Genomic DNA, 115,343 nt, shown 5'->3' with positions numbered 1-115,343 from the left:
CCCGACTGTATTCAGCAGCTTCTTCTGAACTGAGTTGAGCTTTGTTGCTGACCTTTTCCAGCAAATCGATTCTGCCGAGTCCGGTGACCTTAAAAACACTGAAGGGAATATTCGGATCAAATTGAGCTCTTTTGACCGTAGATAATATCTCCTGACAACTATGATCGAATTCCACTTCGTCTTCCTTGCCTTCAACAGAATAGTCGAGTATGGATCCTACTCCCAGCAGACCCAGTCGTTCAATCGTACGGGCGCAATCGTTGATGTCTTCTCCTCCGCAAAAATGCCGGAAGATGGTTGCACGGATTAATCCCTTCACCGGCAAATGATATTTTAAAGCACCGGTGGCAAGATTACTTCCCACTTTGACCAATGAAGGAAAACTGATGGCTTTAAATAGCCAATAAGCTCTGCGTATTTCATGTGTACTTCGAAACGCAAAGGAGTTTTCGAGGTTGTCGAAGGATAATTTAGGGGGTGATTCCATTAACACGCCCAAAGATAGTAAGAAGGGGATAACATCAAGGGCAGAAATAGCATGATAATTCTCTTGTTTTATTCTGTACGGGCTTGTATTTCAATGGGTAAATTTATGACGGATATTTTTATCGGTGAAGAGGGCTTGTTTTAGGCGCGAATACCTGAAATGACCTACCTTCATCCTCGAATTAAATTCCGGATATCTTGTTAGTCATGCACTCCTCTCCCACACCTAAATATGATTTCCTGCAACAGGAAAAGCCGGTCTATTCCGGAGCCGATGCGCTGACAAGGTTGGAAAGATGGTTGACTTTGCAAAAAATGTAAGTCGCATTGCAGTGCTTTGTGATGCGCATACGGCTCATGCCTGTCTGCCTATTTTATTGAAAGTGATGCCGGCTTCAATTCCGGTGGCTGAAATTGTAATTGAACCCGGTGAGCATTCAAAATCTTTGCAGGTATGTCAGGATATATGGCAACGCTTAACGCAGATGGAAATCGGGCGGGAAGATCTGCTGATCAATCTGGGAGGTGGTGTAGTGAGTGAGATTGGTGGCTTCGTGGCTTCGGCGTATTTACGTGGTCTTCGGTTTGTGAATGTGCCCACTTCGCTGATGGCCATGACCGATGCCGGATTGGGAGGGAAAACGGGTGTTGATCTCGACCATATCAAAAATAGAATTGGTACTATTTCGTTTCCGAATGTACCGTTTGCTTCCCCGGTTTTTTGGATACATTGCCGGAAGTAGAGTGGAAGAGTGGCGCTGCCGAAGTATTTAAACATGCCTTGATCGCTGACCCGGACTTGTGGAAGGCGCTTGTTGCACATGGCTGTACGCGGGAATCATTGGCGGTGATGCTGCAACGTATTCAACGCGTGAAGATGGAAGTGGTGCATATCGACCCCTATGAGAAAGGACTGCGGAAGATTTTAAATTTCGGTCATTCCATCGGTCATGCGATCGAGAGCCAAAGTTTGTCTTCATCAACAGTGCCCTTACGCATGGACAATCCGTAGCCATCGGTATGATGATCGAAACTGAAATTTCATTGCGGATGCAGAAGTTATCTAACGGTGAAGCAGAGGAGATTATTCAGGTCCTTAGCCATTATTTCGGTAAAGTGAATTTGTGTGATTATTCCGTTTCGGATATTCTGAAGTGGATGCGTTATGATAAAAAGAATCAAAAGGGTGAAGTGAAGATGAGTTTGTTGACAGGTATTGGCGGTTGCGATTGGAATATTCCCGTTGATGAAAATTTATTGGCCGATGTCTTGGTGCACTTTGGCGCAAAAAACAAATGAGGTGTTAAAATTAGCTGCTCCTCCCGGACCCCTCACCGCTCATGTACTTTTGCCATCTTCAAAAAGCATCAGTAACCGTTTGCTGATTATCCGTGAACTTTCCACAGCACCCTTTCGAATTGATCAGTTGTCAGATGCGGATGATACCCGTATTCTTGCGGACTTACTGTCGGAAAATGCTAATCTTGAAAATTGCGGCCACGGAGGAACAACGATGCGTTTTTTACTCGCGTTGCGTTGCCTGCAAGGTCATGAGGGAATAATTACCGGCTCCTCCCGACTGAGAGTACGTCCCATTCGTCCGCTGGTCGATACCTTGAAGGCATTGGGCGCAGCTATTTCTTATGAAGAGAAGGAAGGTTTTTTACCCCTCCGTTTAGGAAAATCAGTACTGCACGGCGGTGAAATCTCCATACGTGCGGATGTGAGCAGTCAGTTTATTTCCGCTTTGTTGTTGATAGCCCCTCGACTGAATGCTCCATTATCGCTACAACTTACCGGTAATGTAGTCTCCTCCTCTTATATCAAAATGTCCATTGATTTAATGAGAAGTTTTGGCGCAGATATTACTACAGCGGCTAATTGTATTGTGGTGAAACCATCGCAGTATACCGCTCGTGATTTCGCGGTTCCCGGAGATTGGTCGGCAGCGGCTTTTTTCTATGCGATGGCTGCGCTGCGACCGGGTTCACAAATGACATTGCCACGCCTGGGTAAGGATCAGCTACAGGGCGACCGAAGATTAATTGAATTGATGAAAGACTTTGGGGTGGAAACTCTCGTGCAAGAGGATGATGTAATCATTAGCGGAACCGGTGTTTTGAAAGAGAACTATTCGTATGATTTTACGGAAACCCCCGATCTGGCGCAGGCATTTGCGGTACTGGCAGCCGTTAGTAATCGCCCGCTTCATCTTTCCGGTTTATCTACGCTGAAAGGGAAGGAAACGGATCGTCTTTTGGCCTTGAAGATTGAACTTGAAAAGGCCGGAGCTCAGTTACACATCACCGATGATTCTTTAGAAGTTAAAACGGGGATTAAAATTTCTTCCTTAAGTCAACCTACGTTTAATACCTATGCGGATCATCGGATGGTAATGGCCTTGAGTCTGCTTTCGTTTTCCGGTGAACAGGTAACCATCAATGAGCCGGAGCAGGTGGCGAAATCATTTCCAACTTACTTTTCGGAGTTGGAAAAAATGGGTTTCCATGCAGTTTTTAACTAATGGAAAAGATCCGGATTTCGCTTTAGTGATTTAATGCGATTTCAAATAAAGCACCGCTGCTGCTGCACACCGTTCTCCATCCATAGCTGCAGATATAATTCCTCCTGCATATCCCGCGCCTTCCGCACAGGGAAAAAGCCCCTTGATCTGTGGATGCATGCAACTTTCTTTGTCGCGTGGAATGCGTACCGGTGAAGATGTTCGCGACTCAGTGGCGACCAATACGGCTTCGTTGGTAAAATATCCTTTCATTTTTTTGCCGAAGTCCATGAGTCCTTTTTGAAGAGCAAAAGAAACGGTTGCAGGCAATACTTGTCGAAGATCAGTGGATCTAACGCCCGGCAGATACGAAGTTGGATTCAGCGTTCGGGAAATCTTCCCTTCACAAAAATCAACCATCCGCTGCGCCGGAGCCACCAGCTTACCACCTCCCGCCTCGAACGATTTTCGCTCTACCATCGCCTGAAATTCCATGGCAGCAAGCGGGCCGTGCTGATGAAAGGGTGCGAAGTCTTCCTGCTGCACATTCACCACCATTCCCGAATTGGCAAAAGGGTTATTACGTTTTGAAGGTGACCATCCGTTCACAACAATTTCTCCGGGAGCTGTTGCGGCAGGTGCTATAATTCCTCCCGGACACATACAAAAACTATACACCCCTCTCCCTTCAAATTGTCCGCTCAAAGTATATGCGGCAGCAGGAAGAAATGGCGATCGCTGTTCACAATGATATTGTATGCTGTCAATTAATTGTTGCGGATGCTCAACCCGCACTCCTAATGCAAAATCCTTGGCTTCGATGAGTATTTTCTGGTCATGAAGCATCCTGAATACATCTCTGGCAGAATGTCCTGTTGCTAAAACGAGGGCGTCTCCTTCAATGAATAGTTGTTGTGCACTATTGATTTCTCTTACCAGCGCTCCACGAATAGTATTGTCCGTAATTTTCAATGCTTCTAAGCGGGTATTGAAATGCACTTCTCCGCCACATGCTTCAATGCGTTCACGCATCGCCGTTACTATATCAGGTAATTTATTGGTGCCGATATGAGGATGCGCATCAATGGTAATGGCAGGCGTCGCACCGAAATGCACAAAGGTGGCCAGCATCTTCCTGACATTGCCTCTTTTATCAGAACGGGTATAGAGTTTTCCATCGGAGTAGGTTCCGGCACCACCTTCTCCAAAGCAATAGTTAGAATCGGAATTTACTTCGCCCTCCTTGCTAATGGCCGCCAGATCACGTCGACGACTGCGGACATCTTTTCCCCTTTCAATGATAACGGGCTTATATCCCAGTTCAATCAGCTCGAGGGCAGCAAAAAGTCCGGCAGGCCCTGCACCGATAATTAAAACCCGCTGCTTATTAGTTACGTTTTGATAGTTTCTTTCATACAGCTCCTGCTCCGGTAAATTTTCCTGCACCGCCACATCGAAAAACAAACGGTATTTTACCTGTCGGGAACGTGCATCAATTACTCTGCGTACGAGACGAAAATCCCTGATTTCCTGCTCCGGAATTCCTGAAGAAACACTTATTTTATGACGATACTCCTGCTCCAGGGCCACCTCTTCGGGCAGCAACACGAGCTCGATGCGTTGTAACATTTTATGCTATGAATGGTCCTTCGTTACTTAAATTTATTTTTTACTGTTGGAATCTTAACTCAGATGTACTGAATAATACAGAAGCCGCTTCTGCAAATAAATCTATTCAAAAGTAAGTGAAAAAGTAAATATCCTCGATCTTAAAGCGGAGATGCTGGTCGTGTATACCGCCGGATCAGTGGCGAGCACATTGGGAATACCCTGGAACATTTTTATTTCAGGTGCGAATTTGAATAAGGGAAGATAGAGATCCATACCGACACCTATGATATAACCAAAATCTCTGTCATCTAATTTCACCAGCTCCTCCTGATTTTCAACTTTTGCCTGTGATACCAAATCAATCATGTATTTAAATCCACCGGTTACATAAAAACGATAATTGTTAACACGGTTCGATTTAAACTTCAGCTCAAGCGGAAACTCAAGGAAGGTGGATTCCACTTTTTTAATGATCACATCCGTAGCACCGATCTTTGTCGTCATTTTGTAGATCAAATCTCTTTGTGAAAATGGCGAGATCAGGTACGAAACGCAAGTCGAGATTATTGGTAAGATGAAGGTTGGCGATGATGCCCAGATTGAATCCCGCCTTGCCATCTGCTTCAAGAACAAGCACGCTGTCGGAACGATAAAAATCATCCGCTTTGGTGATTCTGAAATCTGTAGTATTGTAGCCGAGTAAAAATCCGAAATGAATCCATTGCTTATCGTATTTTTCAAGATTTCTGACTTTAATACGTTGCGCGAATCCTTCGTTTCCGTTGCAGAACAACAGGAAGCAACAAATCGATAAGAGTCGCAGTGAATTTCTCATTTTATACCGGTATAGATACTTGCAATGCCAAACGTTAAAGGAATCGATTTGGTATCCTTGAATCCTGTTTTTGTAAGAATACTCAGGAAATTTTTACCATGCGGGAAGGCCGATACCGAGGCGGGAAGGTATTCATAGGCAGAGCGTTCTTTCGAGAGCATTTGTCCGATTTTCGGCATTACCTTGTACGAATAAAAATTATAGAATTGTTTTACGGGGAAACGATCCGGCTGTGAGAATTCCAGAATAACGACTTTCCCTCCCGGGCGCAACACCCTGTACATCTCCTTCAGCCCTTCTTCCAGATGCTCAAAATTACGCACACCGAAAGCCACAGTGATCGCATCAAAACGCGCGTCATCATACGGTAACTGCTCCGAATCCGCTTGCTCGAGACGGATAATACCCTGATAGCCTTTCGCCATAATTTTATGACGACCGATATCCAGCATTTTATTGGAGATATCGATGCCGATAATTTCGGCAGGCTTTAAGCGCATACATTCCAGCGCGAGATCAGCGGTACCGGTAGCAATATAAAGAATGGCATTTGGTTTAATCGCGATCAACTCATCAATGGCTTTCTTCCTCCAGCTCTTGTCGATACCGGCTGACAATACTTTATTCAACAAGTCGTAGCGTGTAGCAATGCTGTCGAACATTTCTTCCACACGTTCCCTCTTGGTGCTTCCCTTGTAATGTTGTGGTATAACGGTCATAATACTAAATGTGCAGCTTCCGCTTTTAATTGTAATTTATCTATCGGCACTACGCCCACTTTCTCACAGACCAATCCGCCGGCAAGATTGGCGAGAGCAGAAATGCTCTTTGCTTTAAGTCCAAGTGCAAGACAAAGTGATGCAATGCTGATCACGGTATCTCCCGCACCCGACACATCGCTGATATTGCGGATATGCGCAGGGAGGATCGCATGTTCATTGTTCCTGCTATAATACACGCCCGCCTCTGATAAAGTTACCATCAGCATATCAATTTGCTGTTGGTTCTTGAATCCATTGGTGGCGGCATACAATTGTTCCGCATCACTTTTATCCAAATCAATCTTCAATCCCTCTTTCAATTCTGAGAGATTAGGTTTAAATAATGTAACACCCCGGTAGGCCATGAAGTTTTTCTTCTTCGGATCTACAGCGGTAGGAATTTTACGTTCGGAGCAATAGGAAATTATTTTTCCGATCACCTTTTCTCCCAAAACACCTTTGTCATAATCTTCAAAAACGACTACCTGTGGTTTGTATTGATCGAGCATGGTTTTCACTTTCACCAGCAAATGCTCCTGCTCCATGTCATTTAACTCATGCAGTACTTCATCATCAACTCGTATCAACTGGTGATTATTGCCTATCACACGGGTTTTTACTGTTGTCACACGATCAGGAGAGGGGACCATTCCATCGGTATTCATCCTCAGTTCCTGCATCAACCGCAACATTTCATCCCCGTTACGGTCATCACCAATCACTGAACATAAAATAGGATCAGCACCCATAGCACTTAAATTAATGGCGACATTGGCAGCACCTCCCAAACGCGTTTCCTTTTTATGCACGGTAACGATAGGGACCGGAGCTTCCGGCGAAATACGATCAACCTTCCCCCATAAGTAGGCATCCAGCATGACATCTCCTATCACCATTACCTTCAAATGGTTAAAGGCTTCAAATACTTCGTTTACGGATGAAAATGGAGACAAGATCGGTTGGTTTTCAGAGGGGCAAAGGTAGTGATTCCCTTTCAAAAGGAAAGGAGTGGTAATGAGTTTAAGTTATTGATTAACAGCAGTAAAATGAAGGGGTTCTCCAATTATTTCAGCTTGGCAAGGCTGACTTTAATTCTTTTCATTGCTTCTTTCAACAGTTCTTCACTGGTGGCAAAGGACAAACGGATGCAATTATTATCTCCAAAAGCTTCACCGGTCACCATTGACACTTTCGCATCAGCAAGCAGGTACATGCAGAGGTCGGTGCCGTTTTGAATTTTATATTCTCCGTGAGATTTTCCAAAGAAGGAAGTCACATCCGGAAAAATATAAAATGCTCCCGCCGGCTTATTGAATTTCCAGCCCGGAATCTCAGCCATAAGAGATAAAACCAAATCACGACGTTTAAGAAAAATTTCACGCATATATCCGTAATTCTGCCAGTCGGTGGAGAGGGCTTTGAGACTGGCTTTTTGCGCGATGGAATTCGCCCCGGAAGTAAATTGCCCCTGCATTTTATCGCAGGCTTTTGCTACTTCAGTACAGGCGGCCATATAACCGATTCGCCAGCCGGTCATCGCATACCCTTTAGAAACTCCATTCACAATGATCACACGGTCCCGAATGAAGTCGAATTGAGCGATAGAGGCATGGTCAGCTTCAAAGCGAATATGCTCGTAAATTTCGTCACTGAGGATCCAGATTTTTTCATGCGGATGCAATACTTCCGCGATCGCCTTCAGTTCCTCCTTGCTAAAAATTGTTCCTGAAGGATTGCAGGGGGAGGAAAAAATAAAAAGCTTTGTTTTTGGAGTGATCGCTGCTTTGATTTCAGAAATTTTCGGCTTGAAATCGGTTTCAACACTTGTGGGAATAAATACCGGAATTCCTCCTGCCAGCTGAATAATCTGCGAATAACTCACCCAGTAAGGAGCGGGAATAATTACCTCGTCGCCCGGATCAATCAGACTCAAAACTGCATTGGCAATACTCTGCTTAGCTCCGGTAGAAACAACAATCTGCTCCGGTTTATACGTTAAATTGTTTTCTCTTTTAAATTTTTCGCTGATGGCTTTTCGCAGATCAGAAAAACCGGAGATAGGAGGGTAATGCGTAAATCCTTTGTCGATGGCTTCCTTTGCAGCTTCGCAAATATCTTTTGGTGTATCGAAGTCGGGCTCCCCTAAACTCAAACTGATAATATCATGTCCTTCTTCCTGTAGTTCCCGGCTCAAACGGGCCATTGCGATGGTTGCTGATTCCTCTAATTGATTTACTCGCTGTGATAAATAGTTCATTACGCTTCTCTCAGATTTTCATTGCAAAACTATCAAAAAAAGACTGTGCAAAAGATTGCTGGTAAACAGTGTTTTAGACTTTCGTACATCCGAAATTATCCTGAATTAAGGCTAAATTTTGGCTTAAACCTCTTAAAATGAATGAAACAGGAAAATTGGACCATAATAGTTATTTCCTGTTCAGCTGCTACTCAGAACTTCATAGATTTATTAAGATGCAGTTGAAAAATTTTTAAATCGGGTTTTTAAAAAATCAGCCATAAATGGATATCTCAAAAAGGGTAACGAAATCTGCGATTAAACACATCATCAATATTACGATATTTGCAAAAAAAATAATAATCCATGGACATTCCGCAGGGCATTCTTGATTTCCTTGTATATCTGGCTCCTTCGTTGCTTGTATTTCTCACCTCCTGGCTGTTAGTAAAGCGATTTCTGCAACGCGAGTCCGCTTTAAAAGTACTCGAGCTGCGAGCCGGTCAGCAAAAGGACATGATGCCCTTGCGTTTGCAGGCCTATGAGCGCCTTTCCATTTATCTCGAACGGATTTCTCCCAATGTCTTATTGCTCAATCAATATGAGCCGGGCTTAACGGTGATTGAATTCCAGCAAAAGTTATTAGAGACGATCAGAGGGGAATTTGAGCATAATTATGCACAGCAGATTTACATTTCTGTACCCCTGTGGACCATCGTTCGAAATGCAAAAGAAGAAGTAGCACGACAGGTCAATGCTGCCGCCTCTTCTCTCGATCCGGAAGCACCTGCTTATCAACTCAGCAAGAAAATTTTTGATTCCATACTCGAAAAGGAAGAATTCCCGACGCAACGCGCATTAAACATATTGAAATCGGAAGTAGCCCAATTATTCTAATCATTCCCCCATGTCAGACGAGAAAATAAAGAACAAAGCCATTGCTACCGATGCGGGTATTGAAATAGAACGGATTTATACCAAAGCCATTCCTGTCAATGAAGATGCAGGGCAATTTCCCTTTACCCGTGGTGTGCAGCAGGATATGTATCGTGGCAAACTCTGGACCATGCGCCAGTACGCAGGGTTTTCTACAGCGGAAGAAAGTAACGAGAGGTATCATTTTTTATTGAAGCAAGGGACAACAGGACTCTCTGTTGCCTTTGATTTACCTACTCAAATTGGTTACGACTCGGACCATGCGCTTTCAGAGGGAGAAGTAGGTAAAGCGGGCGTCGCCATTGATTCGCTGGAGGATATGGAGATCTTGTTTAACGGTATCGAATTGGAGAAAATCACCACCTCCATGACCATCAATGCCACTGCCGCTGTTTTACTCAGCATGTATGTAGCTTTAGCAAAACGACAGGGAGCAAATCTTGCCAACGTTTCCGGAACGATACAAAACGATATTTTGAAAGAGTATGCTGCCAGAGGCACTTATATTTATCCGCCGAAGCCCAGCATGAAAATCATCACCGATATTTTCGCCTGGTGCGCTGCCGAATTACCCAAGTGGAATACCATTTCTGTTTCGGGATACCATATCCGTGAGGCCGGTGCAGATGCCGTTCAGGAACTCGCATTTACCCTGGCAGATGGAAAAGCCTATCTCGAAGCGGCAATTAGCCAGGGATTGGATATAAATGTCTTTGCAAAACGAATGTCTTTTTTCTTCAACGCGCACAACAATCTTTTTGAAGAAGTGGCGAAGTTCAGAGCGGCACGACGCATGTGGGCAAAGATTACAAAGGATTTAGGTGCTACTGATCCGCGGGCACAGATGCTCCGTTTCCATACACAGACGGGAGGATCCACCCTCACTGCACAACAACCGCATAATAATATCACCCGTGTTACCATTCAGGCTTTGGCGGCAGTTTTAGGAGGAACACAATCATTGCATACCAACGGATTCGATGAAGCTCTCGCCTTACCTACTGAAGACGCAGCCCGCATCGCCTTGCGTACACAGCAAATCATCGCACACGAAAGCCGTGCTACGCAAACGGTCGATCCATTAGGCGGAAGTTATTACGTAGAATGGCTCACGGCGGAAGTAGAACGAAAAGCATGGGATTACATCACACGCATTGATAAGATGGGAGGGGCGGTAGCAGCCATTGAACAGGGTTTCATCCAGAAGGAAATTGCAGACTCGGCTTACAAATACCAAAAAGATATTGAGTCCACGGAGAAAGTCATTGTTGGCGTCAATAAATTCACCCTGAAGGAACCACCCTTTGATGATATCCTCACCGTAAACGATAGCATTCGTATCATCCAGACAGAGAAATTAGCGGCGTTAAAATCCAACCGCAATGCAAGCTTCGTTCAACAGCAACTCCAACACCTCGAGTCCGCCGCCCGTGACGGATCCAACCTCATGCCGCATATCCTCACCGCCGTCGACAACTACACCACCCTCGGCGAAATTTCCGATGTGCTGCGTAAAGTGTACGGAGAGTATACGGGGAATTGATGAATTGATGAATTGATGAGTGGTTGTCCCGAAGCCTCGCATAGGCGTCAAGGCTAAATTGGGTAATTAACAACGAAATGTAGAGAAAAAGTGCTTATAATCAACTAAACGAAGAGAAAAAAAGGAGCTGTTTGTATTTCAATACTTCGAATAATGAAAACAAACAACTCCAAGGGAGGTAAATCCCACAACAAAGAAAGTATAATTTTCAATAAAAGCGATAAACAATTAATCAACAAAATTGCAAAGCTTACTGGTTTCATAGGAAGAAAGGACGGCAAGATTAGACCCTATAACCTCATTTTAGGATTTATGATTATGACATCAAAAAAATTAAAATCATTTGACAGTTGGGCTTCAGAAATAGCTGTAATAAATGGTATTAGCTTAACTAAGCAGGCAGTTGAGGAGCGGATGAACTACAAAACAGAGAACATGCTAAAACTAATTTTTGAAGAAAAGCTAGCCTCCACCCTAAATTCAGTTCAATGTGAAGAGATTAATATTATCTCGGAGAAATTCAAAGCAATATTTGTTGAAGACTGCACAGCTACTAATTTACCAGTTAAATTGGCAAAATATTTTCCAGGGAATGTTTCAAGAGGAGAAAAGAAATCTGTGGCAAAAATTCATGCTTTATACAACTTTACAAAAAACAATTTTTCATTTCTTGACATCCACAGTTTTGCTAATAATGACCAAAGTCTTTCACCCAATGTCCTCTCCTACTTAAAGCCAGGTGATTTGATTTTACGCGATCTTGGTTTTCAAGTAATATCGGTTCAAAGGCTACTCATTTCAAATGGCGTATTTTTAATATCCAGAAAAAAATTCGGCACAAAAATTTATGATGAAAAATCAGGAAAGGAGTTGACTTTTAAGAAACTCCTTGGGAAAAAGGGCTGGTTTGATGGATATGTATTGGTGGGAAAGACAGAACAATTGAAAATGAGAATGGTTGTTACGGCACTGCCTAAAGACAAGGCAAATGAAAGAAGAAGGAAAGAGAGGAAAAACAGAGACAAAAGAATGAATCACAGTCTTGAATATTACAATCAGTTAGGCTATACCATTTTGCTTACAAACGTGCCTGCTGAAATATGTTCAAGAAAAGAGATAGGACAAGTATATGGTCTAAGATGGAGAATAGAAACAATTTTCAAAACGTGGAAAAGTCATTTTTCTCTAGAAGAAATAATCCCGAATGAATGTAAAAATCCATATCGCATTACATGTGTTATATATTTAATGCTTCTACAGATAATCATTTTTCAAATTATTTGGATGAACCATTACACGAATGAGAATAAACTGAAAGAAGGAGAACGCTATTTTAGCCTTATGAAATTGGCAAAGTTCTTCTCCCAACATCTCCATTCAATCTTAACATCCGAAAACGACGAAAAGATTAAAATGCAATTAGAGAAATATTGTAGATACGAGAAAAGAAACGATAGGATAAATACAATGGAAAAATATGAAAAATGCGCTGCTTAAGCTTGACGCCTATGCGAAGTCTCGGGATGATGAATGATTTGAATGAAGGCTTGAAAATTTTGAAATAAATATAAAGTTATTGTTATAATAAAAGTCCTCCGTGATCCTTAGTGCCCTTTAGTGCCTTAGTGGTTAAAAAGGAAAACTCCTTCGAGGACGAAAATCTACATTCATCTAAAATCAATTCATTATTTTCGGTAATTTAAATATTTTCAAATTGAAAGCATTGCTATTCGTCGCCATCTGAGGTTTGAATTGACGGATTCAATTTGAAAAAACCGGATTTTCAATAAAATTTTGATAGGCCGCAGATTGCTAATGATTATTATGATTTATTATGATAATTCCCTGCGAACCCTGCGTCGCGAATTCTCGCGATCTTAGCGACACCTGCAGATGCATGTGCAGTCAGAGGCGACTAGAAAAAAGCAAGCAGCCAGATGCGAGCGGCCAGCAGCAAAAAGTTACTATTCCATTCGATGAAACACTTTCCCCTCTAAAATAATATTCAAAAGAGGAGTATTTTGCTGCTTTGTGGTTAATTTTGCATCATGATTCGCTACAACCCCAAGGATTGGTTTCTCATCATTTTTAAATTTCATAAAGCCGATACCTTTCGAAAATTGCTGCCCTTGATTGTAGTGCTTTCCATTTATGCGGGATTGATTACCTGGCTGGAATCAGAAGTCTGGAAGCTGAGCGACAAGAGTCATGTGAAGAATCTTTCATTGATACATACTTCTTTGGGCATGGTGATTTCATTGCTGCTTGTGTTTCGCACCAACACCGCGTATGAGCGTTGGTGGGAGGGTAGGAAAGTATGGGGAGGGCTCGTGAATTCGAGTCGTAATCTCGCATTAAAAGTACAGGCGTTGGTGCCGCAGGAGGTGGGTTACTACAGTGTGATGATCCCCAATTTCGCATTTGCGTTGAAGAACCATCTGCGCAGAGTACACCTTGAGGAAGAACTGGAGCCTGCAGAAGGATTTGCCGTTGTTGATACCGGCGGAACACATCTCCCCAATAAAATTGTGAGCCAGATCATGAAATACACTATTGCACTCGAAAAATCCGGGAAGTTAAAAACAGAGCATCTTTTGTTCCTCCAGCCGGAATTAACCAACTTTACGGAAGCTACAGGTGCCTGCGAAAGGATCCGAAATACCCCGATTCCCTATTCTTATTCGGTTTTCCTGAAAAAATTCATGTTTCTTTATGTGATGACCTTACCCTTCGGTTTTGTGTTTTCACTTGGCTATTTTACCGTGCCCGTTGTTGCAATCATATTTTATGTGCTGGCAAGTCTTGAACTCAGCGCCGAAGAAATCGAAGATCCTTTCGGTTCTGATGCCAATGATCTCCCCACAGATGAAATCGCCACCGGTATCCGTAAATCCGTAAAAGAAATTTTAAATTTTTAATTTGAATAATACTACTTGTTTTAAAAGTTGATCATTTCACACATTAAATTTTCGATAGCTGTAAACCAAAAATTCTATCAGAACTTTAAACTTTAACCTGGTAACTGTAGCCGGAAGCTGGTAGCCGGAAGCTGGTAGCTGCTCTAATACTACCGTAAATTAAAATCCACCTAAAATTTAATGATAGCAAAAGTACTATTCTTGTACAGCTACTTCTTCAATCAGAAAAATTTCTTCATTGTCTCTTTTCATCAAATAATGCTCGCGTGCATATTTTTCAAGATGTTCAGGGTCTGACATGAGTTCCTTCATGTCGATTTTGTTTTTCTCGATTTCAGCGAGGTAATATTGTTTATCCACTTCGAGTTTTTCCAATTGTTTCCGGTAGCTGTACTGTGAGTAAAGGTCGTTGCGGTCGAAGAAACTGATCCAAACAGCGAAGGCAATAACCGTCAGCACATATTTGTTCTTAGCCCAGGCCGGAATTGATTTTACGAATGCGAATATCATGATGTAAATGTAATAGGTTCTATGTTCTCAATACCAACTATCCCGGAATTTTTTAACCCTTGCTTGTGAATTGCCCGCCTTTGGTGAACAATTCACTAGTTTTATATGTTTGTGCTACATGTCAACGATGAATCCGGGTATTTTATGTGGAATATTGTAAAGGCCGAACTTATTAAAATTGCCGCTAAACCAAGGAGTTACATTGGTTTTGTGGCGATTACGGTGATCGTGGGACTGATTCATCTGGCGATGTACCTCGATGGATTGAATTACATCGGTTTTATTACAACGCCGGTGCAAACGAATTTTGTATTGGAAGGAAAGATATTAAATGGCAATCTGGTTTGTTTTATCATCCTCCAAACGCTGATCATTCAAATTCCATTGCTCGTGGCTCTGGTTACCGGCGACCTGATTTCCGGAGAAGGTGCGATGGGTACGATTCGCTTGCTGGCTACCCGTCCGGTAAGTCGTGGACAACTGCTGACCGCAAAATTTATTGCAGGAAATGTCTATGTCTTCTTTTTATTGCTCTGGTTGGGTATTCTTGCGCTTGGTCTGGGTTTGTGGTTCTTTGGTCCGGGAGATTTGATTGTGATTAAAAGTGATGCACTGACGATACTTCAGTCGCAGGATACTTTATGGCGATTTTTATCGGCGCTGGGGATTGCCTTTCTAAGTTTAATGGTGGTCTCATCCTTTTCCATGTTGCTCTCTTGTTTTTCAGAAAATTCCATTGGTCCCATTATTTCAACGATGGCGGTGATTATCCTGTTCACTATTATTGGTACAATGGATATTCCGTTTTTTGATTTGATCAAGCCCTTCCTGTTTACCACACATATGGTCGTCTGGAGAAATATGTTTGATCAGGAATTGCAATGGGACGAAATCGGCTTTTCACTCTCTGTCTTGCTGTTTCATATAATTTTATTTTTTGGTATTTCAATGATGGCATTTCGTAAAAAAGATATTCTGAGCTGATGAAAAACGTGTTTATAGTGGTATTGGTTTTATTGACGAAGTCCCTGGCTATAGGTCAAACCGCACCCGACGCAATGGCTTTATTGCGTGAGGTGAACAAGAAGTTTGCATCGGTAAAAGATTATCAGGTGGATGCGTTGATCGATGCGCGAATTTCGTTTCTGAAGATATTGCCTCAGCGTGCAAAAGTGTATTTTAAGTCACCTGATAAGTTTAGAGTGAAGTCGAAGGGGATTGCCATCTTGCCAAAACAAAATTTCGATCAGTTGTTTCAATTGATGGCTGATGAAAAGGCGTATATGGCATTTGTCACCGGTAATGAAAGCCAGAATGGAAAGATGGTGACGATTCTGAATCTGATTCCGCTATCTGATACCACTGATCTGGTGTTGGCTAAAATTTGGGTAGATACCGCTCGCGATTTGATTGTTAAGTCACAACTGACTACAAAATCCAATGGTACAGTGCTTATCGATTATGTCCATGGTAATTTGAGTGATTATGCTTTACCGGATAAAATGATATTTACGATTGATGTGAAACGGTTTAAAATTCCGAAGGCGATTGCGGCGGATATAAATTCAAAGTCGACTGCTGAACCGAATAAGAAAGAACCGAAAACGGGTCAGATCATTATCAGCTTTTCAAATTATATTTTCAATAAGGGACTTTCCGACGAGTATTTTAAGAAAGATTGAAAAGGGGTATAAAAAGAAAGATCTCCCTTACGGAGGAGACCTTTCAAACCTAACCTACAAACTAAACGCTAATCTTTATGGCTGGACAGCTTCAAATACATCACTTTTCTTTATGGCACTTGCCACAGGATTGCTTGAACTGTTGAGCTGTATTTTATAACTGTAGTCATTTCCTCTTTTCCAAACTACCACTACATCGGTTGTCATTGATTTTTCAACGCCATTTTCTACTTTAGTGATGGTCCATTTGCCAATCTGGTAAAGCATTTTGGAGTTGCCGCCAAGTTCTGTAATTTCAGATCTAATGCTCTTAGCAGATGTCATTCCATACCAATATTCAGCGATGGCTTTTCTACCTTGAATTTTTTGTCCGCCGGGAACCATAATGGTCGCATCGTCGGAGTAAAGGTCAATGATGCTGGCAAAATCTTTAGCCGTTAACGACTTTTCAATGACTTTGTTCAGTTGTTCGATTTCAGCACGGGTGTCGGCAGGAATTTCTGCATTGCCTTGTGCTTTTGCTGCATTGCCAGCGAAGAGTAAACCCATTGTTACCATTAAGGCTGCGAATGAGTGACGCATGAAAGAATAGGTTGTTTTCATAGTTTTTTTTTATTAGTACTGTTTAATTATTTCTTTTATCTGTGACACATTCGCCGTTTGATTTGTTACAGCGTGTTGTGTTTTTTTATTTTGATAGGACAAAGATGCACTCATATATAGTAAATGCAATTCGTTTTCTTACGGAGTGTCGATTATGGAGTTTGAAATGTATGCTGATGTTTCTGTAGTGAATGCGAGTGGAATGTTAACATTAAATGAATGGCGATTGATGGAGAAATGGTGTTGTGATTTACAATTGAACGTACATATGATCCGGATCTTGTGAAAGGTGCACAGTATTAGATGTACTGCTCTTTTTCATAGACAAAATCTGAACTTTTCTCTACCAATTCTTTATTCTGGTTAAAACACTAAGGCGTCCTGTACGGCAAATGAATTTCATAAATGGTGACATTCTGCAATGAATGTTAACAATATGTTAATGTAATGAAGACCTGAACCACTGAAGTGAATGTATAACCGGAAAAATCTGGTCATAAAAAAAGCCGGTCTTTCCACCGGCTCTTCTTTAAAACAATGATTTAATTATTTTTTGTCTTTCGCATCAATAATAATTCCTTCGCCGTCAATTTTTATCTTCACATCTTTATTGTCCCAGTTGATGGTATCGCTGTTGACTTTAATATTCACATCTTCTCCGTTGACACGAACTTTTACGTCTTCGTCGTTAGATTTCGTTGAATTCGTTTCAAAGTTACAATTGGCGCATTCCAGTCCGCGATTGGTCATGGTCCAGGTATGTCCTACCATATCATTGTCCCAGGTATTGGTGGTGTTTTTAATATCGTAGATGATATCTTCAGTGTTTTCACCAAGGAATACACTTTTTCCAACCGGGACTTTAAGAATCAATCTGATTTTCTGTGCGCGGAAATGAACATCTTTCGGGAGAATATAATCTCTGGAAAATTTAAGCACATTATCCACTTGTTGAAGTTCATAGATAACACCACGGCCATTCAGTTCTGCTTCCTTTCGGTTGGGTCCGCGGGAAGTGGTAATTCTTACGAGTTCATATTGATCACCATCTGCACGTTGAACATCTAATTCTACCTCTTCAATGCGTGCAGTGTCTTCACTTGAATTGATCGACCAGCCATCGGACATAATCTTCCAATCCCCGTTATAATAAACATCATCTTTATCATCATAAGGATTGAGCATCGCCAAATGCATCGTATCCGTGGTCGGTTGAACTATAGGAATGGTTACTCTATTGGTATCACTGACACGGAATTCCCGTGCAATTTGAAAACCAATGAATGTGGCAATTATTATTCCGGCTCCCCATAGGATACCACAGGTATAGTTGAAGATTTTAGATTCGCTCGTAATTTTAAAGATGGAGCGAACTATTCTATACAATAATACCAGCGCCGGTATTCCGACAACAAGTGCCAGGGCAAGGGTCATCATATTCATCTGCCAGGCATCGAGGAAGGAATGTGTCAGGAAGATGGGCAATGAAGCATCTCCGATCACTCCGGTCATTCCAAGAAGTACCATGAACAATGCAAACAATACTGCTATGAGTACGATCGCCATAATGACACCGATAAAGCCAACGAAGAACTTGATAGCAGCTACGATGATAGCTCCGATGGCTTCAAAAAAATTTGCAACAGCACTGCGTCCTCCTCTTCGTGCGCCCGGCTTTCCTGAAATCCGGTTTTTAATATCTTCTACTTCTTCTTCAATCGTCCTCTTGATGTTATCAATGTTCACCGCCTGTCCTTTCATTTCCAGTTTTTCGGAAGTGGTCTTGGCTTTAGGGATGATTATCAACAACAAGATATAAAGGAGTAAACCTGAACCCCAGATAAAGAATGCTCCGGCGAAGATGAGGCGTAGCCAGATAGGATCCATACCCACATAGTGACTCAAACCACTGCAAACACCGCCAATCACTTTATCATCCGGGTCGCGGTACAATTTGCGATAACCACGGGCTTCGGTTGTATTCCATGTGCGTTGTTCCGCATTTTCTTTTTCTTCATCAGCACCTGCTACTTGCTCGGGTTTGCCCATGGTGTTGATCATATATTCAACATCGGCGGAGGTCACCACCTGGCGACTGGTGCCGATACGTTCGCTGAACATTTCCGCGATACGCGATTCAATGTCCTGAATGATTTCATCCCGACCATCAGAGGTTGTGAAATACCCGCGTATGGCTTCAAGATATTTTCGAAGCTGGTCGTACGCTTGCTCTTCTATATGGAAGACCATGCCTCCAATGTTCACGGTTACAGTCTTATTCATGATTAGGGTTATTTGAAGTAGTTTGATTCACGGCGTCCACGAGTTCCTGCCAGGTGGTGTGAAGTTCGGTAGTAAATTGTTCGCCTATTGGCGTTAGTTTATAATATTTACGGGGTGGCCCTGAAGTGGATTCTTTCCACGTGTATGCGAGCAGCCCCTGGTTTTTGAGACGCGTAAGAAGAGGGTAGAGGGTACCTTCCACTACCATGAGTTTTGCTTCCTTCATCTTGGCGATTATATCGGAGGGATATACTTCTCCTTTTCCAATAATGCTAAGTATGCAAAACTCAAGTACCCCTTTTCGCATCTGGGCCTGGGTGTTTTCGAGATTGCTCATTTTCTTTTTTTTGGTTTATCGCATCAGCCGTGATCATCAACTTTTGCGGATTTTACTACTTGGTGATGCAAACATACTAATAAACTAAGGTACTATGCAATACAAAGTACCTTTTGATTTGTTAAATTATTGATAGTCAATTATAAAAAATTATTATTTCAATCGGTACAGTTGAATTACAATAGAAATACAGTTGAAATACAGTTGAAATACAGTTGAAATGCAGTTGAAATACAGTTGAATAGACACTATCCCACGAAGTGTGTAGGTATTTCAACTGCATTTCAACTGTATTTCCATGTATCCCACTATATATCCATGTATCCTACTGTATATCCCTGTATCCCAATGTATATCCATGCCTCCCCACTGTATTTCAACTGTATTTCCACGTATCCCACTATATATCCATGTATCCCCACTGTATTTCTATTGTATCGCCACCGTATTTCTATTGTATCCGCACCGTATTTCTATTGTATCCCCACCGTATTTCTATTGTATCCCCACCGTATTTCTATTGTATTTCTATTGTATCCCCACCGTATTTCTATTGTACCCCCACCGTATTTCTATTGTATTTCTATTGTACCCCCACCGTATTTCTATTGTGTTTCTATTGTACCCCCACCGTATTTCTATTGTATTTCTATTGTATTTCTATTGTATCCCCACGGTATTTCATTCCAGCAATTTGTATTATCCATTCCAATCATTACTTTTGTTTAACAGCTAACCTATGCCAGCAACGGTTTTTCATTTCAAGCGTTTTACCATCAACCAGGACCGATGTGCAATGAAAGTTGGCACAGATGGAGTTTTGTTGGGGGCATGGGTAACAGTTCCTGATGCAGGTAAAATTCTCGATATAGGCACGGGCACCGGACTCATTGCATTAATGATGGCGCAGAAATCAAATGCTTTTATAGATGCGATTGATATTGATCTTCCTTCATATGAACAGGCAAAGGAGAATGTGCTTCTTTCCCCCTGGCCGGATCATGTTCGGGTAATTCACTCTGCCTTGCAGGATTATAAACCCGGTTATCGGTATGACCTTATCGTTAGTAATCCGCCCTATTTCATGGATAGTTATGCGGCCTTGGATGAAGCCAGAAATTTAGCCCGTTCAGCTTCAGCTTCTTTGACCTATGATGAATTGTTAAATGGAGTGGTGCGACTCTTAGTGAATACGGGTAGATTTTCTGTGATTCTTCCGCATAAAGAAGGTCAGATATTCAGAGAGAAAGCAGAGCAGAATGGGCTCTTTTGTAATAAATTGGTAAATGTTCGAACGGGCAGAAATAAACCCTTCAAGCGGGTGCTAATGGATTTTAGCAGGAGAGAAGAAGAGTTGATGGAAGAAGAACTCGTGATTCACTTTGATAGCAGACATTTTACAGAAGAATATAAAAGGCTTACCGGTGAATATTATCCTGCCTTCTGAAGATTTACCGCTTTTGTTCAGTTAAAATCGCGTAGGAATATTCAGACTTATCAGATGTTATAAAGCATGAACAACATTTCATTCATATTTCCTGATAAAGGCTATATACCTGACAAGACGTTAATCCTCACTCTCAATAAACCGAATTCCCATCTCCTGAAGCTCTTCTAATATCGGCATGAAAATATCTTCATGAACAGGAATCTGAACACCTCTTAGTGAAAATTTGCCTTCCAGTATTTTAATTGCTGCAATGCCAAGTGGCAGTCCTACAGTTTTAGCCATGGCCGTATCGGTCTGATTATCTCCTTTCACTACCAGTGAGGACACCAGTTTCTTCCCGATACCACCAACAGTATATTCAAATTGGTGTTGCATGACGATCATGTCTTTGTCACCATCTTTTAACGTCCATTTCTTCTCCAGTAATTGTTGAAGGATTTGCGCAGGACTCGCATTTTTTAAACCAACAGGTTTCTCTTCAAGAATACCTGTAGAACGAATTTTTTCCATCGATGGGCCATCCGGATCAATATTGCAATAATGTGCAATCTTTTCTTCCAGATCACTTCCCATCACAGAGGGTGGAATGAAAGCTTCGGTGAACTGACGATAACTGAGTTGATCGCTGTTTTCCACCAAGAAGGAATCATCCGTTAATCCCAAAGTGACAAATACCTGCCAGGCACTGCAAAATCCTTCTTGGCGTAAAGTTCCGCGTATTAAAGTCGGTATGTTTTCAATGCCATAATGGTGGCGGTAGGCTAACGAATCACGGTTGGCATAGCCGTCAAATTTACCAACACCATCTACTGTAATCCGTACCGATTCACTGAAAAGACGATGATAGGGTAAGTAATGATATTTTCCGTTTTGAATGTATTTCGCAGTTCCTTGTCCGGCGAGGATGACATTGCGTGGATTCCACGTGAATTTATATCCCCAGGGATTATCGATCGATTCAGGGGCGATAAGTCCTCCGGTGTAGGAGCAAAAGGAAGTGATGGTGGCGCCCTGTTTTTTTAATTTCAAAATAATTTCCATCGCCGACATATGGTCTATGCCCGGATCCAGTCCGCATTCATTTAGAAAGAGCAGGTTTTTTTCAATGGCTTCTTCATGTAATGATAAAATCTCCTTCGATACATAACTCGCCGTCACCAGGTTCTTGCCAAATCGCAGGCATTCTTTTGCTACTAAGAAATGCAGGGCAGGAGGAAGGAGGGAGATTACCAGATCTGCCTTGCTGATTTCATCTGATCGCTGTTCTTCATTTTCAATATCAAACTGTAACGCAACGCCCGATGAGTTCCCGTTGATCTTATCCTCAGCAAAGCGCTTTTCCTTATCCCCAATTCTTAATGTAAATCGCTTGTCTTCAGCGTTTTTTAGAAGGTAATGGATCAATGAACCGGAGGACCTCCCGGCGCCAAGCAATAAGATGGTTTTCATGTTAATTTTTCAACTGCAAATGTATAAAAGATAGGAGGGTATCCGTTCTGTATGTAACTTTGTCAGACTCTCTTAAAGAAAAAGTTAAAAAATATGAGAAGATTAATGCTAATCGGAATGGTGCTGTTGCTTTCATTCCAAGTTTCTGCACAATCGTCAAATGTGGTCCTCTTCACCGAAAATGGTGAGCGATTTACGGCGATTTTGAATGGTATCAGACAAAATGATAAGCCTGAAACAAATGTGAAAATTACCGGATTAAGTGCAGAGTTTTATAAGCTAAAGGTGATTTTTGAAAGTACGGCATTGGGCGAGAAGAATTTTAATATGGCGATTGAATTGGGAAAAGAGAATACTTATGTGATTAAGAAGAACAATAAGGGGGAATTCGTACTTCGTTTTATGGGTTCTGTTCCTCTGGCAGAAGCTCCGCGAAATACTCCGGCACAATCTACGGTGGTTTATCATGCAAATCCTGTAGCACAACCCGTTGAAGGAACAATGAGCTCTCAAACAGTAACCACCACTACCACTACGCAAGGTGCCTCTACCGGTGATCCGGAAGCGGTGAGTTTGAATATGGGGATGAATGTAGATGGCGTGGGTGGAAATATCAGTATCAATGTTTCAGGTATGGATGGTACGACGCAGCAATCCGGAACCACAACGGTCACGCACACGCAAACCACAACCACCACAACAAATGTGTCCGGAATAAATACACCTCCGCCACCACCACCGGCGCCCGTAGTTTATTTGCCCGGTTATAATGGTCCGGTAGGTTGTCCGATTCCGATGAGTCCGCAGGATTTTGACGACCTGAAGCAAACCGTTTCCTCAAAAAGCTTCGAAGAAACAAAGTTCACCATTTCGAAACAAGTGTTGCAGGATCGTTGCATGCTGGTATCTCAGGTGAAGCAAATGATGCTCATCTTCACCTTCGAGCAAACACGACTCGATTTTGCGAAATTTGCCTATGATCGTACCTATGATATCGGGAATTATTTTAAAGTGAATGATGCTTTTACCTTTGAAAGCTCTATTGAGGATTTGAATGATTATATTGAAACAAGAAGATAACTCCTTCTCATTTTCTGCTTGTAACTGTAGAATGATCTGTTGAAAGAAATAGCAACTGAAGATAGAAGAATAGCCTCCGCATTGGGGGCTATTTTTTTACAGATACTAACGGTTACGGACTATCTTTGTGCCAATGAATAATCAAATCATAAGGATTGGTGCAATTGCGGCAGCGATCGCAGTAATTTTAGGAGCTTTCGGCGCTCATAAACTCAAGGAGCTTTTAGACGAAAATGCATTGGCCACCTGGGAGACCGCCTGTCGATATCAGTTCTATCATGCACTGGCTTTAGTCCTTACGGGGATTTTGTTCACGCAGAAATCATCTCCTTCCTACCGCTGGGCGATGCGGTTTTTTATAGCTGGCATTCTCCTCTTTAGTGGATCAATTTATCTACTCTCGATTCGTAGTTTGTTGGATATAAATGTTTTGTGGGTCGGGCCGGTGACACCTCTGGGTGGTCTTTGTTTTATTGTAGGTTGGATCTTTTTGGCATTTCCGAAGAATCCGGAAAAAACATCTGTCTAAATTGAAGACAATAATTATTTTATTTCTACTTTAGTTGACTATGCGTATATCACATCTCTTAATCGTAATCTTAATCGGTATCGGAATGACCGCCTGTAAATCAGGAAAAAATTCAAGTTCCGGAAATGAAGTGAATGAAAATAAAGGAGGAACTTCCTCAGAAACAACCGGTACTCCCCAGGAATCCGCCGGAAATATTCAACAGACAGAGCGCTGGACAAGGGAGCAGGCCGCAATAGGACCCGATTCGTTCAGACTCATTGTGACATTTATCAGTATCGGGGCAGGGACAGATCCGGATGCAAAGACCTTTCTTGATAGCTATATTCTTGATTATAAGACCAAAAAAGGAAAATCTGTCAGGTATATCATGATTCCATGGGGCAGGGAAGGTGAGGTAGATTGCTGTTTTGATTTGAAAGATCTAACTGTCTCAGAACAAAGTGATTTCATTGAGGGATTGCGAAATACGATGAAAGCCAGAGAGCTGATTCAAATCAATGAAAACGCAAAAAACCGCTTTAAATCCAGATAGGGATCTAAAGAAATTTGTTGCCTTACCACTATATTTTACTGTAAATTTGTCGCAGCTAAAAACACTATGAACGAATACGGATTAAAGAACCCCAAAGCATCTGTAGCAGATCTGGGACTTAAGAACGTTGGAACAGCGTACTGGAACCTCTCACCGGCTGAATTAGTAGAGGAAACTATTCTTCAGGGAATGGGCGAGTTGACCGACACCGGTGCATTGGCGATTGATACCGGTGAATTTACCGGTCGTTCTCCAAAAGATAAATTTACGGTCTTTGATGCTGAAACTGAAAAGTCAGTGTGGTGGGGCGATATCAATATAAAATTTGATGCGCAGAAATTTGATCAGATGCTCACGCGCATTTCTGCCTATTTCACCGGTCGTGAAGTGTATGTCCGTGATGCCTATGCCTGCGCAGATCAGCGTTACCGGATGAATGTCCGTGTAGTGACCGAGTATCCCTGGCAGAATCTTTTTGTAAACAATCTCTTCCTGCGTCCGAATAGAGATGAAATAGAAAACATGAGTCCGGATTGGGTGATCATTAATGCACCCGGCTTCCTCGCAGATCCTGCTATCGACGGAACTCGTCAGCATAATTTTGCGATGATCAATTTCACGAAAAAGATGATTCTGATTGGCGGAACAGGTTATACCGGCGAAATTAAAAAAGGAATTTTTACGGTATTGAATTATATTTTGCCTCACCACAAAGGGGTGTTGAGTATGCACTGCTCTGCTAATATTGGCGATAAAGGGGATACTGCTTTGTTCTTTGGGTTATCCGGTACAGGAAAAACAACATTGAGCGCGGATCCGCATCGTGGATTGATCGGTGATGATGAACATGGCTGGAGTGATGATTCCGTTTTCAATTTTGAAGGTGGATGTTACGCGAAGTGTGTCAACCTTTCTGCTGAAAAAGAGCCGCAAATATTTGACGCTATCCGCTTCGGATCGCTTCTTGAAAATACAGAATTTCATCCGGGGACAACCACCACGGATTATGATAATATTACCAAAACAGAAAATACGCGCGTCGCTTACCCGATTAATTTTATCGAAAATGCAGAAGAGCCTTCTGTAGCCGCACCGCCTAAAAATATTTTCTTCCTTACCTGTGATGCATTTGGTGTATTGCCTCCCATTAGTCGGTTGACAAATGCTCAGGCCATGTATCATTTCATCTCCGGTTATACAGCTAAAGTTGCAGGAACAGAGATGGGTATCACAGAGCCTACCACTACCTTCTCTGCATGCTTTGGAAAAGCCTTCCTTCCTTTACATCCTGCCCGTTACGCAGAGCTGCTTGGAAAAAAATTAAAGGATAATCCGGATATCAAAGTGTGGCTGGTGAATACCGGATGGAGTGGTGGTGCCTTTGGTGTGGGCTCCCGTATGAAGTTGAGCTATACCCGCGCCATGATTACCGCTGCACTGAACGGAGAATTTGATAAAGTGAAATACGAAGAGTTGCCCGTATTCCGTCTGCAAATGCCTGTAACCTGTACCGGTGTTCCTGATGGCATTATGAATCCACGTAATACATGGAAGGATAAGGCCGCTTTCGATCAGACTGCCATTGATCTTGCTGTGAAATTCGTGAAGAATTTTGCGCAGTACGCAGATGGTGCTTCCGCAGAAATCCTCTCTGCAGCTCCTTCGGTTCCTGAAATAGCGTAAGAAAAAATGAAATAATGAATAAGAAGGGTCTCCTGGAGGCCCTTTTTTATTTTATAAACTCTCGTTCGTTTATTTTATCATTGCTTAAAAACTAATTTTGTAAGATGCATCTCTTCTACGCACCTGAACTAAATGCGGCTGAATTCTCCCTTCCGGAAGAAGAAACGCATTACTTGATTCATGTCCTTCGTTTATCACAGGGAGAGAAGGTGGAGGTGACAGATGGAAGGGGGGCGCTTGCTGTTTGTGAAGTTGCGCAACTCTCTAAGAAGTCGGCCGTGCTGCAGACGTTAACCATAGAACATTTGCCTCAGCCTGCGCGTCGGTTACAAATGGCAATCGCTCCAACAAAGAATATGGATCGCATGGAATGGTTTGTGGAAAAAGCAACGGAAATTGGTGTGAGTCGCATCACTCCATTACTCTGTAAACATTCTGAACGCAAGGTGTTGAATACAGATCGGCTCAGAAAGCTGGTGGTAGCCGCTGCTAAACAATCCCGTCAATTTTGGTTTCCCACGCTCGATGAACTATGTCCTTTTGATGCATTTATACATCAGGAAAATTCAGGAATTAATTATATCGCGCATTGTCATCCCGGACCCAAGGAGCCTTTATCATCAATAGCGAAAGAAGATGTCGTTACCATTTTGATCGGACCTGAAGGGGATTTCAATATGGCAGAAGTGGAAATGGCAATGAAGAGGGATTCCACTCCATTTCACTCGGGGAAAGCAGGCTGAGAACCGAAACTGCAGCTCTCGTTGCAGTGGTTGCATTCAATATTTCCTGATCCGGATTGTTACATCTGAAATCTTATAAGAACACTTGTTATTAATTGTAGAGGGAAATAGATGCTGATCTTTATCACGGTTTTATGTAAAACTGATCTTGAATAAAGTGAAGGTGCGAAATTATATTTGCGTAGTAATTTGATGTACATTCATCCAATAATAGAGTACCCTTTTTTGAAAGTTGATTAAAGAAAGATGACAGCATTAGAAGTTGTATTTATGTTGCTTGGTGGAATCGGTCTCTTTATCTTCTCCCTGAAGATGATAGAAGAGTCAGTGAAGAATCTCTCCGGCCGCACTTTTAAATTGTTTTTGCAAAAGCTGACGAAGAATAAAATTTTAGCGGTTGCCGGGAGTGCTTTGTTGGCGGCTTTGTTACAAGGCAGTTCTGTCCTGATGGTGATGGTGCTGGCATTGGTGGGTGCAGGTGTGTTGTCACTGAGTGGTGCTCTTGCATTTATTTTGGGCGCCAATATCGGAACTACATTGGATACCTGGGTGGTAGTGCTGGTAGGTTTTAAGATGAACCTGGAAGCCGTTTCATATCCGGCAATTATCATTGCAGCGTTACTGCAGATGTTACCGGGGAGGGAGAAGTTGAAACATTATTCTCATTTATTGTTTGGTTTTGGATTGTTGTTTATCAGTGTCTCCTTCATGAAACTGGCAGTATCTGAACAGTTGAATCATTTTGATCCGGCAACCTTAACCGGAATGGCATCGTGGAAGTTTGTTCTTGCCGGATTGGTGATCACGATGCTGATTCAATCGAGTCTCGCTACTATGACGCTTGCGCTGAGTGCACTCCATACCGGTGCAATTGATTTCAGTACCGCGGCTGCCATTGTGGTAGGATCGGAAGTGGGAACAACAGTGAAATTGTTTTTGGGTACATTGGATGGACTGGCTTCCAAGAAGAGACTGGCCCTCGGAAATTTTCTGGTGAATGTGATTACCGCCATCATGGCCTTTGCCTTCCTGCCTCAACTGGTGTTGCTGGTTCAGGACATCCTTGGAATTGTTGATCCACTCACCGGACTGGTAGCATTTCAAAGTATTATTAATCTTTTAGCTGTTATCGTTTTTCTTCCATTTTTAAATGTTTTTTCTCGCTTTCTGGAGAAGAGGTACCGCGATGACTTCAGTGAAGTGACCACTTTTATCAGGAAAGAAGATTTGAGTGATCCCTCGTCAGCGATCGAATTGTTTGCAAAGGATGCGGATTACTTTTTGCACCTTTCTATGGTTTTTAATCTGGAGCTCTTCAATCTTAAATCCGTATATAGAAAATTTAACCCGGAGTGGATGGAAATTGATGAGAAGAGAGGGTTTTATAAAAAGTCGCATACAGAGCAATATGAGTTTCTGAAAATTCTACAGGGTGATTTGCAGTTGTTTTATACAAGTTTACGGAGTAATAATCTTTCCCCGGAGCAAACAAAAAGGCTTGAAATGATTATTTCCGCCATACGAAGTTCCATGCACGCCTCGAAAAGTGCAAAGGATGTCAGTTCAAATATTCACAACTTATTCAGTTCTTCCAATGATGCGAAGTTTGCAATTTATTCTCAGGTGAGAGAGAATATTGAAAGGGTTTATGTAAATCTTGAAGAAATGGTAAGCAGAAAAAACAGGGTGACTTATGATGAGTTAAAGGGTATTTATGAGGACATTCTAATTACTTATGAGCAATTTCTGGAAGCCATTTATCTTCAGGCAAAGGAAGGCAGGCTGAATAGCAATGATTTTACGACGATCTTGAATTTTAACCGCGAAATGTTTACCTCGAATAAGGCGATACTTTTTGCCGTGAAGGATTTGGTTCTTCTTCCCGAAGATGCAGCCCGATTTACTGAACTTCCTTTCTATAAAACCTAAGTTGCTGAAGATTGTTTTTCTTTCTCCTCCTACATTTTATACCTTTGCAGAAGCAATGAAAAAAATTATCCTGCTACTGGCAGTTGTGTTACTTACCGGTTTTCGCCCCGCCGGTCAAAGTATAAAGATCGCTGTGTTGAAATACAGTGGAGGTGGCGATTGGTATGCAAATCTGGATACCTCTTTGAAGAATCTGATCGATTTCTGTAATAAAAACCTGGGAACAAGTATCGCCGCTGAACAGGATATCGTGGAAGTGGGCTCTCCGGATTTATTCAACTACCCCTTCGTTCATATGACCGGTCATGGTAATGTGGTTTTTAATCCCAAAGAATCAGAAAATTTAAGGAATTACCTCATCGGTGGCGGATTCCTGCATATCTCCGATAATTATGGAATGGATAAATTTATCAGGCCTCAAATGAAAATGGTTTTCCCCGAATTGGATTTTGTGGAAATTCCGTTCAATCACCCGGTCTTTCATCAAAAATATGATTTCCCGGGTGGTCTCCCGAAAATTCATGAGCACGATGGCACCTCTCCCAAAGGCTTTGGTCTTTTTTACAATGGAAGAATGATTTGTTTCTATGATTATGAATGTGATCTGGGTGATGGCTGGGAAGATGCTGAAGTGCATAAGGACTCTCCCGAAGCCCGTCAGAAAGCCTTGAAAATGGGAGCGAATCTTATTCAGTACGCTTTCAGTAATTAATTATGTAACTTTGTTTTGTGTCTCGCTTGCGCCACATAGCCTCCTTTCTCTTTCTGCTGCTTTCTCTGCAGATGATTGTGCCTGCGCAGTTGTTGCATGGATTCTGTGACCATGAGGATACGATAGATTGTTGTCTGAATAACGGTGAAACTACCGTCAGCATTCACCACGAGCATTGTCTGGTCCTCGACCTTTCATTACCTACCGTATTGCATAAATATGAGGATGTAGCGTTTACTCCTCAGCAGGTTTTTATTTCTCATAGTGATTTTATTCTGTTGCAGACCTTAGTCGTTGATCGTACGAAGTCTGTCATCAGAGGACCTCCCGTTTTCTCCTGATTTTTTATCAGCTGTAATGTGATGGTTTTTCGGGATCATCCCTTACAACTGCGTATTCTCATCAGCGGTTCATCCCCGACTGATCGTATCTCACTTAATACGAATCATCATGCGGCTATACTTGCCGTTACTATTGCTCCTCCTCTTCATTGAAGGAAGGGCGCAATCACCCTGTACATTTCGCTTATCGGGTGTTGTCAGAGACGCCTCGACAGGCGAATCATTGCCATTTGCCAAACTGGAAATCGAGGGGAAGAACCGCGTGGTGATCAGCGATGCCGATGGAAAATTTCTGTTCGATAGCCTCTGTGGAGGAGATTATTTGCTGAAGACCCTCTACGTAGGTTATGATTCAATGCTGCTGTCATTGAATATCACTAAAGATACAGATCGGAAGATCAGGTTGAAGATGTCAGTGAAGAATTTGAAGCAGACCGAAATCGTAGCAGAGCGTATTGCGGATAAAAGTACGATTGCATCGGATACCCTCTCTAAGAAAGAAATGGATCAGTCGAGAGGAGAAGGCCTGACCGGTTATCTAAAGAAAATTGCAGGAGTCACCGGCATTCAAACCGGCCCTTCTATCATGAAACCAGTTATTCACGGCATGCATAGTCAACGGGTGTTGATCATGAATGCAGGCATACGGCAGGAAGGACAGCAATGGGGAAGTGAGCACGCACCTGAAATTGATCCTTTCGTGGCGAACCGTTTGACGGTAGTGAAGGGCACTTCATCTATTCGCTATGGTGCGGATGCAATTGGAGGAGTGATTCTCGTAGAGCCCCGCGAGCTCCCGCATGAGCCGGGCATACAGGCAGAAGTGAATCTGGTGGGGATGAGCAATGGTCGGCAAGGTGTGGCCAGCGGATTAATAGAACAACATCTCGGTAAATTCTTCGACCTCTGCTGGCGCCTGCAGGGAACGGTGAAGAAAGCAGGGAATGTGAGTACGCCTGATCTCTATCTGCAAAATACGGCCTTCGAAGAATACAATTGGAGTGGAAGTATAGGCATTGAAAGAAAACGATTCGGGGCTGAAGTATTCTACAGCAGATTCAATACCACGCTGGGAATATTTACAGGTTCGCATATCGGTAACCTGAGTGATCTGCAACGGATCATTGAAAATGGTGAAACAATAACCGATAATACATTTACCTATCGTATCGATAAACCACGACAGGAAGTAACGCATCAGTTGTTGTCGGCCAAAGCCTGGTGGACCATCACCAATGTCGGTAAACTGAATCTGCAATACGGTTATCAGTTCAATCATCGTTTCGAATACGATCGCGATAAAGCACTCAATGATTCACTGGCTGCCCTCGACTTGCCCGATCTGGAATTGCGACTCTATACGCAGTCGGTGGATTTGAATCTGGAAACGAGAAACAGAAATGGATTTACCGGAGTCATTGGAATCTCAGGTCTGAAACAGGATAATCAATATGGTGGTCAGCGATTCTTCGTTCCGAATTATATCTTGTATAACAGTGCCGCCTATACGACAATTCGCTGGCGCAAGATGAAATGGGAGGTGGAGGCAGGAGCCAGAGTTGATTATCGCGAACAATCCGTGTACCGGAATATTAAGGGAGCGGTGGTGCAGAACGATTATCGTTTTACCAATCCCGGTTTATCAACCGGTCTGCTCTTCAAACAAGACAGCAGCATCAGCTGGACATTGAATGCCGGAACAGCTTATCGTCCCCCTTCTATCAATGAATGGTTCAGCAACGGACTCCATCACGGAACAGCCACCTTCGAAACCGGTGACAGTACGCTCGGTGTGGAGAAGGCGTATAATGTCATTGGCGGTGTGCGTATTCAAAAACGGAAATTGGCTGTTGATGCCAGTATCTATTACCTCTATATCAAGGATTACATCTACCTCATTCCTGATGAAAGTCCGGTATTGACGGTGAGTGGAGCCTTCCCGTCGTTTGCCTATAGTCATGTGGATGCTTCCTTCAAAGGAGTAGATCTCAGCATTGACTGGGATATTACAGAGGGAATCAACCTTCGATCGCGAAATAGTATCGTACTGGGATGGAACCATACCGGAAATCGTTATCTGGAACTGGTGCCTTCTCCCCGTTTCGATCAGTTGCTGAGTTATCGGTTTAAAGATTCTAAAAGCTGGAAGGAACTAACTGTAGGCCTATCCGCACTTATTGTAGCAGAGCAGTGGAGATACGATGAAGGAAGAGATTATATTCCTCCGCCACCTGCCTATGTATTGCCCGGATTTGAAGCAAGTGCGACCTTCACCCATGCCGGACAAGAAGTAAGAATGGGACTCTCTGTTTCCAATTTGTTCAATACGTCTTACAGAGAGTATATGAACAGATTTCGTTATTATGCAGATGAAACCGGAAGGAACATTACGCTTCGGCTAACTGTACCTCTGAGTTTTAAAACGGCTACTCATGATCACGAACATTAAATAATCAAATTAACATTAATAGGATATCAATAATTAAAACAGAAAAATCATGAATACAAAAAAAATATTATCCTTAGGTATCTTTACCTTCAGCATACTCCTGCTCGCATCTTCCTGTAAAAAAGATAAAACGGATGATCCCGCGCCAACGAATCAGGGAGAACTCATCACTACCGTACAACTGATCTTTACAGATACGATTACCGGCCTCGTTGTGGATACCGCCACCTTCAGTGATCCGGATGGACCCGGCGGAGTTGCGCCGACACAGGATTCTATTTTACTGCAAGCTGGGCGTGTTTACAGCACAGAAGTTATCCTGCTTGACGAGTCAAAGATTCCTGTGGTATATATTTCTGACGAAGTAGCTGCTGAATCCGATGTGCATTTATTTGTTTTTTCATCCTTGCCTGCTTCCGGGTTTCTTACAACAACTATTTCAGACATAGATGTAAACGGACAACCCGTTGGTCTTGAAAGTTACCTTGTTGCCGGCGCTTCGGCTACCGGTTCCTATACTGTAGAGTTGCGGCATTTCGATTCAGCTGCCTTGAAACAAGCGAATACAATCTATGAAACCGATGTGCAGGTGACCTTTGGGGTAAGATTGAATTAACCGGATGACGATGATCATGAATAGAGACATCTTAAAGGTGTCTCTATTCTTCTTACATTTGAAGGAGTTAAATTGCTACAAGATGAGAAACTCATTCCTATATATCTGTTTCAGAAGATTTCTTCTTTTAATGATGTTGGTTTCACCGCTAATAGTACAGGCGCAATTCCCTGTACTCGATTGGCAATATTATACAGGTGCACCCGCATTTGGTTCAGCAGCATCCGCCGACATCGACAAAGATGGATTTTATGAAATCGTTTTCACCACATATACCAACGATGGACGTGCACATTGCCTCAATGCGGAAGATGGTTCGGTGGTATGGACGTACAATATCGGTGGCTGTGGTGATGTGGCGCTGTTGATTTATGATGTGGACAATGACGATACGCTTGATGTTATTGTGAACGGTTCCTGCAACCCCACCTTGTTTTGCATCAACGGAATCACCGGAGTATTGAAATGGTCGGTTCCTTCGGGTGGAGGTGATTCGCCACCTACTGCTGCCGACCTGGACAACGATGGATTACCTGAGATACTCTTCTGTAATTTTAACGGGCAGTTACGTATTGTGAACGGAGAAGATGGAACAACTTTTAAAAACATTCAAATAGATCCTTTTGGAAATGCAGTACAAACAGAGCCTACCCTCGTCGATGTGAACAATGACAATCAGCTCGACATTATTCTCGCCAATCATTTTAACATCAACGGACTTTTTTATCTGGGCCTATGATTTTATGACGGAAGATACCATCTGGACAAACTTCGCCCCTGCCACATCCACTTACAATGCCTATCATGGAGGTGCCGTTGCTGATGTAGATGGTGACGGTCTTTTGGAATATGTTATCGGAGCCAATAATGGTTTGGTGCGTGCGTTGAATGTAGAAGATGGTTCTGTTTTATGGACAGATACCATTCTCATGAGCGTGATGAGTCCGGTTTCTATTGCTGATCTGGATGGGAATGGCGATCTGGAAGTAGTGGTTACTAATAACGATTGGGTGACATTGGATGAACGCATTTGGGTGCTGGATGGATTGACAGGTCAGATAGAGTGGTCTTATGCGACTACCTTTTCTTCCTTCAGAGGATGTGCCATAGCAGATATTAACGCGAACGATACACTCGATCTCGTTGCAGGTTATTTCATGGGAGATGTGATCGCGGTGGAACCTTATTCGGGATTGTTATGGCAAACAAACGTGGGGCAATATCTCGGTACAGGATTACCTTATTTCGCCGTGGATCATGGTCCGCTGGTGGCTGATTTTGATAAGAGTGGAACGATGGATGTTTTTGTCGTTGCCGGCTATGGGAAGTATACACCCGACTCCTTAAACACCGGAAAGGCATTCATGTTTTCCGCAGGGATAGGACAATGTCCGGAATGGTTGATGTTTCGTCAGGATGCGCACCGTTCAGGATATCTTTCGCAGCAGGAAATAGATTCGGCCTGTAATACATTATTTGTAGAACCCTCTTCTTCCGATGTGTTTCCGTTATCTATTTATCCGAATCCTTCCCGCGATAAAGTAACTGTTGAAGGAGTGGGAGATCTAACGATCTCAGTGTATGACCTGCAAGGTCGTTGCATATTTCGCTCTGACATGAAGAATGAAAAATCAGAGATCGATGTGAGTTCATGGGAGCCCGGGCTCTATACCATCGGCATTTTATCGGGTAGAAAATCTTCGTTTTCGAAGCTACTTGTTTATGAATAATATTTATTTTTAATACCGTATTAAACTTTGGAATGCATCGGGCATCCAAATTCATCCCTATTAAATTATGAAAGCACTTATAACCGGATTATTCTTAGTTATTTTCCTGAATAGTCAAGCCCAAAATCTTTATTTTCCTCCATTAACAGGCAATGCCTGGGATACAATTTCTCCTGTTTCCCTGGGATGGTGTCCGGATAAAATTGATTCGCTGACCGATTATCTGGAAAATAAAAATACCAAAGCATTTATTCTGTTGAAAGATGGAAAAATTGTGATCGAAAAATATTTCGGAACATTTACCGCGGATAGTCTCTGGTATTGGGCCTCCGCCGGAAAAACCCTCACCGCATTTACAGTAGGCATCGCGCAGCAGGAAGGATTACTTTCCATCACCGATACGACCTCCACCTACCTCGGCACCGGCTGGACAGATTGCCCTCCGTTAAAAGAAGAAAAGATTACCATTCGAAATCAACTCACCATGACCTCCGGACTTGACGATGGTGTTCCTGATCATTATTGTACGTTGGATACCTGCTTGCAGTATTTAGCGGATGCCGGCACACGCTGGGCCTATCATAACGGACCCTATACCTTACTGGATAGTGTGATCGAGTCGGCGACAGGGATAAGTCTCAACAATTACTTCAACCAAAAAGTCAAAATTCCTACAGGGATGACCGGCGCTTTTTTCCCTTCAGGATACAACAATGTTTTTTTCAGCAAACCGAGAAGTATGGCGCGATTCGGATTGCTGATGTTAAACCATGGAAACTGGAATGGCAATCAGATCATGACAGATACTTCTTATTTTAATCAGATGATTAACACTTCGCAAAACCTTAATGATGCATATGGTTATCTCTGGTGGTTAAATGGGAAATCCTCCTTCATGGCCCCGGGATTGCAGTTTGTGTTTAACGGTCCGCTAAATACCCATGCACCTGCTGATATGTATGCAGCTCTCGGCAAGGACGGACAAATATTAAATGTAGTGCCTTCCCTAAATCTTGTCTATGTGAGATTGGGCAATGCACCGGGAGTAGGGGAGGTGCCCATCACTTTCAATGATACCATCTGGATCAAGTTAAATGAAGCAATGTGCAATACTGCATCTCTTCCAGTCATCAGGAACCAACCCCTCATTACCATTTTCCCCAATCCCGCAACTGATTATTTTAAAATAAATTTCACAAGTCCCGGCAACCATCAACTAAAAATCACCGACCTCACTGGCCGCGAAATAAATACCTGGCAAAACCTCCAAACCAATACTGAAATCTCCACCGGCTTCATGAACAGAGGAATTTACTTTTTACACTTCATCCATGAAACCGGAAATGTTACTATCCAAAAACTAGTTCTAAACTAAGTCCTCCAAAACAAATGTTTTCATATTGTAATTTTCTTTCACAATATATTCATCTTTATTTTTACCACTAAGACACTAAGAGCACAAGAAACACTAAGGATTCTTTCTTACACTAAGTGATCTAAGTGAACTTAGTGACTTAGTGGTTACAGAGGAAAAATCCTTAGAAGACGATTATTTCTACTCACTTAAATTTTGCAACTTTCGACGAAGCAGTTTCCAGATATAATTTATTTCACACCAAATTAAATGGTAAGCGAAAATATTAATTTACTAACTAAAGTAACTTCTTCATGCACGCTGCCAGATATTCATACTGTTCTCCGGAATTATACACTTGCGTAGAAATTCTTAAAAGCAATTTAGGATCTTTGTTATGAAAGTAAAATACAGGCACCTGGATCTTGTATTCCTCCAGCAATTGCTTTTTTAAGGGCACAACCATATTGAAAAATTTGGAGGGTGCGTCCGGATGATTACGAACAGGAATACTGGCCAGATGTCCAATGAGGGAATCAGGAGTTGGAATTTCAATCCGGAGTTCTTCACAAATGATTTTTCTTGCTTCCAGACAAAGGTTTCTGTTGTTTTTTCGAAGTGCTTCCCAACTGCCAAGAATAGATTGCATGTAATGGATGCTGTCCTTGATCAGGAAGTAAGCACTATAGTCATCTGTTCCCGGCCAGATGAACTGTGCACTCCAGTGTTTATCAGTACCCGCATACAAATCATGATAATGAGAAATTTGAAGTGGTCGTATTTTATGTTGTTTGTCTTTTCTGACATGCAGTAAGGCCGATCCTCTCGGACTACAAATCCATTTATGGCAATTTCCGGTATAATAACTGGCGCCGATAGAGGAAATATTCAAATCCATCATTCCGGGAGCATGAGCACCGTCAATTAATACTTCAATGCCCCGCGATTCCAGTTGTTGAGTTAATTTTTCTACGGGAAATATAATGCCTGTCGCAGAGGTGATATGGTCCAGTAATACCAGTTTTGTTTTTGAAGTGACCGCGTTTAAGAGAGGTGTGGTGAGTTCATCTTCATGCGCAACCGGGAAGGGGATATCTGCAATGATTAATTTGCATTTGTTAAGTTCAGCATAGTATTTCAAAACATTTACACAGGCGCCGTAAGCATGACTATGGGTCAGTATTTCATCTCCCTCTTTAAAATGGATCGAATGAAGAATGGTGTTGACACCCATCGTCGTATTTTTAATCAAAACCAGATCATTCGCATCACATCCGGTAAATTTGGCGAGGGCTTCCTTGTTTTCATGATAGACCGGCTCGAAATTTTCCGTCATCGCCAGCACCGGATCTTTTTCAATTTGAATTTTTAACTGAAATTGTTTTTCAAGAATCGCTGCAGGACAGGAGCCGAAGGAGCCGTGATTTAAAAAGACAGTGTTTTTATCATGATTCCAATGCTGTTCATGGATGGAGTAGGGAGGGAGTGGTTGCATTTTGGTGAACTATCAGGCAAAAATAAGATTTTATGGACTGAATATTAATTAATGTCATTGTATGAATTATTTTTAATTAAGTTTTTATATTTGACTAATTAATGAAATTAACCTCCATCTGAACCGTCGAAGGTTAAAATAATAAAAATTTATGATTAAGAAAGCAGCTGCATTGTCATTCCTGATTTTATGGTCTCATTTGTTAATCGCTCAGTGCGAAAAAATATTTTCATTTGAAACCGATCAGTTTGGAGGGCCATCCTCTTCGCTTCAATTGAACGGCAAACTGATATTTAGTGCTTATGATGACGGTTATGGAAGAGAACTTTGGTGTACGGACGGCACTACGCAGGGTACATTTATGCTGAACGATATTTGGCCGGGTACAGGTAGTGGCATCGCTGACTATTTCGATTATACGGCCATCGTTCATGACAATCTGGTTTATTTCAGAGGGAATGATAGCCTTCACGGTGTGGAGTTGTGGCGAACGGATGGCACTCCGCAGGGCACATACATGGTCGCGGATCTTGTAAATGGTACCGCTGGTTCTGCTCCCGGCGAGTTTGCTTCTGTGGATTCGCTCCTTTTTTTTACAGGAAATACCGGCTCTTCACTTTACCGCTCTGATGGAACAAGTCAGGGAACTTTTTCAATTGCAAGTTTTCAGATCGTGAGAGGTCTTACCGGCTTCAATGGTAAATTGTATTTCTCTGCAGGAAATAATAATACAGGTGAGGAATTATGGCGAAGCAATGGAACACCCGGTGGTACGTATTTGTTGAAAGACCTGAATGGTGCAGTTGGTGCCTCACTTCCCTGTAATTTTCATGCGACCACAAATGCACTCTATTTTATGGCAAATACCAGTTCGGGTTGGGAGTTATGGAAAACAGACGGGTCTAATTCCGGTACGGTACAGGTAGCAGATATTAATCCCGGCCCTGCAAATGGAGTTTTGGATGTTTTTAGTACGGTAACAATGACACATCTCGGTGATACACTCTACTTTGCAGCAAAAAATGATTCCATGGGTTATCAGTTATGGAGAAGTGATGGCACACCAACGGGAACAGTGAGACTTTCTAATGTTACCAATGGAATTTTAACTTCTAATACTTTTCCGATTGTGGATGGAAATGTGATGTTCGCGAGTTTTTATTCGCCTTCTTATTATAAATATGATGTGGCACAGGATTCTTCCTATCTTTCGGCATATCCTTTCTTTTATTATTTCTATTTAAGCGATGGGAAGTATTTGTTTTCAGGTTCAAAATTATTTTATGCCGGAAAAGATTCTATTTATGGACCGGAGATGTGGCAGGCTGATGGTACCGGTGCTGTGAATGGTGATAGAAGAATTCAGGAAACACATTTACTCAACAACTGGTACCCAACTTCCGGTCAGGGATTTAATACCATACTTGGTACCATCGATTCGAAGTTGATTTTCCGGCAAGCCCGGAATCCATATGAAGCAAGTATCCCTTTATTTGTGTATGATACCAATCTAATGCAAGCCTGTCATACCCCATCGGTCATTGTGAATGTGCCGATATCACCTACCACCACACATCTGGTCTGGAATAGGCTGGATCAAAGCACGCGTTATCAGATTCGCTATAAAAAGTCATCTGCTGTTTCCTGGACGCTGGACTCCACATTAAGAAGTTATTTTGCTGTGAATAATTTGGATACTATCACTGATTATTTATTTCAGTTGCGAGCCGATTGTTCAGGTACATGGTCTGACTGGTCTGATACCATTCATTACAATACCGGTTTTGTGAATCATCCTCATTTAAGCACCATGTTGGCAGAACGAGCAGAGGACAGCACAACAGTTAGGATCTATTGGCTTAAATCACCTTTGATTTCTCAAATGCAATTCCGTTATAGACCTTATGGCTCTACCAACTGGAGCTATACCATCAATGCTAACGGATTAAAGCGCATTACAGGATTAAGTCCTTCCACTTTTTATGAATATTCCTTTCGTGAACAGTACAATGGTACCTGGTCGCTTTGGTATTTCGGATCGTTTTATTTTAATACTCCGGGAAGCCTGTCAACAGCATTGCCGGATTTAATATCCGAATCAAATAACACGATGGTTTATCCGAACCCGGCCTCCGATGTTTTATATATAAATGAGAAAACAGCCTTGCCACTTCAATTCAATATTTTTGATTTTAACGGACGGCTGGTTCAATCAGGTTTAATCACAGTTAATAGTATTGATATTTCAGCATTGAAGGAAGGTGGATATGTTCTTTCGGTGACAACTCCTGATGGTCAAACCGGAACATATTTTATCAAGGAGTAAAGCGTAGCTAGGGTGAAGTGCAAGGACGGAGGAGGATCTGTTTCTCGCATTTTCATAGCATAGGGACGGTTGACTGTTTTTGATTAACTTTGGAGCAATAAATTTAATCCCTTGTCTGATCTGCAATTAGTTATTTCAACCTATGCCGGCCTCGAAGATGTGCTGGCTGAAGAAGTGCGTGCGCTTGGCGGTAAAGATGTAGAGATACACACACGCGCGGTTTCCTGTGTGGGTGATATGGGTTTTGTGTATAAAGCGAACTTTTCTCTTCGGACAGCCCTTCGCGTTATGATTCGGATTTCCGATTTCGAGGTGACGAATGGTGATGATATCTATAACGGTGTCATAGCGACCGATTGGTCAAAGTACATGGAGGTGGATCAAACACTGGCCGTACGGTGTATCCTGAACTCCGGTTTGTTTGAGAATAATCTCTTCCCTGCACTCAAAGCGAAGGATGCCATCGTGGATCAATTCCGGAAAGCACACGATAGGCGGCCCAATGTCGATAAGGAAAATCCACATCTCGAAGTGATTTTATTCATCAATAAAGAGAAGTGTCAGGTATTGATTAATTCTTCCGGTGCATCACTGCATCTGAGGGGCTATCGAAAGGAAGTGGATAAAGCCCCGCTGAGCGAAGTCCTTGCCGCCGGAATTATTCTCCTGAGTGAATGGGAACCTCATATTCCCCTCGTGGATTTTATGTGTGGTTCCGGAACAATTCTGATTGAAGCCGCGCTGATTGCTGCTAAAATTCCTCCGGGAACCTTCCGGGAGTCCTTTGCTTTTGAAAGATGGCCCGGTTTCGATGCTGAACTTTATAAACTGATCCGTGAAAAGCAAATGGAACGCATCACAGATACAGAAGTGAAGATTCTAGGCAATGAGTTGAATAAATGGGTGCTCGAAAAAGCAAAAGCCAATATTGAAGCGGCCGGTGTGGAAGATATGATTACACTGCACCTCGGTGATTTTCTTGATTTTGAACATGGGCTGAAAAGGGGAGTGGTCATCATTAATCCTCCTTACGGTGAGAAATTAAATGTAGACGATTTGGAGAAGTTGTACAGTGAAATAGGAACGCGGCTGAAACATCATTATACCGGCTTTAAAGCATGGATTTTTACAGGAAGTCCCGAAGGTGCTAAAGCGATTGGTCTGCATCCTAATCGGCGGATAAAGCTATTTAACGGACCCCTGGAATGTCGGCTCCTGGGCTTTGATATATTTGAAGGGAAAAAGAGTGAGCGGTACCTGAAAACGGAAAATTAAACCGTCGAAGGAAAAGAACTTTTTGGTTTGACAAAATGCTATAATCATACTAAAATCTCAATCGTTTTTTAAGATATAGATTTCTTTTTAACCACAGAGTTCACAAAGTTTACACGGAGTTTCACGGAGAAATGTTAGATGTTTAAGAATGGTGTACTGATACTACTTATTAGCATTAAATTCTTTTGTTCCAACGCCACAGTCTTTAGTCTATTATGATTTCCATTACAATAAAAAAAGCCGGAACATATATCCCGGCTCTATACTTTCTATGGTGTAGCATTAATCTCTTTCCAGAATACTCGCATCCACCAGAATACGTCCGCAATGTTCGCAAACGATTACTTTTTTGCGTTGACGAATATCCAACTGGCGCTGTGGTGGAATCTTGTTAAAACAGCCGCCACAAGCATCTCTGGTAATACTCACAACAGCTAAGCCATTGCGGGCATTGTCACGAATGCGCTTGTAGGCAATCAACAGACGCTCTTCAATGATGTCAGAGGCTTTATTCGATTCAGTAGTTAATTCTGCTTCTTCTTTTTCAGTTTCAGCAATGATGGAGGCCAATTCGTTTTTCTTATTGTCTAAGTCCTGAGTGCGTTCTTCAACGGCTTTCTCAGACGCTTCAAGAATAAGTTTTTTCGCCGCAAGGTCAGCCGCATGTTCCTTCATGCGTTTTTCGCACAATTGAATTTCCAGCTGCTGGTATTCTATCTCTTTATTGATGGAATCAAATTCACGGTTGTTTTTTACGCTGCCTTGCTGAGTCTGGTATTTTTTAATCAAGGCCTGTGCATCCTTCACCGTGTTTTTACGGTTCTTGATCTGATCTTCGAGATCCTTGACTTCTTCAGAGTATTTATTGATCCTGGTCTGTAAACCCGCAACTTCATCTTCCAGATCACTTACCTCCATCGGCAATTCACCACGGGTGATTCGGATACGGTCAATTTGACTGTCAATGAGCTGTAATTGATAGAGGGCTCTGAGCTTATCTTCAATGGTGTTGTCTCCCTTGTCGATATGACGTACAATCGGCGTCTGCTTTTTTGGAATTTCTGCAACTTCCGTTTCGACTTTGGTGGATGATTTTTTAGCGGCCATGCTTAGCGATAATAAATGGGATTGGTGTTAGTTTCCGTTAAAGGGACCGCAAATGTAGTAAATTTTTCCCGTAGATAATCACGGATGAGGTCGATCGTAAACTGTTCACTTTCAAAGTGTCCGATATCCGCTATGATTATTTTTCGGTCCGCATCGAAGAATTGATGGTATTTAAAATCTCCACTGATGAAAACATCGGCCTGTTGCCGGATGGCCATCTCCAGTAAAAAACTGCCTGATCCGCCACAAACGGCGATCCTTTTGACCGACTTTTGATGAAGTACGGTATGCCGGATGACCTTTGTTTTCATTTTTTCTTTCACAAAATCAAGGAAGGCTTCAATCGGCATTTCCTGCGCCAATTCTCCCATCATCCCCGAGCCCGTCTCTGAAAAGGCGTTGTCGAGCCGGTAAATGTCGAAGGCGATTTCTTCATAGGGATGGGCACTTCGCAGCGACTGAAGGATACTTTTTTCTTTCCATTCCGGAAAAATGACTTCAATGCGTTCTTCTTTTTCTGAATGGCGTTCTCCTTTTTCTCCAACAAAAGGCTGACTTGCCGCATCTCCTTTAAAACTGCCGGTTCCCGTGCTGCTGAAACTGCATTCACTGTAATGTCCAATATGCCCTGCGCCGGCTTCAAAGAGGGCGTTACGTACCTCTTCTGCATGGGTGAGTGGTGAAAAGGTGACGAGCTTTTTTAAAAGCCCTTTTGCAGGAGCCAGGATCTTCTTTTTTTCAAGTCCTAATTGCCTGCATATTTTTTCATTCACCCCCTTGCGGACATTATCAAGGTTAGTGTGGATGGCATAGATGGCGATACCTTCCCGAATGGCTTTGATGATGACCCGTTCGATATAATTATCACCTGTGATTTTTTTGAGTCCTTTAAAAATGATCGGATGATGGGCAATAACAAGGTTGCAGTTTTTCCGAATCGCTTCTTCAATGATTTCTTCTGTAGCATCCAGACAAATCAGTGCTCCTGTAATTTCTTTCGAAAGATCGCCGGTAATCAGCCCTGAGTTATCGTAGCTTTCCTGCAACGAAGGGGGGGCAAGTTGTTCCAGTTGTTGAATGATTTCAGAGAGAAGTGGCATATATTTATTTTTCTGGCTCCAAAGGTAATCAACCTGTTTTGAGATTATGGCGTATTTTTGAACCATGAGAAAACTCCTCTGGCCCCTTTCATGGGTGTATGGTGTGGCGGTGTACCTGAGGAACATGGGGTTCGGGCTGGGACTCCTGAAGCAGGTGGATTTCCCTGTTCCTGTGGTGGTCATCGGGAATCTCTCTGCAGGGGGAACCGGAAAATCGCCCCTGGTGCAATTGCTCGCAGGGGCACTCTCGAAAGAGTTTAAAGTGGCTATCCTCAGTCGTGGATATGGTCGGTCAACCAGGGGTTTTCGCTTTGTTTCGAAAGAGGATACTGCACGGCAGTCGGGTGATGAACCACTACAGTATGTTCATACACTAGATAATGTCATTGTAGCTGTTTGCGAGGATAGGGTAGAAGGAATTCGTCGCTTACTTGCAGAGGGTTCACCGCCTGATGTGATTCTTCTCGATGATGCTTTCCAGCATAGGTATGTGAAGCCCGGGTATGCTATACTACTGACGGAGTTTTCAAAACCTTACTACAGCGATAGCCTTCTCCCCTCGGGTAATCTCCGTGAACCGGCTGTAGGGGCGAAACGGGCGGATGCCATTGTAGTGACCAAATGTCTTCCGCAAGTTACCGTGCAAGAAAGACAAAAAATCAGGGAAGAGCTGAAACCCTTGCAGCACCAGCAGATCTATTTTTCGTATATTCATTACCGTGACCCCTTGCAGCGTACTGATGGGACCCATTTGCCACTGGAAATTCTTAAAAAATCAAAGGTGATGCTGTTGTGTGGTATTGCGAATCCTCAGGGATTAATCGACTTCGTTTCTTCGAAAGCCATAGCGGTTGAAACCTGTGTTTTTCCCGATCATCATCCTTATTCGGTGGGAGATATCATTAAGTTGAAGAACAGGTTTATATCCTTTGCTTCTGCCCTCCCGGATCAGACTTTCCTCCTCACTACCCGAAAAGATTATATGCGCTTGCTGAATCCGGAACTACAACATTTGTTGAAAGAACTTCCCCTGCTCATTCTCGACATTGCCCCTTCTTTTTTTCCGGCGGATCAAACGTCACTCCCGGATACTGTGCGCAACTATATCATGGGTTTCAGGAAAAATCATTGATTTGAATGGCTTCATGATGTATAATCTCTAATAACAGGAAGCAGTTTCCAATGCTGAATTGCAGGACGGTTCTCGTTGCAATCGGTTCTTTTGTAGTGTATTGTCCGTGGAAATAAAAACTACAGTAAAACGACAAAGGGCTCAGATTTAAGTTTTATCTTAGCATCAAATTAAAAAATCCGATGAAAAAATCAGTACAAAAATTAATGGCTTTTATTTTTTCAGTTTCCTTCCTTCAGGCCAATGCGCAAGTCGTTTACGATGCTCAAAATATTTCTATTCTTTCCAATTGGGACGATTCATTGGTTCCTGCCAACGTTCCCCCCTATGGGATTCGGTACAACGGTATCTGGGGCTGGGATGACGGTACCGGAAATGAATATGCCATCATCGGTGCAAATAATGGTGTCTATTTCGTGAATGTTACGAATCCGACTGCGCCTGTAACTTCAGATTTTGTGGCAGGGAAGAGAGATTCCTGCATCTGGCGTGAAATCAAAACCTATGATCACTATGCCTATCTGATCAGTGATGATGCTTCACCCAATAGTTTTCAAATTGTAGATCTTCAATATCTGCCCGATTCTGTTTCGGTGGTGTATGATGGAACTTCCATTTTCGAAAGAGGGCATACCTTGTTCGTTGACGGGAATAAATTATATGTCGGTATAGTCAAAGGCGGACAATTTGCGAATACCTCTGCAATGGCAGTATTTAGTCTGGCAAATCCGGAATTACCTACTTTTTTGAGATCATTAAATACAGATTATGGATCCTTGTTAAATAATAATCAGGTGCACGATATGTTTGTTAGAAATGATACCGTTTATGCCTCTTGTGCTTATGATGGTTTATTTATTTTCAAGTACAATACAGGGTCCAATAACTTCAGTCTGGAAGGTTCCCTGACCAGTTATCCTCAGCAAGGGTATAACCACAGCAGTGCTTTAACGGAAGATGGCAGTACACTGGTCTTTATGGATGAAGTTCCCAATGGTCTTGCCGTGAAAGTATTGGATGTGACCGATTTCTCTAATCTCACCATGAAATCAACATTCAGCAGCAATCCCGGACCTACACCGCATAATCCATTTATGGTAGGTACTACCTGTTATATCGCCTATTACCAGGATGGTTTACAGGTCTATGATGTAAGCAATCCCTTGTTACCGGTAAGAGTGGGCTATTTCGATACCCATTATCAGACCGCTATGGGTGGTCCGTATCCGGGTCTGGCTTACGAAGGGGCCTGGGGCGCATATCCTTATTTGCCGAGTGGTAATGTACTCGTATCTGATATGCAGAATGGCTTATTTGTATTGGATGTTTCTCAGATTACAGCATCCGTTCAGGAGCAGTCAGGAAACGTGGCTTTAAGTGTCTATCCAAATCCTGCGGGTGGTGATCAAAATTTCACAGTGCAATTATCAGGAATCAATACTACAGAATTCCAGCTTTCAATTCATGATATCTCCGGACGTTTAGTGTACCAGCAACTCCATACTGGTTTAAAAGCTGATATAGAGGCAAAATCATTTAGTTCAGGAATGTACACACTAAGTGTACTTACGGATGCGGGAAGAACAATAAAGAAGCTGGTAATAGAATAGAGCTACTGCTTTTTTTAAGTTCAATTAAAAGCCGTTTTCCAGAATAAATAGCGTTACCGGAATATCTCCCGGTGCGAATGTATATTGGGCAATTTCCTCAGGCCTTATCCAGGATATCAAGTCGTGATCAACGGGAATCATAGGCTGAAGATTCAGATATACTGCTGTATAAATGAGAAAATGAATATCAGTTTCCGGATAGCTGTAGTCATATACATAATATAGACTCAGCTGTTCAATTTCGACCTCGAATTCCTCAAATATTTCACGCCTAAGAGCGGTTGCAGTGTCTTCATTTTCTTCCACCTTTCCACCGGGAAATTCCCAGTAACCCGCTAATGATTTACCCTTTTTCTTTCTGGCGATTAAAAATTGACCGTTTTCATTGAAAATGATAGCAGCAACTACAGTAATTCTTTTATTTGACCTTGGCACAATCAAATATCTAAAAATAATCTTATTCAAGATTTAATTTGTTTCAAGTAGAGATCCAGTGGTGTTAAATCTTTAGATCTGGAGTCAACCCATCCGGCTCCATAGAAGCGACATGATTATAGCAACGTAGTTGCAAAACATCGGTAGCTCCGTAGGAGCGAAATTATTATAGCAGATAGCAAATCCAAAACCCCAACAGCTCCGTAGGAGCGAAATTATTATCAGATAGCAAATTATTATCCAAGACATTTTATCCGAATGCAATTTTCCGGTACGGAACGAAATTATTATCGGATGAAAATTTACGGAAGAAATTCGAACGACCCCGAACGACATACCGAACGACGGAACGAAATTATTATCGGAATGAAATAGTTAATGGCCTAGATGCGAAACAACCTGATTTCAGGTAATACATAAACAAGTAAGGCCCCGTTTCCGGAGCCTTCTTGTGCAAGCAGTTAATTAAGGGTTTGTACTAATTAATGAGTTTTAACGATACGAGTAACAGTGGTATGGTCACCTTGCTGAGCACTTACTAAATAAATACCATCAGTCAGGTTTTCACCAAATTCCATTGATCCGGCTTGAGTGTCATAAATCAAGTTCTCAATCGTACGTCCTGCCATATCAGTGATACGTACATCAACGTTTTGATCGGAATTGAATCCTTGCAACACCATGCGGAATGAACTTGCAGAAGGGTTAGGGAATACACTTGAAACCAATGAACCCGCCATACGTGTAGCAACACCGGCATTGTCATTAGATGGAGTGTTAACTACACCGATCTGGCAATAATTTCCATAGCAATAAGGTGTTCCGTCAATTACCGGACGTACTCTTACGTTGTAGAATTTATTCGCCTGAATAGCAGGAGTTACGTTTGCAAGGTTACACCAGCGACTAGAGGATAAATGTGTAAATGTTACACCGGGATTTGAAGTTTCTTCAAATTCGAACTCATATTCAGGAGCATTGATGTAAGTTAACACTAAATCACTCTTAATGCTATCCGTTGGAGTTAAATTGAAGTTGCCACAGAAATTAGAATTTAATTTCGGCTGGCGAATAGAACGTAAAACGATTCCGGGGCTGGTAAATGAACAAGCACCTCCGTTAAGACTAACAGTTAATGATACAGTAAGAGTATCAAGTACTGCGCCTAATTGAAGACCATCCATTAATACACTGATGTTTTGCGTGGTAGCACCTGTAGACCAGTTATAAGTGAATCCGGGATCAGCACCCAGGTTTACAAAACCGGGTTTACATACTGTAATAGGACTCAAAGCAGTAATAACAGGTTGGTATCCTGCATCAAATACTTCAACATGAACAGTTGCAGATGTTGAAGTACTGCAAGAACCAAATACATTGGCAACAGTTAATGTGTAATCGCCGGTTTGGCTTACAGTAATGTTTCTGGTATTAGCGCCTGTGCTCCAGGAATAATTACTGAAGAACTGACCGCCACTACCAAATAATGTAGCTGTCTGACCGGGACAAAGGTTGATTGGTCCTGTTGGGTTAATCGTTGCATTCGTATTAGGAATCACAAGGAAAGGAGCCCAATTACTGCGAACCAAAACCTGTACACCGTTTACAAATCCACGTACACTAACTCTGTAGAATCCGGTTTGAGTAATAAAGATAGAAGAAGTCGTTGCACCGTTATTCCAAGCATAAGTAAGAGGGCCATTTAATCCGGTAACCACAGCATCAAGCTTGGTTCCTGCACATACAATCGGTCCGGAAGGGACGATAGTGACACTTTGCGCCTGAACTGTTGCGCTCAAACTGGTCACCGTCAGAAATACACCCAGGGCATACTTCCAAACTCCGTTAGTAATTAATTTTGTCATAGTATTTTGATATAGTTAATGGTTTTAATGCCTTAAATTCATTGTAAGACTTAAGCAAATGTAGGGAGGTTTTACCTTTACTTGCAAGAGATAATTCATATATGTTCCCTTTTTTTCACGAATTGATTGTTAATGGTTGTAAACGTCTGTTTTTAAGAGGTAAAGAATACCTTAAATCGCTTCTTTTTATTCTAATTGCCAACGCATGAGGTTGATTTTCTTCTTTTTTCATTTCCTGCTCTGTCGTTAGAAATTGGATTTTTCAAAGTTTTTGTAATTCAAATTAGACCCGGCAGACTGTAGGAATAGTGTACATTTTCGATGCTTTTTAACTAACATTGCAAATAGATCTGACCCTCCCTAAACATCTTCTGCCACTTCCGGTGAAAATTTACTGCAAACTACTGATTCTGTTAATGTTAGTAAGTTTCCATGGCCATGAGGCTATTGGTCAACGCTTTAATTCTACCAATTTCTCGGTTTCAGAAGGATTGCCCGGTAATCAGGTAAATAAAATTATTCAGGATAAAATCGGACGCCTTTGGATTGGTACCATGAATGGCGCCTGTCGCTTCGATGGGAAAAATTTTCTGCGTTTTGACCCCGGAAATGTGCTGTACAATAATCCCGTTAAAACAATTTTTGAAGACAGGAATGGCAATATCTGGTTTGGGACTATTCGAAAAGGTTTGGTGAAGTATACAGGAACAGGTTATTCCAATTATTCCATTGAAGATGGCTTGCTGAGCAATAATATCAATGCCATTTGTGAAGATGATAAAGGAAACCTCTGGATCGGAACCAGTGAGGGGATCAGCAGATATGATGGTAAAACATTTTTTAATATTACCAATTCAAAAGGCCTTGTTAATAATAATGTATTTAATATTTATGCTGATAAAAAGGGACTGATCTGGATCGCTACTATTGGTGGTGTCTCGGTGTTTGATGGAAAAAATTTCAAAACCCTGTCTGTAGAAGATGGATTGCTAAGTAATATTGTTTATGCCATTCGCGAAGATGAAAAAGGGTTGATCTGGATGGGGACATATGAAGGTATCAGCATATGGGATGGACGTACTTTTAAGAATTATACTAAACCGGATGGTGTCCCCAACGAACGGGTGGAGGATCTGACGCTGGACCGCAATGGGCATTGGTGGTTCGGGACGTATGGTGGAGGTTTGACGAAATTGAAGGATGGAAAGTTTGAAACCTTTCGCCCCGGATTGGATGTAAATAGTAATATTATTAAATCAGTAATTGAAGACAGAGAGGGAAACTACTGGCTGGGTACATGGAATGGCATTTTTAAGTACAACGGCGACCGTTTTATGACCTATAATAGCAATGATGGCCTTTCCAATAATAATATTTTATCCGTTTTTCCCGATTCCTCAGGCAAAATATGGTTCGGTACATTGGCGGGTGGCGTGAATTATTTTGATGGAAGTGTGTTTAAAAGCATTACGACGAAGGATGGTCTGAGAAGCAATACGATCTGGTGTATTTCTAAAGATAAAGAAGGATATTTATGGTTTGGAACAACGAATGGCCCGGCCCGGTACAATCAGTTAACGGCAAAAATTGATTTGCCATATCCCGAGTTACAGCAATTGATTATTTACGCCTTCCTGAAGGATAAGCAAGGCTATTATTACTTCGGAACGGATAAGGGAATCTATCGTTATGATAAAGAAAAACTGCTGAGAATCGGAGTCGGTGAAGGGCTTGCTAATGATAAAGTGAGGGTGGTTTTCGAGGATTCCCAGGGTGTAATCTGGATCGGAACTTTGAAAGGGTTGTATTATCTGAAAAATGAAAAGGCCGTAAGTTTTGATGAAGAATATAACCTGCCCAAAGCTCCAATTACTTCAATCATTGAAGATAATAATGGAAACCTGCTTTTCAGTACTTATGATTTCGGAGTCATTCGTTATAGCCGCAGGAATCAGGCCGACCCGGTGAAGATGATTAACAAGCAACTGGGGTTGAACAATGAAAAAATATTGTTCAACTATCTCGATAAACGCAATAAATTATGGCTGGGTACTTCCGAAGGTGTCGACAATATCGACTGGGGATTGTATTTGCAGGAAGGAAAACTGAGTACTGTTCATTATGATAAAAGTAATGGCTATCTGGGGGTAGAAAGTAATGCTGCTTGTGAGGATCTTTCCGGGAATCTCTGGTTCGCCACCGTCAATGGCGCTATTCGTTTTAATCCCGATGCAGGTGAATTACCCGTTACCCTGCCCTTAGTAAGTATCAGTAATATTCAATTGTTTTTGGAGAATGTCAACTGGAAAAAATTTAAGGCAAAAGTGGATCCCGGAACCGGTTTGCCTGCTGATCTGATACTGCCACACAACTCCAATCACCTGAGTTTTATAACTACAGGTATTTATTTAACTGCGCCCGATGAAGTCAGATACCGTTATATGCTCGAGGGTTTTGAAGATAACTGGTCGCCACCGTCTAAAATTGGTACTGCCAGTTATTCTAATATCGGCCCCGGTTCATATATTTTTAAGGTACAGGCCAGCGTAAATGGGAGAGATTGGAGTACACCGGTCACCTTTAGTTTTACCATCAGACCCCCTGTCTGGAAAACACCCTTTTTCTATCTCATGTATGTGGTGGTGGGTGCCGGATCCGTATTGCTGGCCTATAAAGTCCGGACAAGGTCATTGCGTAAAAGTCAGGAATTGCTGAAGCGAAAAGTGGAAGCCAGAACACGCGAACTTCAGTCTAAGAACCTCGAACTGGCCAAACTTTCGTTGGTGGCCTCTGAGACAGACAATGCCGTTATGATTTTTGATGAGCACCAGGAACTGGAATGGGTCAATACCGGTTATTCGAAAATGACAGGTTTTACACTGTCAGAGGTGCGAAATAAGAAGGGAGTGACTTTAAGAGATTTAACAACCAATATGGATGTCCTTGACCATCTCGATGATTGTATCAGAATGAGGCGTTCATTCATTTATGAATCCGAGATTGTCCATAAAAATGGTCAGCATCGCTGGGCTTCTTCTACACTTACCCCGATTCTCAATGACCAGGGACAATTGAAGAATATTGTGGTGATTGATACCGATATCACCCTGAGAAAGCATATGGAAGAGCAAATCCGGTCAGCCCTGGAAGAAAAGGGACTGTTGCTGAGAGAAATTCACCACCGGGTGAAGAATAATTTGCAGATTATCATAAGCTTATTCAATCTACAAACCAGCTATGTGACTGATAATAATGCATATAAGGCGCTAAAAGAGGGCCAGGACAGAATCAAAAGTATGGCCCTCATCCATGAACGTTTTTATCAAACCGATGGGCTTTCCAAGATTGATTTTGATGACTATATCAAGCGACTGGCCGAAAATCTCATGCAATCGTTCCGCATTACTTCCGAACAGGTTTCTTTGATTATACATGCGGAGAAAATATCTTTGGACATTGATACAGCCGTTCCCTGTGGCTTGATCATTAACGAAATTGTATCTAATTCACTAAAACATGCGTTTAAAACAGAACGTAAGGGAGAGATACTTATTGAACTTGCACAACCGGTAACGGATCGGTTTAAATTAATGATCGCTGATAACGGTATTGGTATGCCCGAAGGGTTTGCCCTCGGAAAATCAGATTCATTAGGGATACAGTTAATTCAAGCTTTGACCGATCAGTTAGAGGGAGAGATGGAAGTAGAAAGTAGTCCCGGACAAGGAGTAAAATATATTATTAACTTTAAGCGCATCAGTTAACAAAACCTGCCGAATGACTAAAATTAAAATATTGGTAGTTGAAGACGAAAGTATCGTCGCTAAGGATATTCAGAAATCACTGGAAAAATTAGGCTATGAAGTTCCGGCTACGGCATCTTCTGCAGCATCCGCCTATGAAAAACTGGAACAGATACTTCCCGATCTCGTTTTTCTCGATATTAAATTGAAGGGAGAGGAAGATGGAATTCACATCGCTGAACATATCAAGGAAAAGTATAATATTCCTGTTATTTTCCTGACTTCCTATGTGGATCAGGATACCCTCGACAGAGCAAAGGTAACGGAGCCCTATGGTTATATAGTAAAACCTTTTAACGATTCTGATTTGAAAACGACAGTGGAGATGGCGCTCTTTAAATATTCACGCGATCGTGAAGTGAGAGAAAGTCAACACCGTCTGGCGAACGCGCTTGCAATGGTAGAAGAATGTATCGTGGTCATGGACACCGAGGGAAGAGTATCTTATCTGAATGAAAAGGCCGAAAATATGCTGGGGTACTCTACAGCCACGGCTATGGGATTGGATGCGTTTTCATTGTTCTCCATTGAAGCGGAAGGGGGAGTGTTGTTGAAGAAGGAGACGTTAATGGAGCAAATGAGGAAGAACGAATCCATTGAAAATAAAGAGTGTCATGTGCTGATTAAAAGAGATAATTCAAGTTTGAGTGTGGTGGTTTCTGCATCTTCAATTCATGATGAAAAAGATCAATTTTTAGGATGTGCGTTGATTATATCTGATAAGCAGTCCGCTAAATTGAAAACGCCGGATGTAGAAAATCAGGTGACTTTGCTGGATAATCAGATCATTCAGAATTCCTTCTTTGTTAAAAAGGGGTCAATGCTGGTGAAGGTGTATCTGGATAATATCTCCTGGATTCAAGCAATGGATAATTACGTGATTATTCAGACCAATTCCGATCAGTTTGTCATTCATTCTACCATGAAGGATATCGAAATGAAATTACCGGTAGCAAAGTTTTTGCGCGTCCACAGATCTTATATCATTCCTCTGGACAAAATAAATGTACTGGATGAAAATACAGTTTTGATTGGCGATAAAACGATTCCTATCGGGAAGTCCTATAAGGAAACATTTATGGCACGATTGAATTTTTTGTAAATGGATATCATTGCCTATAATCAGCAGGCCTGGGATGGTTTAGTGCGTAAAGGCGACCGCTGGACATTGCCTTACGGGGATGAGGAAATTGAACTGGCCCGTCAGGGAAAATTGAATTTAGTGCTTACGCCAAAAATTCCGGTTCCGATGAGCTGGTACCCTCCTCTTAAAGGACTAAATGTGCTGGCGCTGGCTTCCGGTGGAGGTCAACAAGTGCCCGCATTAGCTGCTGCGGGAGCAATCGTTACTGTTTATGATTTATCTGCAGAACAACTGCGACAGGATATAGAAACCTGCAATAAGTATGATTTAAAGATAACGGCCATTCAGGGAAACATGATGGATATGTCATCTCTGCCCTCCGATGCTTTTGATCTCATCTTTCATCCCTGTTCAAATTGCTTCGCTCCCGATTTAAAACCGGTTTGGGCCTCCTGTGCCAGAGTGTTGAAGAAAGGTGGTGTGTTGATGTGGGGATTTACCAAAGCCGAGAACATGTTGCTCTTCAAAGACCCTGCAACAAATATTTATACACTGAAATACAAAATGCCCTATTCTGATATTTCTTCATTGACAGAAGAAGAGCGATCTGTTTATACAAAGGAAAATGAGCCCTTGATTTTCGGTCATTCGCTCGAAGATCAGATTGGAGAACTCTTAAAAAACAACTTTCACCTCACCGATATTTTCGAAGATGATTGGGGTGGTGCAGAACCGGTGGACCAGTATTTTAAATCCTTTGTAGCTGCCAGAGCGGTGAAGGTTTAAGGTTTAAAGTTCAAGGTTATGTTTTTGTTTTTCCCCCCCCCCCGGGCCCCCCGGCGGGGGTCCCCCCCTCCCCCCTGGCGCGGCGGGAAGGTTCCCATGAAGAGGTATCGCATTTCGCGATTCTGCTTCATGGTTCAAGGTTTAAGTTCAAGCAGTAGTTAAACCTACTAATGCAACACTTCATCGTACCGCAACACTTTCTCAACTCAACCTCAACTTCAACCCAACCTCAACCGTATCTCAACCGTATCTCAACAGTATCTCAACAGTCTCACGTACCAACACTTCTCAACACTTCAACCGTATCTCAACACTATCTCAACCGAATCTCAACCGTATCTCAACCGTATCTCAACCGTATCTCAACCGTATCTCAACCGTATCTCAACCGTATCTCAACCGTATCTCAACCGTATCTCAACCGTATCTCAACCGTATCTCAACCGTATCTCAACAGTATCTCAACCGTATCTCAACCGTATCTCAACCGTATATCAACCGTATCTCAACCGTATATCAACTGTATCTCAAAAAAAAGACTGCCCGGAAACGGGCAGTCTTTTTTTAATTTTCACTCGGGAATTATTTTTCCTTTACCTCTTCATAATCTACATCGGTAACACCGTCGGCATTGTTTGAAGCATTGCCTGTGTTTTCACCTTGTGGCGCTTGTCCGGGCTCCTGAGATGCATTGTACAGGTCTTTTGAAGCTACCTCCCAGGCTGAATTGAGTGCTGTCATAGCCGTTTCTATGCTGGCCAGATCGCGGCTTTTATGCGCATCTTTTAACTGTGTCAATGCGGCTTCTATAGCACCTTTCTTATCAGCAGGAATCTTTTCACCAAACTCCTTCAATTGCTTTTCAGTGTTGAAGATTAAAGAATCGGCTTGATTTATCTTTTCAGTTTCTTCTTTTACTTTACGATCGGATTCAGCATTGGCTTCCGCTTCGCGTTTCATGCGTTGGATTTCTTCTTCATTCAATCCTGAAGAAGCCTCGATGCGGATATTTTGTGATTTACCACTGGCCTTATCCTTGGCAGTTACGTGCAGGATACCATTCGCATCAATATCAAAGGTTACTTCAATTTGTGGTATGCCACGTGGGGAAGGAGGGATGCCATCGAGGTGGAAGCGTCCAATAGTACGGTTATCACGGGCCATCGGGCGTTCTCCCTGCAAGACGTGGATCTCAACAGAAGGCTGATTGTCGGCTGCCGTAGAGAATGTCTCTGATTTACGAGTAGGAATGGTGGTGTTGGATTCGATCAACTTGGTCATTACACCGCCAAGGGTTTCGATACCTAACGATAATGGAGTAACGTCGAGAAGAAGTACATCTTTCACCTCTCCTGTGAGAACGGCTCCCTGAATGGCGGCTCCGACTGCTACTACTTCATCCGGATTTACGCCTTTGGATGGCTTTTTGCCGAAGAATTTCTCCACTAAATCCTGAATGGCAGGAATACGTGTGGATCCACCTACAAGAATGACTTCATCAATTTCATTGGGGGATAGCTTAGCATCGGAAAGCGCTTTTTTGCAAGGCTCCAGAGTACGTTGGATTAATTTATCCGCCAGTTGTTCAAACTTAGCGCGCGTTAGTGTTTTAACTAAATGCTTTGGAACACCATCTACCGGCATGATGTAAGGAAGATTGATTTCCGTTTGTGAAGAACTGGAAAGTTCGATTTTTGCTTTTTCAGCGGCTTCTTTCAAACGCTGCAAAGCCATCGGATCTTTACGCAAATCAAGACCTTCATCACTCTTGAATTCATCCGCCATCCAGTCAATGATGACCTGATCGAAATCGTCACCACCGAGATGTGTATCACCGTTGGTTGATTTTACTTCGAATACGCCATCTCCCAATTCAAGAACGGAAATATCAAAAGTTCCACCGCCTAAATCGAAGACCGCCACCTTGGTGTCTTTATGGTTTTTATCTAATCCGTAAGCTAGTGCAGCAGCCGTTGGTTCATTGATGATTCGCAGCACTTTTAATCCTGCAATCTCACCCGCTTCCTTAGTGGCTTGTCGCTGTGCATCGCTGAAATAAGCCGGAACAGTAATCACCGCTTCGCCTACTTCATAGCCCAGATAGTCTTCGGCGGTCTTCTTCATTTTCTGAAGTACCATCGCAGAAATTTCTTGCGGCGTGTACATGCGGTCATTGATTTTAACGCGCGGTGTATTGTTATCGCCTTTCACTACCTCATAAGGCATACGCGAAATTTCAAGACTTACTTTATCGAATGTTTCACCCATAAATCGCTTAATGGATGCAATGGTATGTTTTGGATTGGTTATCGCCTGACGTTTTGCAGGATCACCTACTTTACGCTCGCCATCTTTAATGAAAGCTACGATAGAAGGCGTGGTGCGGCGTCCTTCACTGTTTGGGATCACTACCGGTTCATTTCCTTCCATTACCGCTACACATGAATTGGTGGTACCCAGGTCGATTCCTATTACTTTTTTCATCTTGTTATTTTATTGTTTAATCCCCGCTAGTCAACTTATATGCCATTGCACAAATAGGTTGACAATGACAGGTAATTGATCCTAAAAGAGGAAAATTTACTGACAGAATGTCATAATGACAGGAGCCCTACTCAAAAATATGTCGGGTATAGGTCCCGTTCAATAGCGAGTCATAGGTGAGATCATTGAAGGAAATGGAGGGTATTAAAGTATCCAGCCGACAGGTGAACAAACCCTTGCCCTCACTCAGGTTGGTAAAGTCAGGAATAAAATTGACCGTGTTGTTGGGATTGTTGATCTGAATATAATTGTAGAAGTCATCCGTGGCAGCAGTAAAGAGAAAATCACTTTTAAAATCCTGTAATCGACGGGTAACGGTAGTGTCTTTCTTTATTTTTAAACCTAAAAACTGAAACACAGATTTCCCGTTGATGAGAAATTCCATGTCTTCTCCTCCCGTTAATGTACGTGAAGTGACGTAATCAAGCGGAAAATCGAGATATTTAGTTACAATGGCCTGAGTCAGTTTTTTCGTTTCAGAATAGCGTATGCGCATGATTAACCCATAAACTTTTCCATTTTTAGAACTGTTAAACCGAATGGTATAGGGATCGTCATCGGCAAGATTTACACGTGTGGTAGGGGTTAACGTCTTTTGGTAGAGCGGTTCAATGATACGGGTGATCCCGGTAACATTTTTTCCGGTTACATTATTGACGAAGCGTAAACGGTAAATGAAGTTCGAGTTTAAGCGGGTATTGGCAAGTTGGAAAACATAATGGCCGGCATCGGTAAATAGCCCTTCATTTTTAATGGAGTTGTAATTTACTGAAAAAGTATCCACATCAAAAGGAGCACTATTGGCAAATTGAAGTTTTTCAAGGTATAGACTTATATCATTAGGATTATAATAGGTGCTGTCGGTTTCCTGTGCCATTAAAAGGGCATTTCCGGCTCCTAAAAATGCTTTTTGAACCCTGATTTCAAAGGTAGTGCTTGCAGGATTAATCAAACCATAAATTACCGGAATTTCAGTATATTCTTCCAAAACATCAAGATCGTTATCGCATGACGTTAGCAGGAAACAAGCACTCAAAAGAAGTAGGGCAAGTTTTTTCATCCCGTCAAAAATAGGTCTTTACATCATATCTTGTATCGGTGGAGGAACTAAAATCCGGTTACCCCTCTTTTTCTTACCAAAAACTGATAATTATTCATGGTTGATGGCTTCTGAATAAAATTTATTGAAGTTTGATTAGTTTCGCTGCATGCTGGAAGCTGTATTATCCGGAATCAGTCTGGGATTGGTATTGGCCTTATTGGTTGGACCGGTCTTTTTTATGCTGATTGATACCAGTATTAAAAAAGGCTTTATGAAAGCGGTCATCCTGGCGGTAGGGGTGGTGTTAAGCGATGCTTTTTTTATTTGTTTAACCTACTTCAGTGCAACCGCTTTAGGTTTTATGAAATCCTATCAAACTGAAATTGGGATTGCAGGTGGAATTTTATTGGTGATTTTCGGGTTGGTGAACATTTTCAAAAAACCTCATCTCAAATCAACAGATATCGATTTACCGGACAATTCGAAATCTCCGCTGGTTGATATAGTAAAGGGCTTTATGATGAACGCACTCAATCCCTTTGTTCTCATTTTCTGGATTGGGGTATCAGGTGTGGTTTCGGCGAATGAAAATTATTCGGATATGCATATCGTTATGTTTTATCTGGTAGTGCTGCTGACCGTATTTTTAACCGATGTGTTGAAAGCCTGGCTCGCTGCTCGTTTGCGTCATTTTTTGAAACCCGGCCTCATTTTAATGATAAACAGGGTGAGTGGAGTAGGTCTGATCCTCTTTGGCTGCAGGCTCTTGTATCAAATCCTCTTCCCTGAAGGGTATTCAATTTCCACTGTAAGAAAGTTGAGAAAGTCTTACTTTTTTATGAACAATGTATAAAGTTCAAGTGATTGAAATTTAGGCATTTATATTAATTTAAGGTTGTGTTTTAGCCATAGAGAGTATCTTTTGAGTTGTTTTTCTACTGTAAGACTTGACACGTAAGGTTACTTTCCGTAAGTTTACTTTATGGCAGGAGCAGAGAGAAGGATTCATTTTTTTTCACCCTTTCTCAGTGGTTGTCTACCCAAAAAACTATCCGTTTAACAGAATAGAAACGCAGCCTGTACTCAGGTGTGTTATCTTGATGTGAAAAGCAGGAAATAGTCGAATGAAAGAAGCATTACTAAAAGATATTCAACCGGAAGTGAGGAAATTCCTCGCCAGGCATACGGACTTGAAGTCGGCACAAACGAAGGTGTTGATTACAACCACTGCCTTTAATGTGGAGGGTCTGGAAGAAGAAAATTGTAAGGCGATTATCAATCTCAAAAAAGTAAATGACATACGTTTCGTAAATAAGTTTCAGGAAGCCGTAAATGAAAAGCTTCCGAACGGAGGTGTCTACATTGGTTTTATCGAAACACAGGAGCAACGCAGACATCGACTATTAAGAAAATTCGTTCCCGGATTCGCGCATTTGTATTTTATTTTCGATTTCATCTTTAAAAGAGTATTCCCTAAGCTTCCTGTTTTTAAGAAGCTTTATTTTTTTGTTACCAACGGTAGAAACCGAGTAATGTCGAAAGCAGAAGCATTGGGTCGTTTGGCCTCCTGTGGATTTAAAATTGTCGATGTAAAAGTAATCGGGAACTATACTTATTTTGCCGGAAGAAAGGAACGTCAGCCTTATTTTGATCTGAATCCTTCTTATGGTCCTTTATTTACAATGAACCGTGTGGGAAAGGATGGCAAAATGATTCAGGTATATAAATTTCGTACCATGTATCCCTATGCCGAGTATTTGCAGGAATATATCTACGAGCAGAATAAATTGGCATCAGGTGGTAAATTTGCCGATGATTTCAGAATTACTTCCTGGGGTAAATTTATGCGTCAGTTTTGGTTGGATGAATTGCCAATGATTATTAATATTCTGAAAGGTGATTTGAAAATTGTTGGTGTAAGACCTTTGAGTAAACATTACTATAGCCTTTATACAAAAGAACTCCAGGATAAACGTATTGATTCAAAGCCGGGATTGTTGCCACCCTTTTATGTAGATATGCCTTCTACGCTTGATGAAATCATCGAGTCAGAACTGAAATATTTGCGGGCTTATGAAAAGCGTCCTTTCCTTACGGATATGCGTTATTTCTTTTCGATTTGCTCAAATATTATCGTTAGAAAAGCGAGAAGTAATTAATTCCCTTTTTGGGCAGCCGTATTCTTCTAAAGAGAAATCAATTTATACACGGTGTAATTTCCGATAGTGGTATCTGCCCTATATTGAGTGAGGGAATCCTCCATAAAAGTATCCGGAAATTCTCCACTGTAGTCAACAATATAAGGGATGCTCGGGGTGTTGATCCTCTTACTGAAATCTTTGAAATGAAACACACCAAGCGGTTTTGTAAAGTACAAGGCGACTTCTCTGCAGGGAAATAAGGCCTTATCACTCAGGTGTAGATTTAAGGTGCTTTCTTTATGAAAAGCGGTGAGTATCCATTGATCCTCTTTCAGAAGTGGTAGCAGATGAGCGGCTAGCTGCTGACTGTTGTGATAGTCGGCTTTAGCAGCCTTCATGAGTTTAATATCGCCCCAGCCTTTGTCGTTGGCAGAGGCTACAATGAAGAAGGGAGAAATAACAAGGGCAAACAACAAATTCTTCTCATAACTGATCTGCTTATTGTGGATGAGTAAGGCGAGTCCGAAGATCGAGAGAATGATGAATTCCAGATAGTAGTTAGGTCCTGACCCCGCTTTGAAAGAGGAGAGCAAAGCTGCAGTAAAGTACCAGATGATGGCCAATCCGGTAAAGCGATTTATCTTTTCTCCGGGGGATTTCAAAAGAAGCAGAGCGACAACAATTCCTCCTGTAAGCAAGTAGGAGAATTTCAAAAAATAATTTTTTAAGAAAACCTCCATGAACCAGTTGATATTTAATCCGTTTTTTACACCGTCAATCACATTTAATTTCAGTGCAAGGGCGGAAGAGGCAGGATGAGTGATGAGGAAAATAAGTAAAGTGCAACCGCTGAATCCCATCGCATATTTAAACAGGTCTCGCCATATGTTTTTCCTGAGAAAAATGAAGAGTAAGCATAAGACGACCAGAAAAATTCCGGTTTGTTTGGCATTGACCGCAAGTGCGCTGGTAAGTCCTGCTATTAGAAGAAGTTTGGGAGAACTATCCGGTGCTTTTTCATGATGAAGGAAGTGTACGAGAAGTGGAATGATGGTCAATATGAAAAACAATAAATACAAATTATCTCCACGTCCGAAAATTATGCCGGGTATGCAAACAAAATAAATCATTGCTAAAGTCCAGGAAAAAAGCGAGCTAATATGAAAATACTTTATAAGACTACGTGCAATGAGAATGACCGACACTGAATCAATGAGCAGGCAGAAAATACGGTTCGTTACCATAATGGCATGCACATTATTTTGGATACCCAGAATGCCGGTGATGAGTTTGATCCCATAAAAATGCAGTGGCATGTATTGTATGATAGGATAAGGCGGCATTTCCGGATCAGTATATAAAAAAGATCCGTTTATAATTCTTAGTATACCGTACAATACATTGATCGACACACCTCCGGTTTCAGGCAAATAAGAAGTTGCCAGGAGGAGTCGCAAAATAAAAATTGCAAGTGCCAGCAAAAAGATGGCGGAGAACAGTAATTTTTCGTTGTTGAGTTTTACCACTTCATTTTTGTTTTTTCCAAACTCCTATTAATGATTTACCGGTGCTGAAAAATAAGAAGGGGTCGGCAATTTTTGATACCGGCACAATGTAGTTGTCCCAGAATTTTACTTGCTGAATAGTAGGATAACTTTTTCGAAGGAATAATTTATTGGTGAGTGATGCGAAGAGCCCAAAACAATCCATGTAATTAATCTTTTGCAGCTGAAGTCCTGCCGGCACAGCGCTTTTAAGCCGTTTTTTGCTGTAGCGGCGGTAATGTCCGATGGCTTCATCGAAAGGGCTGAATAACCATTGATGAGCCGGGACAAGTATTACCAAATACCCGCCGGGCCTTAATAATTTCGAGGCGCGCAAAAGTTCTTCCTGATCATTTTCGATATGTTCAATGACATCGATATAAATAATGGAATCAAATTGTGGACCTGCCTGGTAGTCGTTCGTTGTTCCAATTTTCAATGTGCATTTTTCAGGAAGTTCTTTGCGGATGAGCTTTTCCTGGATTTTAGCAGCCAATGCAGCATCCGGTTCGAGGCATGTCCAGGAGGTGACATTTTCATTGAAGAGGTGACGGGTAGTTTCACCGATTCCCGCTCCCGCCTCAAGGACATCTCCGGTGATAAAAGGGATCAGCTTTTTTCTGTAGTAACTTTTCCAGTTATGCGCATGACCAAATAGTTCCAGTTCATTGCCGATGTAATGTGCTGCTATGGTCATTTGATGTAAGAGATGAAATTTTTATATTCAAGTGCAGGGATGAAATGTCGCTGGGTACGGTAATTCAGGACATTAAACAGAAGTAAGAGTGAAATTAAGAAAGCCTGAAAAATCAATATGAGAAAACTGAGGACAACGAAGGAGGCCCATCCGGGTATGGCAAATGGAGTGAAAAGGCGAATTGCTGATACTGCGAATATTCCTGCTATAGAGAAGGCAATAAGGAAAAAGGTAGATACAAGTATTCTGACAGCGAGAATATCGGTATACACAGCAATGGCGCTTAATCCATGAATCACCAATGAAAAAAAATTCATCTTAGAGCTGCCGAAATATCGGGTGCCTCTGTCAAGTGGTATGCTGGAATACGGAATTTTTGACCGGATCACTCCACCGGAAAAGTGATTCCAGATATCCGATACGTATACCAGATTATTCACTCTTTCGAAAGGAATGACGCAGAAATTTCCGAAATTTATTTTTTGGGCGGTCATAAGGCGAAAAATTATTTTATATAGGGTGTAAAAGAGCCGGAATCTTGTTCCTTCGTATCTCCGTTGTCGGTTACCAAAAATGATTGTGCCCTTTTCACTCCCGGCTTGACGCAGAAGTTGGAGGATATCTGAGGGTTTGTCTTCTCCGTCCCCATCCATGATCACTACAAAATCACAGGGGGAATGTTCATTGATATGACTTAACCCTAGAGCAATCGCACGTTGATGTCCAACATTTCTATTGAGCCGGATGATGGTTATTTCTCCTTCACTGAATTTTCCGGATGCAGGCGTTACCTCGGTAGAACAATCATCAATGATGAATATTTTTAATTGAATCTCAGATTGCGAATGGAAGGTGCTTCTGATTTCAGAAATCAATTGAGCGGAAGATTCCCAATCATTAAAAACCGGTATTAATATGTGGACCTTCATTAGCAATTAATTATTCCTGGTTTTTAGATTATTGTTGTACCCTTTGAGATGTTTTAGTTTCCGATAACCGAAATGCTTTTATCAATGCGGCTATTGCGAGGATAAGAAAGGGTGAAAGAAAGAGATCTTCCAGATAATGCGATAAGCCGGTACTTAACCTGTAATCTACACCCCAATCTCCCATTTTTAACAGCAAAAAGCAAACGATCATATAAATCGAATACATCAGCGCAATGAGTTTGCCGATGAAAACTGATTTGGAATAAAGGAGTAATAGGAGTGTGGCTAGCAGCAGATAAATTAGACTAAAAAAAACTGCCGACTGCAATTTGGCAGGAAGCTTAATGCCTAAGGTGCCCTTCATCTCTGTCTTTTCAAAGCGCGCTACGGTAGGTTTTGGATACCTGTTAATAAAGGTAACCACTCCCTTTTCCAGGATGACCAGTTTATTTTCCCGCTTGAAACCAAAATAGAGTAATAGTATTGATAAAACTACTATCAATGTCCAACGAATCAGGTCAGGAAGTTCAACTAGTTTTTGAAGCATCATTGTCGGAATTAAGAAGTTCATTCAGACTACTGTATCGGTTGGTCCAGAATATCCAAAGGAAGAAAATGATAGAATAAACAACAATAGTGAATGTATAGTGATGGTTAAAGTCAAGGTATTCAGGTGCCTTGAATTGAATTAATGCGAGTGAAACTGTTCTCATTACATTAACAAAATGGATGATCAGACTGCCAACTAATATATACCACCATTTGTTTTTCCAGGAGCCGGGGAAACAAATGATGAATCCGGCAAACAGGACAAATAATTCTAAGCCGTTGCAAGGATTACCAACACCCACCATCGTTTCGTTTTTAATACAAACGATGGTTTGCCGGTCTCCGGGTTGTGTTCCACCTTCATAACCGAGTAGGTCGAGTATAATTCCGGCATCTGTTGCTACCCGATAATTTAATGCTGCATCCACCTTTCCTGCGGGTGCAATAAAAAAATCGTAGGATATAAACCAAGCTATATATAAGAGAAGTGCTTTTATAATAAACCAGGCAATAACTCTTTGGCGCTGATCTTTGATGTATTTCTGAAGCATTGGGCTAAATTAATAACATAGACCGTATAATAAAAAAGGCCGGCATAGCCGACCTTTAAATCTTTAACGAATGAGATGTGAATTACTTTTTCTTTCTCTTATCGTTGATTTTTTTAATTCCATACCCGGCTCCGGCTGCTAAAAGAACGCTTAATCCTCCGTCAATAGGAACATTAGGGTTGCTTTTTTGCGCCAGTAATGGTAAAGCGAACATTACCATAAAGGCTATCAGGGGAAGTGAATTATAAAGTATTTTCTTCATGATATTTATTTTTTAGTGAGAGATGCAATTATACAGTTTTTAAAATTCAGTTGTATATTATTTATTTGTTTTTACTGCGGCTGAAAGTAATTAACATTTCAATGATGAATTAATTTCCGGAGTTTTTCTCTGATTTTAATGTATCTGCTTGATTTACTATTGGTAAAGAGGGGGAATATTTGGATAATTAAATAATCCCCCTCCTATACCTGTTAGTTTTATTCGATAACTAAACGGATTTGCTCAGTTGTTCCACCAATTTCAATCATGATGAAATATACACCTGAAGAGACTTCATTTGTGTTTAATTCACGCTGATTCTTACCTTCTGTAGCAGTTCCACGCTCGTTCATGATCATACGGCCTGTTACATCAACCATTTTAAGGTTGAAATCAGCACCTTCAGTTCCATTGAATACGATAGTAGCACGGTCAGTAGCAGGGTTCGGGAAGATGTTCAATCCTGTAGCAACACCTTGGTCTCCAAGACGAACACAGTTTAATACATCAATTGCAATACCATTCAATGCACGGTTCAGACTTGTTCCGCAAGCATTTGAAGCATTTACATATACACTCAATCCTGAAGCAGGGTTAGTACCCCATGTCATAAGCATATCCTTAGTTCCTTGTCCGCTGGTAACTGTTGATCCGCCTGGAACTGTCCAGGTATAAGCAGCAGCACCTGCAACAGTTGCAACACCATAAGCTACACCTGATTGTCCGGGACAGATAGTTAGGTCACCGGTAATAACACCGGGAACAGCAGGAGCACCTGTAACAGCCTTACTACGGGCAGCACTTGATCCACAAGCGTTAGTAGCAATTACTGTGATGTTTCCACCAGGATAAGCGCCATCAAAATCAACAGAGATAGAGTTAGAACCCTGACCGCTCATAAGGGTAGCTCCGAAAGGAACTGACCAAGTATAACCGGTTGCAGCAGGAACAAGGGCAGCAGTATAAACAACTCCTGCAGCTCCACAAACTCCTGATGCTTGTCCGCTGATAGAAGCAGGTACCGGAGGATTATTAGTAGTGACAGCACGAACACGTGAAGGACTTACGCCACAACCGTTAGCAGCTGAACAAGACACAATTCCACCTGTATAAGAACCATCAACAGAAACATTAATAACGTTAGTACCGTTACCGCCTGTGATAGTCATTCCTGTTGGAACTGACCATACATAGTAGCTCGCACGGGCAACATTCAATACAGAGTAAGTTCCTGCATCACCGGGACATAATTTAACCGGACCGGAGATAGAAGAAGGACGTACAGGAATAGTATAGTTGATATCAATACCAACACTGCTGGCAGGACCTGAACCACAAGCATTACTTGCAGAAACAGTAAGTGGTCCGATGATACCATCATGAACTGCAAACGGAGTCCAGAATACGAAAATAGAGTTAGTTCCCTGACCGGAAACGATATTCATTCCGTTTGGAACAGTCCAGTTGTAACCTGTTGCATCCTGTACCGGAGCAATAGAGAAGGTAGCAGAACCGGTAACTACAGCCACACATTGTACAGCCGGACCGGAGATAGGACCTGCAACAAGGATGTTTTCATCAGTTAAACCATCGCAATCATCATCAATAAGGTTACAGATTTCAGTAGCTGCAGGATTTACGGCAGCGTTGTTATCATCACAATCGGTAATGTCAGAGACATAACCTGCAGGAGCACCATTACAAGTACTTACTGTACTGGAAACATCACCATAAGTATCGCCATCAACGTCAGCATAGTAAGTAATGAATGTTAAACCATCATCTACTAAGAGGTTACAGTCATCATCCACACCGTTACAAACTTCAGTAGCACCGGGATATACGGTATTGTCATTGTCATTGCAGTCACCACCACAAGAAGTGAAACCGTCATTGTCAACGTCAAAGCCTTCATCAGTAGATCCATTGCAGTTGTCATCAATAGAGTTGCAAAGTTCAGTAGCGCCGGGGTTAACAGATGGGTTAGTATCATCACAATCAGTAGCATCGGCAGAATATCCGGCAGGAGCAGAAGCTTCACAACTCAGGATACTCACACCTGCATTTCCATAGGTGTCATTATCTGCATCAGCATAATAAGTATATGTTGGAGAAACCACTTCAATAGATTGAGAAGAGCTATAGCAAATATCAAAACCACCTAAAGTGTAAGTGATAGAATGGATGCCGGCGCCGGCAGCAGCAGGGCTAAATGAATTTCCTGTTACACCGGGACCAGAGAAGGTACCACCGGCAACTGCTGGAACTAAAGTAATGGAAGCACCATTTTCACAAACCTGAGCTGGTAATACAGCGAAAGAAGGATCAGCAGGACCTAAGTCATCAATTCTTAATCCGAAAGCAGGATTAGTAGTTGAACTCCATCCATCAACCTGTATATAATAAGTTTGACCCGGAGTTAAGCAATGTGCTGCTGCATAAGAATTAAATGGAGAGCCCAAAGAGTCATCGTTAGCAGCTATCAATACAGCCGCACCGGTTAAAAGATCACCGCAAGAAGAGGCTGACCAAATAGCCACCTGACTATCCCAGTTATTAGGAGAGAATCCAAGTCCATAACGACCGGAACCACCCATAGGTACTGTAAACGTAAACCAAACCGTATTACTGGCAACAGTACACCATGAACTATTTCCATTGCAAGAACCATTAGGAGGTTGTACTTCACCCGCCTCAAGAGTCGCACCTACATTAGAGTATGGACCGTTTACGCCTATAGTTACCGGAACTGCATCACACACATTGTCATTTACAAGGGTAACAGTTGTAGTTACTGCGTTGGAAATGGCATTTGCACATCCTGAAACAGAAGTTACTAATTGCACCTCATACGAACCTGGAGCACCAAAGAAAATATCCTGAGGATTATTTGTTGCACCGCTTACATTAGAGAAAGTACCGCTTGGAAGCAAACGTGCCTGCCATTGCAGTGCACCTGCTTCTCCTGTGCTGCTATAGTTGGTCGCCGCATTCACAAACCCGGTAGCCGGACCAGTGATTACTCCGGCTGCAGGTGGAGGTACTGCCTGTACATATACAGAAGCGGATGGTACAGTAGAAGCACCGCAAGTGACATTACAACGGTAGTAATAAGAAGTAGCAACACCATTTTCAGTCCAGGCCTTGGTTGTAGCTCCTGGGATGTCAAAGAAATCAACATCATCCACAGAGTACTGCCATTGATAAGTCTGACCTGTTCCGCCGCTGTTACCTGCTAAATCAAGATTCACGTTAACTGTAGTAGTATTACAAAACTGTGAAACGCTGGAAGTAGCACTTCCCGCTGTAGGAGGATCAATACATACCGGCTCAGGCTGAATGTCGATCAGATAATCTTCAACATTACCATAGGAACTACTATAACATGGGTTATTTGCGAAATCATCATCAGTAACAACGAGTCTCATTCCGGTAATTCCGGGGGTTGCACTTGCCGGTATAACAATATTACCGGTTTGAGTTGTTGGGTTAGCACTTGAAGATAGGCCCAGGTCATTCATCTCATCCAAATCAGCAAAATCTCCATCTTGATTTAAATCAATAAATACGCGACAACGATAAGTATAGCCTGTTTGTAAGGAAACCGTAGCTGAATTAGTTGATCCGGTATATAATGTTGTTGGAGCAACGCCAGTAAAGTTTTGATAAGTTGAAGTAGAGACATTCGGATTGGACCAGGCACCAATTACAAAATTAACAGCACCCTGTGCGTCAATTGAAGTTGGAACGGCAGGGCAGTAACAGTTATAGAAAGGATTTATTCCAACCAGTACTGAATTTGATATTCCCGGATTTGGATCATTTGAACAGGTAACTATACACTGAAAGTACAAAGGAACTGCTCCCATTACATAACTGGTGGATGATGAATTCGCCCCGAAATTTGTCCAATTGGAATTATCATCTGAATATTGCCACTGATAAGAAACACCACTTCCGGTTGTTACATTTTGAAGGCTTAAGTTAACAGATGAACCGATACATGCTGATGCTGTGGAAGCAACTGTATTACCCGGAGCAGGTTGTCCGGCACAGGGAGTCGCGCTCATAATATCCAACTGAATATTAGGACGAAGTGTAGAAGATGTACTTGATCCTGAATAACTTCCCGGAAGTGCAGCAGGATCAGGATTAAAGCTGTCACTGTACAATTGTCTTACTGTAGTAGGAGTAGTGCTAGTGTAGCGCCAGCCTGCAGAGCAGGTATAGGACGCTGCATTCTCATCAATAGCAACTATCAGATTTCCGCCGGTGTAGTTAAAAGGAGTGGAAAGCGTAATTTCCATCCAGTTTCCTACAGCAGGGAAAGTGACAATACCCGAGAAACACTGGGTCATTGCAGACGTCGGTGTATAGTTAGCCGCTCCTGATGTTAACGCGGTAAGTGCAGTGTTGCCAAGATAGACCGTCCAGTTGTCGGAAGTAGTTGTGGGGGAGAAAGCGGTTGCATAGTAAAATCTGACTTTACTAATTGTTCCTGAACCACTGTATCCTCCGGCAACGATCTCTGCAGATGTATATAACATCTGGGTATAGGAATACCCATAGCACGAGCGAATCGGAAAGGACGTTGTTGTTGTCGTACCGGCTCCGATTTGTACTGTTGTTTGGGCCTGTACGTTGCCGGAAGCCAATCCCAGAAGGATCAAGAAGCTGGCCAACCAACGAGACAAGCTTTTCATTGTGTAGCTGTTGTTTTTCATGTTTTTTTATTTATTGTTAGATTTTGTAATACAAGTTGGAGTGACTTCGAGAAAGTTGATAATTTCTTTTAGTGATTTATATTTATGATCGGTTTTGCTGGATTGCGTATTAATTTTAATAGGGTTTAAGCATAATACTTCAAAAACAAATATATGACTTCTTCTGACAATTGCAAGCATTTATTTAGATATTGTGAATAGATTCTTACTATATAGTTACCAACCATCTTTGGAAACTATTGATTTTCATACCCTCGAATTTACAATTGTTCCGCGGAATACTTTTCAACTGTTTGGCGAACGGCTTAAAATTATAGGTGAGGATTGTAAGGTGTTTTTTTCTTTTTAATAATATTTTAAGTTTTTCTTGACTTGCATATATATTTCTTAATACCTTGCGTGGTTAAAGGGTTCTTTTTTCAAAGCGAATCTTACTTTCCCCAAACATATAAAATCAATAATTGCTGAAAAGCGTATGAAGAATCTGTACCTGTCATTCTGTGAAATGAAAAATTATTACGTGTTACCTCTTGTATTATTCGTCGTTTTTTTTCGACTGAATGTTGAAGCCCAAAAGAACGAAAGCCTATATTGGCAAGAGTGGAATACGTCCAGATACAGTACAGCTCCTCCCCGCTATGCATTGCCGGAGCAATTTAAAGGAGTGTCGCTGAATCTGCCTGCATTGAAACAGGTGCTGGCAACTGCACCCATGGAGTTTACTGCTGCTGCAGTGCAAAGTACAGTGATACTTCAATTGCCCTTGCCCGATGGACGTTTTGCTTCTTTCCGCATGGTAGAATCAAAAGTAATGCACGATGATCTTGCAGCGGCATTTCCCGATATCAAAACCTATTCAGGTCAGGGAATTGAGAACCCCGCTGCTATTTTAAAAGTGAGTGTTTCTCCGGTGGGTTTTCACGGAATGATCCTCTCTCCTGACGGAGCTGTTTTTATTGACCCCTGGGAGCCGAATAAAACATTGGATTACATCGTTTATTTCAGAAAGGATTTTAAGCCCTATTCCTCCTTCACCTGTGAATCAGATGATAGTTATTTGAATAAGGGGAGAACTTATTCTACAATGGCTACAGGATCTGCAAATCGCTCTCATGGGACTTCCTTGCGGAATTACCGTCTGGCACTTTCCTGTACCGGTGAATACGCTGCCTTTTACGGGGGTACAAAAACAGGAGCCCTTGCCGGTATGGTGGCGTCCATGAATCGGGTGAACGGCGTGTATGAATCAGAGGTGGCGGTGAGAATGACCTTAATCCCCAATGATACCTTGTTGATTTACACGAATGCCGCTACCGATCCCTTTTCCAATGGTAACGGCGGTGCGATGCTTACCGAGAATATTAATACCTGTAATAGTGTAATTGGTTCTGCAAATTATGATATCGGCCATGTGTTCAGTACCGGTGGAGGAGGAGTAGCCTATCTCGGAGTTCCCTGTACTGCGAATAAAGCCGGAGGTGTTACCGGTTCAGGCAGTCCTGTGGGAGATGCTTTTGATATCGATTATGTAGCGCATGAGATGGGACATCAGTTTGGAGGCTCACATACTTTTAATGCGTCTACCGGATCCTGCAGCGGAAACCGTTCTGCTGCTGCGGCATTCGAACCGGGAAGTGGAATTACGATCATGGCTTATGCCGGTATTTGTACAGCTACCAATAACCTTGCGCCTAACAGTATTGCTTATTTTCATACGTATAGCTTTGATCAGATTACTAACTACATTACTACCGGCAATGGAAATTCCTGTCCCACCGCTACAGCAACAGGAAATACGCCGCCTACAGTGACTCCGGCAGGATTGAACTATACGATTCATTTGGGGGCCTCCGGAAACTGGAATGCTCCCGTGGGCGATGCGCCCATATTCAGACCGTTTTCTCCGGTTACTTCCGGTTCACGTACATTCCCGAAACTGTCGGATATCTTAAGTAACACGACGACCATCGGTGAGATTTTACCTTCCTATGCCCGTACCCTCAAATTCAGGATAACGGTGAGGGATAACCGTGTAAATGGTGGAGGAGTGATGCATCCGGAGGATACGGTGCGGGTAAATGTGATCAATACCGGAACAGGTTTCAGTGTAACATCTCCCAATACAGCCGTCACCTGGTATGCCAATCAGGCGGCCACCGTTACCTGGAATGTGGCATCATCAAACCTTGCTCCGATAAATACCACAACTGTAAATATTCTCCTATCACTGGATGGAGGAAATACTTTTCCGGTTACACTCGCCTCATCCACCCCGAACGATGGTACGGAAAGTATAACTGTTCCTTCTAATCTTACTACACAAGCAAGAGTGAAAGTGGAAGCTGTCGGGAATATTTTCTTTGATATCTCCAATGCCAATTTTACCATCGCTGCTTCCTCAGGAATATTAACAGTGCTGAGTACGGATCCAATTAGTCCTGCTACCCTCTGTGTCGGACAGTCACTGAATGTAGGATTTACAGGAGATGGTGCTGCCAATGCAGGAAATATCTATACCGCGCAACTATCAAATAGTGCAGGTTCATTTAGTTCACCGGTGGTGATAGGCACTTTGGCTGGTACGATGAATGCCGGGGTCATACCCTGTAATATTGCCACCGGAACTCTTCAAGGGACAGGTTACAGAATTCGTGTAATAGCTTCGAACCCTCTGGTAACCGGTACTAATAATGGGGTTGATATACCCATCTATGCTCCTGTTGGAACTACCGGAACAATCAGCGGCCCAGTTTCTGTTTGTCAAAACCAGACCGGTGTTGTGCTTTCTGTCCCTGCATCGGCCAATGCCACTAGTTATCTATGGTCATTGCCTGCCGGCGTTACCATCACCTCCGGCACAGGTACCAATAGTATAACGGTAAGCCTATCCGCATCTGCAGTAACGGGTGTGGTTACGGTCACTCCATCCAATCCCTGTTCTGCGGGTGCTGTCTCTGCTAATTTTACCTTGAACGTTAATCTTCTTCCTGCTGCAGCAGGTACTATTTCAGGAACCGCTTTATTATGTCCCGGACAAGTTTCCGGCGTTTCTTATTCAGTTGCTGCTATCGCAGGTGCCACCGGATACCAATGGACATTGCCTTCAGGTGCGAGTATCCTGTCAGGTGCAAATACGAATTCTATTCAGGTGTTATTCGGTAATTTAGCTGTGTCCGGAAATATATCTGTACTGGGAACCAATGCTTGCGGAAACGGTACTGCTTCTTCCTTCGCGGTTTCCTTACTTCCTGCTCCTTCAATTCCTGTTATTACTGTCACTGGAAATGACACGGCCTGTGCTCCGGGTACCATTAATCTTTCGTTTACACCACAAGCCGGAGTAAGCTATCAATGGCGTAAAAATGGAGTGAATATTCCGGGTGCGACAGCAAGTACATACGCTGCAACGGAGTCTGCCTCCTATGATGTGGTGGCCGCTATTGTTCCGGTGGGATCTCAGATTTTTACGACGAATGTTCAGGTACAAATACCCGATAATTCCTGTACAGGAGCGATCAGTACAAATGCAGTTAGTGGCTATAATTTCCCTGTGCGTTCTTCAGGAATTTATGTCAAAATGAATATCAATCATACCTGGGTAGGTGATCTGGATATCTTTTTAGAAAGTCCTTCCGGTCAACGTCTGGGAATTAGTGATCAAACCGGCAATGCCAATAATGGCGGAGATAATTTTGTAAACACCGTACTCGCCGATTCGGGTGCTGTACGAATCCCCACGACGGGTGCTCCCTATACCAATTTATATAAACCCTGGAACACGACTTTTACAGTCACAGGATGTGCAGGGTTGACAACAGGTCTTACTACGTTTGCGGGATTGGAAAATGGCTATGTACAGCCGAATGGAAACTGGAAACTCTATGTCTATGACCGGTTTGGTACCGATACAGGTCGTGTAGTGAACTGGTCGATTTTCTTTCCTTATTTTAATTCCACCTGTACCGTTACTTCTGCCCCTGTAAATCTGACCATTTTACCTGCATCATCATTCACTAGCTTTGCGCCTTCATCCGGCGTTGCAGGAAATGTAATCACTTTAAACGGTACCGGATTTTCAACAGCAACAGCCGTATTATTTAATGGAGTGGCTGCTTCCTTTACAGTGGTAAATGCTAATGTGATTTCAGCGATTGTTCCTCCCGGAGCAACTACCGGATTAATTACTGTAACCACCTTTTGCGGCAATGTGGTTTCGGCGCTTGCGTTTGCAGTGAACTCCACTATAAATTTGAATTTAACGGTATTGATAGAAGGCTTTCATCTCTCGGGAGGAAATATGGCACCGGTTGTTTCTCCAACAGTAAGCGATACGATTACGGTAGCTCTGCACAATACGGCCAGTCCCTATGCACAAGTGTTTAGTACAACAGCTACATTGAATCTTGCCGGACAAGCCACTGTTACTCTTCCTGCTGTTTATAATGGCAATTCCTATTATATCGTCATCCGCCATCGCAATGCACTCGAAACATGGAGTAAATTGCCGGTGCTTTTTGGAACGGTCACGAATTATAATTTTAAACAATGATTCAATAAACAAGGCACGGATTTCAATTGCTAAATACTGCTTTTTGCAACCAGTTAAAGTAACTATGGTAATGTAGTGCCTTCTACTTAATGGAATAGTGTTGGCAAAAACGGCAAGTAGTTAAAACTGAGAATTGCTTAGCAATAAAATTGTATTAAATAAGTGGATTCGAAGGCTGATCTGTAATTTAAAATATCTATTTCAATGTTAATTCTGAATTAGAATAAGATTCACGGGTAAACGCAGCGTTAGCAACGGATGAGCAGCGATATTTTAATATTTAAAGTTGGTATAAAACATTGGGGCATAGCTGATTACTTTTGCTTAAAACGCAGCGTTAGCAACGGATGAGCAACGACCGCAGCGATTTGATAATTATAAAATGGAACTTTCTATGTAAATAGTATCAATCTTTCATATTATGAAAAACATTCTGCACATCATCATCATCTTCCAGGCGATCAATCAAAGCATGTACTTCTTTTTGCTGGTCCGGAGTGAGCTCGGTGTAGTTGGTGGGAATGCGGTCGAGTTCGGCACTGATAATGGTAATGCCTTTTTCTTCCAGACCTTTTTGCATTTTTCCAAAGTCCGTAAATGAAGTAGTTACATACACACCATCTTCTTCTTCTGAAACTTCATCTGCTCCAAAATCGATCAGTTCCAGTTCGAGTTCATCCAGACTGAATTTTCCTTTATCGATGGTGAAAATTCCTTTTCTCTCAAATAGAAAATCGAGTGAACCGGTTTTTCCCATGGCACCATTTCCTCTGTTAAAATGCATACGGATATTGGCGACCGTTCGGGTATTGTTATCGGTAGCTGTTTCTACAACAATGGCAATTCCATGCGGACCATAGCCTTCAAAAACTACCTCTTCCAGATCCTTTTCATTTTTGTTGGCCGCTCTGGTAATAGCCGCTTCCACACGATCCTTGGGCATATTGAGGGATTTGGCATTTTGCAATACCATGCGCAATCGCGGATTCGCATCCGGATTCGGTCCACTCAGTTTTACCGCAATGGCGATCTCTTTACCAATCCTCGTAAATGCTTTCGAAGCCTTGGCATTGTTGGCTGCCATTTTATGCTTACGTTTTTCAAAGGCGCGTCCCATTTTTTTTCTATCGTGATTTTAATTGATCTGTTAATTTTACTTCTTGTCGTAATTGCTTCCGGCTTCCGGCTACCGGCTACCGGCCTTTTGCTTCTTGCCTCTTGCTGCTGGCTGCTTGATTTTCTTTGATAAATCAAAGCTATTATTGTTTCAATCGATATACTGAATAAATTAAATTTATTATGAATCTATATCTTTAAACTTTGTGTTTCTAAACCTTAAACCTTAAACCTTAAACCTTAAACCTTAAACCTTAAACCTTAAACTTTAAACCTTAAACCTTAAACTTTAAACCTTAAACCTTAAACGTTAAACCTAAAATGCATAACATCTCCGTCTTGTACTATATATTCTTTTCCTTCTATGCTTAATTTTCCGGCTTCTTTGCAGGCATTTTCTGAGCCGAGGGTGACGAAGTCGTTGTAGTGGATGACTTCTGCCCGGATGAATCCTTTTTCGAAGTCGGTATGAATGACACCGGCGGCTTGGGGGGATACTTCTGCCGCTTCATCTTTCACCGCTTCCCGAACGGCATCTACATATTTATTTCCGGTGACTACTGATCCTTCATCCACATTGCAAATGTACATGACGGGCTTGGCTGTCAATAACCAGAGGTCGGCGGCATATTTCCAATCGTCTTCTGACAGAGGAGCCGATCGTGCAGAAAGTCCTTTTTCCAGATGCTGCTTTAAAATCTGATAGACTTCAAATGTTTTCTTCGCGTCTTTATCTGCACCTACTTTCGCCTGCTTCTCGATCTTCTGCATGCGTTTCTCCACCGTCTCCAGATCTTTCAGCTGCAGTTCATAGTCGATGGTTTCTTTATCCCTTACCGGATTCACGCTTCCATCCACATGCACCACATTCGGATCTTCAAAGCAACGCAAGACATGCAGAATCGCATCGGTTTCGCGGATATTTCCCAGAAACTGATTGCCGAGTCCTTCGCCCTTACTCGCACCTTTTACCAGACCCGCGATATCTACAATTTCCACCGTCGTGGGCAATACTCTTTGAGGGTTCACTAACTTTTCGAGCACATTGAGCCGGTCATCCGGTACAGTAATGACACCCAGGTTGGGTTCGATGGTGCAAAAAGGAAAGTTAGCGGCTTGCGCTTTTGCATTCGATAAACAATTAAATAATGTTGATTTCCCTACGTTGGGCAATCCTACAATTCCACACTTTAGTCCCATATTCGCTTTTCTGAAATAGCGTGCAAAGGTAACGCTTTGTTTCTTCTTTTCAGAGGGGTGGAGGCAGATTGCTTCTCCCTGCAATTTTATAGATTTGGCCCGATAATTCAGAAAGAAAGCAAATGCAATTAAGCTATTGGGAGCAGCAAAGTTATTTTGAAGGAATTGATTTGCTGATTATTGGAGGAGGCATTGTCGGACTGAATGCAGCGTTGGCGGTGAAAGAGATCCGGCCGGAACTCAAAGTGCTGGTCATTGACCGGGGTGCCTTTTTGCCCTATGGTGCGAGTACCCGTAATGCCGGATTTGCCTGCTTCGGGAGTATGTCGGAGCTGATCGACGATCTTCAGCGCAACTCTTTTGATGAAGTTTTTTCGCTCGTGCAACGGCGTTATGAGGGATTGCAGAGACTCCGCTCATTGCTCAAAGATGTGGATATTCAATATGAAGAAAACGGTGGCTTCGAAGTGTTCAGGGAAGAGGAGGAGGACTTGTACAATAACTGCCGCAGCAGGATAGAGGAGTTCAACGCGGAATTGGAGCGCAGGACCGGACGTCGTAATATCTATTCGGAAGCATCTTCGAAGATCACTGACTTCGGATTTGGTGGTGTCGGCAAGATGATTTTAAATTCGGGGGAAGGGCAGTTGGATACCGGAGCTATGATGAAGGGCTTGTTGCACCTGGTGCGAGCGAAAAACATAGAAGTACTGACCGGCATCGAGGTCAGGGGATGGTCAACGAAGGCGGGATTACTGGAGATAGAAACCGGGAATGGCTTCACGATCTCCACTGCGAAAGTGCTCATTACTACCAATGGTTTGCCCGTCAGCTCTTGCCCGATCTGGAGGTGGAGCCGGGAAGAGCACAGGTTTTGATCACGAAGCCTGTGGATCATCTCAAATTTAAAGGGACGTTCCATTACGATAAAGGCTATTATTATTTCAGAAATGTGGGCAATAGGGTCCTCTTTGGAGGAGGCAGGAATTTGAATTTTGAAGCCGAGCGCACCTGGGATTTTGACCTGACGCATCCCGTGCAGGGGCGGCTGGAAGAGCTATTGTCGCAGATGATTTTACCCGGACAAGCCTACGAAATTGACCGGCGCTGGAGCGGCATCATGGGACTCGGACCCACCAAATCGGCCATCATCCGCGAAGCCGAACCGCATGTTTTCTGTGCCGTGAGGATGGGTGGAATGGGCGTAGCCATCGGAAGTCTGGTAGGACGCGAAGTAGCGGAATTGATTTGCAAGGGATAACGGTAAATCTCATTAAAGCCCAGTAGCGGGGACATCTCTGTCATAGGACCATTTTCTCCCACTAAAGCCTTGTCGAGGCGGCACTCCCCAAGGACCATTTAAAGGGCCCCACTAAAGCCCAGTAGGGGACATCTCTCTCCCACTAAAGCCCTGTCGAGGGCATCTCTCCAAGGACCACCGCCCTAAAGCCCTTTAAGGATGCATCTCTTCAAGGAACATCTTCTCCTAGGTAGGCCACCATTCGTCTCTCCCACTAAAGCCCAGTAGGCGGCACTCTCAGCATCTCGCCTAAGCCCTATAGGCTTCACCATTTTCTCCCACTAAAGCCTTGTCGAGGCGGCATCTCTACCGAAGGACCATCTTCTCGCACTAAAGCCCTGTAAGGTAGGCTTCTCTACCGACGGTTCATCTTCTCGCACTAAAGCCCTGTAAGGTAGGCTTCTCTACCGACGGTTCATCTTCTCCCACTAAAGCCCTGTCGAGGCGGCATCTCTACCGAAGGACCAACTTCTCGCACTAAAGCCCTTTAAGGGATGCATCTCTATCGAAGGAACATCTTCTCGCACTAAAGCCCAGCTTTTACCGCCGGTCCTCTCCCATAAAGCCCGGGCGGCATCTCTACCGAAAGACCAACTTCTCGCACTAAAGCCCTTTAAGGGATGTATCTCTATCGAAGGAACATCTTCTCCCACTAAAGCCCTGTCGAGGCGGCATCTCTACCGAAGGACCAACTTCTCGCACTAAAGCCTTTTAAGGGATGTATCTCTATCGAAGGAACATCTTCTCCCGCAAAAGCCCTGTAGGGGCGGCATCTCTGTAACCGATATGGTCCCCTTCTCCTAACAACCGTCGTCAGCCGACCGAAGGTCGGCTGACGACGTAGGTGGGGGAAGATGATCTCTTTTACAGAGTTGCCGCCCTTACAGGGCTTGTCACTGTCAATCGAAGAACTTCCTTCAGGCTTCGCTATACGTCACATTGAATTCTTTCAAAAAGCTCTTTATTATCGACACATGCACACATTGTCCGACATGCAGAAAGGGCATATTGGTCACCTTCTTCGTTCCGGCACCGGCGGGGATTTCATGATTTTCCAGATCGAAGCCCAGGTGCAAATGGCGGGTAGAGCTTTGCATTCCGTACACCAGTCCATCGGCATCAAATAAGGGTCCGCCGCTTTGTCCCCTGAGACCGGGAGAGCTCATTTCTATTCCCGCTATGATTCCCTGCTGCGCGATCAACCGGGTAATGATGCCTTCGATCGGAAAGGAGGGAGAGCGCGGATTTCCTTCACGGGTCCATTCAATATCATCCTTCTGATAATTGTAGGAAAAGTTATTAAACTCCGGAAACGGAAATCCCAAACGACAGAGCATCCGGCCGGGACGGGTCAGGGTATCGTCGGCAATGAATTTCGCGAAGCTCTGATAATAGATCTGTGAAAAGCCCTTGAACCGAATGATGGCCAGATCCGCGAAAGGGTGCATATGACAATCAAAGCCCGTAATCTTATCGAAACAGCCCACGAAGGAATGCTTGGCCTGGATCATGGTTTCGTGGTTATAGTTGAATTGAAGTTCGAGTTCGCTCAGGTGGCTATCGTAATGTTCGTCCTTTTTCAGCCGGAACCGGGCTTGTGTAAAGAGCAGATATTGCTGATTGATCTTCTCGGCATGGAGGAGATGTTCCGCCACATGTCGGCAGGTGAGGGCGATGCCTTCATTATTCACAAAAAACAAAGTGGACGCGCCGGGCCAAACCTTGTTCGATCCATAATTCCGCATGATCGTATGGATCGGTCGGGTACAGCGGTTTATTTCTTCAATTGCTTTTACAAACATAAATTTGTTCCTTCCTCAGAAACTCTTTTCTTTGAGGTAAAATTATATAAGTATCCTATGAAAATCGCATTAAAATACGGATTTATCTACGCCGGGGCGTCAATTCTGATGTCGCTGATCATGTATATCACCGGTTTGAATCGTACCGACAGCACCTGGCTCATCACCCTGATTGGATTGGCAGTTCCTGTTGTCTGCATCCTGCTGGCCGTGAAAGAATACAAGGCGGAAGTAGGAGGTGGATTCATGAAATTCTCCGATATTTTCAAGCACGGTCTTGTCATCTGTCTAGTTGGTGGAATTATTTATTCCGCCTATTCCATCCTCTACATACAAGTCATCGATCCCACTTTTATGGATTACATCATGGAAAAGCAGGTGACAAAGATGCAGGAGATGGGCATGGACGATGACGCCATCGAAAAAGCCATGAAAGGTTCCGCCTCCATGCAATCCCCCTTCTGGATGTTCACCTTTAGCCTCCTCGGTTCTCTCTTCGCCGGAGCGATCATTTCCCTCATCATGGCTGCGATATTAAAGAAACCGAATCCGGAGGAAATAGTTTAAGGTTTAAGGTTTAAAGTTCAAGGTTTAAAGTTTTCACTCGCCACGTGACCACGGGCGATGTGATCCCGTCTACCCTTGTGTTGACGGGAAAGGTGTACCATGAAGCGTATCGCTTTTCGCGATTCTGCTTCATGGTCGCGATGCTGATTTGAACGATAAACACGATCTCAACTTTCAGTTTTTACGGTGCTTCATATTTTATTTCTTTCATAACGTTTTTTGTCGGCTTGCAACGGCATACGAAGTCCGTGCAGGTTTAACCTTATTTAACTATTGAGTTTCTTTAAATAAGACCAGTGAAGTTGTAATTGTTGTTAAAATCACTGCTCCTGACTTACGCAGAAAAAAACAGTTGATTTTAAAAGTAATACTAATTCAATCTGTTGCAGTAAATTAACGGGTGTCTTAGGGTGTCCTAAGGTTGATAAAACATAACTGAGAAGTCTTGAGATTTAGAAGCCCTGTAGGGGCGGTAGCTCTGTAAAATAAGAATCACATCTTCTCCCACCTATGCCGGCAGCCGACCTAAGGTCGGCTGCCGGCGGTTGAAAGGATAGGGGAGTTTGTCGGTTACAGAGCTACCGCCCCTACAGGGCTTATAGGGAAGAAATATTCATCTCCGCTCTGACGTTATTTCTTTTTCTGTCTTCTGCAAAATAACTACTCTGAAGATAGTCAAAGAACTCTTCGGATTTTAATTTAAGGTGTCCCAGTGCGGTAGTCAGGAAAAAGATTAATGAAGCTGTAATTGTTATTTAAATTACTACTGATTGCTAACTCTTTAAGTTCATTGCAATTAAAGTTCTTGTGCGTTTTGTAAAAGAAATGCAAATTGCCTTTAAATTATTTAAATGAAAAAAAATTATTTAATTAGTTTCATTTTACTGGTTGTCGTCAATAATTTGCTGTTGGCACAAACTGGCACTGTTTCTACCGGTACTACATTAACAGGGGGCAACAGAAAGATGAGTTATTCGATTGGTCAACCCTTTTACCATGTTTACCAATCCACTTCCGGTAAAATACGCGAAGGTTTACAACAGCCGTATTCATTGCCTCCGCAAATTTATTCTCACATTATTCCTGCCTATTTGGGTACATCCGGCACGTCCGTAACAGCTTTGAATAGAAAATTAAGTTACACGTTGGGTCAACCCTTTTATATTTTAAAGAATGGTAGTAATGGAAAAGTAAGAGATGGAATTCAACAACCATTACTGTCACCGGTGATGCTCCATCTCCATCTGTATATTGAAGGATTTTATTTAGGAGGTGGAATGCTGGCGGAAGTATTGGGGAATGGAATGTGTGACTCCATTCGTGTAGAGTTACACGACCCGATGTCGCCATCCAGTATAGTTTATGCTGCTACCTCCCTGTTAACGGTTCAAGGCAATGCCCGTCTCCATCTTCCACCCGCGTTACGCGGAAATTATTATTATGTGGTAATTCGACATCGGAATTCCATAGAAACCTGGAGTAAATTGCCGATCCAAATGACAGCATCCAGTACATTTAACTTGAAGACCAATTAATAAATATATCACTCTGCAAAATCTATTAATTATGAAATACAATACTACTTTCACTACATCAAAAACGAAGATGAAGTTTCTTTTTACCGGGTTGTTACTTTGCTTACTGTTGCAAGGAAATATCTTCGCGCAAGCACCTAACCGGATCAGTTATCAGGCCGTCATGACCGACACATTGGATTTACCCATTTTAAATGCTACTGTGGGTATAAAGATAAGTGTACTTCAAGGTAGTGCCTCCGGAACTCCTGTTTTTGTTGAAACACATACTACCACTACCAATGGAAATGGTTTAATCAGTATTCAAATCGGCAACGGCACTCCATTGATTGGTAATATGGCAAGTGTGGATTGGTCTATGGGACCTTATTTCGTAAAAACAGAGACCGATCCAAACGGCGGCACCTCTTATTCCATTGTGGGCACCTCTGAATTGTTGAGCGTTCCATATGCACTGTATTCAGCGAACGGTACACCGGGTCCGGCAGGTCCACAGGGTCCGGCAGGTCCAACAGGTGCAACAGGTCCGGCAGGTGCAACAGGTCCGGCAGGTCCACAAGGAATTGTTGCTATGCAAACTTTTAATGGTTTTATTGGGGGTAGCATTGCAGGCAATGCCGTCTCATATGTTTTTGTAGGGCCTACGGTTTCTGTTACAATTACTGCCGGACAAAAAATTGTTGGAGCAGCCACAGCCACGCTTGCAGTTACCACCGGCACTACTTTTGGAAAGATAGGCTTGTGTTATGCCAACGTATTAAATCCAACAAGCATCAATAATTTTGTTGGTGGCTCCTATACTGCTGTAGAAATTGATATCACCAGGGATACCTACAGTGCTACAGCAGCTATTTCAGGTTTACCGGCCGGAACGTACACGGTTGGGTTTGGTATCCAGAACCAGGGAGCAACAGCTATTACAAATACTGATTATTTAAATGGCTGGGTGATGGTCGTAAATTGATGCGACTTTATCTTAGATCATTTGAAATTTTAAAAATAGCTGCTGGCTGCCGGCTTCTTGCTGCTGTGTTAAAACCTGACTACGACTCCTGATGAAAGCCCTGTTAGTAAAATCCCACAGCCAAACCGAGATGAAATTCATTTCTGACTTGTTAAAAAGCCAGGTGTTTCCAACGGGATTTTGAATGCTTAGGAAATTGAAGATTATCCCTATCCACATTTCAATATGGGTTTAACTTAAAAAAACTATTTTTAAATGGCCCGGAATAATGGTGAAGGATGTGAATACATGCCAGTCGGATGCCATCAATTGCGCTGCGTCAAACTGTGCTACACGTTTGTCAAATACTACCGGGAATGTTGGTGAAGAAATGAATGAAACGCCTACATCGGGTCCTGGCAACAAGCCATTAAATGAAATTTATACCTCTGCCCTGAAACAACTTACGGTGCAGGTTGCCCCTAATGCTTTCACTGACCAGGTGGAATTTAAAGTCTTTAACTGTTGATGGTAAACAAATTACCGGGAAGCTATTACACATACCTGAATAATAAAACATTTTAATAGAAGGTGAAAAGTCTGTACTTTATTTTCTTCACCATCCACCACCGCCACCGCCTCCTCCTCCGCCACCACTACTGCCGCCACCTCCGCTTCCTCCGCTGCTACTGCTCGGTGGGGTGGAAGCCGAAGCTATGGTACTGCTGATGCCTGATGAAAAGCCGGAAGTAAAGGAAGAAGCATTAAATGTACTTCCCTGCATACGATAGAAGCCCGGTTGATAGCCGCTTTCAATGGCTTGTTGGATCACGTGCTCAAACTTTGCAGACCATTCGTTTTCACAATCCAGGGCAATGGCATACGGTAAATACTTTTCAAATAGCTGCATGGTCATCCCGGGAGGATTTAGCGCATCAAACCTTTTTTGTTCTGCGGTTTCCAGATACCGTTTAAAACCCAGCACCAGGTCGGTCATCTTTCTTCCTTCTTTGGTATAGGCACGCATCCACCTGCTAAAAAGAATCTGGATGACAATTCCTGAAATCAGCAGGACGATAGATATGGTAACTGTAACCGGTGTACCACCATTTACGACAAAGTAAATCATGGTTCCGAATCCGCACAGGAACAGATAAAAAATGCCCAATCCTACATATCCTTCGTTACGCGAAAACAACCCCCGGAAACTATTCGTTACCCCTCTGCTTATTTGCATGCGTTTTTTCAACTGAGTATACAAATTATTGTAGCGAGATGCGATGAGCGTGTTATATTCTCCTTTGGCAGCTTTTTGTCCAAAAAAATCTTCAATATCATACCCGTACCAGTGGTAGCGGATGTCATCGCGTTCGTACTCACCTGCGATATGAGCCGGTTTGTGGAAATAGTAAACCGGGGATTTTAGCAGCAATCCTTCACGCTTTACTTCGATGTCTACTTTGCGATTTACGGCGTAATCAACAATTGACGCTGTAAAAAACCGGGCACTGTAATCTTGCTTAAGTAAAAACCCGCAATCTGCCGGAGAAAAGCCATCGGGAGGTTCAAACTGCGGAATGATGTTTCCTTGATCAGGGTCTCTTCCTACGCGCCTCCAGGAAAGGTAATTGAAAGCCAGCAGCAACAGCAGAGCAAGTACAAGCAGGGGCAAAATGAAATTATCTTTCAGCAATAGCCATCCTTGTTGCAGTGACGTAGGTGCAGTTATGATTCCTTTCTGAATACAAACAGAAACCGTTAGTCCTTCGTATGCCTGCAATGGTTGATTGCTTTGAAATGTTACCGTACTATCGTTGATAGTTGTATAACCGCAATTGGCAGCCTGTGAGCCCTGAACTCCGGTGTAGCAATTGTTTTCGGTTATTTTTGATCCCTGCGGAAATGTGATACTACAACTCACTTTATCCGCCGTAAAGCTCCATCCTGTACCGTTTACGTTCCAATACAGCTCATCTTTTTCATCATGAAAAATGATTTGTCGGGCGGTTCGGTAAGTGAGGACATAGGTGTAATAGCCGCGTTCCAGAAAAATGTCCGCACTTCCAAAGTAACACCTCCATCCATTTGCGGCTTGTTCCTGTTTGTAAGGTTCAGTTTCTCCATTTTTTGTTGCGCTGATCAGTTGAAAAGGAATCGTTGAAACCAGGCCTGCTGAAGTGGTGTACCGGGTTGGGAATTCACGTACGATCCCTCGTTTTATTTCATCATTATTACCACCTTCACCATTATATATTTTTATAGTTTCAATAACATGTAGCATTCCATCTTTTTCGATTTTAATTGCTGACGAAAAGGAAATGATCCTGTCTGTCTCGTCAATAGTAAGCAGTGCTTTTGTAAAAGCTTCGTTGGCATAGAGTGCATCACGTACACCACGCAGTAATTCACGGGTATAACTTTCTTTTCTTTTTTTCCATGCTGCAGACTGCGGGACGGGCCGGGTGTGAAAACCGCTTTCGAGCCACTTGAATTTTTTAATGATGACAGGTGTTGCGAGTGTTGTAATTTCCTGTTGATGCACATCGTAAACTTCTGTGAAAACATTCTCCGGAAAGTGAGCATCACGAGCCACCTGTATGGCTCCTTGTTTTATCAAATTGGAATACTCCGTTTTGGAAAAATAGGTGTCAGCTTGTCCGGTAAAACTTTGTGCGTGGATTGTGCTCCGGAAAATGCACAGCAATAGCAAAATGATCAGAAATTGCTTCATACGCAGTGGTCTAAAAAGAAATTCCGGGAGCTTTGGCGGCTGCTTCATCTTCAGCGAAAAAAGTGGCTTCTTTAAAACCAAACATTCCTGCCACCAGATTTTTTGGAAATACCGCAATGCTCTGGTTGAACTCGCGAACAGTTCCATTGTAGTATCTCCGGCTTTGATTAATTTTTTCTTCCAGATCAGCCAATTGCTCCTGCAGTTTGATGAAATTTTGATTTGTTTTCAGGTCGGGGTAATTTTCAGATAATGACTTAAAGTTAATCATGGCTGCTCCCATGTGTTTAGCGGCTTCAATTTGCGCTTCAGGAGTCAGTGCAGAGATCGATTCATTGCGTGCACGAATTACATCTGTAAGCGTTTTGTTTTCATGGCCGGCGTATCCCTTAACAATTTCCACCAGATTGGGAATAACATCTAATCGCTGCTGTAAAAATGTGCCAATACCGCTCCATCCTTCCCGGACTAAAACGCGTTCTTTGGTCAGCTCATTGAAGACTGAAATAAAGTAGAGCAGCAACAACATCAGGATGCCGCCGGTTATTAAGAGGGCTGTCATAATTTTTTAATATATAGATGTGTTTAGTTCAGGTCGGTATAGGTTGAATTTTAGGTTATCCGGTCGTGCCATCTTTCTGTTCAACATTATTTAAAGGTGTTCTTGAGTATGCTTCATGCTGAATTTTTCAATGCACAGGTGTATAAGTCGTCGGATATTTGATTTGCATAGATGGTTCCCAATTTAATATTCTGCCAGATTGTAAAAGTTTTGTGAATTTGGGTTAGCATCGTTCAATTCGTATAAATGCGGGCCGGTTTAACGTTACTGTCTCTAAGAACGTCTGCCTTTATTAAACAGGTGGGTACAATGTTTAAAGAATTTGTCAACGTTTAAATAGTATTATTTTCCATATCTATGGATGTCGTCAGTCAAAGTTACTGAAAAATTCCTTTGGAGCAAAAAGTGCAGAATTTTTCACTCCCACTATTCCTATTGGCTTCAGTCTGAATAGCGTTTTAATTCCTGAATCTTGCTACTGCATTCTATCTTTTTATAAGCAATTATTCCTTACTTATTATCTGATATTTTTATGACAAATGTGAAACATTTCATTCATTGAATAAGCAAGTATAGTACGTTGTAATTGGAGTAAAGAGAATAAAAGTAAATTTCTGTAGCTTTTAATCAACTTGTAATACAACTGGTAAGCTATAAAGAATGAGGTTGAGTAGGACTGATGCCATTTGGCTCCAATGAGTGTAACGTGATGATGCCCGCGTAGCTATATTTCCGGTTTTTCAGTTTTTTTGTATTGAAAATCTGCAGATTTTGTGAAATATTCAATGATCAAAATCAAGAGCGTAAAGCAGAAAAATGCGATCTTTTGCATCACCGCCAACAAGCCCCTGTCTCCAGCGCCATACAAGTACAAAGTATAATAAAATAGCAGAAGACTACCAATACTGAAGGCCTTCAGAAATTGAAGTTTAGTTTTTAAAATGAAAACAGTCAGGTAAAACAAACCAAGTAAAGACAAGGTACTTGAAATAGTGATCATATAGTCATGCAAGGGTGTCGCTATCAGAAATGTAAAAAGCATATTTGAAATACCAACAAATTTTAAAACGGAAGCAGCATGTTTCTGAGGAATTTTTAGGGCAGAATGAACAAAGAACAATCCATAGGCAATTGAATGAAAGGCCATACCGGTGAGTGCCCAAAGCCTGGAAGGATTCGGATCACCATTGAGCGCTTTCTCAGTAAATAAATTGCTGAAAAAATTTTTCGACCAGATAAATCCAGTTGAATCCAGATCATCGATGGAGCCCCCGGGGTAGAGTGAGGTGGCAATCAGTAAAAAAATCAAAGAGATGATGATGCATATTAAAACAGAATATTTTTTCATTGGATATCGAAATCTGATTTTTTTCTAGTGCGCCATATCAAAGATCCGAAGTGTCCGTTTTTTCAGAGAATGTTTCATGGTTTCTTTTTTGTTACAGGTAGTAGTGGAGGAAGGTTCGAGAGAATAGAGGAGGTCTTACTCCGGAATAATTCTGCAAGCTCAACTTGAATTTTCAGTAATTATCCAATACCTATAAAAAGTCTCTTTCTTAAGGGGGGCTGGTTTTAGGTGTTGCTATATTTTCTTCAGTTCGTAAACCTTATTCTTTCATCACTTTTAATTTTGCTTTTTTGTCACCGGAACTTACTTCTATAAAATACACACCAACTTCTCCCGGTATATTAAGTCGCAATAAGGATGAGTTGTTGAAATTTTGAATGTGAACTACCTGCCCTGATAAATTGCTGACGATTACGTTAACATTATTGTATTTTGAACCTAAATCAATGCTTAGTTCTCCACTCGTTGGGTTCGGATAAACGGTTAGGGTAGTGCCAAAGCTGTTTTCCAAAACACCCACATTGTTTACTGCTTCGCAGGAGGAAGTATCAGTACAACCATTTTGTGTAACAGCAACCGCATAAATTCCATTTGATGTGGCTGTGTAACTTTGGTTAGTTGCTCCGCTTATTACCGTAAAACTATTTCCGCAATCCAGCCATTGGTATGCCGCTCCTGTTGAATTAGCTGTAAGCGTTGGTGAGGTATTGGTTATACTTGTGTCCACCGAATTGATGATGAGGTTAATGGTCATTATACTATCGCACCCGGCCTGATTGGGAATAGTATCCAATACCGTTTGGGAAGTGGTGTAGGTTTCGTCACCGCTTGGAACGGTATAGCTCCCGCAGGCAGTAACGGAAAAAGAAGAAACTGTTTGATTGCAAAAATAATACACCCGGGTATGCCCGGCAGCGCTTCCGTTTCCATTATTGAATAGCGCCCCAATGGCAACGGTATTGCTGTCGGGCATGCTTACTGAATTGCCTGAGTTGTCTTGGGCTGAATCACCATCAATATCAAATCCTTTTTGCACCCATGTCCCGCCATTAGCAAGAGTCCAGTGGTAAATGCGCACATGGCCTGCATTGTCTCCGTTTCCGGCATTTTTGACCGCCCCAATGGCCACGGTATTGCTATCTGGCATGCTTACCGAGCGGCCTGACCAGTCATTTACTGCTTCTCCATCAATATCAAATCCTTTTTGCACCCATATACCGCCATTAGCGGAATTCCAACGGTATATGCGCACGTGGCCTGCACTGATTCCGTTTCCGCTATTGCCTGTCGCCCCAATTGCAACAGTATTGCTATCGGGCATGCTTATCGAGTAGCCTGAAAAGTCATTTACAGCTTCCCCATCAATATCAATTCCTTTTTGCACCCATGTCCCGCCATTAGCGGAATTCCAACGGTATATACGCACGTGGCCTGCACTGCTTCCGTTTCCGCTATTGCGTGTCGCCCCAATGGCAACGGTATTGCTGTCGGGCATGCTTACCGAAGAACCAGATTGGTCATTTGCTACTTCACCATCAATGTCTGTTCCTTTTTGCATCCATATCCCACCATTTGCGGGAATCCAGTAGTATATGCGCACATGTCCTGATGTACTTCCGTTTCCATCATTTTCTAGCGCCCCAATGGCAACGGTATTGCTGTCGGGCATGCTTAACGAGTAGCCGGAGTTATCATCTGCAAGTTCCCCATCAATGTCTGTTCCTTTTTGTACCCAGGTACCGCCATTAGCGGGATTCCAGCGGTAAACCCGTACTTGGCCTGCATTGAATCCGGCACCATCATTTCCTATCGCCCCAATGGCAACGGTATTGCTGTCGGGCATACTTACCGAGGTACCTGAAAAGTCATATGCTGCTTCCCCATCAATGTCTGTTGATTTTTGCAGCCATGTCCCGCCATTCGTGGGATTCCAGCGGAAAATGCGCACATGACCTGCATAACTTCCGGTTCCGTTATTAGCCACTGCCCCAATGGCAACGGTATGATTGTCGGGCATGCTTACCGAGGTGCCTGAAAAGTCATATGCTGCTTCCCCATCAATGTCTGTTCCTTTTTGCACAAAGTTTTGTGCATTACTTATGTTAATTACTATGAATATTGAAAGTAGTAATGTGTTTGTCTTTTTCATTGTTGAGGGCTTTTAGGCGGTGACATATTTTCATTTATTGACCAGTTACAAATTTACTATTTGCCAACGTTAGTTCTGGAAGGGATTTCTCCTCTGAAGCTTACACCGTCGCTTCAGCTTTTGTGCATAAAGTTAGCGAAAGACAGGGGTTGCCCTCAGAAGCTTACACCGTCGCTTAAGCTTTGGTGCACAAAGTTAGCGAAAGAGGGGTCTAATCGATTATCCACCGTTATACTATTACTTATTATTGTCAATTAGTTCAAAAATCAATTCTGTCAATGTGCCTAATTCACTGTCAATTGTCCCTTTCATATATCTGTCAAAAACACTTTCATTGTCAGGTGCGTTAAGGTTTAACGTCAGGTCTTTTTCTAACGCCAACAATCTTAAAAATTCTCTTTGTCTTCGTCCGTTTCCTTCTCTAAAGGGATGAAGGTGGTTTATATGGTCTAAAATTTCTGCTAATTTTTCCGCTATACTCTTTTTGTTGTCTTTCGGTATTCTCTTGAACTCCGCAATTAACTGATCAATGTATCTGAAGGCATTGTCAAAATGGGAGGTAGGGAAAAATTGTTTTCCGTCTTTGCTTATTTCAACAATTCTTTTTTTTCCTGCCCAGGCGTATATGTCTTGAAATAAGTGTCTGTGAATTTCAAAAAGGCATTCCTATTATCTCTAGTGGGTTTTCATCTAGTTCTTGAAGACGTTAAGATACAGCACTGCTCTCATCAAAAAGTAATACATCTGAGTCAGTAATATCTTGTAAATTTCTTAAAAGTCCTGTCTTTGGGTCAGTGTAGGTGTTGTCAGGGTCAATATATTTATAGGAATCAGACATATGCTTTTTGTTTGGCAAATGTCACCAATTCACTTAAAGTAATTTTTCCTGTCACATAGTCCCTTATAATTTCAATTCCTTTGGGTGTCGGTTTAAATCCTTCAAACATATTACTTCCTAAGGCATTCGCAGTACTTTCCAGTGTTTTCAAGTCTGAAAATTTTACACCCATAATGGTCAGGTTGTTTCTGTCGATTTCTATTGCCTTATACATATTTTCAGGTTTTAATGTCAATTACAAAATTAATAAAAACCCCGTCAATTTCGTTGGTATTCTGCTGTTTTATATTGGTGAATAACGTGAGTTTCCCCCAGAGCGAGATAAGTGGTGCAATAACCTCAAGCCAAATTACTAAAACCACTAATGAGCAGAAGAGTAGCAGATAAAGTAATTTTCAAACCTGATCCTGTAATTTGCTACCAACTGTTGAACAATCAAAATGAATAAAAAACGGCGGGTGAGTCACCCGCACCGGTTGATTTTTTGATGGCTCAGGAAGAGGCTCGTGGTTTTGTTAGGAGAAGGAATGGGGGGGGCAACTTAAATCGGAGTGAGGGGTCAATCGCGAATTCTCCTTTAGAAAGGAATCTAAATTTTGCTTATTTTGTGTTTTTGGGCATTTCACATTCTTTCTATAAGCGTTTCAATAATCAACTTAAATGCTCCTTCGTGATTATACTTTTCATCTGGTCTTAAAAGGGCGGTAATGTCTCCTAAAAAATCATCGTCTGTTTTCTTTTTCTCTACATTCAACAAAAATTCTTTTTGTGTCGGAATGGGTTTCTCTAAAGAAAATTTCATGTATTCTTTGTAGGATTGAATAATCAAGTCGGGATTGAATTTACAATGTGTCAGTGCTTTCCACAGGTCATATAAATCTCTGCCTTTTCTTCGCTGATACAATGCTCTCAATTTTGTTCCTAATAATTCTTCGATTTTGTAGGTGGTCAGGTCGCATTGACCATTAAACCAGGATGACTTGACAGCAAATGCTTTTTTCTCCCAACCCAAAACTGTGAAATGCTCTCTGCAATTTGTTTCAATTTTAAGCTTGAGATGCTGAACCGGTGCAAACTCTGAATCAAAGCGGAAAATAATTGTATTGTTGTCCTTCTTTTGGACAACATTTGATTTACCAAGAAATGCAAGGGCTTTCTGTAAATGTTGAATGGTTTCTTTAATTGGTTCAGCACGGACCTGAACCAGGTCAATGTCTTCTGAATATCTTGGTTGTGGTTGTAGATATAATTTATGCAACGCTGTTCCACCCCTGAACGCTAAACTGTCAGCTAGAAATTTATGGGAGAAAATTTCAACCAATGCCCTGCAAATTACCAGATCTTGTTCTACTTGTTCGTTCGATTGCCATGGAACATAATTACTCCATTCTGTAATATATGCTTGTGGAATCATTCGTCTATCTCAATTTCTGTGTTAATCATTAACTTCCATTTTTCATTTATCCGTTCTTTTTGCTTCTTCCCTGATGCTTTTAACGGGATTTGATAAAATGTTTTTCCTGTCTTTTTACATTGCTTATTTATCTTCTCAGCCAGATCATTCCTGTTCAAGATCTCCTCTAATATGTATCCCAGTCTTTGCAGCGAAGTAACACTCGCATAATTTATTATTTCCTCATTTATATCTTTTAATTTAATGATTTCCAGCAGCTCATTGATTACAGTACTTGCCCTATTAAGGCCTCCTATTTTCTTTTCATAATTAATCAAGTCAACTGCTGTAAGGATTGGATTTGATATGCTGATGTAACCCGTTTCTGTTTTCCTTTTTTCAATAAGCGAGCCGGGTGGAAGATGTTTTGTGCTGGTGTAGTTTATCTTGATTCCTTTTTTGTTTGTAGACCTCAAAACAGGATATTCTGTTACCACAAAATATTCTTGTGGTTGTTGATGTGATGCCCCATGTAGTGCTGCTGCATTGAGTAATCCGACATAGTATTTTCGTTCAAGGAATCTCATTAAACCATCTATAAACATGGAAGGGGGTAAAATTCCTTTTGAAGAATATTGAGGTGGGATGATTACATAGTAGCCTTTGAAAATAGAAACGACTTTTTCCTTTTCAGATAGTCGGTCAAGAACTCTTTTCAATGAAGTCTCACTGTTTTTTTCAAAACTTTGTTTGAGTTCAGATAAACTGAATGCCAACTTACCTTTTGACTGGCATTCTTCAATCCAATAATCTAAGCGCTTGTAATTGCTGTCATAACTCATTTGAGATAAATTTTGCGAAAGATACCACATTTAGGTACTTTTCGCAAAATATTTCTAAATTATTGTAAAATAATTTTTTGAGCCACCCTCTCCGGTTTGCTGCTCTTAGAACACTGGTCTCGTTGTTGTGCAACAAGACGGAATAGGGGGTCAATCGCGAAGTCCCGCGACCGCAATATACAAACGACCTATCCATCTCATAACCCTCACCCGCTACCCCGTCGGCTTCGCGATCAAATAAAACCATCTAAAAGGAGCCTTCGCGATTAATCCCGCCGCAAAGGTAACATGCAGCTCTCCGTTTAATCGTACATTAAATACTTGTATCCGTTTGGTTTTATGGAGTAGTGTGTACTCCATTCCCGGTTCCCCCAACCCCTTTAGAGCAGAAGAGTAGCAGATAAATAATTTTCAAACCTGATCCGGAAATTTGCTGCCTGCTGTTGAACATTCCCTATGAATAAAAAACGGCTGGTGAGACACCCACACCGGTTGATTTTTTGATGGATCAGGAAGAGGGGGCTAGCTCGTTGTTTTGTAAGGAGATGGAGTAGGGGGCAGCATGGTCCGGAATCTCCATCATTCCTATCATAATCAAATTTTCAGGGGGTCAACATGCGTCGGAATGTCAGCCACAATTTAGGGGGTCAGTATGTGCCGGAATGGCAGGCTCATTTTACCACTAGTAGCTTGCTCAGCCCCTTTGGTGGTGGGCATCTCGTTGTTATGCAACGAGACGGAATCGAGGGTCAACATGGTCCGGAATCTCCACAGAAGAGTAGCAGATAAAGTAATTTTCAAACCTGATCCTGTAATTTGCACCCAACTGTTGAACAATCAAAATGAATAAAAAGCGGCTGGTGAGGCCACCCACACCGGTTGATTTTTTGATAGCTGAGGAAGAGGAGGGATCTCATTGTTGTGCAACGAGACGGAATAGGGGGGCAGCTTCAATCGGAATGAGCGGTCAATGGCGATGTCTCCCGCGACCGGAATCTAAATTTTGCTGATTAGCGACACCATCTCACAAAGTGTTGTCATTGTCTTGAAACAGACACAGCCAGATACTCGGTGAATACGGATTTGAGAATACGATGCAACCTCATCACCTCTATTGTTGCGGGATAGTAAGCCAATCCAATGCATTAATTTTTTTTATTCCGTTATATGTACCAGTGTCGTAATCCATTGTGATGAGTAGTTTCTCGTGATGGTCTGCAATACTGTCAAATGGTGCCAGCTCACGCTCTAATGTTGTAGTGTTCTGTACGGTTTGTGCCACCTGAATGTATTGCGTAAATCCTTCGTTGTCTCTAACAACAAAATCAACTTCTAATCTATTTGCTTTCCCTATCCAGATTTGGTAATTTCTGCGCTTTAGCTCAAGGTAAATCACATTTTCAAGTAAATGGCCTGCATCGCTTGACAATTCCTTCCCCAGTAATGCACTACGAAAACCTAAATCAACCAAATAGTATTTTTCCAGCGTTGCGAGATGTTGCTTGCCTTTGATATCGTATCGATTCACTTTGTAAAACAAATAAGCTTCCACCAGGGAGTCTATGTATCTTGTCACGGTTTTGTTATCTATTTTCCTTTTGTTAGCAGATAACACTTTTGCTATATTACCTGCAGAAACAATTGACCCAACTGAATCTATCAGGTAATTCACCACCTCCTGATAAGACTCTTCTGCATAAACAGTATAGCGCTTAGATATATCGTTTTCGAAAATATTTTTGAAAACCATCTGCAAATAGTCATTTGCAAAATTAATTCCATCACCCGAAAGTCGTACCGCTTCAGGGAAACCACCTGTACGCACATAATCAGCAAATGCCCGATCAGGGTTTGTTGTTTTGCCGGTGAACTCCAGATATTCGGCAAAAGAAAATGGTAGTACGTTTATTTCATAGGCCCTGCCGGTGAGCAATGTAGCCAATTCACTTGATAATAAAAATGCATTTGAACCGGTAACATACAAGTCAATGTCAGGGTGAACATACAATCCTTCCAATAGTTTTTCAAATTCATGTACGTTTTGCACTTCATCTATAAACACATAATTCGTGACATTTTTTTTGAGATGCTTAATGATATAATTATACAACTCCTTCCAGTTTTTTTCCCCTATAAAACGAAACTCAGGCATATCCATATTTATTGCCAATATGGAAACTTCCCTGTTTTCTTTGCGCAACAGGTCCTGAAACTGTTTCATTAAAGTTGATTTTCCGCAACGCCTTACTCCCGTAGCCACTTTTATCAAGTTCTTGTCTTTAAGGACACTCAGCCTATTCAGGTACCGTTTGCGTAATATTGCTTGCATAGGTCAAATATATGAAATTCCTAAATATTGTTGAAAATAACAACTTTTAGGAATTTTAAATTCTATAGCTTGGCTTGTACGAAAGATAATACCACCACCCATCGGGTTAAAAGCACTCCTTAACAACTTACCTGCCATCCAAAAGCAATCGTTATCATCGCAGATATGAACAGAGCGAAATCAGCAACGAATCCAGGCCAAGACTTCGCTGCTGACTTCCATCCGGATAATAATGCAGCGCCAGTTTGCAAAGCATGAAAAATACAATTCCGAAGCCGGTGAGGGTATGACAGAGGTACATGGGAGGATGGCAATTATCAGTTTAGCCGGACAGAAATATTCACAGCGTCCATTCAATGATTTCCCGCTACCCCGTCGCGAGCCTTCGCGATTAATCCCGCCGCAAAGGTAGCATCCATCCCGCCGTTTAATCGTATGTTAAATACTTGTATCCGTTTAGTTTTATGGAGTAGTGTGTCAATGTCTTTTGGTTTTAAAATTTTCATTTCCGGGTACATTATAAAGAAATACTGGGAAAATATGGGGAGTTACTGGTGAATTCTAAAACCGCCATTTCCATTTGATTTTGAGGGCTTTCAGCCATTTTGTTTGTTGTTTCTGGAGAATTTCTGGCTACTTTCTGGAGAATTAGCGGCTGGTAATTCTCCAAGCCGTTGCATCTCTTTAAAACCTAATTCAACTGCCCTTTGGAAAACTTTCATGCCTTCCTCCATCTGCTTACCTGCATAGTATTCTGTTGTTTTTCCTTCACCTTTTTTGTCCAAAATTCCTTGCTCAACCATTTTTCCGATAGCATATTTTACCTGTGCTCTTGTCATAAATTTTCTTAGCAAAAATTCAAACTCTTTCATTTTGCCTTTACCAAATTCCTGGACATGTTTTAAAATGATAATTCCGATTTGGAAATTATCAATTGGCATACCTTCTGAATATTCAGATTGCTTACCTGTGAAAACAAAATATTCTTTTGATAAAATTATTTTCTGCGAATTGGTTTTGCCAACTCTTTCAATCAACCCTTCCTTCTCCATTTTTTTTAGAATGGTTGAATCCAGTTCATTTTTGTTTTCGCCTTTCCGAATCCGGTTCAATGAAATTATTTCCTGCACACTTAGCTTCTCGTCAACTTTTCTGCTTGTTTGAATTTGTCGGATGAACAAGGCAAATGCTTTATCTTCTACAATGCCTGATAATCGTAACTCTACCTGAAAATCATCTGACTTTGTATAATCAGGTTCGGGCTTGGCTTCGGATATGGATTGATAATATATTTTGTCAATGCCTTGTCCGCTGCGTTCCACAATCCCGGTTTTTGCAAGTACATCACTCAATAGTCTGTTTCGGGGAGTGCTGTTCACTGTAAGTAAATTCTGAAGGTTTACACCAAAAGGAAATCCTCCTGGATTGGTTATATGCAATTCGTGTGGAAATTGCTTTATAAGAACTTCACTGCTTTTGCGATAATCGCGATGTGCCACAGCATTGTTTAAGGCTTCTCTTATCACCTCTTTATTAAAAAATGGAATATCGAAAATAAATGGACCTTGCTGTACAGGAACCTTGCCATTGCGTTGATTAATGGCGTCCCACAATTTCTCATTGGTTAAAAAATAGGGCTCAGAAAATATTAGTCTGTTATCGAAGTTGATTTGCGTTAGTGAATTACGATACTCCAAGTTGATTGTTGCCTGTGGTATAAATTTTTTGATAGCACTTTCTTTACCAACAAGAATCAACGCGGCATATGTGATTTTCGAATTAGTAATAAGCGACAAATCCTGCAAGGCCTGCTCATCGGACAAGGTGAGAAATTGCGGATTATCTTGCTTCTTAGCGTAGGATTCTTTTAATTTTAAAATAGCACCAGGATCTAAATCATGATAGGTTAACCCTTCACAGATTCTTTCAGTAAAGTCGGGTTCTTGCTCCTGAATTATTTTCAAATACTGCTGTTCACTCATCGGCAAAAGTTCTTCGCCCACTCGCATCAAAGCCACATCTTCAAATTTGTAAACCTTTCCTGCAGGTCTTGATGGAATATATATTACTAATACTCTCTTATTATCCTGGTCAAAAAGTTCGCTAGCTTCAATTCTGATTTTAGTATCACGATAAACTTCCTGTACCAATTTTCCTGTGGCATCTTTGCATTGCGATGTCCCCACTATTTTATGAGGATATGTATCGTGAACACCCAGCACTAAATACCCGCCACCTTCATTTGCAAAAGCCGTTACATACCCAAGAATGCATCGCCTTCTTTCCTGAGGTGACACCCTTCCTCCTCCATTGTAGCTAAAGTTGCCACCTTTAGCTTCTTTAAATTCAACTTTATTTTCAGTTTCCTTTAATAGAATAAGTTCTTCTATTGTCATGACCTTAATATTTTCTTTGGCTACTCAATCCCGTTGATAACTTTTTTGATTAGATATAGCATTAACAATTTTAATGTCATAGTTCAATACATTTATTCGTTTCAAAACATTTGTTCTCATTCATATGCACATAGCCAAGCTGATTGGTAATAAGTTTAGTGTTTCCAATACTAAATGCCGGAATATTGTTATGGTGATGGCCATACCCCCAATAAGCAATATTGGATGCTTCAATCATATCGTACAACTCCACCGCAAAAGCTTCATTCAACACATCGCCTTTGTATTGCTCAGGGTAGTTGAGAAAAGTAGGACAGTGATGGGTGAAAACTGCTACCTTTTTCTCGTGTACCGTTTTCAATTCATTTTGAATAAACGCCATACTCTCATCATGCAATTGGTTGTATAGCTCAGCCGAAAAGCGATAGCCTTTGTATTTGATACGATGAAAATCGTTCATACTTCTCGATTTGCCATTGATACCTCGGACTAATTTTACTCCAAAGGGTTGAGAAAAGAAGTTTCACCTGATCCTGTACGACTGCAACATTGTTCACCAACAACACATTGCTTCGAATTTTCTCATTTAACACACCGCTTTTTTCGGCAATATCAAAATGGTAATACTCATGGTTGCCGGGTAGCCAATAAGTGACCTCAAAATTGTCTGACACATAACTGAAAAAATCCTTATGCTTATCCATTACCGCAAAAGGCACAATATCTCCCGCCAATACCAATACATCACCTACCGGCTGTAAAGGGTGCAGCTTCAAGAACTTCTTGTTGGCAGGGAATTCCAGATGAAGGTCGGAGGCGTATTGGAGTTTCATTCTAATAAAAGTCATCTTTCAAATTACACTATTCAATTGAGGTTATATATTTCCGGTGAAGCAGCATTAATTATTAAATCGAACACCAAAAACCTTCCGCCACTTGATTCGTACAGTAGTCAAAAACAAAATCTTCTTCATCAACGGGTATGCCATTATCTCTGACATGTTATTGCAAATAGTTGATCGCCTTTAATTCCAAAGGGGCAAACAATTTTGCGAAAATTTAAACATCCGTAAATATTTATTTGCACCACCACACACCTCCCGCTGCCCCGGTCGCGAGCCTTCGCGATTAATCCCACCGCAAAGGTAGCATGCAGCTCTCCGTTTAATCGTATGTTAAATACTTGTATCCGTTTTGTTTTATGGAGTAGTGTGGACTCCATTCGCGGTTCCTCCAACCCTTTTAGAGCAGAAGAGTAGCAGATAAAGTAATTTTAAAACCTGATCCTGTAATTAGTACCCTTTGATGAACAATCCACATGAATAAAAAACGGCTTGTGAGGCACCCATAGCGGATGATTTTTTGATGGCGAAGTTAGAGGAGGGGGGAGTTTTGTAAGGAGACGGAGTAGGGGGGGGAGCTTCAATCGAAATGAGTGGGTAATCGCAAAAGTCCTTTTGCACTGGCACAATTCAGTTTTTGTTTTCCTCCGGTAGTGACGACCGAAAGGGGGGTGACAAATTGTCCCCACCCTTTAGAAAGCTCTTCATCCCGCTTTCGCATTTTTTTTATGTAATCGCTTGGGTTAGGTGTGTCGGTCAGCACTTGAATAACGTCTGTTACAACGAAATACCATTTTTCGTCTGATTGATTCCAGACCGTTCTGATCTGTTTGCTTTCAAATAATTTAATATTACTCATATGGCAAATTTAATAACTATAGGCTATCCTTTCTACTTTAATTACATTGGGCAGCTACCATCAGAATGAGTGGTCATTCGCGAAGTCCCGCGACACCGGAATATACAAACCACCTATCCATCTCATAACCCCTCACCCGCTACCCCGTCGGCTTCGCGATCAAATAAAACATCGCGATTCGCGATTCAAATTAACCAATTTTCAAATCTAAAGGAGCCTTCGCGATTAATCCCGCCGCAAATCTAACATGCAGCTCTCCGTTTAATCGTATGTTAAATACTTGTATCCGTTTAGTTTTATGGAGAAGTGTGTGCTCCATTCCCGGTTCTGCCAACCCCTTTAGAGCAGAATAGTAGGAGATAAAGTAATTTTCAAACCTGATCCTGTAATTTGCACCCAACTGTTGAACTATCAAAATGAATAAAAACGGCTGGTGAGGCACCCATGGCGGTTGATTTTTTTGATGGCTGAGGAAGAGGGGGGCGTTGTTTTGTGAGGAGATGGGGTAGGGGGGCAACTCGTTGTTATGCAACGAGGCGGAAAAGAGGGGGTCAGCATGGTCCGGAATCTCTATCTTTATAAATAGAATGAACAATAATAAACTTCTTGCCGCCAAACTGGGCGAGACAAATTCTTGGTGGTGAAATTACCAATAGCGAGTCCTATGAATTGTTTCCTGTCGATACGAATGACGATGAGATTGAAACGCTATATAGTTTGATAGAACATATACCCAAAGCAGGAGGTTTGTTTGGTGTGAGCAAGAAAACATATGAATTGTACATTTTTGATATTTTAGACATGATAGAAAAACTTGAAAAGAAGGGAAGTTAAAGCAAATGGGAGTTGTTTGAATTTTCGGTATGCGATTCTATGGAAACTTTAGTTGTAATGTTTGTTTAATGTAGTATTGGTTTACCTGCCCGAACCTACATATTTTCTTATGAATTTGCATTCATCGATTGTACCATCAATTTCGTTTGAATAATAATAATGTCTTGAAGTTACTCCATCACTCAATTTGGTAAGCAGCTTTAAACGATATTTGGTTTTAATTTTCCCTGTGAATACTTCCACAAAAGTTAGCCATGCCTGATTAGGGCGTATGGTGTCATTATAGCTACTTTTAAAACTCCGCCCACAAAGTCCGACAAAAAACTCTTCGACATCTTGCCATTCTCCTGTTTCATTTTTAGCTTGCAATCCCAGCATTAGAGATTTATCCGGTTTGATGAAAATTATTGATGAACCGGAGGTGTTAATTATTTCAACAAATTTTTGATCGTTGTGTTTAGCTAATCTGGTAATTCCGCGATTTGGATTCTCTTTCTTTACTATTTCATTTCCTCTTTTTCCTATTTCAATATATGGATTCCACCATTCAATCGGAGGTACTGATGTATGTAAAACAATTTGTATGCTATCTGAATTAGCAGCATTTTCTACCAATTTCATTTTTTTTTGCATTACACGATGCCATGGACAGTTTTGACAGGAGGCATTCGTTTGGGCCATTATTGGCTCAAGCAAGCATAAAATTAAATTCAGGAAAAGAATAATCTGTTTCATAGTCAACTATTGCACCTGTCGGCTTCCTGCCGTCTGATCTTGATGCTTTATACCTTTGTTTTGTGAAGAACGGCCTTAAACTTTGAATTGTTGTCCTTACACTTTAAAACTTGCACGCACAAGGACTACAGTTTAGTTTTTTCAATCCACCCATACAAATAAATCAACGCCCTTGGTATGATGCAAGAGCTCCGGCTCGTAGAAGATGCTCTGATTTATTTCTGAGAAGTTTAGTTTAGGAATGTATTCCTTCCTCCTACGTCCAATCATTTCATTGTAGTCTGTATAGGGCATTTGAACGCTTTCTCCGATATGTGTAACCAGTAATGTTTTCGTCCCGATTTTATACTTCCTTATTGAGTTAATGGACAACTCCTTTGCAAGTCTGTTGAAAGTGGTTTCAAAAACAGAACCTTTGCCAGCCAAATATTCATAGTACTTACTGGTAGTGTCATTCAAAAAAGTTAAATCCAGCCCGGCCCGGGTTGGCTGATAGAGAAGGTAAAACTTTGAGAGCAATGTGTCTGCTTTTAAAGAAACGATACCACAGGTTTGCTGATATTCACAGATGGATAAATAAATGGGGGTTGCTGTAATAAAACCACTCATTCCTTGTGCAATGACCAATGCTTTTGAAAACTTTTGTTCAAGGCCTCTATATATTTTGATTTGAGCTCAAAGGTGGTGTCCCTGACCTGGATAGAATCAAGGGAAATGCTTTTTAATAGTTTGAAATTTGAGGCATAAATAGCAATGTTCGTTACTCCCGTCCATCCATCACCACTATCATCGCGAAGCATATACGTTTCGGAAAACAACAAGTCCATGCGTTGACGTTCCAAGTGGAAAATTTCTATAATGATCAATGGCCATGCATCCTACTGCCGTTTGGGTTAGGCTAATCAGCAGTATGGACCATAGAAGAAGTTGTATTCGCATGGGAGAGTTTTAATGGCACTGAAGAGCTATACTCGTTGTAAGGTTTTATAAAGATAGGGGAGGGCGGGGGATTATGGCGCAATGATGAAGTATTCCTCGTAGTTTAGTATTTTGATGAGACACTATATATACTATCTACGAAAGTTATTCCAAATCTTTGCTCGATTTTGGTTAGCATATGCTTGCCGTAACAATTATCTTCGCCGGTACAGTTTTCACCTAAGGGTTTATAATCAATACGGAAATGATTCAAATTCTCCTTTAATTTTTCGTGATCAATATTCTTCGGTAGTTGTGAATCGTACAAAGTAACCACAAAAATTCCTTTCTCAAAATCTCGATTTGCCTCTATTGAATCCATATAACAAGCACCATTCTCAACAAAAAGCCAATTCTCTTTTTTCTCATTAGATTTATGCTGACAACCAAGACTAAATAGAGTCAGTACGCAGAAAATATAAAGTTTTAGTAGCATCTTTCTATTACATCAGTTTTCAACTTAAATCGGAAACCGGGGTCAACATGGTTCGGAATCTCCAGCCCCACCAAAGGTTTAAACGTAGGCCAGTGAAGATCTTTTGTGGCCCACCGGTAAATTAAGAATTGGGTTCTGATTCTTCAAACAGTGTCTTTTGATAAGGTTTGCCCTTAATTTTATTCATTAATTCGCGAATGTACTCATAATGTTTTACGTATTGATTCGTAATTAAAAGTAGTTGGATGTTCTTAGAATTAAGCAGTTGCTTTTTTACATGATCTGATTTCATGCGGCTTGAATTTTTTAAATGCTCAATACCGTTTACTTCAAATACGAATTCAGGCGAACTTCCCTTAAAAATTACACCGTCGAATTCTTTTTTATTTACAAGTGTATTATCTTTTTCTTCTGGGAATAAATCAATGATCTTTACATTCCTTTCAAATCGGGTGCCCTGAATAGTACAATAATGACTCATGGTTTTATAAAATTCATCTTCAAATTTAGAATCATTGGAAAATCCTATTGTGAATTTGTTTACAGCACTTTTATTGATTTGAAGCGTGCCTTTTTGTTGAGCGTATTCAATCAATGCATACAAGTCGTCATCTTTCCTTGATAAAATATCAATTGCCCTTTTGTCGGCAACTACGATTAGATTTTCCTGCGCTCTAGTGACTCCTACATTGATTAACTGACTGTTGTTTTTTATCCAATCATAAGTTTTGGATGTCGTATTTCGTGATATAGAGGTGGAAATTATGATTGTTTTGTTTTCCTGCCCTTGGATTTTATGGATAGTGCCACAACTTACAGACTCATCTATTTTCTTTTCTGCTTTAGCTTTTTCTAAAAAATGATTCAGTGTTTCTTGTTGATTCCGAAAAGGTGTAATTATAAATACATCTTTTAAATTATTTTCTGAGATGTAATTTACTATTTCCAACACTTCTTCAATGTTAGAATTTCTGGATTTTTGATTTTGATTGTTTACATCAATATAATTGACTTCTCCATTGTATTTGATTTTTGTTAAGTTTAATTTGTTTTCATAAAATCTCATGTTTGAGTAATTAATAATATTCTTGCCGCAACGGTAATGGTAGCTTAATAAAATGTTTCTTGATATATTGTCAATGTTTTTATAAACTGACAGTATTGAATTGTTGAAGTAGTCATAAATTGATTCTATCTCATAATGTTTCATTAAATTATTGTTTCTTCGCTCTTCAAAAACTACTATTGGTTTTAATTGGTTAGTGTCTCCAATGAGCACCATGTTTTTACACTTGGAAATTGGGATCAAACTGGTAGCGATGTCACATTGGCCGGCTTCATCCATTACCAATAGATTGAATTTATGTTTCTGTCCTAACTTTCGACTTGATAAGTTTGTGGTTAAGATGATTGGAAATATTTTTGTGAGTTTTTCTAGATTTTCATCAGTTGCTATCCATTTGTTAAATTCACTTACTTGTTTGTTAGTTGGCTCTAAATTCAGAATTTCAATTAAAGAGCTGTATTCTTTGTTTTTAAGTCGTTTTACATATTTTAAAGACTCGAAGTAAAAGAATTGTAGCATTTGATGATTGTCTCTTATTACTTCAAATAAGTTTTCCCAATTTTCAATTTGGATTTCAGGAATTTGTTTTAGTTTATCTTCAATACTAACTTTCTCTTTTTCTAATAGATAGTTTTCGCCTTTTTTTAATAGTTCTTTTACAAATTGGAGATTTTGAGTTTGCTCAATTTTGATTTCGTGATTTTTTATATTTTCAAGTAATTGTCTGTTTTTCGCTTTTGATTTTTCCTTTAGATTAAATAGTAGTTCTTCCTTAGGTATGTCCTTGGTTTCAAAGGAAAACCTGCTTTTAATCGTTTGAAGTGCTTCGGCAATATATTTTTTATTGCCAAGCCTTAGAACAGGCAGTAGAATATCTTTGTTGCGGTATTTTCCTAAATTCAATTTGTTTTTAATGCCATCAATTGGGATATTGTTATTTGAAGTGATTAAAAGTGATTTGTTGTTGATTAAGCAATTCACAATTATATTCAAAATGGTTTGTGTTTTTCCTGTGCTGGGTGGTCCTTGAACATAGGTAATTGGGTATTTCAAGGCATTGTAAATTGTTTGAATTTGATCTGTGTTAATGTTATGATCATAGAGTACAATATGAGGTTCTGTTATGTTTTTTCTATCAAGCAAGCAGGATAAGTTTTGAAAAAACGCCTTTAATGGTGCATCTATGTCATTTTCCTGGAAAGCAGTTTGTATATTTTCATAAATTTTTGATATTTCTATTTGAGAGTAACCTTGAACAACTAGTTCAGGTCTGGTATTTGTCAATTCGCCAGTTCTGAAATTTGTATTAAGAATTTCAATTGCTTCTTGTTTGTTATTTAAATAAATTTCTTCAAAATCATTTGGTGCTAAGTCTGTATAGTATGATAATGTGTGTTTTACATCTTGAAGATAAAAGTGAGCATTAAATTGAGTTTTATTATCAATATGGAGTGTTTTGTTTACCGGATCTAAACTGATTTTTTTTGAATGCAACTATAAATTTGCCTTTGCAGGTAAGTCGATTGAGAATTCGCTTATTGCCAATTCGTAATTATAAAATTTGTTATAATCATTATGGTAGATTTCTTTAATGATCTGGTTTTGTTGTTCATTAGAAAGCTGATATGGATTTTTCGTAATTAATACAGATAAATCCAGTCCTTGTATTAAATGAGATTTATGTAAAAAGGGATCTGTATTTGATTTATAACATTCGTGATAGTAGTTTAAAATCTTATTGTCGAATCTATTGAACTCATATATTTCAAGACTTTCATCGTTGTCTAATTTTTGTATTAGTTTGTCCGGTACATCATATCTTGAAAATTTTAATATTTCAGCTGTAAGAATACTTGAGATGAATATTTTGGCATTTTTAATTGGTTCTTCTTTAGTAACATTTGACATATTAACCGATAGCTCATCTTTTTCATTTATATCAAATATACTAATCCAAAAAGGTGTGACTTCGCCAAACTTATTTTTATGGATATTCCGGTGAAGCTGACCCCCTATTCCGGCGAAGCTGACCCCCTGAGGTAAGCTTAGATTACGAAGGAACAAAAGAACGATGGGATTAATAATACAAAGATACATTTTGTCAGTTTACGCTTCCATTTTGCGTAATGATTCTCCTTTTACCGGTAGTTGGGAGGTGAAGATGATGGACCTTCTATTGTAACGATCTTCCAGCATTTGGAGCAGTGTCAGCCGAACATTTTGATCGATTGGTTGTATGCCAAAGTCGTCAAGAATGATAAGAGGTGTCCGATCCAGATGAGTGAGTAATTTTAGGTATGACCCATCCAACTTGGATAGTGTGATTTTTTCAATGAATCGAGTCATGCTATAGTACTGTGTTCGATAACCTTGATGACAAGCCTGATGAGCTAAAGCACAAGCCAGATAACTCTTTCCGCATCCTGTTGGACCAGTTATCAAAACAGGTTGACCGTTCTTAATGTAATCGCCTTGCATGAGTACCGCCAACTGTTGCTTGGTCAGGTTACGTGCGGAACTGCATTTTACTTGTTCGGGTGTTGCGGGAATGCGCAGCTTTGCCAATTTAAGGTAATAGGATGTTCGCTCCTGCGATCTGGAAGATAATTCTGAATGAGTGAGCTGGGCAACCATTTCATGGGCCTCCAGAGTTGATCCATTGGCAGATCAAGTTGTGCTTGATAGGCCATGGCCATGCCACGTAGTTTTAGTTCTGATAGTTGATGTAGTGTTTCTGATGTGTTCATGTTTTTAGATGTTATTTATAATGTTGTGAACCTCGTATGTTTTCATGGAAGAGTGAAGCTTGTTGCAATGGTGTATCCTGAAGTTTATCCATGCCGTTAAGCAGTATGTTTTTAATAAGTGTGTAATTCACCCGACTGCCCTTTAAAACCCTGCTACATGCAGCCTCTATTCGTTCTGCCCCATATTTTTCACCAGCATGAGTACTCCATTGCACGATTTAAAGTTTTGTTCAGGGTAAAAGGATGATTGAAGGATGAGTTGGATGGCCACTCGTGTTGATGGTCCGATTTTCTCGGCCCGAAGTAAAAATTCGTCTTGGGTAAACCCGCGTTGAGAGGCCACATGCTGATGGTTGGGTGGCATATGTTCCCCTTGCGTATGATAACAACTGCCCTGACCTGTACGATGATGAATGGCGATGCGTTTGTGATTGAGGTAGATCTCGATGGTTCGCTGATCATATAATACGTCCACCTTCTGGCCTACATGTATGTAAGGAACGCTATAATAATGATGATCCTCGCTCAACTGAACATGATAATTGCGTTGTACTTTCAGCGTTACTTTGTTTTCATTACAAAAGCCGCTTGCGGGACTGGGATCATAAATTCTTTCTCTCTTTCCAGATAGATGGACCAGCGACATTGCGAACTATTTTTATAGGGCTTGTTATTGAGCTTTTCAATGTGATCCCGTAGAGCGATATTGAGTTCTTTCAGGGAATAAAATGTTCTCTTTCGAAGTGGTGCATATACCTGCTGATAAACGATCTTGACATGACCTTCTACCATGGCCTTGTCCCGGGGTTTGGCAGGACGGGTAGCCTGAAAGACATTTCCATAGTGGGCACTTAGCTGATAACACAAGTCGGTAAAAAGAGGCTCATACCGATTGCTGCGTGTGACGAGTGTTTTCATATTATCACTCAATACTATTTTACTCACTCCGCCAAAATACCTTATCGCTTCACCGATTCCATAAAGCACATCCTGGAGGCGTTGGAGTACCGTTGCTATGCAAAAGGTAAGCCCACTATAAGGGAGCGTAGCAATAAAAACATTACAAGTAATTATCTCGCCCGTCTCCATGTCAATAAAACACATTTTGTCACCGGCATAGTCGATCATCATTTCCTGACCAGGAATATGTTCAAGATGCATCACAACATCCTTGTTATCAAGAAAGGTGCGCAGATGCTCACAATACTGGCTATATTCATACCCTTGAGGATGTGATTCTTTGTATTCAAGCCATAAAAGCTGTCGGGTTACACCAGTCTCTTTGAGCTCTGTGCTACAACTTTTGAAGTGCTCAATAAGTAGCTGATGACGCTTACTTTTAAGATCGGTATAGTCATTTTCATAAAGCAACTCAGCAAGCTCCAATGGAGACAAGAGTCGATTTTGCGACCATTTAAACGGCGCAAATATTTTTTTATAGTGTTACGGGCTACGCCTGTATTCCGTTCAAGTACTTTGATTTTGTAGCCTAATTCGGCCAACTTTAGAACCTCCAGTAGGGTGTCCATTGATTTAGGTTTTGAAGCCATCTATTTGCTCTTTTTAAAAGCAAATGTTCTTCAGTTCCTGTTGCAATCAAACTCTTAGGGGGTCAAGATGTGCCGGAATGACACCCATAAAGGGGTCAACATACGCCGGAATGACAGCCCAAATTTAGGGGGTCAACATGTGCCGGAATGGCAGGCTCATTTTACCACTAGTAGCTTGCTCAGCCCCCTTGGTGGGGTCAGCTTGGCCGGAATAGGGGGTCAACATGAATCGGAATCAGGGGTCAACATGGTCCGGAATCTCCACAGAATAGTAGCAGAGAATTAATTTTCAAACCTGCTCCTGTAATTTGCACCCAACTGTTGAACAATCAAAATGAATAAAAAACGGCTTGTGACTCACCCACACCGGTTGATTTTGATAGCTCAGGAAGAGGGGGGGGCGTTGTTTTGTAAGGAGATGGAATAGGGGGTCAATTCGTTGTTATGCAACGCGACGGAATAGGGGGTCAACATGAATCGGAATGAGGGGTCAACATGGACCGGAATCTCCAGTGCAAACCCCTGTTTTGCATTTGTGCTTTTAATTTATCCCATTTAATTTCTCCCAAACTCGCTTGTACTCCTCACCACTTAATCTAGAACCAGCAGGCCGCACGCTTTCCCAAGTTTCTCTTCCTTGATCCCTTAGCCAATTATTTACTGAATCAGTTGGCTGTGTGAAAATTTCGCCATTCACGGCCGTATTGTATAATTGGCCTAAACGGTTGGCAATGCTTCTCGGTATGTTATTCTTGCGCATTAAAACGCCTTCATCCGTGTTTACACCATAGTGTAAATAAGCAGGGAGATTTGCCATTTTTTCTTATCAATTTCGGAAAGACTATCCCAATCAACACCGCTTGTAGGCATTTTTTGCAGTGCTGCAAGCCCCAAGTAACAGAGTTGGCTACTATCTTGTACAAAGCTTTAGTTGTTTTCTGAATGGCATTGTTTAAATCTTCATTAGGATAAAAGCGGCTTGCTATTCTTGAAATATTGTGGCCATTTACCCAATCAATTATCAATCTTGCAATGCTTGACTGGTCTAAAGGTCTTTCACCAGAATTAAGTTCTTCTATTGATTTTTTAATTTCGTAAGTATTTAACATTATGCCTACGAGTTTTTGCATACTTTGATTTTGTTCTGAGAACAACTGGTTTCTATTCCAATCATTTGGTGTAATACCTGATGTTGCTAATTTGCCAATCATTTGTTTTACTGATACTGATGAAAAACCGGTGGCATCGGACATCTTTGCATCAGCTAAGGAAATGGAATTAGCGTACTTTCTAATGTTTTCTCTTAAGAATGTTTTCTTTTCTGTCGGTAATTGACGGTAGCCTAAGGTCCCTTGTAATTTTTGTTCTAATTGTGCCAAAAAGACTTCCTGACTTTGCACTTGCTTTCTTAGATGAGAAACATATTGAAGAATGGCTGACCATCTCTCATCAACGAAAAGCCATCTTTCAAAACCAAAATCTGCGTGTCTCAATGCATTATCAATGGCGTTTACCAATTGCGATAATAAATCTCCTGAAGCAGAATTCACATATTGAGCTACCTTGTAACAATCTTGTTCATTTCTAGTTGCTATACCAACCCAACCCATACTATCTTGCCCTGCGCGACCCACTCTTCCTGCCAAGTTCCAGAAGTCACGAACTGGCATGTCATATGTGCCTGTTTTACTTTTATAAGCATATGATCCCATTATCACAGCTGAAACAGGAAAATTGATACCTTGTGCTATTGTTGTGGTAGCCACTAATGCCTGCAACTTTTCATTGGACATCAAATCTTCAACTAAAAATCTAATCTCATCGGGCAATGCTGAACTGTGAACAGCAATCCTTCTACTCAAATACCTCGCTAATGGAAAATCATTGCCCAGTTCACTTTGCACTAGTTTGATTAATAAATCTACATCATCATCAGTACCAAAATTTTCATCGGATTCTTCAAATAGTGTTTCAGCAATGGTATACGTTTCATTTGGATCGGATGCTAAGAGAATTATTGGCGATACAAGACTTAAAAAATTAGCTCCAACAATTTTAGTGATTTTTACTTTTGATCCTCGAGCCATCGCGGCTGTTTCATTTAAAGCACCTGAAAACAATGGAATTGCTTCGCCAATTTCGTAAGTGCCTTTATCTGTATGTAAAGTTCTCAATATATAGTCATACTCCCTGCGTCGACCTTCTACTTCAATTGCTCCAATAACACGCTCATTAGGTTGCCACCAATCCAAATCTAAATTGATAACCTGACCTCTGTCTGGTGCAAGCCAATTGACGATTTCGTCTGAATTGGAGATATCTGGAGTCATCAATAGAAAATTTGCTTCCTGACAGTCGTTTTTAATCGTGGACAGCAAGAACTCAAGGTTCAAACCTCTTTGCTTTTCTTCAATGTTGTGTGCTTCGTCCACTACTGTTAATACTAAGGATCTTTTCTCGGTAGTTCCTAGGCCTTGGCGAACAAGTAGATTCATTTTCTCATAGGTGGTAACAAGCACATCGAATGTGGTTTGATTTCCACTATCTTCTATCAAGTGCTGCTCAAAACCATCTAATTCAATAGCACCACTGGCTTTTTCTACGCCGAGCCCAATATTGCCCAAATCTTTTTGAGTTGGTTGTAGATTTGATTAACCAATGCTTTTGTTGGAACTACATAGGCAACCCAACCACCTTGATTTCTGAATTGGTTCAAGGCCTGTAAAATCCGATACTCTGCAATTAGTGTTTTGCCGCTGGAGGTAGGAAGGTTTATAACAATAGCCCGATGAGCAGGATTTAGTAGTTCTCCTTCTAAAATTGATTCCTTTTGCGGATAAAGTAGCTCAAACCTTCCTTTTTCCTGACGACTAATGTATCGATTAAATTGTGTAACCCAATTATTGATTCCTCTGGTGTTGTGCCAAATGGTATTTCTGACCATTTTCACTGCAAATGCTTCGAAGAATTGATATAATAAACTGAAACTTATATTGCCTGATTTTTGGGCATACTCACTTGAGATTTGCAAGTGATATCGCAACTGATCTTCCGGCTCCAACGGTCGGCCTTCCAATATATATTGACCTAGAATATCGATGCACTTGGCAAAATGATAAAGCGACACCAATTCTGCTGCTCCATATGGACGGTTTTCCTCATTGACCTTATTGAGAAAAGTGGTCTCTAACTCTTCTTGTTCAATTCTTAGTTGATTGATAAGCTCAACTGCATGGTTTATATCTCGCCAATTCTCTTTTTTCACCAAATGCACAATGGCTTTGAAAGAAACTGTCAAGATTCGATTATTCCAGCTAGAACCTAGTTCGATGCCTTGAATCTGTTCATTTAGCCCTTTGAGATATTGCTTCACAAAATGCCAGTGCTCTCCTAAATAGCCAAAAGCAATCAGCTTAAAGGTCTCATACACGAAATATTCGTTATCTACAATGGCTGGAATTTGTCCGGCAATATCAAAGTAGGTAGAGCACAAAGCTTTGAATCTGTTTTCAACAGCCTCTTCATTTCGTTCCTCCCAAAGTTTAATAATGCGTAGTTCGCATAGTTCTTTGGCTTTGATGAGTTCATGGATTTCGACCTCATCGAGTTCCAGACTTGCAAACCGCCGAGATAATTTCCCTTTTTGTATGAGCATACCAATCCCTGCAAGCATATCCGGATAAGCTTGTTCAAGGATGTGATATTTCGTTTGCATGCTCATTCGTGCTTCTTGTTTATGATATCCAACCAATCTTTCTGTTTAATGGGAAGGTAGAGCGCCAATAATTTATGACCAATAGGTTCCAGTATTCCTGATCTCAACCTACCATAACTCAGTGATAAGTCTCTTTCATCAGGTTCAATATCACGGATTAATATACCAATCAAATGAAAATCTGCAGGATTTGAATAGTATGCCCTAAACCCGGAGTTAAAATCTACTTTAAATTGATGGTCTGCTGGGAAAAGGCGCATTTTGTTTTTCAGATATGAAATTAAAATTAGCCTTTTTTGTCTATTGCTGTATAAATCTCTTAACTGACTCTCAATCCCCTTTGCTCCTGTCATAACTTGTGGGGGTCTGTTTGCTGTCTCAGAAGAAGTCTTTACTTCACCAAACAGAAAAAGCACTTGTCCATCCACTTCGATAAACCCCACCAAATCTGCTCCTGTTTTATTGCCTTTTGGATTTCGGGCATCCCTCAATTCATTCCAGTAAAAACGACAAGAAAACTCTTGTTCCAAAATCACTTCAGCATAAGCTTCACCGATTCTAAAATTTTGCACCAGAATTGTATTATCTTCTAATGCTTCAATGTCTGCCAATAGGCCTTCATTAGCTTCAAATCCTGTTTCGGCTTTTAAAGCCCTCAATTGTTCAATGGAATCATTTCTTTCTACACGGTCAAGTAGATTGTTCTTTACCACACCTTGTAATTGACTACGACACTCTTGCTCATCAAAGTATATACCTTGATAACCTCGTTTGCTTGATTCATTATGTTGATACTCAATTCTCAATTCTCAATTATTTTTTTAGTATGGTGTCCAATGGTTTACTGCTATAAGAAGTTGGTGATTTCGGAGACGAAAACTGTCTGTCATCATTGAACTTATAATGAAGAGCAAAGCTTCATTTAACCACTAAAACTCCAATGTCTTGTAGGTGCTGTTATCACTTCGCCCTCCATTTCTGTCTTGTTGGTATGATGTCATTTCGTTTCGTGGTTGTGCGTTGGCTTGGTTGCTCTTTTGCTGTTTTTTGTTTGGCTTTGTGCAGTTGGAAAAACTGCAAATGTGCCACCAAATGCGTTGGCTTTAGTAGTTCTTATAAAATGCTTCTGCTTTAAATTTTGTAAACTCTTCTGTCTTAACCATACTTCTGCTTATTCCTTGAAAGGGTTCTAGTCTTGCTACCTCTGATTGCAAGTCTTTTGCTGTCTTAGGACTACAGCCTAAAATATCTTGTATCTCTTTTGCAGATGCTCCGTCACTTTGGAATATGTATGAGAACTCAAGCAATTCTTGAAAGTTGAAAAACTTTTGTTGATAGTCGGACGGTGATTGTGAAGCAAAGAAAACAACAATGCCTTTTGAACGACCTTCTCTTATTATTTTTTCAAGGAATATATTTTTCTGTCCTAAATAGTTGTGTGCTTCGTCAATTACCAAAATAGTTCTAATGGTTCTTCGTCCATCTTTTATTGGGCTGTCTGGCATTGCAGCCATTTCTTTATAAAGTCTTTCTATAACAAGATAACCGATTAACTCTTTAAGGACTGGCATTTTGTGTACGTCAATAATCATTGTTCGATTACTGATTTTGTCCATAGGTGGAACTGAAGAATTGTGTGACCAAAACAAATTGAAATTGGCTAAATCTCTTAAAACCTCGATTAATGTATCATCATTTTTCCTTCTTCTTCATAGCTTGCTAAAGCGATTTGAAGTACATCATTAAAGTCAGGATATGGTTTTTCTGAATTTGCTCTTGCTGCATAGCCAGCAACAATTGCAGCTGTTAATGCTCCTTTTTGTACAGGACCAAATTTTGAATTGATTGATGAAAAACTTTCCGCTTTTTCTCTTGCTGATAATTGAATGTCTTGGTCGGAATAGGCTGGAAGTATGAATGGACTTACAGGTAAGGTTTCATTATTTTGCAATAGTTTATAGGTTCTAGCTCTTGTAACATCAACAAAAGTATCATTACTTACTACATCACCTTTGTAATCGAAGAAAATGAAATTGTTTGATAAGTTGATTGTACTCTAATGTCTGCCAATAACTTTAATAAAAACTGTGTTTTACCAACACCTGGTTTTCCCATTATAGCAAGATGAGAATTCGCGTGTTTAGCTGTATCATTCATTAACATAATCAATTCATTATTTTGTAATACGCTTCTTCCAATGAAAATATCAAGGTCTTTAGTTTTTACATCTTTACCACCACTTAGCTGAATGCTATTTACTATTTCGGTGTACCAACGGTTAATGTCTTCGCCATTTTTTTGGAAAACTTCCCACATTAATAAAGCCCCATTATCAACGTGGTCTTTTATAACAGACTTATTGCTATAAAAATCATTTTCATCAATAGTGTCTATTTCATACACTTGACTTAATAATGTTTTTAGTAGTATTTCATCGCTGCCTACGAATGTTGGTCGTTTCATTTCACCGCCAGAAAAATTGTTGCTTTTAGCAACTGATTTTCCGATATGAACCAAAGAATATGAAAATGCCATTCGTGCCAAAATGGCTTTGTCTAATTTGGTATAAGCTCTAAAGGCACTTATTATTTCATCGGTACGCTGTGATGTATATAGTCTGTCTGCCATAATATTTTAATTTTAGTTCCAGAAGTAACCTTCACGAACAGTTGTCAATTCATTGTTTTGGTTGAACTCTAAACGTGCTGCACCAGTTAAGTTTGGTTCAAGATTTTTGAAATAGTTATTGTCCACTTCGGTATCGGTGGAAAGAATGATTACTTGATTAGCAGCATTTGGGAAATAATGTTTTACAATATTATCTCTGTGAATACTATCTAATCTTGAAAGAGGGGTATCAATAATAATTGGCAAATTGAGTTGTGATGTTTGAGCCAAGCCCCAAAGCAATGACAATGCAAATACTTCTTTTTCGCCTGCTGATAAACTTGATTTTTTTACCTCGTGACCACTTTTATCCCTCACTGTTATTTCATAGGTTTTGTCGTTTATTTCTAAGTCTTTTATCAGTCCAGCTTTGCTAGAAAGCATTTTGTACATTTCAAATGTTTTTCTTGCAGTAATTGAACTTTATTCTTACGAAGCTTCACCATATAGGCATTCATCAAGTTTGCTATCGTGTCGCATTCTTGAATAAAATCAGCTTTCTCTTTTGAGAAATTATGTTTTTCATATAGCTTGCTTATTTCTAGTTCAATGTCTTTTATTTTAGTTTCCAGTATTACAATTTCTTCATTGATGTTAGAAATTTTAACTGACAACCTGCCTATTTGTGTTTGGCTGCTTTCAATGATGTTTTGTAATTCTGCAAATAATTCTCTTTCACTTTCGGTTGATCCTGCACTAGCTAAACTTGTTTCTAAAGATTTGATTTCAAAATCAAGTTCTGATTTTTCTTTTATAAAATCGGTTAGTTGCAATACATCACTTTGCTCTATTTCTTCAATGCGGTTCAATACTTTGGCAGCGTCTCTATCCGACAGGTTGAGTATTTTTTGAATATCGCTTTTGAGTGGTTTTGTTGTAATAACAATAAAACTCTTTCTTCAAATTTTGCTTTTTGTTCTGTTGTTAATGGCTTATCTGTTATAGGTTCTGGCAATTCAATTTTATCTACTATTTCTTTTGCTAACTCTACTGCATTTTCAGAAATCGCATTTTGCTTTTGGCTTTCTCTTTCTAATTCTATTTGCCTTTTCACTTTGGAAAATAAACTACCAGCCATTGCCCGGGGCAAAGATTGTTCAGTCAAGGTTTTAATTTGATTGTCTAACTGATTGCTTTTTTATTAGATAACTGAATACGTTTTTTTCTTTTTGTTTTATGATTTCTGGACTCTCAGGGTCGGTTGAAAATTGCTTTGAACCTTGATTGTGCATCGTCTTTTTCATTCTTAAAATTCTCTAATTCAGTATTCAGTTCGTTGCGTTCCTGAATTTTGTTTTGCAGTTTACGCTGTTCTTTTTGAGTTCACTTTCTTTAAAGTCGATGTCTTCATCTGATATTTCAACAAAACCTTTTCTTTCTTCTTGCTTTAAATACAATACATCAGCCGATAATCGAGAAATGTATTGAATGCCCAATGCAGCTTCAATGATGATTGTAAACGAACTTCTGAATGGTCGTCTGATGCGATTTCTTGAATTTTTCTCCATCAAAAAAAGAAGAATTGAGTAATACCCTTTGGAATGGTAGCATTGATATAATCTTGCCACATTTCTTTGTTTTGTACGCTTACTCTTTTGCCATCTTGTACTACAATAACTTTTCTTCCAAGTCTTTAAACTTAGGACTGTCTGTACACCGGCACTCCAAGACCTGTGGACCATTAATGTTTTAAAATCAGCTGTTTCCATTTCTAACTCCAAACGAAACAAAGGCATTGCCTTTTGATAATTCCTTTCTATTGATGGTTTTGTAAATGTTTTCTGGCTTACCTCCATACAAACAAATATTGATGGCTTCCATAACCGAAGTTTCCAGCACCATTCATACCTCCCATTAAGAAAATACTTTTGCCTTCGCTACTTTGGGGAAAGTTTATAGCAGTGAGAAATGGAATGACTTATAGTTTTCTATGGTGAGTTTATTAAATTTCATTACTTGCTTTTTTAGGATCAGACTTAATGATTTCTTTCAAAGCATCGTACACCCCAGTTCTGCGGTCTTTGAATTGGTATTCTTTTACAGTAGCTAAAAGCTTTTCCACTTTTTCAAATGAAATGTTGTACTGCGTACACATTGTTTTTAGCAGTGCGTTATCTTCTTGTTTCATTTACTTGCTTTAAATATTGTTGACGATAATAATCAGTGTTCTGTCTTTTAGATCACCCTCAATTGCCACCAAGTCCAACCGTTTTGTGCTTTTTGAGTAAGGTAAACAGCAGCCGAACTTGGGCTATTATGTAAAATGATTTCGTTTTTATGGTTAGTTTTTATTTTTCCTTCTTTTGTGATTGTTGCAGAATGCAAATAACCCTTATACTGTTTTACAATTTTTGTGTTAGATGCAATTAGACCACTATTAACAAGGTTTATGAGTTCAAACTGAGGCGTAGTTGTTTTTACTTTCCTTACTTGCTTATGAGCTATTGGCTTTAAGGTTTGATTTGTTGT

The 115,343-nt window shown here is 41.2% G+C and carries 87 protein-coding genes and 8 pseudogenes (1 of these 95 running past the window's edge); 40 read left to right on the top strand and 55 right to left on the bottom strand.

Going from position 1 to position 115,343, the window contains the following annotated elements:
* A protein-coding gene (locus IPJ86_00585; protein MBK7885840.1) for a proline dehydrogenase family protein crosses the window boundary here: on the bottom strand, positions 1-487 show its beginning. The gene continues 692 nt to the left of window position 1, outside the view; only the first 487 of its 1,179 coding nucleotides appear in the window; the start codon lies at positions 485-487; its stop codon lies off the left edge, out of view.
* 295 nt (positions 488-782) lie between these two features.
* On the opposite strand from IPJ86_00585, the gene IPJ86_00580 reads away from it, so the two are divergent.
* From IPJ86_00580 to IPJ86_00565, 4 genes are read left to right on the top strand one after another with little or no spacing between them, the layout of a single operon-like run.
* Positions 783-1,229, top strand: coding sequence for a hypothetical protein (locus IPJ86_00580; protein MBK7885839.1), 447 nt, complete (start codon positions 783-785; stop codon positions 1,227-1,229).
* Positions 1,208-1,498, top strand: a complete 291-nt coding sequence (locus IPJ86_00575) for a hypothetical protein (GenBank protein MBK7885838.1) — start codon at positions 1,208-1,210, stop codon at positions 1,496-1,498. The genes IPJ86_00580 and IPJ86_00575 overlap by 22 nt, the downstream gene beginning before the upstream one ends.
* Before the next feature lie 8 nt (positions 1,499-1,506).
* Positions 1,507-1,785: a hypothetical protein gene (locus IPJ86_00570; protein MBK7885837.1), complete on the top strand. Its 279-nt coding sequence runs from the start codon at positions 1,507-1,509 to the stop codon at positions 1,783-1,785.
* Position 1,786: 1 nt separating this feature from the next.
* The gene (locus IPJ86_00565) at positions 1,787-3,010 is read left to right on the top strand and encodes a 3-phosphoshikimate 1-carboxyvinyltransferase (GenBank protein ID MBK7885836.1); all 1,224 of its coding nucleotides are present in this window, start codon (positions 1,787-1,789) and stop codon (positions 3,008-3,010) included.
* A gap of 30 nt (positions 3,011-3,040) precedes the next feature.
* Here the strand turns inward: IPJ86_00565 and IPJ86_00560 are convergent, their stop codons facing one another.
* The 6 genes from IPJ86_00560 to IPJ86_00535 form a co-directional block, all read right to left on the bottom strand.
* On the bottom strand, positions 3,041-4,618 hold the full coding sequence (locus IPJ86_00560) for an FAD-binding protein (GenBank protein ID MBK7885835.1): 1,578 nt from the start codon (positions 4,616-4,618) through the stop codon (positions 3,041-3,043).
* Positions 4,619-4,720: 102 nt separating this feature from the next.
* Positions 4,721-5,104, bottom strand: coding sequence for an outer membrane beta-barrel protein (locus IPJ86_00555; GenBank protein ID MBK7885834.1), 384 nt, complete (start codon positions 5,102-5,104; stop codon positions 4,721-4,723).
* A complete protein-coding gene (locus IPJ86_00550) occupies positions 5,067-5,435 on the bottom strand; it encodes a hypothetical protein (GenBank protein ID MBK7885833.1) in 369 nt (122 codons plus the stop codon). Before IPJ86_00550 ends, IPJ86_00555 begins: the two co-directional genes overlap by 38 nt.
* The gene (gene ubiE, locus IPJ86_00545) at positions 5,432-6,154 is read right to left on the bottom strand and encodes a bifunctional demethylmenaquinone methyltransferase/2-methoxy-6-polyprenyl-1,4-benzoquinol methylase UbiE (protein ID MBK7885832.1); all 723 of its coding nucleotides are present in this window, start codon (positions 6,152-6,154) and stop codon (positions 5,432-5,434) included. The genes IPJ86_00550 and ubiE overlap by 4 nt, the downstream gene beginning before the upstream one ends.
* Complete coding sequence (locus IPJ86_00540) at positions 6,151-7,092, bottom strand: D-glycero-beta-D-manno-heptose-7-phosphate kinase (protein MBK7885831.1); 942 nt, start codon at positions 7,090-7,092, stop codon at positions 6,151-6,153. The genes ubiE and IPJ86_00540 overlap by 4 nt, the downstream gene beginning before the upstream one ends.
* Before the next feature lie 167 nt (positions 7,093-7,259).
* Positions 7,260-8,453, bottom strand: coding sequence for a pyridoxal phosphate-dependent aminotransferase (locus IPJ86_00535; GenBank protein MBK7885830.1), 1,194 nt, complete (start codon positions 8,451-8,453; stop codon positions 7,260-7,262).
* A gap of 345 nt (positions 8,454-8,798) precedes the next feature.
* Here IPJ86_00535 and IPJ86_00530 point away from each other — a divergent pair, with 345 nt between their 5' ends.
* The 4 genes from IPJ86_00530 to IPJ86_00515 all read left to right on the top strand — a co-directional run bounded on the left by IPJ86_00530 (position 8,799) and on the right by IPJ86_00515 (position 13,829).
* Positions 8,799-9,329 carry a hypothetical protein gene (locus tag IPJ86_00530; protein ID MBK7885829.1) on the top strand — a complete coding sequence of 177 codons (531 nt, stop codon included), beginning with the start codon at positions 8,799-8,801 and terminating at the stop codon, positions 9,327-9,329.
* A gap of 10 nt (positions 9,330-9,339) precedes the next feature.
* Positions 9,340-10,911, top strand: coding sequence for a methylmalonyl-CoA mutase (locus IPJ86_00525; protein MBK7885828.1), 1,572 nt, complete (start codon positions 9,340-9,342; stop codon positions 10,909-10,911).
* Between the two features lie 153 nt (positions 10,912-11,064).
* Positions 11,065-12,408, top strand: coding sequence for an IS4 family transposase (locus tag IPJ86_00520; protein MBK7885827.1), 1,344 nt, complete (start codon positions 11,065-11,067; stop codon positions 12,406-12,408).
* 551 nt (positions 12,409-12,959) lie between these two features.
* Positions 12,960-13,829, top strand: coding sequence for a hypothetical protein (locus IPJ86_00515; protein ID MBK7885826.1), 870 nt, complete (start codon positions 12,960-12,962; stop codon positions 13,827-13,829).
* A 195-nt stretch (positions 13,830-14,024) separates the two neighbouring features.
* On the opposite strand, the gene IPJ86_00510 is transcribed toward IPJ86_00515, so the two are convergent.
* A complete protein-coding gene (locus IPJ86_00510) occupies positions 14,025-14,339 on the bottom strand; it encodes a septum formation initiator family protein (GenBank protein ID MBK7885825.1) in 315 nt (104 codons plus the stop codon).
* Between the two features lie 144 nt (positions 14,340-14,483).
* Here IPJ86_00510 and IPJ86_00505 point away from each other — a divergent pair, with 144 nt between their 5' ends.
* Positions 14,484-15,323, top strand: a complete 840-nt coding sequence (locus IPJ86_00505; protein MBK7885824.1) for an ABC transporter permease — start codon at positions 14,484-14,486, stop codon at positions 15,321-15,323.
* Complete coding sequence (locus tag IPJ86_00500; GenBank protein ID MBK7885823.1) at positions 15,323-16,021, top strand: hypothetical protein; 699 nt, start codon at positions 15,323-15,325, stop codon at positions 16,019-16,021. Before IPJ86_00505 ends, IPJ86_00500 begins: the two co-directional genes overlap by 1 nt.
* A gap of 75 nt (positions 16,022-16,096) precedes the next feature.
* On the opposite strand, the gene IPJ86_00495 is transcribed toward IPJ86_00500, so the two are convergent.
* From IPJ86_00495 to IPJ86_00485, 3 genes are all read right to left on the bottom strand, one after another.
* Positions 16,097-16,624: a DUF4440 domain-containing protein gene (locus IPJ86_00495; GenBank protein ID MBK7885822.1), complete on the bottom strand. Its 528-nt coding sequence runs from the start codon at positions 16,622-16,624 to the stop codon at positions 16,097-16,099.
* A 546-nt stretch (positions 16,625-17,170) separates the two neighbouring features.
* On the bottom strand, positions 17,171-18,907 hold the full coding sequence (locus IPJ86_00490; protein MBK7885821.1) for a PspC domain-containing protein: 1,737 nt from the start codon (positions 18,905-18,907) through the stop codon (positions 17,171-17,173).
* A complete protein-coding gene (locus IPJ86_00485; protein MBK7885820.1) occupies positions 18,900-19,244 on the bottom strand; it encodes a PadR family transcriptional regulator in 345 nt (114 codons plus the stop codon). Before IPJ86_00485 ends, IPJ86_00490 begins: the two co-directional genes overlap by 8 nt.
* A gap of 739 nt (positions 19,245-19,983) precedes the next feature.
* Between IPJ86_00485 and IPJ86_00480 the strand changes: the two genes are divergently transcribed.
* Positions 19,984-20,691: a methyltransferase gene (locus tag IPJ86_00480; GenBank protein MBK7885819.1), complete on the top strand. Its 708-nt coding sequence runs from the start codon at positions 19,984-19,986 to the stop codon at positions 20,689-20,691.
* A gap of 120 nt (positions 20,692-20,811) precedes the next feature.
* On the opposite strand, the gene IPJ86_00475 is transcribed toward IPJ86_00480, so the two are convergent.
* Entirely contained in the window at positions 20,812-22,143 is a 1,332-nt protein-coding gene (locus IPJ86_00475; GenBank protein MBK7885818.1) for a saccharopine dehydrogenase NADP-binding domain-containing protein, read from the bottom strand.
* Positions 22,144-22,236: 93 nt separating this feature from the next.
* Between IPJ86_00475 and IPJ86_00470 the strand changes: the two genes are divergently transcribed.
* The 13 genes and pseudogenes from IPJ86_00470 to IPJ86_00410 all read left to right on the top strand — a co-directional run bounded on the left by IPJ86_00470 (position 22,237) and on the right by IPJ86_00410 (position 35,865).
* Complete coding sequence (locus IPJ86_00470; protein MBK7885817.1) at positions 22,237-23,223, top strand: DUF4476 domain-containing protein; 987 nt, start codon at positions 22,237-22,239, stop codon at positions 23,221-23,223.
* Positions 23,224-23,356: 133 nt separating this feature from the next.
* Positions 23,357-23,752: a DUF423 domain-containing protein gene (locus IPJ86_00465; protein MBK7885816.1), complete on the top strand. Its 396-nt coding sequence runs from the start codon at positions 23,357-23,359 to the stop codon at positions 23,750-23,752.
* Positions 23,753-23,837: 85 nt separating this feature from the next.
* Positions 23,838-24,287, top strand: coding sequence for a hypothetical protein (locus IPJ86_00460; GenBank protein ID MBK7885815.1), 450 nt, complete (start codon positions 23,838-23,840; stop codon positions 24,285-24,287).
* Between the two features lie 66 nt (positions 24,288-24,353).
* Positions 24,354-25,970 (top strand): phosphoenolpyruvate carboxykinase (ATP), encoded by a 1,617-nt coding sequence (gene pckA / locus IPJ86_00455; GenBank protein MBK7885814.1) that lies wholly within the window; start codon positions 24,354-24,356, stop codon positions 25,968-25,970.
* A gap of 104 nt (positions 25,971-26,074) precedes the next feature.
* Positions 26,075-26,763, top strand: a pseudogene (locus IPJ86_00450) (16S rRNA (uracil(1498)-N(3))-methyltransferase).
* 196 nt (positions 26,764-26,959) lie between these two features.
* On the top strand, positions 26,960-28,642 hold the full coding sequence (locus IPJ86_00445) for a Na/Pi cotransporter family protein (GenBank protein MBK7885813.1): 1,683 nt from the start codon (positions 26,960-26,962) through the stop codon (positions 28,640-28,642).
* Between the two features lie 55 nt (positions 28,643-28,697).
* Positions 28,698-29,354 carry a DUF4159 domain-containing protein gene (locus IPJ86_00440; GenBank protein MBK7885812.1) on the top strand — a complete coding sequence of 219 codons (657 nt, stop codon included), beginning with the start codon at positions 28,698-28,700 and terminating at the stop codon, positions 29,352-29,354.
* Between the two features lie 17 nt (positions 29,355-29,371).
* Positions 29,372-29,695: a hypothetical protein gene (locus tag IPJ86_00435; GenBank protein ID MBK7885811.1), complete on the top strand. Its 324-nt coding sequence runs from the start codon at positions 29,372-29,374 to the stop codon at positions 29,693-29,695.
* 109 nt (positions 29,696-29,804) lie between these two features.
* Positions 29,805-32,144 carry a TonB-dependent receptor gene (locus tag IPJ86_00430; GenBank protein MBK7885810.1) on the top strand — a complete coding sequence of 780 codons (2,340 nt, stop codon included), beginning with the start codon at positions 29,805-29,807 and terminating at the stop codon, positions 32,142-32,144.
* A 49-nt stretch (positions 32,145-32,193) separates the two neighbouring features.
* On the top strand, positions 32,194-32,760 hold the full coding sequence (locus IPJ86_00425) for a hypothetical protein (protein ID MBK7885809.1): 567 nt from the start codon (positions 32,194-32,196) through the stop codon (positions 32,758-32,760).
* Positions 32,761-32,842: 82 nt separating this feature from the next.
* Positions 32,843-33,499, top strand: a complete 657-nt coding sequence (locus tag IPJ86_00420; protein ID MBK7885808.1) for a PQQ-like beta-propeller repeat protein — start codon at positions 32,843-32,845, stop codon at positions 33,497-33,499.
* Positions 33,429-34,490 carry a T9SS type A sorting domain-containing protein gene (locus tag IPJ86_00415; protein MBK7885807.1) on the top strand — a complete coding sequence of 354 codons (1,062 nt, stop codon included), beginning with the start codon at positions 33,429-33,431 and terminating at the stop codon, positions 34,488-34,490. The genes IPJ86_00420 and IPJ86_00415 overlap by 71 nt, the downstream gene beginning before the upstream one ends.
* A 67-nt stretch (positions 34,491-34,557) precedes the next feature.
* Positions 34,558-35,865, top strand: a complete 1,308-nt coding sequence (locus IPJ86_00410) for a serine hydrolase (GenBank protein ID MBK7885806.1) — start codon at positions 34,558-34,560, stop codon at positions 35,863-35,865.
* A gap of 277 nt (positions 35,866-36,142) precedes the next feature.
* Here IPJ86_00410 and IPJ86_00405 read toward each other — a convergent pair whose 3' ends face one another.
* A complete protein-coding gene (locus tag IPJ86_00405; GenBank protein ID MBK7885805.1) occupies positions 36,143-37,339 on the bottom strand; it encodes an aminotransferase class V-fold PLP-dependent enzyme in 1,197 nt (398 codons plus the stop codon).
* A gap of 151 nt (positions 37,340-37,490) precedes the next feature.
* On the opposite strand from IPJ86_00405, the gene IPJ86_00400 reads away from it, so the two are divergent.
* Together IPJ86_00400 and IPJ86_00395 are read left to right on the top strand one after the other, a co-directional pair.
* Complete coding sequence (locus IPJ86_00400; GenBank protein MBK7885804.1) at positions 37,491-39,665, top strand: T9SS type A sorting domain-containing protein; 2,175 nt, start codon at positions 37,491-37,493, stop codon at positions 39,663-39,665.
* 111 nt (positions 39,666-39,776) lie between these two features.
* Positions 39,777-40,940, top strand: coding sequence for a class I SAM-dependent RNA methyltransferase (locus tag IPJ86_00395; protein ID MBK7885803.1), 1,164 nt, complete (start codon positions 39,777-39,779; stop codon positions 40,938-40,940).
* Between the two features lie 282 nt (positions 40,941-41,222).
* On the opposite strand, the gene IPJ86_00390 is transcribed toward IPJ86_00395, so the two are convergent.
* Entirely contained in the window at positions 41,223-42,047 is an 825-nt protein-coding gene (locus IPJ86_00390) for a hypothetical protein (GenBank protein ID MBK7885802.1), read from the bottom strand.
* A gap of 2 nt (positions 42,048-42,049) precedes the next feature.
* Entirely contained in the window at positions 42,050-43,147 is a 1,098-nt protein-coding gene (locus IPJ86_00385) for a Nif3-like dinuclear metal center hexameric protein (GenBank protein ID MBK7885801.1), read from the bottom strand.
* Positions 43,148-43,211: 64 nt separating this feature from the next.
* Between IPJ86_00385 and lpxK the strand changes: the two genes are divergently transcribed.
* Both lpxK and IPJ86_00375 read left to right on the top strand, forming a co-directional pair.
* A complete protein-coding gene (gene lpxK / locus IPJ86_00380; GenBank protein ID MBK7885800.1) occupies positions 43,212-44,279 on the top strand; it encodes a tetraacyldisaccharide 4'-kinase in 1,068 nt (355 codons plus the stop codon).
* 182 nt (positions 44,280-44,461) lie between these two features.
* On the top strand, positions 44,462-45,889 hold the full coding sequence (locus tag IPJ86_00375) for a choice-of-anchor B family protein (protein MBK7885799.1): 1,428 nt from the start codon (positions 44,462-44,464) through the stop codon (positions 45,887-45,889).
* 24 nt (positions 45,890-45,913) lie between these two features.
* Here IPJ86_00375 and IPJ86_00370 read toward each other — a convergent pair whose 3' ends face one another.
* Entirely contained in the window at positions 45,914-46,354 is a 441-nt protein-coding gene (locus IPJ86_00370) for an NUDIX domain-containing protein (protein ID MBK7885798.1), read from the bottom strand.
* A gap of 452 nt (positions 46,355-46,806) precedes the next feature.
* On the bottom strand, positions 46,807-48,189 hold the full coding sequence (locus tag IPJ86_00365; GenBank protein MBK7885797.1) for a T9SS type A sorting domain-containing protein: 1,383 nt from the start codon (positions 48,187-48,189) through the stop codon (positions 46,807-46,809).
* A gap of 416 nt (positions 48,190-48,605) precedes the next feature.
* Between IPJ86_00365 and IPJ86_00360 the strand changes: the two genes are divergently transcribed.
* Genes IPJ86_00360 through IPJ86_00350 form a run of 3 tightly spaced genes read left to right on the top strand, consistent with a single transcriptional unit; the run spans position 48,606 to position 53,862 of the window.
* A complete protein-coding gene (locus IPJ86_00360) occupies positions 48,606-51,953 on the top strand; it encodes a PAS domain S-box protein (protein ID MBK7885796.1) in 3,348 nt (1,115 codons plus the stop codon).
* 13 nt (positions 51,954-51,966) lie between these two features.
* Positions 51,967-53,094 carry a response regulator gene (locus IPJ86_00355; protein ID MBK7885795.1) on the top strand — a complete coding sequence of 376 codons (1,128 nt, stop codon included), beginning with the start codon at positions 51,967-51,969 and terminating at the stop codon, positions 53,092-53,094.
* Entirely contained in the window at positions 53,095-53,862 is a 768-nt protein-coding gene (locus IPJ86_00350) for a class I SAM-dependent methyltransferase (GenBank protein MBK7885794.1), read from the top strand.
* A 582-nt stretch (positions 53,863-54,444) separates the two neighbouring features.
* On the opposite strand, the gene dnaK is transcribed toward IPJ86_00350, so the two are convergent.
* Positions 54,445-56,346, bottom strand: coding sequence for a molecular chaperone DnaK (gene dnaK, locus IPJ86_00345; protein MBK7885793.1), 1,902 nt, complete (start codon positions 56,344-56,346; stop codon positions 54,445-54,447).
* Positions 56,347-56,473: 127 nt separating this feature from the next.
* Positions 56,474-57,466: a hypothetical protein gene (locus tag IPJ86_00340; protein MBK7885792.1), complete on the bottom strand. Its 993-nt coding sequence runs from the start codon at positions 57,464-57,466 to the stop codon at positions 56,474-56,476.
* Between the two features lie 148 nt (positions 57,467-57,614).
* Between IPJ86_00340 and IPJ86_00335 the strand changes: the two genes are divergently transcribed.
* Together IPJ86_00335 and IPJ86_00330 are read left to right on the top strand one after the other, a co-directional pair.
* On the top strand, positions 57,615-58,301 hold the full coding sequence (locus tag IPJ86_00335; GenBank protein ID MBK7885791.1) for a LysE family translocator: 687 nt from the start codon (positions 57,615-57,617) through the stop codon (positions 58,299-58,301).
* A 271-nt stretch (positions 58,302-58,572) separates the two neighbouring features.
* The gene (locus tag IPJ86_00330; protein ID MBK7885790.1) at positions 58,573-59,607 is read left to right on the top strand and encodes a sugar transferase; all 1,035 of its coding nucleotides are present in this window, start codon (positions 58,573-58,575) and stop codon (positions 59,605-59,607) included.
* Between the two features lie 26 nt (positions 59,608-59,633).
* Here the strand turns inward: IPJ86_00330 and IPJ86_00325 are convergent, their stop codons facing one another.
* The 7 genes from IPJ86_00325 to IPJ86_00295 form a co-directional block, all read right to left on the bottom strand.
* Positions 59,634-61,115: a hypothetical protein gene (locus IPJ86_00325; GenBank protein MBK7885789.1), complete on the bottom strand. Its 1,482-nt coding sequence runs from the start codon at positions 61,113-61,115 to the stop codon at positions 59,634-59,636.
* Between the two features lies 1 nt (position 61,116).
* A complete protein-coding gene (locus IPJ86_00320) occupies positions 61,117-61,830 on the bottom strand; it encodes a class I SAM-dependent methyltransferase (protein MBK7885788.1) in 714 nt (237 codons plus the stop codon).
* Positions 61,827-62,759 carry a glycosyltransferase gene (locus IPJ86_00315; protein MBK7885787.1) on the bottom strand — a complete coding sequence of 311 codons (933 nt, stop codon included), beginning with the start codon at positions 62,757-62,759 and terminating at the stop codon, positions 61,827-61,829. The genes IPJ86_00320 and IPJ86_00315 overlap by 4 nt, the downstream gene beginning before the upstream one ends.
* A gap of 28 nt (positions 62,760-62,787) precedes the next feature.
* Entirely contained in the window at positions 62,788-63,306 is a 519-nt protein-coding gene (locus tag IPJ86_00310; GenBank protein ID MBK7885786.1) for a hypothetical protein, read from the bottom strand.
* Positions 63,287-63,859, bottom strand: coding sequence for an exosortase family protein XrtF (gene xrtF / locus IPJ86_00305; GenBank protein MBK7885785.1), 573 nt, complete (start codon positions 63,857-63,859; stop codon positions 63,287-63,289). Before xrtF ends, IPJ86_00310 begins: the two co-directional genes overlap by 20 nt.
* A gap of 82 nt (positions 63,860-63,941) precedes the next feature.
* A complete protein-coding gene (locus IPJ86_00300) occupies positions 63,942-64,124 on the bottom strand; it encodes a hypothetical protein (GenBank protein MBK7885784.1) in 183 nt (60 codons plus the stop codon).
* Between the two features lie 215 nt (positions 64,125-64,339).
* Positions 64,340-68,824, bottom strand: a complete 4,485-nt coding sequence (locus IPJ86_00295) for a T9SS type A sorting domain-containing protein (GenBank protein ID MBK7885783.1) — start codon at positions 68,822-68,824, stop codon at positions 64,340-64,342.
* Between the two features lie 526 nt (positions 68,825-69,350).
* Here IPJ86_00295 and IPJ86_00290 point away from each other — a divergent pair.
* The gene (locus IPJ86_00290) at positions 69,351-73,394 is read left to right on the top strand and encodes a proprotein convertase P-domain-containing protein (GenBank protein MBK7885782.1); all 4,044 of its coding nucleotides are present in this window, start codon (positions 69,351-69,353) and stop codon (positions 73,392-73,394) included.
* A gap of 406 nt (positions 73,395-73,800) precedes the next feature.
* Here IPJ86_00290 and IPJ86_00285 read toward each other — a convergent pair whose 3' ends face one another.
* Together IPJ86_00285 and ychF are read right to left on the bottom strand one after the other, a co-directional pair.
* A complete protein-coding gene (locus IPJ86_00285; GenBank protein MBK7885781.1) occupies positions 73,801-74,511 on the bottom strand; it encodes a YebC/PmpR family DNA-binding transcriptional regulator in 711 nt (236 codons plus the stop codon).
* Between the two features lie 302 nt (positions 74,512-74,813).
* On the bottom strand, positions 74,814-75,710 hold the full coding sequence (gene ychF / locus IPJ86_00280) for a redox-regulated ATPase YchF (protein MBK7885780.1): 897 nt from the start codon (positions 75,708-75,710) through the stop codon (positions 74,814-74,816).
* 122 nt (positions 75,711-75,832) lie between these two features.
* Here ychF and IPJ86_00275 point away from each other — a divergent pair.
* Positions 75,833-76,971 (top strand): annotated as a pseudogene (locus IPJ86_00275) (FAD-binding oxidoreductase).
* Positions 76,972-77,927: 956 nt separating this feature from the next.
* On the opposite strand, the gene IPJ86_00270 reads toward IPJ86_00275, so the two are convergent.
* Positions 77,928-78,812 (bottom strand): trypsin-like peptidase domain-containing protein, encoded by an 885-nt coding sequence (locus IPJ86_00270; GenBank protein MBK7885779.1) that lies wholly within the window; start codon positions 78,810-78,812, stop codon positions 77,928-77,930.
* Between the two features lie 57 nt (positions 78,813-78,869).
* Here IPJ86_00270 and IPJ86_00265 point away from each other — a divergent pair, with 57 nt between their 5' ends.
* The 4 genes from IPJ86_00265 (at position 78,870) to IPJ86_00250 (ending at position 82,386) form a co-directional block, all read left to right on the top strand.
* Positions 78,870-79,379: a DUF4199 domain-containing protein gene (locus IPJ86_00265; protein MBK7885778.1), complete on the top strand. Its 510-nt coding sequence runs from the start codon at positions 78,870-78,872 to the stop codon at positions 79,377-79,379.
* Between the two features lie 851 nt (positions 79,380-80,230).
* Positions 80,231-80,914, top strand: coding sequence for a hypothetical protein (locus IPJ86_00260; protein ID MBK7885777.1), 684 nt, complete (start codon positions 80,231-80,233; stop codon positions 80,912-80,914).
* A gap of 31 nt (positions 80,915-80,945) precedes the next feature.
* A complete protein-coding gene (locus IPJ86_00255) occupies positions 80,946-81,878 on the top strand; it encodes a collagen-like protein (protein ID MBK7885776.1) in 933 nt (310 codons plus the stop codon).
* Positions 81,879-82,146: 268 nt separating this feature from the next.
* A complete protein-coding gene (locus IPJ86_00250; GenBank protein MBK7885775.1) occupies positions 82,147-82,386 on the top strand; it encodes a hypothetical protein in 240 nt (79 codons plus the stop codon).
* 87 nt (positions 82,387-82,473) lie between these two features.
* Here the strand turns inward: IPJ86_00250 and IPJ86_00245 are convergent, their stop codons facing one another.
* The 12 genes and pseudogenes from IPJ86_00245 to IPJ86_00190 form a co-directional block, all read right to left on the bottom strand.
* The gene (locus IPJ86_00245; GenBank protein ID MBK7885774.1) at positions 82,474-84,588 is read right to left on the bottom strand and encodes a DUF2207 domain-containing protein; all 2,115 of its coding nucleotides are present in this window, start codon (positions 84,586-84,588) and stop codon (positions 82,474-82,476) included.
* Positions 84,589-84,598: 10 nt separating this feature from the next.
* Positions 84,599-85,150, bottom strand: a complete 552-nt coding sequence (locus IPJ86_00240) for a LemA family protein (protein MBK7885773.1) — start codon at positions 85,148-85,150, stop codon at positions 84,599-84,601.
* Between the two features lie 724 nt (positions 85,151-85,874).
* Entirely contained in the window at positions 85,875-86,498 is a 624-nt protein-coding gene (locus IPJ86_00235; protein ID MBK7885772.1) for a hypothetical protein, read from the bottom strand.
* A gap of 259 nt (positions 86,499-86,757) precedes the next feature.
* Complete coding sequence (locus tag IPJ86_00230; protein ID MBK7885771.1) at positions 86,758-88,647, bottom strand: T9SS type A sorting domain-containing protein; 1,890 nt, start codon at positions 88,645-88,647, stop codon at positions 86,758-86,760.
* A 237-nt stretch (positions 88,648-88,884) separates the two neighbouring features.
* Positions 88,885-89,485, bottom strand: a pseudogene (locus IPJ86_00225) (Fic family protein).
* Positions 89,478-89,699, bottom strand: a complete 222-nt coding sequence (locus IPJ86_00220; protein MBK7885770.1) for an antitoxin VbhA family protein — start codon at positions 89,697-89,699, stop codon at positions 89,478-89,480. The pseudogene IPJ86_00225 and the gene IPJ86_00220 overlap by 8 nt, the downstream one beginning before the upstream one ends.
* A gap of 408 nt (positions 89,700-90,107) precedes the next feature.
* Complete coding sequence (locus IPJ86_00215) at positions 90,108-90,899, bottom strand: nucleotidyl transferase AbiEii/AbiGii toxin family protein (protein MBK7885769.1); 792 nt, start codon at positions 90,897-90,899, stop codon at positions 90,108-90,110.
* Complete coding sequence (locus IPJ86_00210) at positions 90,896-91,720, bottom strand: hypothetical protein (protein ID MBK7885768.1); 825 nt, start codon at positions 91,718-91,720, stop codon at positions 90,896-90,898. The genes IPJ86_00215 and IPJ86_00210 overlap by 4 nt, the downstream gene beginning before the upstream one ends.
* 1,111 nt (positions 91,721-92,831) lie before the next feature.
* Positions 92,832-94,049: an ATP-binding protein gene (locus IPJ86_00205; GenBank protein ID MBK7885767.1), complete on the bottom strand. Its 1,218-nt coding sequence runs from the start codon at positions 94,047-94,049 to the stop codon at positions 92,832-92,834.
* A 596-nt stretch (positions 94,050-94,645) separates the two neighbouring features.
* Positions 94,646-96,454 (bottom strand): putative DNA binding domain-containing protein, encoded by a 1,809-nt coding sequence (locus tag IPJ86_00200; GenBank protein ID MBK7885766.1) that lies wholly within the window; start codon positions 96,452-96,454, stop codon positions 94,646-94,648.
* 67 nt (positions 96,455-96,521) lie between these two features.
* A pseudogene (locus tag IPJ86_00195) lies at positions 96,522-97,278 on the bottom strand (metallophosphoesterase).
* Positions 97,279-97,867: 589 nt separating this feature from the next.
* Positions 97,868-98,146, bottom strand: a complete 279-nt coding sequence (locus IPJ86_00190; GenBank protein ID MBK7885765.1) for a hypothetical protein — start codon at positions 98,144-98,146, stop codon at positions 97,868-97,870.
* Between the two features lie 606 nt (positions 98,147-98,752).
* On the opposite strand from IPJ86_00190, the gene IPJ86_00185 reads away from it, so the two are divergent.
* Entirely contained in the window at positions 98,753-98,980 is a 228-nt protein-coding gene (locus tag IPJ86_00185; GenBank protein MBK7885764.1) for a hypothetical protein, read from the top strand.
* A gap of 81 nt (positions 98,981-99,061) precedes the next feature.
* On the opposite strand, the gene IPJ86_00180 is transcribed toward IPJ86_00185, so the two are convergent.
* The 14 genes and pseudogenes from IPJ86_00180 to IPJ86_00115 all read right to left on the bottom strand — a co-directional run.
* A complete protein-coding gene (locus IPJ86_00180) occupies positions 99,062-99,715 on the bottom strand; it encodes a hypothetical protein (protein ID MBK7885763.1) in 654 nt (217 codons plus the stop codon).
* Positions 99,716-99,856: 141 nt separating this feature from the next.
* Positions 99,857-100,342 (bottom strand): hypothetical protein, encoded by a 486-nt coding sequence (locus tag IPJ86_00175; protein MBK7885762.1) that lies wholly within the window; start codon positions 100,340-100,342, stop codon positions 99,857-99,859.
* Positions 100,321-100,557 (bottom strand): hypothetical protein, encoded by a 237-nt coding sequence (locus IPJ86_00170; protein MBK7885761.1) that lies wholly within the window; start codon positions 100,555-100,557, stop codon positions 100,321-100,323. The genes IPJ86_00175 and IPJ86_00170 overlap by 22 nt, the downstream gene beginning before the upstream one ends.
* Positions 100,558-100,757: 200 nt before the next feature.
* Positions 100,758-101,129 carry a hypothetical protein gene (locus tag IPJ86_00165; protein ID MBK7885760.1) on the bottom strand — a complete coding sequence of 124 codons (372 nt, stop codon included), beginning with the start codon at positions 101,127-101,129 and terminating at the stop codon, positions 100,758-100,760.
* Positions 101,130-101,250: 121 nt separating this feature from the next.
* Positions 101,251-104,292: pseudogene (locus IPJ86_00160) on the bottom strand (DNA helicase).
* Positions 104,293-104,301: 9 nt separating this feature from the next.
* The gene (locus IPJ86_00155; GenBank protein ID MBK7885759.1) at positions 104,302-104,829 is read right to left on the bottom strand and encodes an ATP-binding protein; all 528 of its coding nucleotides are present in this window, start codon (positions 104,827-104,829) and stop codon (positions 104,302-104,304) included.
* Positions 104,830-105,108: 279 nt separating this feature from the next.
* A complete protein-coding gene (locus IPJ86_00150) occupies positions 105,109-105,417 on the bottom strand; it encodes a hypothetical protein (protein MBK7885758.1) in 309 nt (102 codons plus the stop codon).
* Positions 105,418-105,503: 86 nt separating this feature from the next.
* The gene (locus IPJ86_00145; protein MBK7885757.1) at positions 105,504-106,337 is read right to left on the bottom strand and encodes an IS21 family transposase; all 834 of its coding nucleotides are present in this window, start codon (positions 106,335-106,337) and stop codon (positions 105,504-105,506) included.
* Between the two features lie 696 nt (positions 106,338-107,033).
* A pseudogene (locus IPJ86_00140) lies at positions 107,034-110,213 on the bottom strand (DEAD/DEAH box helicase).
* Positions 110,210-111,013, bottom strand: a complete 804-nt coding sequence (locus tag IPJ86_00135) for a hypothetical protein (protein MBK7885756.1) — start codon at positions 111,011-111,013, stop codon at positions 110,210-110,212. The pseudogene IPJ86_00140 and the gene IPJ86_00135 overlap by 4 nt, the downstream one beginning before the upstream one ends.
* A gap of 297 nt (positions 111,014-111,310) precedes the next feature.
* Positions 111,311-112,835: pseudogene (locus IPJ86_00130) on the bottom strand (DndE family protein).
* A 12-nt stretch (positions 112,836-112,847) separates the two neighbouring features.
* Positions 112,848-114,827 (bottom strand): annotated as a pseudogene (gene dndD / locus IPJ86_00125) (DNA sulfur modification protein DndD).
* Positions 114,817-115,002 carry a hypothetical protein gene (locus IPJ86_00120; GenBank protein ID MBK7885755.1) on the bottom strand — a complete coding sequence of 62 codons (186 nt, stop codon included), beginning with the start codon at positions 115,000-115,002 and terminating at the stop codon, positions 114,817-114,819. Before IPJ86_00120 ends, dndD begins: the two are co-directional and overlap by 11 nt.
* Positions 115,003-115,049: 47 nt before the next feature.
* The coding region (locus IPJ86_00115; GenBank protein MBK7885754.1) for a hypothetical protein at positions 115,050-115,343 on the bottom strand (294 nt) is incomplete at its 5' end.

It is taken from the genome of Bacteroidota bacterium (assembly GCA_016713925.1).
Classification (GTDB): domain Bacteria; phylum Bacteroidota; class Bacteroidia; order AKYH767-A; family OLB10; genus JAJTFW01.
The sequence above is the reverse complement of the archived record's forward strand: the minus strand, read 5'-3'. Positions and strand labels throughout refer to the sequence as shown.

Bases quoted from the DNA above. Each gene is read 5' to 3' on its own strand.
- lpxK (MBK7885800.1), top strand. From the start codon at position 43,212: ATGAGAAAACTCCTCTGGCCCCTTTCATGGGTGTATGGTGTGGCGGTG.
- IPJ86_00440 (MBK7885812.1), top strand. From the start codon at position 28,698: ATGAAAAAAATTATCCTGCTACTGGCAGTTGTGTTACTTACCGGTTTT.
- IPJ86_00495 (MBK7885822.1), bottom strand. From the start codon at position 16,624: ATGAAAACAACCTATTCTTTCATGCGTCACTCATTCGCAGCCTTAATG.
- pckA (MBK7885814.1), top strand. From the start codon at position 24,354: ATGAACGAATACGGATTAAAGAACCCCAAAGCATCTGTAGCAGATCTG.
- IPJ86_00460 (MBK7885815.1), top strand. From the start codon at position 23,838: ATGACCGCCTGTAAATCAGGAAAAAATTCAAGTTCCGGAAATGAAGTG.
- IPJ86_00210 (MBK7885768.1), bottom strand. From the start codon at position 91,720: ATGAGTTATGACAGCAATTACAAGCGCTTAGATTATTGGATTGAAGAA.
- IPJ86_00560 (MBK7885835.1), bottom strand. From the start codon at position 4,618: ATGTTACAACGCATCGAGCTCGTGTTGCTGCCCGAAGAGGTGGCCCTG.
- IPJ86_00465 (MBK7885816.1), top strand. From the start codon at position 23,357: ATGAATAATCAAATCATAAGGATTGGTGCAATTGCGGCAGCGATCGCA.
- IPJ86_00205 (MBK7885767.1), bottom strand. From the start codon at position 94,049: ATGCAAGCAATATTACGCAAACGGTACCTGAATAGGCTGAGTGTCCTT.
- IPJ86_00155 (MBK7885759.1), bottom strand. From the start codon at position 104,829: ATGGTTGCCCAGCTCACTCATTCAGAATTATCTTCCAGATCGCAGGAG.
- IPJ86_00270 (MBK7885779.1), bottom strand. From the start codon at position 78,812: ATGTTTGTAAAAGCAATTGAAGAAATAAACCGCTGTACCCGACCGATC.
- IPJ86_00290 (MBK7885782.1), top strand. From the start codon at position 69,351: ATGAAAAATTATTACGTGTTACCTCTTGTATTATTCGTCGTTTTTTTT.
- IPJ86_00190 (MBK7885765.1), bottom strand. From the start codon at position 98,146: ATGAGTAATATTAAATTATTTGAAAGCAAACAGATCAGAACGGTCTGG.
- IPJ86_00430 (MBK7885810.1), top strand. From the start codon at position 29,805: ATGCGGCTATACTTGCCGTTACTATTGCTCCTCCTCTTCATTGAAGGA.
- IPJ86_00400 (MBK7885804.1), top strand. From the start codon at position 37,491: ATGATTAAGAAAGCAGCTGCATTGTCATTCCTGATTTTATGGTCTCAT.
- IPJ86_00480 (MBK7885819.1), top strand. From the start codon at position 19,984: ATGCCAGCAACGGTTTTTCATTTCAAGCGTTTTACCATCAACCAGGAC.
- IPJ86_00250 (MBK7885775.1), top strand. From the start codon at position 82,147: ATGGTGAAGGATGTGAATACATGCCAGTCGGATGCCATCAATTGCGCT.
- IPJ86_00295 (MBK7885783.1), bottom strand. From the start codon at position 68,824: ATGAAAAGCTTGTCTCGTTGGTTGGCCAGCTTCTTGATCCTTCTGGGA.
- IPJ86_00360 (MBK7885796.1), top strand. From the start codon at position 48,606: ATGTTAGTAAGTTTCCATGGCCATGAGGCTATTGGTCAACGCTTTAAT.
- IPJ86_00505 (MBK7885824.1), top strand. From the start codon at position 14,484: ATGTGGAATATTGTAAAGGCCGAACTTATTAAAATTGCCGCTAAACCA.
- IPJ86_00120 (MBK7885755.1), bottom strand. From the start codon at position 115,002: ATGAAACAAGAAGATAACGCACTGCTAAAAACAATGTGTACGCAGTAC.
- IPJ86_00425 (MBK7885809.1), top strand. From the start codon at position 32,194: ATGAATACAAAAAAAATATTATCCTTAGGTATCTTTACCTTCAGCATA.
- xrtF (MBK7885785.1), bottom strand. From the start codon at position 63,859: ATGCTTCAGAAATACATCAAAGATCAGCGCCAAAGAGTTATTGCCTGG.
- IPJ86_00490 (MBK7885821.1), bottom strand. From the start codon at position 18,907: ATGAATAAGACTGTAACCGTGAACATTGGAGGCATGGTCTTCCATATA.
- IPJ86_00515 (MBK7885826.1), top strand. From the start codon at position 12,960: ATGATTCGCTACAACCCCAAGGATTGGTTTCTCATCATTTTTAAATTT.
- IPJ86_00520 (MBK7885827.1), top strand. From the start codon at position 11,065: ATGAAAACAAACAACTCCAAGGGAGGTAAATCCCACAACAAAGAAAGT.
- IPJ86_00555 (MBK7885834.1), bottom strand. From the start codon at position 5,104: ATGACGACAAAGATCGGTGCTACGGATGTGATCATTAAAAAAGTGGAA.
- IPJ86_00510 (MBK7885825.1), bottom strand. From the start codon at position 14,339: ATGATATTCGCATTCGTAAAATCAATTCCGGCCTGGGCTAAGAACAAA.
- IPJ86_00470 (MBK7885817.1), top strand. From the start codon at position 22,237: ATGAGAAGATTAATGCTAATCGGAATGGTGCTGTTGCTTTCATTCCAA.
- IPJ86_00525 (MBK7885828.1), top strand. From the start codon at position 9,340: ATGTCAGACGAGAAAATAAAGAACAAAGCCATTGCTACCGATGCGGGT.
- IPJ86_00540 (MBK7885831.1), bottom strand. From the start codon at position 7,092: ATGGTGATAGGAGATGTCATGCTGGATGCCTACTTATGGGGGAAGGTT.
- IPJ86_00390 (MBK7885802.1), bottom strand. From the start codon at position 42,047: ATGGCCGCTAAAAAATCATCCACCAAAGTCGAAACGGAAGTTGCAGAA.
- IPJ86_00245 (MBK7885774.1), bottom strand. From the start codon at position 84,588: ATGAAGCAATTTCTGATCATTTTGCTATTGCTGTGCATTTTCCGGAGC.
- IPJ86_00285 (MBK7885781.1), bottom strand. From the start codon at position 74,511: ATGGGACGCGCCTTTGAAAAACGTAAGCATAAAATGGCAGCCAACAAT.
- ychF (MBK7885780.1), bottom strand. From the start codon at position 75,710: ATGGGACTAAAGTGTGGAATTGTAGGATTGCCCAACGTAGGGAAATCA.
- IPJ86_00330 (MBK7885790.1), top strand. From the start codon at position 58,573: ATGAAAGAAGCATTACTAAAAGATATTCAACCGGAAGTGAGGAAATTC.
- IPJ86_00220 (MBK7885770.1), bottom strand. From the start codon at position 89,699: ATGTATAAGGCAATAGAAATCGACAGAAACAACCTGACCATTATGGGT.
- IPJ86_00410 (MBK7885806.1), top strand. From the start codon at position 34,558: ATGAAAGCACTTATAACCGGATTATTCTTAGTTATTTTCCTGAATAGT.
- IPJ86_00180 (MBK7885763.1), bottom strand. From the start codon at position 99,715: ATGAAACAGATTATTCTTTTCCTGAATTTAATTTTATGCTTGCTTGAG.
- IPJ86_00420 (MBK7885808.1), top strand. From the start codon at position 32,843: ATGAGAAACTCATTCCTATATATCTGTTTCAGAAGATTTCTTCTTTTA.
- IPJ86_00310 (MBK7885786.1), bottom strand. From the start codon at position 63,306: ATGCTTCAAAAACTAGTTGAACTTCCTGACCTGATTCGTTGGACATTG.
- IPJ86_00335 (MBK7885791.1), top strand. From the start codon at position 57,615: ATGCTGGAAGCTGTATTATCCGGAATCAGTCTGGGATTGGTATTGGCC.
- IPJ86_00165 (MBK7885760.1), bottom strand. From the start codon at position 101,129: ATGCTACTAAAACTTTATATTTTCTGCGTACTGACTCTATTTAGTCTT.
- IPJ86_00385 (MBK7885801.1), bottom strand. From the start codon at position 43,147: ATGCCACTTCTCTCTGAAATCATTCAACAACTGGAACAACTTGCCCCC.
- IPJ86_00215 (MBK7885769.1), bottom strand. From the start codon at position 90,899: ATGATTCCACAAGCATATATTACAGAATGGAGTAATTATGTTCCATGG.
- IPJ86_00350 (MBK7885794.1), top strand. From the start codon at position 53,095: ATGGATATCATTGCCTATAATCAGCAGGCCTGGGATGGTTTAGTGCGT.
- IPJ86_00405 (MBK7885805.1), bottom strand. From the start codon at position 37,339: ATGCAACCACTCCCTCCCTACTCCATCCATGAACAGCATTGGAATCAT.
- IPJ86_00580 (MBK7885839.1), top strand. From the start codon at position 783: ATGGTTGACTTTGCAAAAAATGTAAGTCGCATTGCAGTGCTTTGTGAT.
- IPJ86_00415 (MBK7885807.1), top strand. From the start codon at position 33,429: ATGACAATCAGCTCGACATTATTCTCGCCAATCATTTTAACATCAACG.
- IPJ86_00240 (MBK7885773.1), bottom strand. From the start codon at position 85,150: ATGACAGCCCTCTTAATAACCGGCGGCATCCTGATGTTGTTGCTGCTC.
- IPJ86_00500 (MBK7885823.1), top strand. From the start codon at position 15,323: ATGAAAAACGTGTTTATAGTGGTATTGGTTTTATTGACGAAGTCCCTG.
- IPJ86_00475 (MBK7885818.1), bottom strand. From the start codon at position 22,143: ATGAAAACCATCTTATTGCTTGGCGCCGGGAGGTCCTCCGGTTCATTG.
- IPJ86_00375 (MBK7885799.1), top strand. From the start codon at position 44,462: ATGAAAAAATCAGTACAAAAATTAATGGCTTTTATTTTTTCAGTTTCC.
- IPJ86_00340 (MBK7885792.1), bottom strand. From the start codon at position 57,466: ATGAAAAAACTTGCCCTACTTCTTTTGAGTGCTTGTTTCCTGCTAACG.
- IPJ86_00485 (MBK7885820.1), bottom strand. From the start codon at position 19,244: ATGAGCAATCTCGAAAACACCCAGGCCCAGATGCGAAAAGGGGTACTT.
- IPJ86_00365 (MBK7885797.1), bottom strand. From the start codon at position 48,189: ATGACAAAATTAATTACTAACGGAGTTTGGAAGTATGCCCTGGGTGTA.
- IPJ86_00530 (MBK7885829.1), top strand. From the start codon at position 8,799: ATGGACATTCCGCAGGGCATTCTTGATTTCCTTGTATATCTGGCTCCT.
- IPJ86_00535 (MBK7885830.1), bottom strand. From the start codon at position 8,453: ATGAACTATTTATCACAGCGAGTAAATCAATTAGAGGAATCAGCAACC.
- IPJ86_00265 (MBK7885778.1), top strand. From the start codon at position 78,870: ATGAAAATCGCATTAAAATACGGATTTATCTACGCCGGGGCGTCAATT.
- IPJ86_00550 (MBK7885833.1), bottom strand. From the start codon at position 5,435: ATGAGAAATTCACTGCGACTCTTATCGATTTGTTGCTTCCTGTTGTTC.
- IPJ86_00355 (MBK7885795.1), top strand. From the start codon at position 51,967: ATGACTAAAATTAAAATATTGGTAGTTGAAGACGAAAGTATCGTCGCT.
- IPJ86_00445 (MBK7885813.1), top strand. From the start codon at position 26,960: ATGACAGCATTAGAAGTTGTATTTATGTTGCTTGGTGGAATCGGTCTC.
- IPJ86_00315 (MBK7885787.1), bottom strand. From the start codon at position 62,759: ATGAAGGTCCACATATTAATACCGGTTTTTAATGATTGGGAATCTTCC.
- dnaK (MBK7885793.1), bottom strand. From the start codon at position 56,346: ATGAAAAAAGTAATAGGAATCGACCTGGGTACCACCAATTCATGTGTA.
- IPJ86_00320 (MBK7885788.1), bottom strand. From the start codon at position 61,830: ATGACCATAGCAGCACATTACATCGGCAATGAACTGGAACTATTTGGT.
- ubiE (MBK7885832.1), bottom strand. From the start codon at position 6,154: ATGACCGTTATACCACAACATTACAAGGGAAGCACCAAGAGGGAACGT.
- IPJ86_00570 (MBK7885837.1), top strand. From the start codon at position 1,507: ATGATGATCGAAACTGAAATTTCATTGCGGATGCAGAAGTTATCTAAC.
- IPJ86_00235 (MBK7885772.1), bottom strand. From the start codon at position 86,498: ATGAAAAAATATTCTGTTTTAATATGCATCATCATCTCTTTGATTTTT.
- IPJ86_00255 (MBK7885776.1), top strand. From the start codon at position 80,946: ATGAAATACAATACTACTTTCACTACATCAAAAACGAAGATGAAGTTT.
- IPJ86_00260 (MBK7885777.1), top strand. From the start codon at position 80,231: ATGAAAAAAAATTATTTAATTAGTTTCATTTTACTGGTTGTCGTCAAT.
- IPJ86_00230 (MBK7885771.1), bottom strand. From the start codon at position 88,647: ATGAAAAAGACAAACACATTACTACTTTCAATATTCATAGTAATTAAC.